Origin of the sequence: Mycoplasmopsis agassizii (genome assembly GCF_002276225.1) — a bacterium.
In the GTDB taxonomy this organism is placed as follows: Bacteria; Bacillota_I; Bacilli_A; order Mycoplasmatales; family Metamycoplasmataceae; genus Mycoplasmopsis_B; species Mycoplasmopsis_B agassizii_A.
This window is the reverse complement of sequence record NZ_NQNY01000002.1, coordinates 1-114,183: the sequence shown is the minus strand read 5'-3', so window position 1 is coordinate 114,183 and position 114,183 is coordinate 1. Positions and strand designations below refer to the sequence as shown.

Annotated in this window: 104 protein-coding genes and 10 tRNA genes; 43 read left to right on the top strand and 71 right to left on the bottom strand. The window is 29.1% G+C overall.

The genetic code is table 4. From position 1 onward, the window contains the following. The 7 genes from CJJ23_RS01090 to CJJ23_RS01060 all read right to left on the bottom strand — a co-directional run. Nucleotides 1-1,652, bottom strand: a 1,652-nt coding sequence (locus CJJ23_RS01090) for a restriction endonuclease subunit S (RefSeq protein WP_095334546.1), incomplete at its 3' end; no start/stop codon positions are given. A gap of 157 nt (nt 1,653-1,809) precedes the next feature. Further along, nucleotides 1,810-4,344, bottom strand: a complete 2,535-nt coding sequence (locus CJJ23_RS01085; protein WP_095334545.1) for a hypothetical protein — start codon at nt 4,342-4,344, stop codon at nt 1,810-1,812. A gap of 411 nt (nt 4,345-4,755) precedes the next feature. After that, a complete protein-coding gene (locus tag CJJ23_RS01080) occupies nt 4,756-7,077 on the bottom strand; it encodes a hypothetical protein (RefSeq protein WP_095334544.1) in 2,322 nt (773 codons plus the stop codon). A gap of 273 nt (nt 7,078-7,350) precedes the next feature. Beyond that, on the bottom strand, nt 7,351-9,207 hold the full coding sequence (locus CJJ23_RS01075) for a transketolase (RefSeq protein WP_095334543.1): 1,857 nt from the start codon (nt 9,205-9,207) through the stop codon (nt 7,351-7,353). A gap of 161 nt (nt 9,208-9,368) precedes the next feature. After that, nucleotides 9,369-10,727 (bottom strand): DUF302 domain-containing protein, encoded by a 1,359-nt coding sequence (locus CJJ23_RS01070; RefSeq protein WP_095334542.1) that lies wholly within the window; start codon nt 10,725-10,727, stop codon nt 9,369-9,371. A 140-nt stretch (nt 10,728-10,867) separates the two neighbouring features. After that, nucleotides 10,868-12,106, bottom strand: coding sequence for a tyrosine--tRNA ligase (tyrS, locus tag CJJ23_RS01065; protein ID WP_095334541.1), 1,239 nt, complete (start codon nt 12,104-12,106; stop codon nt 10,868-10,870). Next, nucleotides 12,094-12,690 carry a hypothetical protein gene (locus CJJ23_RS01060; RefSeq protein ID WP_180737996.1) on the bottom strand — a complete coding sequence of 199 codons (597 nt, stop codon included), beginning with the start codon at nt 12,688-12,690 and terminating at the stop codon, nt 12,094-12,096. The genes tyrS and CJJ23_RS01060 overlap by 13 nt, the downstream gene beginning before the upstream one ends. A gap of 22 nt (nt 12,691-12,712) precedes the next feature. Between CJJ23_RS01060 and CJJ23_RS01055 the strand changes: the two genes are divergently transcribed. After that, nucleotides 12,713-13,591 (top strand): DegV family protein, encoded by an 879-nt coding sequence (locus tag CJJ23_RS01055; RefSeq protein ID WP_095334539.1) that lies wholly within the window; start codon nt 12,713-12,715, stop codon nt 13,589-13,591. 15 nt (nt 13,592-13,606) lie between these two features. On the opposite strand, the gene CJJ23_RS01050 is transcribed toward CJJ23_RS01055, so the two are convergent. The 13 genes from CJJ23_RS01050 to CJJ23_RS00990 form a co-directional block, all read right to left on the bottom strand. Next, nucleotides 13,607-13,681: transfer RNA gene (locus tag CJJ23_RS01050), tRNA-Trp, on the bottom strand. 38 nt (nt 13,682-13,719) lie between these two features. Next, on the bottom strand, nt 13,720-13,950 hold the full coding sequence (locus CJJ23_RS01045; RefSeq protein WP_084231901.1) for an acyl carrier protein: 231 nt from the start codon (nt 13,948-13,950) through the stop codon (nt 13,720-13,722). Between the two features lie 100 nt (nt 13,951-14,050). Continuing rightward, nucleotides 14,051-14,491: an MHO_1590 family protein gene (locus CJJ23_RS01040; protein WP_095334538.1), complete on the bottom strand. Its 441-nt coding sequence runs from the start codon at nt 14,489-14,491 to the stop codon at nt 14,051-14,053. Then, on the bottom strand, nt 14,478-15,596 hold the full coding sequence (locus CJJ23_RS01035; protein WP_095334537.1) for an MHO_1580 family protein: 1,119 nt from the start codon (nt 15,594-15,596) through the stop codon (nt 14,478-14,480). Before CJJ23_RS01035 ends, CJJ23_RS01040 begins: the two co-directional genes overlap by 14 nt. Continuing rightward, nucleotides 15,580-15,885, bottom strand: coding sequence for a hypothetical protein (locus CJJ23_RS01030; protein ID WP_095334536.1), 306 nt, complete (start codon nt 15,883-15,885; stop codon nt 15,580-15,582). The genes CJJ23_RS01035 and CJJ23_RS01030 overlap by 17 nt, the downstream gene beginning before the upstream one ends. A 1-nt stretch (nt 15,886) precedes the next feature. Beyond that, on the bottom strand, nt 15,887-16,495 hold the full coding sequence (locus CJJ23_RS01025; protein WP_095334535.1) for a thermonuclease family protein: 609 nt from the start codon (nt 16,493-16,495) through the stop codon (nt 15,887-15,889). Nucleotides 16,496-17,095: 600 nt separating this feature from the next. Next, nucleotides 17,096-19,537 (bottom strand): hypothetical protein, encoded by a 2,442-nt coding sequence (locus CJJ23_RS01020; protein ID WP_095334534.1) that lies wholly within the window; start codon nt 19,535-19,537, stop codon nt 17,096-17,098. A 272-nt stretch (nt 19,538-19,809) separates the two neighbouring features. After that, nucleotides 19,810-24,108, bottom strand: a complete 4,299-nt coding sequence (locus tag CJJ23_RS01015) for a PolC-type DNA polymerase III (RefSeq protein WP_095334533.1) — start codon at nt 24,106-24,108, stop codon at nt 19,810-19,812. 128 nt (nt 24,109-24,236) lie between these two features. Beyond that, on the bottom strand, nt 24,237-25,241 hold the full coding sequence (locus CJJ23_RS01010) for a phosphatidate cytidylyltransferase (protein WP_095334532.1): 1,005 nt from the start codon (nt 25,239-25,241) through the stop codon (nt 24,237-24,239). A 57-nt stretch (nt 25,242-25,298) separates the two neighbouring features. Beyond that, nucleotides 25,299-25,374 (bottom strand) — tRNA-Arg (locus tag CJJ23_RS01005). 73 nt (nt 25,375-25,447) lie between these two features. Next, on the bottom strand, nt 25,448-26,236 hold the full coding sequence (locus tag CJJ23_RS01000) for a ribonuclease HIII (protein WP_095334531.1): 789 nt from the start codon (nt 26,234-26,236) through the stop codon (nt 25,448-25,450). Next, nucleotides 26,230-27,150, bottom strand: a complete 921-nt coding sequence (locus CJJ23_RS00995; protein WP_095334530.1) for a Cof-type HAD-IIB family hydrolase — start codon at nt 27,148-27,150, stop codon at nt 26,230-26,232. The genes CJJ23_RS01000 and CJJ23_RS00995 overlap by 7 nt, the downstream gene beginning before the upstream one ends. Beyond that, nucleotides 27,135-27,650: a metallophosphoesterase family protein gene (locus CJJ23_RS00990; RefSeq protein ID WP_095334529.1), complete on the bottom strand. Its 516-nt coding sequence runs from the start codon at nt 27,648-27,650 to the stop codon at nt 27,135-27,137. Before CJJ23_RS00990 ends, CJJ23_RS00995 begins: the two co-directional genes overlap by 16 nt. 168 nt (nt 27,651-27,818) lie before the next feature. Here CJJ23_RS00990 and CJJ23_RS00985 point away from each other — a divergent pair, with 168 nt between their 5' ends. Genes CJJ23_RS00985 through CJJ23_RS00965 form a run of 5 tightly spaced genes read left to right on the top strand, consistent with a single transcriptional unit; the run spans nt 27,819 to nt 30,890 of the window. Further along, nucleotides 27,819-28,355 carry a tRNA (cytidine(34)-2'-O)-methyltransferase gene (locus CJJ23_RS00985; protein WP_095334528.1) on the top strand — a complete coding sequence of 179 codons (537 nt, stop codon included), beginning with the start codon at nt 27,819-27,821 and terminating at the stop codon, nt 28,353-28,355. Between the two features lie 14 nt (nt 28,356-28,369). Next, nucleotides 28,370-28,624: a DivIVA domain-containing protein gene (locus tag CJJ23_RS00980; protein WP_084231913.1), complete on the top strand. Its 255-nt coding sequence runs from the start codon at nt 28,370-28,372 to the stop codon at nt 28,622-28,624. Beyond that, a complete protein-coding gene (ylqF, locus tag CJJ23_RS00975; protein ID WP_095334527.1) occupies nt 28,624-29,484 on the top strand; it encodes a ribosome biogenesis GTPase YlqF in 861 nt (286 codons plus the stop codon). Before CJJ23_RS00980 ends, ylqF begins: the two co-directional genes overlap by 1 nt. Next, complete coding sequence (locus CJJ23_RS00970) at nt 29,477-30,358, top strand: Hsp33 family molecular chaperone HslO (protein WP_095334526.1); 882 nt, start codon at nt 29,477-29,479, stop codon at nt 30,356-30,358. The genes ylqF and CJJ23_RS00970 overlap by 8 nt, the downstream gene beginning before the upstream one ends. Next, nucleotides 30,345-30,890, top strand: coding sequence for a DNA mismatch repair protein MutT (locus CJJ23_RS00965; protein ID WP_095334525.1), 546 nt, complete (start codon nt 30,345-30,347; stop codon nt 30,888-30,890). The genes CJJ23_RS00970 and CJJ23_RS00965 overlap by 14 nt, the downstream gene beginning before the upstream one ends. Nucleotides 30,891-30,985: 95 nt before the next feature. On the opposite strand, the gene CJJ23_RS00960 is transcribed toward CJJ23_RS00965, so the two are convergent. Beyond that, the gene (locus CJJ23_RS00960; protein ID WP_095334524.1) at nt 30,986-32,473 is read right to left on the bottom strand and encodes a lipoprotein 17-related variable surface protein; all 1,488 of its coding nucleotides are present in this window, start codon (nt 32,471-32,473) and stop codon (nt 30,986-30,988) included. A gap of 201 nt (nt 32,474-32,674) precedes the next feature. On the opposite strand from CJJ23_RS00960, the gene deoC reads away from it, so the two are divergent. From deoC to CJJ23_RS00935, 5 genes are all read left to right on the top strand, one after another. Continuing rightward, a complete protein-coding gene (gene deoC / locus CJJ23_RS00955) occupies nt 32,675-33,340 on the top strand; it encodes a deoxyribose-phosphate aldolase (RefSeq protein ID WP_095334523.1) in 666 nt (221 codons plus the stop codon). Nucleotides 33,341-33,482: 142 nt separating this feature from the next. Next, nucleotides 33,483-36,878 carry a lipoprotein 17-related variable surface protein gene (locus CJJ23_RS00950; protein WP_095334522.1) on the top strand — a complete coding sequence of 1,132 codons (3,396 nt, stop codon included), beginning with the start codon at nt 33,483-33,485 and terminating at the stop codon, nt 36,876-36,878. A 260-nt stretch (nt 36,879-37,138) separates the two neighbouring features. Continuing rightward, a complete protein-coding gene (locus tag CJJ23_RS00945) occupies nt 37,139-39,874 on the top strand; it encodes a lipoprotein 17-related variable surface protein (protein ID WP_095334521.1) in 2,736 nt (911 codons plus the stop codon). 197 nt (nt 39,875-40,071) lie between these two features. After that, nucleotides 40,072-42,921: a lipoprotein 17-related variable surface protein gene (locus CJJ23_RS05285; RefSeq protein WP_095334520.1), complete on the top strand. Its 2,850-nt coding sequence runs from the start codon at nt 40,072-40,074 to the stop codon at nt 42,919-42,921. A 412-nt stretch (nt 42,922-43,333) separates the two neighbouring features. Beyond that, the gene (locus tag CJJ23_RS00935) at nt 43,334-46,144 is read left to right on the top strand and encodes a lipoprotein 17-related variable surface protein (RefSeq protein WP_095334519.1); all 2,811 of its coding nucleotides are present in this window, start codon (nt 43,334-43,336) and stop codon (nt 46,142-46,144) included. Between the two features lie 209 nt (nt 46,145-46,353). On the opposite strand, the gene CJJ23_RS00930 is transcribed toward CJJ23_RS00935, so the two are convergent. The 32 genes from CJJ23_RS00930 to CJJ23_RS00775 all read right to left on the bottom strand — a co-directional run bounded on the left by CJJ23_RS00930 (nt 46,354) and on the right by CJJ23_RS00775 (nt 66,868). After that, nucleotides 46,354-47,328, bottom strand: coding sequence for a hypothetical protein (locus CJJ23_RS00930; protein ID WP_095334518.1), 975 nt, complete (start codon nt 47,326-47,328; stop codon nt 46,354-46,356). Nucleotides 47,329-47,408: 80 nt separating this feature from the next. Then, a complete protein-coding gene (locus CJJ23_RS00925) occupies nt 47,409-47,987 on the bottom strand; it encodes a hypothetical protein (RefSeq protein ID WP_095334517.1) in 579 nt (192 codons plus the stop codon). Between the two features lie 101 nt (nt 47,988-48,088). Next, a complete protein-coding gene (gene rplQ, locus CJJ23_RS00920) occupies nt 48,089-48,451 on the bottom strand; it encodes a 50S ribosomal protein L17 (RefSeq protein WP_095334516.1) in 363 nt (120 codons plus the stop codon). Continuing rightward, the gene (locus CJJ23_RS00915; RefSeq protein ID WP_095334515.1) at nt 48,451-49,449 is read right to left on the bottom strand and encodes a DNA-directed RNA polymerase subunit alpha; all 999 of its coding nucleotides are present in this window, start codon (nt 49,447-49,449) and stop codon (nt 48,451-48,453) included. Before CJJ23_RS00915 ends, rplQ begins: the two co-directional genes overlap by 1 nt. A 6-nt stretch (nt 49,450-49,455) precedes the next feature. Then, the gene (gene rpsK / locus CJJ23_RS00910) at nt 49,456-49,863 is read right to left on the bottom strand and encodes a 30S ribosomal protein S11 (protein ID WP_084232383.1); all 408 of its coding nucleotides are present in this window, start codon (nt 49,861-49,863) and stop codon (nt 49,456-49,458) included. Nucleotides 49,864-49,866: 3 nt separating this feature from the next. Further along, nucleotides 49,867-50,271, bottom strand: coding sequence for a 30S ribosomal protein S13 (gene rpsM, locus CJJ23_RS00905; RefSeq protein ID WP_084232384.1), 405 nt, complete (start codon nt 50,269-50,271; stop codon nt 49,867-49,869). Between the two features lie 3 nt (nt 50,272-50,274). Then, complete coding sequence (gene rpmJ / locus CJJ23_RS00900; protein ID WP_084232385.1) at nt 50,275-50,388, bottom strand: 50S ribosomal protein L36; 114 nt, start codon at nt 50,386-50,388, stop codon at nt 50,275-50,277. Then, the gene (infA, locus tag CJJ23_RS00895) at nt 50,378-50,620 is read right to left on the bottom strand and encodes a translation initiation factor IF-1 (RefSeq protein WP_084232386.1); all 243 of its coding nucleotides are present in this window, start codon (nt 50,618-50,620) and stop codon (nt 50,378-50,380) included. Before infA ends, rpmJ begins: the two co-directional genes overlap by 11 nt. After that, nucleotides 50,620-51,375, bottom strand: coding sequence for a type I methionyl aminopeptidase (gene map / locus CJJ23_RS00890; RefSeq protein ID WP_095334547.1), 756 nt, complete (start codon nt 51,373-51,375; stop codon nt 50,620-50,622). The genes infA and map overlap by 1 nt, the downstream gene beginning before the upstream one ends. A 16-nt stretch (nt 51,376-51,391) precedes the next feature. Continuing rightward, nucleotides 51,392-52,039: an adenylate kinase family protein gene (locus CJJ23_RS00885; protein WP_095334514.1), complete on the bottom strand. Its 648-nt coding sequence runs from the start codon at nt 52,037-52,039 to the stop codon at nt 51,392-51,394. Then, a complete protein-coding gene (gene secY, locus CJJ23_RS00880) occupies nt 52,033-53,448 on the bottom strand; it encodes a preprotein translocase subunit SecY (RefSeq protein ID WP_084232388.1) in 1,416 nt (471 codons plus the stop codon). Before secY ends, CJJ23_RS00885 begins: the two co-directional genes overlap by 7 nt. Continuing rightward, on the bottom strand, nt 53,448-53,882 hold the full coding sequence (gene rplO / locus CJJ23_RS00875; protein ID WP_095334513.1) for a 50S ribosomal protein L15: 435 nt from the start codon (nt 53,880-53,882) through the stop codon (nt 53,448-53,450). The genes secY and rplO overlap by 1 nt, the downstream gene beginning before the upstream one ends. A gap of 10 nt (nt 53,883-53,892) precedes the next feature. Continuing rightward, nucleotides 53,893-54,660 (bottom strand): 30S ribosomal protein S5, encoded by a 768-nt coding sequence (gene rpsE, locus CJJ23_RS00870; RefSeq protein ID WP_084232390.1) that lies wholly within the window; start codon nt 54,658-54,660, stop codon nt 53,893-53,895. Then, nucleotides 54,660-55,016 (bottom strand): 50S ribosomal protein L18, encoded by a 357-nt coding sequence (gene rplR / locus CJJ23_RS00865; protein WP_084232391.1) that lies wholly within the window; start codon nt 55,014-55,016, stop codon nt 54,660-54,662. The genes rpsE and rplR overlap by 1 nt, the downstream gene beginning before the upstream one ends. A gap of 13 nt (nt 55,017-55,029) precedes the next feature. Further along, nucleotides 55,030-55,569 carry a 50S ribosomal protein L6 gene (gene rplF / locus CJJ23_RS00860; protein ID WP_084232392.1) on the bottom strand — a complete coding sequence of 180 codons (540 nt, stop codon included), beginning with the start codon at nt 55,567-55,569 and terminating at the stop codon, nt 55,030-55,032. A gap of 6 nt (nt 55,570-55,575) precedes the next feature. Next, nucleotides 55,576-55,974: a 30S ribosomal protein S8 gene (gene rpsH, locus CJJ23_RS00855; RefSeq protein WP_084232393.1), complete on the bottom strand. Its 399-nt coding sequence runs from the start codon at nt 55,972-55,974 to the stop codon at nt 55,576-55,578. 3 nt (nt 55,975-55,977) lie between these two features. After that, nucleotides 55,978-56,163: a type Z 30S ribosomal protein S14 gene (locus CJJ23_RS00850; RefSeq protein WP_084232394.1), complete on the bottom strand. Its 186-nt coding sequence runs from the start codon at nt 56,161-56,163 to the stop codon at nt 55,978-55,980. Continuing rightward, nucleotides 56,163-56,711, bottom strand: a complete 549-nt coding sequence (gene rplE / locus CJJ23_RS00845) for a 50S ribosomal protein L5 (RefSeq protein WP_084232395.1) — start codon at nt 56,709-56,711, stop codon at nt 56,163-56,165. The genes CJJ23_RS00850 and rplE overlap by 1 nt, the downstream gene beginning before the upstream one ends. 3 nt (nt 56,712-56,714) lie before the next feature. Next, nucleotides 56,715-57,056: a 50S ribosomal protein L24 gene (gene rplX, locus CJJ23_RS00840; RefSeq protein ID WP_084232396.1), complete on the bottom strand. Its 342-nt coding sequence runs from the start codon at nt 57,054-57,056 to the stop codon at nt 56,715-56,717. An 8-nt stretch (nt 57,057-57,064) separates the two neighbouring features. After that, the gene (gene rplN, locus CJJ23_RS00835; RefSeq protein ID WP_084232397.1) at nt 57,065-57,433 is read right to left on the bottom strand and encodes a 50S ribosomal protein L14; all 369 of its coding nucleotides are present in this window, start codon (nt 57,431-57,433) and stop codon (nt 57,065-57,067) included. Beyond that, nucleotides 57,433-57,708 (bottom strand): 30S ribosomal protein S17, encoded by a 276-nt coding sequence (gene rpsQ / locus CJJ23_RS00830; RefSeq protein WP_084232398.1) that lies wholly within the window; start codon nt 57,706-57,708, stop codon nt 57,433-57,435. The genes rplN and rpsQ overlap by 1 nt, the downstream gene beginning before the upstream one ends. Continuing rightward, nucleotides 57,708-57,908 (bottom strand): 50S ribosomal protein L29, encoded by a 201-nt coding sequence (gene rpmC / locus CJJ23_RS00825; protein WP_095334512.1) that lies wholly within the window; start codon nt 57,906-57,908, stop codon nt 57,708-57,710. Before rpmC ends, rpsQ begins: the two co-directional genes overlap by 1 nt. Beyond that, on the bottom strand, nt 57,908-58,336 hold the full coding sequence (rplP, locus tag CJJ23_RS00820) for a 50S ribosomal protein L16 (protein WP_084232400.1): 429 nt from the start codon (nt 58,334-58,336) through the stop codon (nt 57,908-57,910). Before rplP ends, rpmC begins: the two co-directional genes overlap by 1 nt. Next, on the bottom strand, nt 58,314-58,982 hold the full coding sequence (gene rpsC, locus CJJ23_RS00815) for a 30S ribosomal protein S3 (RefSeq protein ID WP_084232401.1): 669 nt from the start codon (nt 58,980-58,982) through the stop codon (nt 58,314-58,316). Before rpsC ends, rplP begins: the two co-directional genes overlap by 23 nt. Nucleotides 58,983-58,985: 3 nt before the next feature. Further along, nucleotides 58,986-59,318, bottom strand: a complete 333-nt coding sequence (gene rplV, locus CJJ23_RS00810; protein ID WP_084232402.1) for a 50S ribosomal protein L22 — start codon at nt 59,316-59,318, stop codon at nt 58,986-58,988. Continuing rightward, on the bottom strand, nt 59,318-59,593 hold the full coding sequence (rpsS, locus tag CJJ23_RS00805; protein WP_084232403.1) for a 30S ribosomal protein S19: 276 nt from the start codon (nt 59,591-59,593) through the stop codon (nt 59,318-59,320). Before rpsS ends, rplV begins: the two co-directional genes overlap by 1 nt. Next, nucleotides 59,593-60,438: a 50S ribosomal protein L2 gene (gene rplB / locus CJJ23_RS00800; RefSeq protein ID WP_095334511.1), complete on the bottom strand. Its 846-nt coding sequence runs from the start codon at nt 60,436-60,438 to the stop codon at nt 59,593-59,595. The genes rpsS and rplB overlap by 1 nt, the downstream gene beginning before the upstream one ends. A 49-nt stretch (nt 60,439-60,487) precedes the next feature. Beyond that, entirely contained in the window at nt 60,488-60,937 is a 450-nt protein-coding gene (rplW, locus tag CJJ23_RS00795; RefSeq protein ID WP_095334510.1) for a 50S ribosomal protein L23, read from the bottom strand. Beyond that, nucleotides 60,937-61,848, bottom strand: coding sequence for a 50S ribosomal protein L4 (rplD, locus tag CJJ23_RS00790; RefSeq protein ID WP_095334509.1), 912 nt, complete (start codon nt 61,846-61,848; stop codon nt 60,937-60,939). Before rplD ends, rplW begins: the two co-directional genes overlap by 1 nt. Nucleotides 61,849-61,850: 2 nt before the next feature. Next, on the bottom strand, nt 61,851-62,666 hold the full coding sequence (gene rplC / locus CJJ23_RS00785; protein WP_084232406.1) for a 50S ribosomal protein L3: 816 nt from the start codon (nt 62,664-62,666) through the stop codon (nt 61,851-61,853). A 33-nt stretch (nt 62,667-62,699) separates the two neighbouring features. After that, entirely contained in the window at nt 62,700-63,005 is a 306-nt protein-coding gene (gene rpsJ, locus CJJ23_RS00780; RefSeq protein WP_084232407.1) for a 30S ribosomal protein S10, read from the bottom strand. Between the two features lie 332 nt (nt 63,006-63,337). Then, entirely contained in the window at nt 63,338-66,868 is a 3,531-nt protein-coding gene (locus CJJ23_RS00775) for a hypothetical protein (protein WP_095334508.1), read from the bottom strand. Between the two features lie 499 nt (nt 66,869-67,367). On the opposite strand from CJJ23_RS00775, the gene CJJ23_RS00770 reads away from it, so the two are divergent. The 4 genes from CJJ23_RS00770 (at nt 67,368) to CJJ23_RS00755 (ending at nt 73,014) form a co-directional block, all read left to right on the top strand. Next, nucleotides 67,368-69,260, top strand: coding sequence for an endonuclease/exonuclease/phosphatase family protein (locus CJJ23_RS00770; RefSeq protein ID WP_095334507.1), 1,893 nt, complete (start codon nt 67,368-67,370; stop codon nt 69,258-69,260). Between the two features lie 112 nt (nt 69,261-69,372). Beyond that, nucleotides 69,373-70,887, top strand: coding sequence for a hypothetical protein (locus tag CJJ23_RS00765; RefSeq protein ID WP_095334506.1), 1,515 nt, complete (start codon nt 69,373-69,375; stop codon nt 70,885-70,887). A gap of 91 nt (nt 70,888-70,978) precedes the next feature. Beyond that, nucleotides 70,979-71,482: a deoxycytidylate deaminase gene (locus CJJ23_RS00760; protein ID WP_095334505.1), complete on the top strand. Its 504-nt coding sequence runs from the start codon at nt 70,979-70,981 to the stop codon at nt 71,480-71,482. Beyond that, nucleotides 71,482-73,014, top strand: a complete 1,533-nt coding sequence (locus CJJ23_RS00755; RefSeq protein ID WP_095334504.1) for an endonuclease/exonuclease/phosphatase family protein — start codon at nt 71,482-71,484, stop codon at nt 73,012-73,014. The genes CJJ23_RS00760 and CJJ23_RS00755 overlap by 1 nt, the downstream gene beginning before the upstream one ends. Nucleotides 73,015-73,072: 58 nt before the next feature. On the opposite strand, the gene CJJ23_RS00750 is transcribed toward CJJ23_RS00755, so the two are convergent. Next, nucleotides 73,073-74,902 carry a P68 family surface lipoprotein gene (locus CJJ23_RS00750; protein WP_095334503.1) on the bottom strand — a complete coding sequence of 610 codons (1,830 nt, stop codon included), beginning with the start codon at nt 74,900-74,902 and terminating at the stop codon, nt 73,073-73,075. Between the two features lie 123 nt (nt 74,903-75,025). Here CJJ23_RS00750 and CJJ23_RS00745 point away from each other — a divergent pair, with 123 nt between their 5' ends. The 16 genes from CJJ23_RS00745 to CJJ23_RS00670 all read left to right on the top strand — a co-directional run bounded on the left by CJJ23_RS00745 (nt 75,026) and on the right by CJJ23_RS00670 (nt 84,683). Next, entirely contained in the window at nt 75,026-76,894 is a 1,869-nt protein-coding gene (locus CJJ23_RS00745; RefSeq protein WP_095334502.1) for an ABC transporter ATP-binding protein, read from the top strand. Beyond that, nucleotides 76,884-77,804 carry a carbohydrate ABC transporter permease gene (locus tag CJJ23_RS00740; RefSeq protein WP_095334501.1) on the top strand — a complete coding sequence of 307 codons (921 nt, stop codon included), beginning with the start codon at nt 76,884-76,886 and terminating at the stop codon, nt 77,802-77,804. The genes CJJ23_RS00745 and CJJ23_RS00740 overlap by 11 nt, the downstream gene beginning before the upstream one ends. Continuing rightward, nucleotides 77,767-78,717 carry an ABC transporter permease subunit gene (locus tag CJJ23_RS00735; protein ID WP_095334500.1) on the top strand — a complete coding sequence of 317 codons (951 nt, stop codon included), beginning with the start codon at nt 77,767-77,769 and terminating at the stop codon, nt 78,715-78,717. The genes CJJ23_RS00740 and CJJ23_RS00735 overlap by 38 nt, the downstream gene beginning before the upstream one ends. A 63-nt stretch (nt 78,718-78,780) precedes the next feature. Then, nucleotides 78,781-80,049, top strand: a complete 1,269-nt coding sequence (obgE, locus tag CJJ23_RS00730; RefSeq protein WP_095334499.1) for a GTPase ObgE — start codon at nt 78,781-78,783, stop codon at nt 80,047-80,049. A 196-nt stretch (nt 80,050-80,245) separates the two neighbouring features. Next, a tRNA-Pro gene (locus tag CJJ23_RS00725) sits at nt 80,246-80,322 on the top strand. Nucleotides 80,323-80,328: 6 nt separating this feature from the next. Continuing rightward, a tRNA-Ala gene (locus CJJ23_RS00720) sits at nt 80,329-80,405 on the top strand. A 4-nt stretch (nt 80,406-80,409) separates the two neighbouring features. Further along, nucleotides 80,410-80,486 (top strand) — tRNA-Met (locus tag CJJ23_RS00715). 26 nt (nt 80,487-80,512) lie between these two features. Next, nucleotides 80,513-80,588 (top strand) — tRNA-Ile (locus CJJ23_RS00710). 4 nt (nt 80,589-80,592) lie between these two features. Beyond that, nucleotides 80,593-80,683, top strand: a tRNA-Ser gene (locus tag CJJ23_RS00705). Nucleotides 80,684-80,723: 40 nt separating this feature from the next. Next, nucleotides 80,724-80,799: transfer RNA gene (locus CJJ23_RS00700), tRNA-Met, on the top strand. 1 nt (nt 80,800) lies between these two features. Next, nucleotides 80,801-80,877: transfer RNA gene (locus tag CJJ23_RS00695), tRNA-Asp, on the top strand. Nucleotide 80,878: 1 nt separating this feature from the next. Beyond that, a tRNA-Phe gene (locus CJJ23_RS00690) sits at nt 80,879-80,954 on the top strand. A 276-nt stretch (nt 80,955-81,230) separates the two neighbouring features. Beyond that, nucleotides 81,231-82,217, top strand: a complete 987-nt coding sequence (locus CJJ23_RS00685) for a hypothetical protein (RefSeq protein ID WP_095334498.1) — start codon at nt 81,231-81,233, stop codon at nt 82,215-82,217. A 131-nt stretch (nt 82,218-82,348) separates the two neighbouring features. Beyond that, nucleotides 82,349-83,047 (top strand): hypothetical protein, encoded by a 699-nt coding sequence (locus CJJ23_RS00680; protein WP_143823597.1) that lies wholly within the window; start codon nt 82,349-82,351, stop codon nt 83,045-83,047. Nucleotides 83,048-83,087: 40 nt separating this feature from the next. Then, nucleotides 83,088-83,891, top strand: coding sequence for a hypothetical protein (locus CJJ23_RS00675; protein WP_095334496.1), 804 nt, complete (start codon nt 83,088-83,090; stop codon nt 83,889-83,891). A gap of 348 nt (nt 83,892-84,239) precedes the next feature. Beyond that, entirely contained in the window at nt 84,240-84,683 is a 444-nt protein-coding gene (locus CJJ23_RS00670; RefSeq protein ID WP_095334495.1) for an MscL family protein, read from the top strand. Nucleotides 84,684-84,741: 58 nt separating this feature from the next. Here CJJ23_RS00670 and CJJ23_RS00665 read toward each other — a convergent pair whose 3' ends face one another. After that, complete coding sequence (locus CJJ23_RS00665) at nt 84,742-86,040, bottom strand: thymidine phosphorylase (RefSeq protein WP_095334494.1); 1,299 nt, start codon at nt 86,038-86,040, stop codon at nt 84,742-84,744. Then, a complete protein-coding gene (gene deoD / locus CJJ23_RS00660; RefSeq protein WP_095334493.1) occupies nt 86,033-86,737 on the bottom strand; it encodes a purine-nucleoside phosphorylase in 705 nt (234 codons plus the stop codon). Before deoD ends, CJJ23_RS00665 begins: the two co-directional genes overlap by 8 nt. A 319-nt stretch (nt 86,738-87,056) precedes the next feature. Here deoD and rpsP point away from each other — a divergent pair, with 319 nt between their 5' ends. From rpsP to CJJ23_RS00640, 4 genes are all read left to right on the top strand, one after another. After that, nucleotides 87,057-87,332: a 30S ribosomal protein S16 gene (gene rpsP, locus CJJ23_RS00655; protein ID WP_084232424.1), complete on the top strand. Its 276-nt coding sequence runs from the start codon at nt 87,057-87,059 to the stop codon at nt 87,330-87,332. A gap of 9 nt (nt 87,333-87,341) precedes the next feature. Continuing rightward, nucleotides 87,342-88,037, top strand: coding sequence for a tRNA (guanosine(37)-N1)-methyltransferase TrmD (gene trmD / locus CJJ23_RS00650; RefSeq protein WP_095334492.1), 696 nt, complete (start codon nt 87,342-87,344; stop codon nt 88,035-88,037). Then, nucleotides 88,027-88,392 (top strand): 50S ribosomal protein L19, encoded by a 366-nt coding sequence (gene rplS, locus CJJ23_RS00645; protein ID WP_084232426.1) that lies wholly within the window; start codon nt 88,027-88,029, stop codon nt 88,390-88,392. Before trmD ends, rplS begins: the two co-directional genes overlap by 11 nt. A 98-nt stretch (nt 88,393-88,490) precedes the next feature. Beyond that, on the top strand, nt 88,491-88,997 hold the full coding sequence (locus CJJ23_RS00640; protein ID WP_095334491.1) for an RpiB/LacA/LacB family sugar-phosphate isomerase: 507 nt from the start codon (nt 88,491-88,493) through the stop codon (nt 88,995-88,997). Between the two features lie 207 nt (nt 88,998-89,204). On the opposite strand, the gene CJJ23_RS00635 is transcribed toward CJJ23_RS00640, so the two are convergent. The 9 genes from CJJ23_RS00635 to CJJ23_RS00595 form a co-directional block, all read right to left on the bottom strand. Beyond that, a complete protein-coding gene (locus tag CJJ23_RS00635) occupies nt 89,205-91,580 on the bottom strand; it encodes an MIP family Ig-specific serine endopeptidase (RefSeq protein WP_095334490.1) in 2,376 nt (791 codons plus the stop codon). A 111-nt stretch (nt 91,581-91,691) separates the two neighbouring features. Next, nucleotides 91,692-92,066: a PTS-dependent dihydroxyacetone kinase phosphotransferase subunit DhaM gene (locus CJJ23_RS00630; RefSeq protein ID WP_095334489.1), complete on the bottom strand. Its 375-nt coding sequence runs from the start codon at nt 92,064-92,066 to the stop codon at nt 91,692-91,694. 1 nt (nt 92,067) lies between these two features. Then, nucleotides 92,068-92,667 (bottom strand): dihydroxyacetone kinase subunit DhaL, encoded by a 600-nt coding sequence (gene dhaL, locus CJJ23_RS00625; protein WP_095334488.1) that lies wholly within the window; start codon nt 92,665-92,667, stop codon nt 92,068-92,070. Further along, the gene (gene dhaK, locus CJJ23_RS00620) at nt 92,661-93,641 is read right to left on the bottom strand and encodes a dihydroxyacetone kinase subunit DhaK (protein ID WP_095334487.1); all 981 of its coding nucleotides are present in this window, start codon (nt 93,639-93,641) and stop codon (nt 92,661-92,663) included. Before dhaK ends, dhaL begins: the two co-directional genes overlap by 7 nt. A 519-nt stretch (nt 93,642-94,160) precedes the next feature. Beyond that, complete coding sequence (gene glgD / locus CJJ23_RS00615) at nt 94,161-95,279, bottom strand: glucose-1-phosphate adenylyltransferase subunit GlgD (RefSeq protein ID WP_095334486.1); 1,119 nt, start codon at nt 95,277-95,279, stop codon at nt 94,161-94,163. Next, a complete protein-coding gene (locus CJJ23_RS00610) occupies nt 95,279-96,403 on the bottom strand; it encodes a glucose-1-phosphate adenylyltransferase (RefSeq protein WP_095334485.1) in 1,125 nt (374 codons plus the stop codon). Before CJJ23_RS00610 ends, glgD begins: the two co-directional genes overlap by 1 nt. A gap of 9 nt (nt 96,404-96,412) precedes the next feature. Then, the gene (gene pulA, locus CJJ23_RS00605; RefSeq protein WP_095334484.1) at nt 96,413-98,587 is read right to left on the bottom strand and encodes a type I pullulanase; all 2,175 of its coding nucleotides are present in this window, start codon (nt 98,585-98,587) and stop codon (nt 96,413-96,415) included. Between the two features lie 18 nt (nt 98,588-98,605). Further along, complete coding sequence (gene glgB / locus CJJ23_RS00600) at nt 98,606-100,513, bottom strand: 1,4-alpha-glucan branching protein GlgB (RefSeq protein WP_180737995.1); 1,908 nt, start codon at nt 100,511-100,513, stop codon at nt 98,606-98,608. Further along, nucleotides 100,500-101,984, bottom strand: coding sequence for a glycogen synthase (locus tag CJJ23_RS00595; RefSeq protein ID WP_095334482.1), 1,485 nt, complete (start codon nt 101,982-101,984; stop codon nt 100,500-100,502). The genes glgB and CJJ23_RS00595 overlap by 14 nt, the downstream gene beginning before the upstream one ends. A 292-nt stretch (nt 101,985-102,276) precedes the next feature. On the opposite strand from CJJ23_RS00595, the gene CJJ23_RS00590 reads away from it, so the two are divergent. From CJJ23_RS00590 to CJJ23_RS00580, 3 genes are all read left to right on the top strand, one after another. Beyond that, nucleotides 102,277-103,827 carry a phospho-sugar mutase gene (locus CJJ23_RS00590; RefSeq protein WP_180737994.1) on the top strand — a complete coding sequence of 517 codons (1,551 nt, stop codon included), beginning with the start codon at nt 102,277-102,279 and terminating at the stop codon, nt 103,825-103,827. 402 nt (nt 103,828-104,229) lie between these two features. Continuing rightward, entirely contained in the window at nt 104,230-104,688 is a 459-nt protein-coding gene (locus CJJ23_RS00585; protein ID WP_095334480.1) for a hypothetical protein, read from the top strand. A 159-nt stretch (nt 104,689-104,847) separates the two neighbouring features. Further along, the gene (locus tag CJJ23_RS00580) at nt 104,848-105,618 is read left to right on the top strand and encodes a nitroreductase family protein (RefSeq protein WP_084232439.1); all 771 of its coding nucleotides are present in this window, start codon (nt 104,848-104,850) and stop codon (nt 105,616-105,618) included. Nucleotide 105,619: 1 nt separating this feature from the next. Here the strand turns inward: CJJ23_RS00580 and CJJ23_RS00575 are convergent, their stop codons facing one another. Together CJJ23_RS00575 and CJJ23_RS00570 are read right to left on the bottom strand one after the other, a co-directional pair. Next, nucleotides 105,620-106,381: a YgjP-like metallopeptidase domain-containing protein gene (locus CJJ23_RS00575; RefSeq protein WP_180737993.1), complete on the bottom strand. Its 762-nt coding sequence runs from the start codon at nt 106,379-106,381 to the stop codon at nt 105,620-105,622. Between the two features lie 164 nt (nt 106,382-106,545). Continuing rightward, nucleotides 106,546-107,694 carry a YbhB/YbcL family Raf kinase inhibitor-like protein gene (locus tag CJJ23_RS00570; RefSeq protein ID WP_095334478.1) on the bottom strand — a complete coding sequence of 383 codons (1,149 nt, stop codon included), beginning with the start codon at nt 107,692-107,694 and terminating at the stop codon, nt 106,546-106,548. 166 nt (nt 107,695-107,860) lie between these two features. On the opposite strand from CJJ23_RS00570, the gene CJJ23_RS00565 reads away from it, so the two are divergent. Beyond that, nucleotides 107,861-108,529, top strand: coding sequence for a ribulose-phosphate 3-epimerase (locus CJJ23_RS00565; protein WP_095334477.1), 669 nt, complete (start codon nt 107,861-107,863; stop codon nt 108,527-108,529). A gap of 43 nt (nt 108,530-108,572) precedes the next feature. Here CJJ23_RS00565 and rpmB read toward each other — a convergent pair whose 3' ends face one another. After that, entirely contained in the window at nt 108,573-108,764 is a 192-nt protein-coding gene (gene rpmB, locus CJJ23_RS00560; RefSeq protein WP_084232443.1) for a 50S ribosomal protein L28, read from the bottom strand. A gap of 163 nt (nt 108,765-108,927) precedes the next feature. On the opposite strand from rpmB, the gene msrB reads away from it, so the two are divergent. Next, nucleotides 108,928-109,362, top strand: a complete 435-nt coding sequence (gene msrB / locus CJJ23_RS00555; protein WP_095334476.1) for a peptide-methionine (R)-S-oxide reductase MsrB — start codon at nt 108,928-108,930, stop codon at nt 109,360-109,362. Between the two features lie 45 nt (nt 109,363-109,407). Here msrB and CJJ23_RS00550 read toward each other — a convergent pair whose 3' ends face one another. After that, nucleotides 109,408-110,274: a hypothetical protein gene (locus CJJ23_RS00550; protein ID WP_095334475.1), complete on the bottom strand. Its 867-nt coding sequence runs from the start codon at nt 110,272-110,274 to the stop codon at nt 109,408-109,410. 35 nt (nt 110,275-110,309) lie between these two features. Then, the gene (gene tsaD, locus CJJ23_RS00545; RefSeq protein WP_095334474.1) at nt 110,310-111,233 is read right to left on the bottom strand and encodes a tRNA (adenosine(37)-N6)-threonylcarbamoyltransferase complex transferase subunit TsaD; all 924 of its coding nucleotides are present in this window, start codon (nt 111,231-111,233) and stop codon (nt 110,310-110,312) included. Between the two features lie 98 nt (nt 111,234-111,331). Here tsaD and CJJ23_RS00540 point away from each other — a divergent pair, with 98 nt between their 5' ends. Further along, the gene (locus CJJ23_RS00540; RefSeq protein WP_095334473.1) at nt 111,332-111,865 is read left to right on the top strand and encodes a hypothetical protein; all 534 of its coding nucleotides are present in this window, start codon (nt 111,332-111,334) and stop codon (nt 111,863-111,865) included. Here CJJ23_RS00540 and tsaE read toward each other — a convergent pair whose 3' ends face one another. After that, nucleotides 111,866-112,261, bottom strand: coding sequence for a tRNA (adenosine(37)-N6)-threonylcarbamoyltransferase complex ATPase subunit type 1 TsaE (gene tsaE / locus CJJ23_RS00535; protein ID WP_095334472.1), 396 nt, complete (start codon nt 112,259-112,261; stop codon nt 111,866-111,868). It abuts the gene before it with no gap. 44 nt (nt 112,262-112,305) lie between these two features. On the opposite strand from tsaE, the gene CJJ23_RS00530 reads away from it, so the two are divergent. Continuing rightward, complete coding sequence (locus tag CJJ23_RS00530; protein WP_095334471.1) at nt 112,306-113,424, top strand: potassium channel family protein; 1,119 nt, start codon at nt 112,306-112,308, stop codon at nt 113,422-113,424. Nucleotides 113,425-113,710: 286 nt separating this feature from the next. Further along, nucleotides 113,711-114,183, top strand: a 473-nt coding sequence (locus CJJ23_RS00525) for a helix-turn-helix domain-containing protein (protein WP_143823596.1), incomplete at its 3' end; no start/stop codon positions are given.

The following is a 114,183-nucleotide window of genomic DNA, read 5'->3' as shown; positions in this document are numbered from 1 at the left end:
TCATATTGCTGTCTTCTCATTTTAATTTCTGCAGGTAAACCTTCATTAATATCTGAAGTTAATTTGCTGAATTTATCAAGAATATTGACGATACGATTTTGCTCTTCTAGAGGCGGAACTGGAACTATTATTTCTTCTAAATTTCCTTTATTAATATTTGGAATTGCTGATTGCTGTCTTTGATTAACAATTTCATATTCTTTCGTTTTGAGAAAATAATATAAATATTTTATATTTATGTTTTCTTGCACTGATTTAACTCTAAAACATGTGCTAATTGCCCAAAATTTGAACCCCATTCAATTTATTGAACCAACTTGACCAACTCTTGCGATTGCAATTGAGTTTTCTGAATTATAATCATTATAATAACCAGTTATTTTTGATCCACCACCCATTACAGGGTATTTGAAATTGTCACTCATTTGTGACAAGGTTAAATGTTTTCCTGCCTTAATTTCAGTAATCTCACCAAGTTTTAAAAATTCAACATTATCTGCTTTTTCACCTTCAAAATTTAATAGATGATGTAGATAGTAGTTATATTGTTTATTTCTAGCTTCCAGCTCCGCTTCCAGCTCCGCTTCCAGCCTAGAGAATTCATCTAGGATATTGACAATCCTGTTTTGTTCTTCTAGAGGTGGAATTGCAATTTTAAATTGCTTAAATTCATCCATTTGCACCGATGGAAAAGCAGAATTATTTATATTTTGTTTACAAAATTCTGATAAAAGAAATGAGTAATAAAATAGAAATTTAGGTGTTATTAATTCCTTAAATTCATCTTTTATTTCAAGATTTTTGAATTGGTCATTTGCTAAATAATCTGTTGTAATCAAAGCATGCTCTCCTATTGTTGCAGTTGTAGCAATAATAATTGAATTAGCTTTGAAATAATTATTTCCTCTAATTGCATCCAAAGTTATATGTTGAATTGAATCATTTATAATTCTAGAACTAGATAGTCTTAAATCTTCCATTCTAAATCAAGGAAACGATCCATTAGATCAAAAACTCTTTTCCTTTTTGGAAGGAGTATAACCTTTTCTAATATTACATAACTTTTCTATTGTTATAAAATCTACATCCCTTCCTTTTTTACCTTCAAAATTTAATAGATGATTTAGATAGTAGTTATATTGTTTATTTCTAGCTTCCAGCTCCGCTTCCAGACTCGTGAACTCATCAAGTATTTCAACTATTTTAGTTTGAAGACTAAAAGAAGGAAGCGGGATAATTGTATCACCTAAAGGTTTCTTATATAAGTGTTGAATAATTGAACCTTGTTTTTTAGCCATTAATTCAGGCTCTTTTAGTTTTAAAATATAAAACAAATATTTAGTTAAAACCTGGTCATTTTTAGTTTCAACTACAAAACATCCATTCGCTGCTCAAAATTTTTGATTCATTCAAGTTACAAAACCTGCCTGTCCATCTTTTGCTATTACAATTATATTTTCATAATTTCACTTATCATAGTAGCCTGTTGGTTTAAAACCACCACTCATTACAGGAAATTGATATTCATTATTCATATGATTTCTAGTTAAACTTTTACCTACTTTAATAGTAGCAACATCATCTAGTTTTAACATTCTAACGTTATCGTTTTTAATTTCTTCTTCAATTAGTTTCAAAATATTTGGTTTCATATTTTCAATCTTTCCTATGTATTGTTTTAGTTTAAATTATATATCTTGAAAGTCAATATTAGTCGAATATCTTAATAATTTTTACTTGTTTTATTTGAAAAAATAAAACTAAAGCAATAAAAAATATTCTCATAAAAGAGAATATTTTCAAAATAGATTAATAGTAAAGAGTTCCATTAATGTACATTTCGTGTCAGTTGTAACCTTGACCAGTGCTATCCATAAATGAGAAATCATGTAATTTCATAACTTCTCGACCAAAACCTTTAACTGAGTAAGGAACTTTGTTTCCTTTATTATCAAACATGACAATATCAACTCCAAATCCTGTTTTTCAGTAGAATCTTGGTGCTTTAGCTGCGTATAAGTACATTCTTGTAACATTTTTTGAATGGACAAAGTTTCAAGTTGCATCTTTCCCAACCATTCTAATTGAAGCAGGTGTTTCTAGCAATCATAATCAATTGTTAACATCATCAAGAGGAATATCTGCTTCAGCAGGTTTTCATCCCATGATATGTTCATGTCATGAAGTAACTCATAAACCAGAAATTTTTGATTTTACTCAACCATTTTTAGTGATTGCTAAGAACATTTCTTTAGTATTAACAGCTTCTAAGAATGAATTTAAAGAAACGTTTTTATATTTTAATCTGTTTGTGAATTTTAAAATAATGTAAACATCATGCACTTCTGAAGTTATTGATCCATCAGCATTTTTAGTTGGTTTAGTTGTTTTAATGTGAACTGATAGTTTATCATCTTTACCATCACTAAAAGGTGTGAACTTAATATCTGCTCATTGATGTGATAATAAGAAAGCACCCAATTCAGTTTGTGCAAGTTGTTGCATGATTGAACGATTGTTTTTAATATCAGTTGTAATAAAGTTTAAATGTCTTTCAACTTCAATAAAATTATCAATTTCAATATTTTTAAAATCAATAGTAATTGGGTTATATTGATCTCCAAAATCTTCTAGTTTTTTAGAACCAAGAATTGGCATTTTCTCAAATTTAACTTGCCAATCATTTTCAGGACCAAAACTTAAATCAACAGTAATTGTTAAAATGTTTGCTAATGTTCTAGCACTTTGATCATAGTTAAATTCAAACTTTTTAAAAGTTGATTTTTTTAATAAAGCAGCCATTTCTTCATTTACTGTAACTTCAGCAAGATAGTCTCTATATGCTTCTAGTCTTTGAGTTTCATCTAATGTTGAAGCATTAATAAAGCGTAAGCGATTAATTGCTGCAACAATTCCTACATCATTTTTTAAAGTAAATGTTGATGTTTTTAGTAATGACAATAAGTCATTAGCATCTTTTTGTGCTTGTTGGCTTGGTGATAATGGTTTAGATGGATCACCTGTGACAATATCTAGACTTTGATCTTCTGATAAAAATCCTCTAATTAAAATTACTGCAGTTTTTTCAATCCCGTTAAAGACTGTTTTAGATGTTAAAATTAAATTACCTGCACTTGAAGAATCTTTACCATCAACTAATGAAAAAGTATTGGTTGAAGTTGCCCCAAATTTAAGAGGAACTGGTGTAACTAAAACACTGAAAGCATTTTTTAAGTTATCATCATCATCTTTGGCAATTTTAGCAATTTCATATAATTGATTTGCGTATTGCATATCTTTAATTTTTTCAAAAAATTCATTAGCAGTTGAATTTGTTGTAACTGTAATTGGGTTAGTTCTGAAAGTTTCGCTATATTCTTTTCAATATTCTTCAAATTCATTAACAATACTTGCAAAGCCTGTCATACTAAAAGCAGCAACTCCTAGTTGTTTTCCTTTCATGAAAACAATTTCGACAGTTAAATCATCTGAATATTGACTTGGTTGACTAATCACTAATGAAACAACCATGTCTTCAGTTAATTCAATTGGTAAATTAATGAATTTTCTGACATATTTAAGTTTTTCTCCTTCGGTTTGTGAATTACTTAATAAGTAACCTGCATAAACAGATCCTGCTCTAGCAGTTTCATCTAGAGAAACAAGTTGTCTACCATTAATTGCGTTTGTAATTTTTTCAACTACTTGTCTATCAGTTAATTCTTTTGAAACTATAGGTTGATTATCAACAGGTTTTTCAGGTTGATTTGGATCACTAGTAATTGGTACATCAGGATCTGGTGTAACAGGAGTAGTACCTTCTACATTTGTAGTTTCAGAACTAATTTCATCAGAAAAATTAACTGTTACATCCTTAGTAATATCAGCCAAACTAATTGTAATCACTACAATTAAAGGGTGTGTGTCATCTTTTGACATTGATTTTACATCAAAATTAAGATTTGTAAAGTCTTCAACTGTGTTTTTAAACTCAGTTGAAGCATGCTTTAACAAATTCAAACGAGTAATTCCTTCAAATCCTTGAGAAGCATCAATAATTTCTTGATAGTTGATTTCAGCAAATGCTTTTTTGAATGAAGTTGTTGATAGTTTTTCACTAGCTTTATCTACAATTTCTTGGTTAGTTAAAACACCCATCTCAGATGCTTCATCGCTGTTTAATGAAACTACACCTTTCATGTTGCTAACCTTTTGATAAAGATTTTGCAATCCTGTTTTTGAATTAGTGCTTTTTTGCGATATTAAAACTGCTGCGGCAACACCACTAGCAACCGCTACTGCTGATACTGCTGCAATTGTTGAAATTATTTTTATTTTCTTCATATTTTAAAACGTGCATAAATATGCACCTTGTTTTATCTCCTACATTTTTGTGAGTGAAATTACGGAATTTCACATTTCAAGTTGCTTGAATTTCACGGCTATATTATATAGTAATGTCAAAAAAAGCGTATTTTTTAATTGTTTTTTTTATTTTCGAAAAAAATATTTTTTTGCTCTATCTAAACAAGGTAAGAAACATAAAATTGGCAGGTTTTTTGCTAGCTTTGAACTACAAAATTTGCTAGTAAAAATGTCGCAAACTATATACATGTATCTCATTTTATCCAATTAAACTAATTTTAAATGTTTTAAAAACTATACTCTTTGTATATCTCTTCCAAAACCAGGAACTGAATAAAGAATTTGTCTTCCTTGTTTATCAAACATTACAATGTCAATTCCCATACCTGTTTAATCATAATACTTAGGCATTTTAGAAGGGAATAAAATGATTTTTATAACGTTTTTTGATTGAGTTAAATTGTATGCAGCATCTTTACCTAATAATTTAATTGAAGTAGGATCTTCTAATGTTCAAATTCAATCATGAACATCTTTTTTAAGAATTTCAGCTTCAACTTTTTCAATTCCTGAATATACTCATGCCATAAATGTCATGTATAAACCAGATGTTTTTGATTTTAATCATCCTTTTTCAACCATTAAAAGAAATCTTTCCTTGACATCTACAGCCTTAAGAAATTCGCTTAATGATACGTTTTTATACTTAAGTTTGTTTGTGAATTTTAAAACAAAGTAAACATCTTTTTCTTTTTTAGAAATTGATCCATCAATATTTTTAACAGGTTCATAAACTTTCAAATGAACAGATACCTTATCTTCTTGATGATCCATTAATGGTGTTATTTTAATGTCAAATCATTCATATGTATATAAAAATGCACCCATTTCAGTTTGATTTAATTGATATAAAAATGAACGATAATTTCTAATGTTTGCAGGGTAAACATAACTAATTTTTTTTTCAACTTCAAGAAAATTATCAATTTCAACATTTTTAAAGTTTAATATTATTGGTTTTTTCTCATCTGCAAAATCTTCGATTTTTTTAGTTCCAATTATAGGAAGTTTTTCAAATGTAACTTGCACATTGTTATCTGAACCAAAACTAAGCTCAGCGCTAATTGTTAAAATATCCTCAATGAAGATGGCATTTTGATCAAAAATAAAACTAAACTTTTTAAAAGTTGATTTTGCTAAAAGTTTAGATATTTCTTCATTGATAATCACTGATGCTAAATAATCTTTATAAAGTACAAGTTTTATGGGTTCACTTAAATTGGAAGATTTTATAAAATTAAGTTGATTAATTACAGCAACAATACCTATTTCATTTTTAAGATTAAAAATTGAAGCATTTAATAATGACAAAAAAACATTAGCATCTAATTGTGCTTTTTCGTTTTCAGTTAATTCTCGATTTGGGTCATTATGTATTGCATCTAAACTTTCATAATACGATAAAAATCCTTTTATCAAAATTACTGCTGTTTTTTCAATCCCGTTAAAACTTGCTTTAGATGTTAAAACTATGTGCCCTGGTTTATCTAAGTCTTCACCTTCAACTACTGAAAATGTGTTAGTTGCAATAACTCCAAATTTAAGTGGCAACGGTCTAACCAAAGTACTAAAAGATTTTTTTAAATTATCTTCATCATTATTGGCAATTTTAGCCAATTCATATAATTGATTCGCATATTGAAGATCTTTTATGTTCTCAAAAAAATCTTTTGCAGTCGAATTTGTTTTAACTGTAATAGGATTATTTTTAAAAGTTTCACTATATGTCTTTCAATATTCATCAAATTCCCTTGTAATATTAACAAATCCTGTGATACTAAAAGAAGCAACACCAAGTTGTTTTCCTTTTGCAAAAACAATTTCAGCAGTTAAATTATCTGAGTATTCGCTAGGTTGATTCATAACTAAAGAAACAATCATTTCTTCAGTTAATTCAACGGGTAAATTTACATATTTTTTCACAAATTGTAATTTTTGGGCTTCAGTTTCTGAATTGCTCAATAAATATTGAGCATAAACAGTACTGGATTTAACCATTCTATCTTTTGATACAAATTTTTTTGCATTAATTTTATTAGTAATTTCTTCAATAATACGGCGATCGTTTAGCCCATTTGAATTTATTTGATGCTTAGAATCTTGACTTTTTGATCCATCTATATCATGATTAATTGTTGAATTCTTTTCATCAACTTCATTGATGAAATTAACAGTTACATCTTTTTTGATCTCACCATTAATAATAGTCATTGATACAACCATCGGGTATGTTTCGTTTTTTTTGACCATTTTAACTTCAAAACTAAGTTGTTTATATTCGTCTAAAACTATTTTAAATTGTTTTGATACAACTTTTAACAAACTTAAAAGTGAACTAGGAACAAAATTTCTTCATTTTGCAATAATTTCTGAATAATCAATTTCTGCAAAAGATTTTTTGAATAAAGTTGTTGCTAACTGATTAGCAACCTTATCAACAATTTGTTGGGAATTTAAAATTCCTAGTGTAAGTGCTACACCATTAGTTAATGAAACTGTGCCCTTAACATTATTAGCTTTTTCATCAAGGTTTTCTAAGTACGTTTTTTGATTATTGTTTTGTTGCGATACTAAAACTGCTGCAGTAACACTAACAGAAACTGCGATTACTGAAGTTGCAGCAATTATTGGAATTAATTGTTTTTTCTTCATACCATAAAAACGTGCATAAAAAATTGTGCACTTTTGTTGATCTCCTACATAGTGTGAGAGAAATAATTAAATTATTATTAATAATTAACATTTAAAATTACTTCAGTTTCACGGCTATATTTTATAACAATGTCAAAAAAAGCGTTATTTTTATCTAAGTTTTTTTGGAACCATATTATATTAATTAGATATCTTATGTTGGTGAATTTAAAAAGTTTTCTGAGCTTAAAACCTAAGAATTTACAAAAAAATAACTCGATAGGAGTTATTCTTCTACTTGTTATTTTTTTGCATAATATGCATCACTTTGGTTCGTAGATTTTTATGATCTAAACCAAAATGTTCATAAACTGATTCTCCTGGCGCTGATAAACCAAAAGTATTAATTCCGATGTTATATCTTGCAAGGCGATCTCAACCAAAAGTTACTCCTGCTTCAACAGAAATTGCAAACTCTTCAATTCATGAAGGTTTTTTAGTTACTAAGTCCATTGAAGGAACTGAATAACAACTAAAATCAAATTCTTCAGCGATTTTTAAAGCACTTTCAACTTCAGAACCTGAAGCAATTAAAGTTCACTTTTGACCTTTTCTTAATAAGTATGCACCATTAGAAACTCTATCAATTGAAGTGTTTTCTAATGTTTTTAGATTTTGTCTAGTTGTCACAATTGTGACAGGTGCTTTATTTTCTAGATAATATTTAAATGATCCTCATGCTTCTTTTTCATCAGCAGGTCTAAATAAAACCATCCCTGGAATTGAGCGAATTGATGCAAGTTGCTCAATTGGTTGATGAGTTGGTCCATCTTCTCCAACAAAAATTGAATCATGACTAAAAATGTATAAAACAGGTAATTTCATTAGTGAACTTAAGCGCATTGCACCTTTTAAATAGTCACTAAATACTAAGAAGGTTGAAACAAAAGGTCTGAAGTTTGAATGCAGTGCAATTCCATTTGCAATTGCAGCCATTGCCATTTCTCTAACTCCAAAAAGAATGTTGCGACCTTGATAATTTGATTCAGAAAAATCTCCATCAAGTCCTGCTACTTTAGTAGAAACTGATAAATCAGCAGAACCACCAATCATTTGTTTATTTAATTTAGCTAAATGATTTAAGATTTGCCCTACTGAATTTCTTGAAGCTTGATCTTGTTTTATTGTTTCATCAACATTAAATTCAATTTCAGTTTTTAAATAAGCTTGCAGTTTTGAAGATGCTTTTCATTCTTTAAAGTTTTGATTTTGCTTTTTACGTCATTCTGAGTAAAATCTTTCAACTAATTCAGGAACTGCAAAATAATCATCATTTCATTTTAGATTTTTTGCTAGTTGGTCAATGTCATTACCAAGTGGTGAACCATGTACTGAAGTTGTTCCTTGTTTTGAACTGCCTTCACCAATAATTGTTTTAACTGAAATAAAACTAGGTTTGTCAGTTTGTGTTTTAGCATTTTTTAAGGCATTATCGATTGCTTCAACTGTATTTTCATTTACTAATTGAAAATAAAATCCTGCAGCTTCAACCCTTTTTTGTAACTCTTCAGTATTAGTTTTATTAACCATTGTGTCTAGTTGCACATCATTATTATCATGCATTATCACTAAATGGTTTAATTTTAAATGTCCTGCAATCGCCATCGCTTCATAGCTAATACCTTCTTGTAAATCTCCATCACCAACAATTGTATAAACGTAGTGGTTTACTTCTGCAAATTTAGATTGTAAATGTGCTTGAGCAATTGCCATTCCCACTGCCATTGCAAGCCCTTGACCAAGTGGACCTGTCGTTGCTTCAACTCCAATTGTATGCCCAAATTCAGGGTGTCCTGGTGTTAAAGAATTAAACTGGCGAAAATTTCTTAAGTCTTTTTCTTTTAAAATTCCTATTAGTCTTAGTTGTGAATATAAAAGTGCTGAACCATGCCCTGCTGATAAAATAAAGCGATCTCGATTGATCCAATTAGGATTAATTGGATCAAAATTTAAATGTCTTGTATAAAGTGTGTGCATCATAGTTGCTGCGCCTAAAACAATTCCAGGGTGACCACTGTTAGCTTTATTAACTGCAGCAACACCGTTCATTTTTAATGTTTTAATACTTAAATCATCTAATGATTTAATCATATGTCCTCCGATTAGTAAAATATTTAATTTAATATAATTTGCCTAGTTTTCTACTAGATTATTTTAATTATAAATTAAAGAAGCGAACTTTCTTTAATTTAATCTAATTATAAAAACCACACTTTATTAAAAAGTGTGGTCTAAATTATTCAGTTTAATTTTTAAGGAGTGGTTGTTGCTGCAGGTGCTTTATCAGCATTATCTACTAATGTTTTAACAGTATTTGTAAAATTGGTTGCTTTAGTTTGTCTTGCAGTTGTTACATCTGTGCTTTGACCTGTTGCATATTTAGTTAAGTTTCTAACTGTTGCATTTGTTGCAACAACAACTTTAAAGTCATCTGTAACATAAACATGAACTTTTAAAGGTAAATCAAGCCCTAGTTCAACAGTAGGAAGCATTAAGGTTGTACCTTTTGCCCCGTTACCAAAAACTAAAACTTTATTAACACCTTTTAAGCGTTTATCAGGATCGTTAGCAACATGATCAACTGTGAAAAAGACTTTGTTACCACCTGCTGTAATTTTTTTAGTTAGGTTATCAACAATAGTATTAGCTAGCGTTGTAGCAGTTTCTAAACTAGCAGTTCCAGTAACTGAAAAAGTTTTTGAATAGCCATTCATTTCATTAACTTTAACCATAGTTGTGCTTAAAGTTCTTGAAGGTGCTGCATTTGCAACAACATCTAAAAGCTTAGTTTTTACGGCATTTTCGAAGTTTTGTGCAGCAGTTGCATTCATTTGTCCATGTAACATTAACACATCTTTTAGAGCATTTGTTTGCACGTAAGTTTTATCACCTTTAGTATAAACTTGTACTCTTAGTGGCAATTCAAGCCCCATGCCTGGGCTAGATGTCATTAAAACTGTACCTTGTTTTCCATTACCAAAAACAATTACTTTATTAAAAGTTGTTAAAGCATTATCTCCAGTTAAATTAGCATCATCAGAATTTTTCTTATGATCAACTTCACCAAAAACTGTTGCGCTCATTCCTTCTGCTGCTGTTGATACAATTAATTCCTTAATCTTTGTATAAGCAGTTTCTGCTGTATAAGAACTTTTGATTTCTCTAGGTACTGATTCATATAATGAAATTGATTGCATTTTTTCTCCAAAGGTAAAAGTAATTTCTTTTGCTTCTGATGTTTGACTATTTAAAACTGCTGTCACAGAAAGTTTAATAGTTTTAGCAGTGTCATTTGCACTATCTTTAACAATTGCAAAATTAAGTGTTGCTTTATTTAAAGCAATTGTCCCGTTAGTTGCAAGAGCATTTAAACTGCCTCCTAATCACTTAGTAACCATTGCTTGATCAACTGATGTTAATGAACTAGGAACTACTTTTACAGCATCTGCAGAGTCTGCATTTACTGACTTAACTAGTGAATCAATTAAAGTTTTAACTGTTTTTTTATCATCTTCCTTCGTGTCTTTTTGGGGTGAACACGCAATTAATGCTGCAGTTGAAGCTAAAACTGCTCCTCCAAATAACATTGAAATAATTATTTTTTTCTTCATTTTGACCTCTTTATATTTTACTCAAATCCAAAAAGATGGATTTGATAATAAAATTTTATAGAAATATTATTTTTTTCCTGAAATTAAAAAAAATAATTATGTTTTTTACAAACATAATTTTTTGCTTGATTTTTAAAATTTTAACTACCAATTTTGGCTATAAAATGGTGGCGTTTACCACGTTTTATTAGTAAATATTTTCCTTCATAAAGGTCTAAATTAAGTTTTTGATCAACAGTTTTAATGACTTCTCCGTTAACTTTTAGGGCATTAGAATCTAAAAACTCTTTTAACTCTCTTTTTGATTTTACAACCTCACCTTTGATCAACATCTCAGCTAAATCTTGTTCATATTTAATCACTGGTAAACTAGTTAAAAGTTGTTTTAAATCATCCAAAGTTAGGTCATTTTCTGAACCATTAAAAAGTGCTTCACTAATTTTAATAGCCTGTTTTACTGCTTCTTCACCATGTAAATTTTTAGTCACAGAATTAGCTAAAAAAGTTTGTGCAAGCCTCATTTTTGGGGCTTTTTGGTGCTCTTCAAGCACCTTTTCAATCTCGCTTAAATCCTCTAAACAAAGCTGTTTTAATAAGTTTTCAATAATTGATTCACCTTGATTAAATAAGTATTGGTAAATGGTGTAAGGACTAGTTAATTCTTTGTCTAATCATAAGGCTCCTCCACCAGTACTTTTACTAAATTTATTACCATGTTCATCAACAATTAAGTTAGTTGTAATTCCTAAATAAGGGTATTTATTGCCATGAACTGAATTAATTAATTCTAATCCTGCAGTAATATTTCCTCATTGATCACTACCTCCTAGTTGAATCATAATTCCATGATTTTGTGCTAGCACAAGAAAATCATAAGCTTGCAATAATGAGTAAGAAAATTCTGTATATGAAAGTCCTTTTTCAATTCTGCTTGAAATCGACTCTTTTGCTAAAAGAGTCGCAATGTTAAAATGTTTACCTACGATTCTAAGAAAATCCAAAACATTCATATCTTGATAAAAATCATAATTATCCATTACTTCTAGACCAAAAGATGCAAGTTGCTCTCTAATTTTTGACTTATTCAGTTTTAATGTTTCCATATCTAATAAGTTACGTTCAGAGTTTTTAAAAGAAGGATCTCCGATCATTCCTGTAGCCCCCCCTAATAAGGCAACTGCTTTAAAACCGGCATTTTTAATTCTGATTAAGTTAACAATTTGCGTGTAATTTCCTAGATGTAATGAAGTAGCAGTGGGGTCAAAACCAATGTATGCTCCTTGCTCTTTAGTAATTAAATTGATTTTATCTTTTTTCGAAATGTTTTTAATTACACCTCTTTTTTCTAAATCTACGATTAATGATTTTAAATCTTTCATGTGAATAAGATTTCCTTTCCGATTTCTAAATTTGATGAATATGGTTTTAATTCTTCTGAAATTTTCATAGTTTTTTCTGAAACTAACATCACTTTAGAAAAGTGATTTGCAATTTTTTCATAGCCAACAACTTTGCCATTTGCTAGTAAAGTTCCAAGGGTTGCAACTGTTACATTATCACCTATTTTAAGCCCTTTTAGGTTAGTTACAACTTCATATTCTTGATCAGCTTTCAAGGTTACAAAGTCTAAATTATTACTGTTTTCATGCTTTTTGATATCAATAATTTGTGCGCTTAAATAGTTATTTTTTTGTGGTATTAAGTATTCAGGATGATCTTTAATTTTTTCACTTATAAGTGAATTTAATGTTTCTCTTAACTCAGCAGTTAGTGAGCCGTAAGAAAAATTAAATTTTTTTAACACATCGCTAGGCACTTCAAAGAAGTTTACACCAACTAGATTGTTTTGAGCAAAAAGTAGCGAAAAGGTATCAAAATCTAATGTTTTTGATACTTTTTGGGCTGAATCAATGCTAATTAAAAGGCTATTTTTAAATGCCTGATTTTTAATGTATATAGACATGTTTTTAATTATAATATAAAATATGAAAATAGCAATCATTATAGATTCAGCAAGCGGCTTATCAAAAGCAGAAGCTGAAAAATTAAACTGACATTACCTACCTTTAGGTATTACAATTGACGATAAGTTTTATCAAGATGGAATTGATGTAACAAGTAAGAATATTTATGACTTTTTTAATCCTAAAAGCAAAGTCCAAACTTCTGCAACACCACCTGCATTAGTTGAAGAATTATTTGAAAAATTATCTCAAGAAAACGATAAGGTAATCGTTTTCCCAATTTCAAAGCATCTATCGAGCCAATACCAAAACTTAGCAGCAACTGCCATGAAATTTAAAAATGTTCATGTAGTTAAATCAAATAAAGTGGCGATGCTAATACCACTTGCTTTATTAGACTTTGAAAAAGCATTAGCAGAAGGTCAAGATTTTGAAACTTCACTTAAAAAGTTAGAAATTTGAAAAGAAGAGCAAAAGATTTTACTAATTCCTTATAGTAACGATCGTTTAGTAGCAGGAGGTCGTTTGAGCCCTGCAGCCGCTAAAGTTGCTAAGTTATTAAAAATTACACCTGTTATTAAATTTGAAGATGGACAATTACTGCGCCATGCTAAAGGTCTAGTTTTTGACAAAGTTATTAATAACATGATGAAAGAATTAACTGAAGAAAGCAAGGACAAAGAGTTAGAGTCAACACCAGTGATTTTGCATGCAAATAATCCCCAAATTGATGAATTTATTCAAGAATTTGAAACCATTTCAGGTTCATCAGTTTTTGTAGGAAACATTCCTTCAGTTGTTGCCATACATACAGGACATAAAGCAATTGCTTTAGCAAACAATACTTTTTCTAAAGAATCAAGCGAGAAATTACAACACGTTTTAAATAGCGATTTATAAAAAGGCAATAAAAAATGGCAGGAGTAACAGGATTTGAACCCATAACACACGGGGTTGAAGCCCGATGTTCTACCGTTGAACTATACTCCTACGCTGAGATTTATTATAATAAAAAATAAGCAAAATGCTTATTTTTTTTCATCAATTTTTCTTTCAACTAAAGCAACAATATCACTTACTTTTTGCAGTTGAACTAATTCTGTATCAGTGATTTCAATTTCAAAAACATCTTCCAAATTTGAAATTGAGTGAACTAAATCTAGTGAATCAATTCCTAATTCAAAAATATTTGAATCTTCAGTTGGTTTTGTTTTTGACATTCTATCAAGGCGAGAAATAATCTCTTTTTTTACATCCATAGTGATTTTATAACCTTCCTACAATTTAAATGTATTGATAAATTATTAATCTAATTATAGAAAATAAAACATTTTAGTAGCAAAAAATAATGTATTTCTTTTATTTGCTCCTTGACACTTCAAAGTTATAAACTCTACTTATTTTATTGTTGTCATCATCACTTCATGTTAGTTTCAAATTAATAACCTTAGGACTTACTATTTGATATTCATAAGTAAATCAACCATAACTAATAGCCATTCTCGATATTTGATCTTTAATAAAACTAGCAATGATATTATCTTCAAGATAAAAATCACCATCTTTGATTTTTACATATTTATAAAAATCCTCGCTATGAAAATCAGAGAAAATCTGCTCTTCTCGCAATAATTCTATTGGTTTATTAATAGGTGGTGTTACTTGTTCAGGTTTATTATTTTGCACTGCAAAGTAAATTCCTACTGCTGCAGCAGAAAAAGCAACCACTAAAGCAGATGTTCCAAGAGCAATTTTATTTTTGAAAACATAGTTTTTTATTTTAGTTTTACTCAGCTTCATCATCTAAATCACGCCTTTGATATGTTGTTTCAAAATAAAATAGTGAAAAATTATTGTCAATAATTTTACTAAATTCACTATTTTTAATTATTCCTTTTTGGCTTTTTAAACTTTCGTTTCAAAATCCATGTTTAATTTTAAGTTTGATTTCACCGTCATCTTCATTTAGTAATGCTTTATCAAATTTTTGGTTCAAAGCAATTTTTAAATTTTTAAACGCTTCATTAACTTGAAGCTCAAAATTTAGAATAAAATTACCTTTGAAGTTATATGGAACTAATAACCCTGTTTGTGAGTTAGCACCAAGAAGATTAACAGTTTTATGTTTTTCAAAGTCATAATAACTTTGGCTAACAACTTCTAATCTACCTTTATTGATTCACGGTTGAAAATCATTGACAAAAATAGACCTTATCTCATTTTCATCAGAGATATCATCTTGTTTAATTTTTCCCACTTTAAGATCCACTTGCTTAAAAATATCTTCGTTAGCAGTCGATCTTATTTCATAGTCTAAAAGATTAACTATTGGTTTAAAGCGTTCAAATTCAGGTTTTTTAAATTTTATTTCAAGATATTCAATATCTAATTGAGCACTTATTCTTGACCTAACTTTTAGAGCTTCATTTGTAAATTTGATGATGTAAGGAATTCTAATTTTAAGACTTTCAGAATCAATTAAGTAATCTCGTTTGTAATCATTTAAACCAATATTAATTGAGGAAATGAACAAAGGACCTGTTATCGACCCGTTAGAAATATTATTAGCAATAATTGTAATGTTATTTATAGCAGACAATTTCATTTTTATCTTAGGCGCAATAAATACTGCTTCAAGCCATCCACCACGAGGATTATTTGTATAATAATTTTGACTAGTTGCAATAGTTTTATTATTAATTTGCAGTGTAAAAACTACGTTTCTACTTGTATCAGCAAGCATCCTTGCTTTTATACTAAACGAATCATCTGAAAGATACCTTTTTATTTCTACTTGGAGTTTTTCCTTTGGAAGAGTTTGATTTGTTATTTGAAAATGTTCAACGAAATCAATTTTGTGTTGATAAACCTGTGCAGGTTCAACAGTGTTATTTACTAGATTCATAGCAATTGAAATAAGTGTCAAATAAATCAAGAACTTGCTTTGAAGATTTTTTAAAAATATTTAGTTCTGATTTTTTAATTTGACTTGAAATTGACTTTTTACTATTGTATTTTTCTAAATAAAAATTTAGAACAAATAATTGATTTTCATTCATTTTATTTTTTATGAATTCAAATAAATATATAAAGTCAAGTTCATTATTTATTTTGATGTTCTCCTTAATTTTTTCTTTTATAAAGACAATAAGATCAGCAATTTTTAATCTATTGTCAGTTTTATTTTTATTCATTTTATTTGTAATGTTTTGGAAAGATTGTTTTTAATTTGTCACTCGATTCTTTTCAAAATCCTTTTTTATTAATCTGTGCATTACTTTGTTCTTGAAGTAATTCTTTATAATATTTTTCATCATCGTAATAATAAAAATCTTTTTTGTTAGTAGAAAAATATGCAAGTATGGCTAAACCTTCACTAATTAATTTTTTAGCCAAATCTAAATTATTGTTTGTAAAAACTTTAGCAACTGATCTTTTATATTTATCTTGTTTTATTAATTTATATTTAATATTTTTATTTAAAATCAAATTTGAAGTAAATTCTTTTGCTTGTTTTGCATAATAAAAACCTAAATCATATTTATATGAATTTTCAACTTTTAATTCGGCTGTATCAACACCAAATAATCTAAAACTTTTTTTATTATCATAAAATGTATCGCCGTCATAAATTTTAATTATTTTGGTTATTTCATTTTCATCTTTTGAAGTATCTTTTTTAATTTCAACGCATGAATAAGTGAATACAACAGTGAAAACAGGGATTGTAAATATTAAAAATTTTAGTAATTTTTTACTTAATATCAAATTAATTATTTTGTATTTGGAAAATTTATTTTTCATTTTTTTGTTTGCTTTTATTTTTAAGTATCAATTATATTTATTAATTTTTTAAATCTAATTATTGTAATAAAGTTGGAAGATCAGAAAAGAATTAAAGTATATAAAGAAGAAAGTAATGGATAAATCATAGTAAGGAAAAATAATTTAAAAAATTAACTTGTGATTGAATTAATATCTTAGTTTGAGTTACTAATTTAATTCACTTTAAATAAATTGAGACTTATAAAAAATGCAAGCATTTTCTAGGGAGAAGAATTTTTTTAATATCTCTCCTCCCTATTTAGCAATAAAATTTTTTAGCTAATTTGGAAAATATTTTTAATTTTTTTTAATAAAAAATATTTTTTATAATAATTTGTAAAATTAAATAATTTCTCATAAATATTATAAATTTAATTTAAAAAATAAGTAAATTATTGATGGTATAAATATTTTAATTTAATTTATAAAATAAATATTTAACTTCAATAATTATTTTCAGTAATTTTTAAACTTTATATTTAAGTTTTTTGAAAAGCCAATTTTGGGATTTATGTAGAGATAAAAAGTAAAAAAAATTATTTGTGCTTTATACACAAATAATTAGATTTAATTGGTATTTTATTTACTTACTCCAGTAATTATAATTACATAATCAGGCACTTCTAACGACCCAAAATCAAAGTTAATTATTAGTTTTAGTTCAGTCATTTTGTTTGATAAAGCAAGTGGTTGAGTTGGCTCTAATTTGAATTTTTTAACCTTTAATCCGAAGGTGTAATAATCCATATTTTGTTTATTAGATAAACGTGAAATTAACAATTCTAATTTTTTATTTAAATCAGATGTACGATTTATTTCATTTAAATTATCAATTGTTGCTACCTTATTATTAAATTCTAATTTAGTTGGTAAGCTTTTTAATAACTCAATTCTATCTCTGTAATTTCTTTGAGCAACAACATCATCTTTTGAAATAAAACTAGTTAAAGCAATTACTCTTTTTCTCTGAATATTATTTGCATCGATAGAAATTATTGTAATAATAATTTCACCGATTAAATTAGTTGTAGCAGGTCTTTTATACTCAATATTGTAAGCATAATTTGCCCCACCATATTTTCTAGTAAGCAGTTCTCTTCAATGAGTTTTATCAATATTAAATTTCTCTGCTAAATTTTGAATTGACAATCCAAAATTTTGTGGATAAACATTTATATTAAAAATACTTTCAGCATCAATATATAAAGTGTTTTTATTTCAATCTTGAATATGTTGATCAATTTCCTGATTTCATTTTGTTCAGTTATTTGAAAATTCAGATGAATAAGTTAAGTTTAAACTATTAATTGTGAAGCTAACTTGTTTTTCGTAGTTACCATGTTTTACTAAAAAAGAAATTAATACATTTTGATTTGTTTGTACTAATTTAACGTTTTCAATATAATCAGTATAAAAAGTATTTTCATGTGCTTGAATAATATTAGTTAAAGAATGGATGTAATCTTTTTTCTCTTTAACTGTTGTTAAGGCATTAAATTCACTAGCAATTACTGCTGATGTTTTATTAGTAATTAACGAGTTAAATAAATTGTTGTCAACTGATTCTGCAAGTAATCTAAACTGTTGATTAAAGACATTTTCAGGTTGAAATTCAGTTACATAGATTTTAAAAGAACGATAATTATTGTCAACAAATGCTTCAAAATTTATGACTAATCTTCCTGGCTTATCAAAATCAGTATCATCAACTGAAAATGTTCTAATAATATTTAAATCACTTAATTTTCTAGTAAGCAGTGCAAATTGATTAACATCTGCTTTAATAAGATCGGCTACTGCTTGTAATTGTTTTTCAAAAGAAGTTAGAGGTCTTAAATGTTTATTATAAAAAGCAAGTGCAGAATCATTTATTGATAATGAATTAAGAGTTGTAACTGATAAAGTCGAAACTAAATCAGTGTAATTTTTTCAAGCTGTTTCTTGTTCGGATAACATTTCTTTAAAGTTTGTAAAATAGAAAATAACTTTATCTGCGTAATCTCCAAATTTTAAATTCATTGCCACTTGTAACTCGTTATTAGTTGTTACAGCTAAAGAAATAGATCCTTTACCAATACCTTCTAGGCTATTAAATTTACTTGTAAATTCTTTTGAAATTTTTAATAGTTCTTTTTTCTGAGTTGTAGTGGAATAATCTTTATTTGCTAGGTAAAAATCAGCTGCTGTTAGGTCAGATTTATCAACAGCGAATTTTTGATCTTCTAAACTTGCTTTAAAAGCTTGTAAATCAAGTGCTACTTTTTCAGTTGGAGTTACTTGCTTTTTAAGGCCTGTTATTTTGAATTTTATCCCTGCAAACAGTTCATTCAACCTTATAATAGCACTTACATTTAAAATGCTATTATCTTTAGGGTCTGACGAGAATAAAACATTAGTTAATATCAGTCCTTTAGCAATTGTGCTTTGATACTGTTTCTTAAAATCAGGGCTAATTTCCTGTAATTTTTCCAAAACATCATTATCCTCTGTTAAATTCAGACTTGATAATTGACTTGTTGTAAGGTCTTCTTGTGTATTTTTAAATGTTTTTATTGATGATCAAATAATTTCTTCAATTTTAAATTTCGATTCTTTTTCAGCGTTTTTGTCTTCAAAACCAGTTATTAAAATATTGTCATAAAGTAATGTTTTTTTATCTTCTGCATTTCTAAGTGAAACTCTTATAGTTAAAGTGTTTTGAGTAGTACTCAAAACTTCGAAAAGTAAAAATTTTTCGTTTCAGATATCTGCATATTTTTCTAGACCAAGATTTTTTAATGTATTTTTTTCAAAAACTTGAGTTGGTACATACTGTCTAGAAGCTGGTTTATCTTTATTAAAATTTGCCAATTTTAACGCATCAGTTGCTTCTTTAAGATAATCAGTATCACTAACCACTATAGGAGTTGGAGTAGTTATAGATTTATTTTGTGAAATAGCAACACCTGCCACGACTGCGGCACTTGATACTGCAGCAATAGCAAAAAAACTAGTCAATAATAAAAGCCCTTTTTTTGTCATTTAAATTCCCCTTACAACCTTTTGCTAGTTGCGTTGAAATTATAACTTATTTAAGAAAATAGCCATTATTTTAAAATTTTTCAAGTTTTTTTGAAAATTATATTTTTTAGTGTATGTATTTTTAATATCTTATTAATATGATTGATTAGAATATTTATCAATTTCAATTGAGAAAAATGTTATTTTATTATTTAAAAAAATCCTAAAAACACGATTTTACCGTACTTTTAAGATTTTAAACGTTTAAAATAAAACATTTTTTTAATTGAAAATTATCAAAGAGTATTTTGATTTTCGATATCAATATCCTTAAAAACATTAATATCGTGAAGGGTTTCAGCAATAGTTTGGGTTGCCCCGCTACGTTTTTTAAAGTCCTCAAATGAAATGAATGGTTTTTGTTTTCTGGCTTCAACAATTTTATTAGCGATTGATTCACCTAAACTATTTACAGTTACAAATGGCGGTATCAATGTATTTGTTTCTTTGTCGAATAATCACTCTTTTGCTGCGCTTTTTTCTAAATCAATTGTAGATATTTTAATACCTCTTGCTGCAGCTTCTTGTGCTAAATAAAGCGTTTGCAAGATTGAATCATCTTTAGTACTTAATGCTTTTCCCAGTAATTTTTCTTGGTTTTCTAATTGATTAATTTTTTCTTTGATTGCCTGATTTCCAGAAATCATTACCTTAATATCAAAATCGTTTGCTCTAGTTGTAAAATAAGTTGCATAGTATTCAAGTGGATAATAAACTTTAAAGTAAGCAACTCTTCACGCCATAATTACATAAGCTGTGGCATGTGCTTTAGGGAATAAGTATTTGATTTTGACTAAATTTTCAATATAACCAGGAGTAGCACCGTGTTTTCTGATTTCTTTTTTTTGCTCATCAGTTAAACCTTTGCCCTTACGAACCTGCTCCATAATATTAAAGGCAAGTTTTTGATTTACACCTAGCTCAATTAATCTGATCATGATGTCATCACGACAAGATGTTACATCTTTTAAACTTGAACCTCTTTTAATAAGTTGTTCTGCATTACCTAATCAAACATCTTCACCATGGCTTAAACCTGAAACAGATACTAAATCAGAAAATGATTTAACATTAACTGCAGTTAGCATTTTTCTAACAAATGGTGTACCAAATTCAGGAATTCCTAGTGCACCAGTAGGTTCATTTAAAATGTCTTCAGGTTTAATACCTAATGCTAAAGGTGAAGAAAAAATAGAAATAACTTTATCATCTTTTTTAGGTATTTCAAATAAATTTACACCAGTAATTCTTGACAACATTTTTAAGGCTGTGGGATCATCGTGTCCTAGTAGATCTAATTTTAATAGATTATCATGAATCGCTTTGAAGTCAAAGTGGGTTGTTTTTCAACCAACACTTTCATCATCAGCAGGGTAGTTAATAGGTGTAAAATCTTCAACATCGTATTCCTTTGGAATAATGATGATTCCACCAGGGTGTTGTCCTGTGGTTCTTTTAACATCAATTGCTTTTGTCATTAAAAATCTGATTCAAGCATCTGAAACTTTTTCCTTGTCTTTAAAGTGATTTAAAACATAACCATAAGCTGTTTTACTTGCAACTTTAGAAATAGTTCCAGCGCGAAAACTATGATCTTCACCAAAAATATTTCTAACTTCTTCATGAATGATTGATTGGTATTCACCTGAAAAATTTAAATCAATATCAGGTGTTTTATCTGCCTCAAATCCTAAAAATGTTGCAAAAGGAATGGTTTGTCCATCTTTGTCTAACTTAAACGAACAACGTGGACAATTCTTATCATCTAAATCATAACCACTATTTGTTAAGAATGTTTCTGGAAATTCTGAGTATTTACAGTTTTTGCAATAGTAGTGTGGTTGCAAGGGATTTACTTCAGTAATTTTAGCCATTGTTGCTACCAATGAAGAACCAACTGAGCCACGAGATCCGACTAAATAACCGTCTTCCAAAGATTTATTAACAAGTTTTGAACTAATTCAATAGATAACATCAAAACCGTATTTTAGAATAGGTTTTAATTCATCTTCAAGTCTTTTTTCAACAATTTTTGGCAATGGATTTCCATATTGTTTATAAGCATTTTCGTATACCATTTTCTCGAGTTTTATGGCAGAATCATCAAAAATTGGTGCAAATAATTTGTCAGGAATTATTTGTAATTTATCGATTTTAGAAGCTAGTTCTCTTGGATTATCAATTACCATTTTTTTAACTATTTCTTGATAGTCTGGGCCTAAAAAAGAGTACTCATTCATTAATTCCTTAGTTGTGAAATAATGTTGATCAGGGTAACTGTCATAACTGTTTCTTTTGAAGAATAATTTGTGCCTTTTGTTCTTGATACCAGTTGCTTCAATATAAATTTCATGAACAATTTTTGATTCAGGACTAAGATATCTAGGTTGTGATGATGCAATAATTTTTTTATTCTTTTCAAGTGATCAATCTACTAATTTTTTCAACAAACTTTTAATTTCGCTAGCTCCATATTTATTGAAAAAATGACTCATTCCACTAAAAGGTGGAATTTCAATATAATCAAATTTATCAATCATCTTCTTAACATTAACTTCATTTTCTGAAATTAATGAATTGATCATTGGACCTGCTACACCACCTGAAGAGAAAAAAAGATTATCAGTTTTTTTTAATTTTTCAAAGGGGTATTTTGCTTCATTATAAAAGTAAGTTGTATTTAAATTAGAAATAATTTTATAAAGTTCTTTTAATCCTTTTTGATTTCTAACTCAGATACTAATGTCATAAGGTCTTTTGCGTTCAAATACAGTTTTATTTGTGTATTGGTTTAATTCAGAAAATGTAAGTACATTAAGGCGACTAAATGAAGAGACTTGTTGCATTCATATTTTTGCTAAAACTTCTGCATCATAATCAGCACGGTGAGCTTCTTCTTCGTTATAAATAACTCCTGCTCTAGCGGCAACCATACCTAATGTAAAACCACGACTGAATTCAGTTGCTAAATGAGAAGTAGCAACTGAATCTATAAAAACATTGTCAAATTTAATATTAAATTTGTTTGCTTTTTCTATTAAAAAATTGTAGTCAAAAGGTGCATTATGGGCAATAATCACATGATCTGCAAAAAAGTTCTTAATTTTAATTAAAGCATTTTCTAAAGTCTCACCTCTATCAGATTGAGCTTGAGTAATACCTGTAATGTTAGTTATTTTTGAACTAATTTTTTTGCTTGATTTAACAAAAAAAGATTCTTTTTTTGCAATTTTATTGTCTTTAATTAAGACAGCTCCAAATTCAATTATTTCATCTTCAATTGGACTTAAACCTGTAGTTTCAAAGTCAAAAGTGACATATGTATGGTCTTTTAGATTAATGTTGTCTTTTTGATTATCATATTGAATAAAGACACCATTACCATCTTTATAGGTTGAAACGCTTGCTCCATAGACAACTTTTAGATTTTCGTTTTTTTTAGTTAAATGATAAAACTCAGGGAAAGATTGCACACTATTTGTGTCAGCAATTCCTATTACAGGGTGGTTAAATTTTAATGCCTGATTAACTATTTCTTTAGGAGATAAAATGCCATCCATTGTTGACATTTTTGTATGAAAATTTAATTCAATATGTTTTTCAGCCGCTTCGTCAAAGCGATCCTTAAATAATGGTTCACATTTTTCAAAACGATTAAAAGTTACGTTTTTTAATTTTTCATTAATAACTTTAACAGTGCCATAAACTTTAATACAATCACCAATTTTGATGTCTTTGATTTTTGATTCATCATTTTTAGCAAAGTAAATTAATTCAGCGGCTTCTTGGTAATCAGTTATTAAAATACTATAGCGTTCGTTACTATTAGCAAGTTTTCTAGATGTGATCTCGAAAACATCACCTATTAATTCAACATGTTCTTCATTAGAATCTTGAAAATCTTTTAGAGTAAGTGGTTGATATTCTCTTTTACTATAACTTCTTGAAGATGAGCCTTTATAGCTATTATATTGTGATTGTGTTTCGCTAGGTTTATACTGACTAATAATGTATCTAATTTCATTTTTATTTAAATTGAAATTAGGTGATGTTTCTTCTATAAATTCAATATCCAAAACCGGGTTTTTGATTCCTTGTTTTTTAAGTTGATCTTCAATAATATTTTTATGACTTAAGCAAAGATTAAATTCCTTTTTGTTTTTAAGTGTTAACTTGATTTTGCTACTATCATCAGCGATTTCTAAGGCACAAAATCTTAAAGCTTCATTTAATTGTGGTGATTTAATAACTTTTAGTGCGTTATTAAAATGAGTGTTGAATTTACTTTGTGATGATTTATTTAAATTGAAATTAAAATTACAACTAATTGAATTAAAATGACTATGTAATTTTGATTCAATTAGTTTTTTAAGTTGTTCTGTTTCATTAAAATCATGAACTTCATCAAATTCTACAGTGAAATCAAAACTAGAACTTTGCTTATTAAATTTGTGTTGCGTTATTCTTCCTTGGCGAAATTTTTCAGGTAATTCTAGGTTAAATTCTTTTAGTAGTTTCTCAAATTGACTCATAGATTTATTTTAATCAAAAGATGCTGTAAATATCTAAATAAATGAATTTTTTTCTAATGAAAAAATAAAAAAATTGCCTTTTGAAAAGCAATTTAAAATTTCTTACATTTTTGATAAAAACTTATTTTTTAATAGAATGAAATAGCTAATAAAGCAAAGAAATTTACGAAAATAATACTATCAAAACGATCTAATAAACCACCGTGATTTCCAAGTATTTTAGAATAATCTTTAAGTAAATTTACCCTTTTTATATATGAAAAATATAAATCACCCACGATTGAAAAAATCGGCAGAATAATCGTTAGATAAATCGCAAAAGCTGCAACTGAAGCAGAATCTGGACTTGTTGAAAAAAAGAACTTACCTTGAATATTGAAAGATCAGTAAATAATTTGTACAAGAATTGCACCTGCTAGAAAACCTATTAAAGTTCCTTCTCAAGTTTTTTTAGGGCTAACAAAGGGAGCAAATTTTCTTCTTATAAATTTTCTGCCTAGTAAAATTCCACCTAAAAAAGCAGATGTATCGGTAATAACTGGCACAAAAACTATTAATAGAGCAAATTCAGGGAAAAGGATAAAGATATTTAATAAACCATTAAAAAAGATGATTAATAAAAACAATGAAACAGCTATCAATAACATATTAGAAGCAATCACGTTTGGTCTGCTTAAAATTACTTTTCTTTTAACCTGTACTAGATAAAAGGCAAAAACGACAGTAACTTCAATTAGAAAAATTAAATAAATTCTTCAATTTTTTAATATGTCTTTTAATGTACTAACTACCATTTGCATCGTTATTACTGAACCAGTGACACTTTCAGTTTCATGTGGATTTTGGTCAAAAATTGTTCTAAAGTTATCAAAATGAGCAAGCAATGAAGCAAGCGTTGCTAATGCTAAAATAATTGCCACGATATAATGAATATCAAAAGCTTTTAATAGTTCATAAGTCATTCAAGCAACAACTGAAAAAGTTATAACCATCATTATAACCCTTGTAATAATTGCTCCAACTCCATTAGAATCTTTTAGCAAAAAAGAAAATAAAAAAAATACTAAAAATACTAAAAGATAAATAACGGAAACGATAAATCTTCCTTTTAAAATTTTTTCTTTAATATTCATAGTATCTACTTGGTAAAATCTTAGGAATTGCACCTTAAAATTCTATTTGATTTTATATGGCGCGCCTGAAGGGAATTGAACCCCTGACCCTCAGTACCGCAAACTGATGCTCTATCCGCTGAGCTACAGGCGCATAAAAACATTATAAATAAAAAAGCGAAAATTTAGATTAAAAAAATTCGAGAAATTTCTCTCGAATTTTAAGTCTATTCTTGCTCTTCTTTTTTGTCGATTATATCGCTTTTAAAATCTTTAATTAAATTATAACGCATTTCTGTTTCTTTCTTTTTATCCCCACGAGCACGCTCATCAATGAATTTTCTAGCAAATTCTTGAACATCTTTAGAAGCACCAAGAGGAAATTCTGCCTCTCATTCATAATTATACTCAATCATTTTTCTTAGTAATAGATCACGAGCAAAAATTGATGCTACTGCAACTGATAAGTGTTTATCTTCAGCTTTAGTTGAAAGGATAATATCTTTACCAAATTTACGGAATTTTGGTCAGTTTGCTTTAGGATCTTCATCATTAAAAAAACGTTTAAAATAACCTTCAATAGCATTTAAGGTTGAATATTGATCGATAAAAACATAATCAAAATCAATTGATTTTATCGGTGTATTTTTAGATGAAACACGCTGTGAATCAGTAAACGCTTTTAGGTGTACAAAAGTTTTTATTTCATTAGCATTATAGTTTTTCTTTAAATTGTTATACCCTTTTGGGTGAATAAAACTAGCGCAATATTTTGCTAATTTTTCATCAGCAATAATTTTTGCTAATTCTTGAATTCTTTTATCAGAAATCTTCTTAGAATCACCTACACCCAACTCTTTTAGTCTTGCAAAGTCTTTTTCTTCAACAATTGCAACTGCAGCTGTTAAAGGTGTAAAGTAATCGCCTACACCCGATTCATCAATTCCTAAAACTTTTTTAGATTGAAATAATTCATCTAGTGTTTTTTGTTCATTTATTTCTTTGATTTTTATCATTTGCTTCTTTTCTCTCTATTCTTTTGATGTCATTTTAAAGCTTTTCCAATTTCAGCTTCAGGATTCTCCATTAGTTTTTCTAAATATTCACCAACACCACCTTCATAATTTCTTTTATCCAAATTAATTGCTGCTTTATATTGAATATCACGATTTGCATTAGCCATTGTCACTGAAACATTAGCGACTTTAAACATTGGCACATCATTAAATGAATCGCCAATTGCAACTGTTCTTTCTCAGGCAATATCATAATAGCGCATTAATAAAGAAACGACTTTTCCTTTATCAACACTAGGACTTGCAATATCAAATGCAGGTGGCTCATTATCACCTTTTGATCAGTAACTAAATTCAGCTAAGTCGCCGAATTTATTTCTCATATATTTTTGTAGGGAAATTGGATCTGTTTCAGGCCTAACATCAAAAATAACTCCAGTTGGTCTTAAGGGTAAGCGATGATAGTCTAGCCCTACTTTAAATTTAGTTAACTTAGAAAAACCAAAAACTTTTTCTAGTTTAGGATCATTTTGTTGCAATTGCACTCAACCTGGTCCTTCAATTGCTATATTAGTAACTTCTTTTTTAATTCTTTCATCACCTAAAATGTATAAAACTTCATTTAGGTTTAAAAAACTAATTTGTGGTGTGAAGTTTTCGTCGCTAGGATTATGAATTTGTGCACCATTATAGTTAGCAATGATTGTGTCTAATTCTAATTCTTGATAAACTTGCTTTGAACTTCTTCAAGGTCTACCAGTTAAAATACATATTACATGACCTGCATCTTTAGCTTTTTTAATTGCCGCTAAAGTTTTAGGGTGAATTTCACAAGTATCACTATTTGCTAATGTTGTGCCATCTAAATCTAGCATTATTAATAATCTTTTATCTGTTGTTACTTTTTCTTCCATATGAACCTTCTTTCTTTAATTAATTTTGATGAATCTTTTAATTCTAGTTTGTAATTTTTATTTTCATCTATTTCAAGAATTGCATAACCTGCATTAGATAGACCACGTTTTTGTCTAATTGAGCCAGGATTAATTGCATATCCTTTATTTGTCTTGACTTTAAGTTGTACATGTGAATGACCTGTTATAAAAAAATTATAATTATGTTCATTAGCAATCATTTGCATTTTTTCTTCTGACATTAAGGTTTGATAAGAAAATCTATGACCATGTTCAAGGTGAAACTTAAAACCTTCAATTTCAAAATCTAAGGATTGCTGATTAAAATTATCTCAGTCATTATTACCATCTACAAAATAATTGAAATATTTAATCATAAAGTTTTGTGATAAGCAATGATCGCCCGCGCTGATTGCGTAATCAGGCTTTTCAAAAGCATATATTTTTTCAAAATCATCATCATCGCCATGAATGTCGCTTACAATTAATATTTTTGTCATTCTTATATTAATTATATTTATATAATTTCAATTTTAGTGATTAATTTTAAAAATATTAAGTCTATCTTTTTTGAATATTTTAAAGAACACAAAAGATTGGAATTTTAGAGTTCAATATTAATTTATCTAAAAATTCTAAAATAGTGATTTATAAAATATAATAAAAAAATGAATTTACATGTAGTCTTTTATCAGCCTGAAATTCCAGGAAATACAGGAAATATGATGAGAAATAGTTTGGCGAGCGAAGCAACATTTCATATAATTAAGCCAATCAGTTTTGATCTTGATCATCCTAAAATGAAGCGTTATGCAGTCAATTATGAACGAGAAAATATCAAACTGGAAGTGCATGAATCTTATCAAGATTTTGTTCAAAAGTACGGAAAAAAGCGTGTTTTCTACATTTCTAGATACGGTTTAAAAACTTATTCAGATGTTGATTTTAAAAGCGAGGCCAAAATAAATGGTGATGAAGTTTGAATCATGTTTGGAACTGAATCTACGGGCATCCCAATGAAAATTCTTAAAGATAATTTAGAAACTACTTTAAGAATTCCAATGAGCCCAAAAGCTAGGTCTTTAAACTTATCAAATTCAGCAACTATTGTCATTTGAGAAATTTTAAGGCAATTCAATTTTGAAAATCTATCAAAATATGAAGTACAAAAAGGTAAAGATTGAATTACAGAATTCGATAAATAAATTAGAGGTAAAAAATGAATGAAAAATTAAACGCAATTATTGCACAAATTAGTACAACTGAATTTTCAAGCGAGATTAATGGATACCCTCCACAAGTTGTGGATGCTTTTTTGGACAAAATCAGTGACTTAATCCAGGAAGTTATTCAGCAAGCAACTGACCAAGAAAAAGCATATGATGATATGAAAACTAAATTCAATAAATGTTCTCAGCAGCTAACAAAATGCAACGTTGAATTGCACTTTTTTAAAGAAATGGATGGAAATTAATGAATGATTTTTCTGACTTAATTGTCGAAGATCAAAAAATCAACTGATATCCTGGCCACATGGCCAAAACTTTAAGACAACTTAAAGAAAAAGCACAACTAGCAGATTTATTTGTGATTGTTTTAGATGCTAGAGCACCAATTTCTTCCTACAATGACACCTTCGATGAAATTGAAAAAAATAAACCCAGATTATTTTTAATTTCAAAAAAAGACCTGGGTGATATTAATAAATTAAAAAAAATTAAAGAGCGTTTTGCTAGTCAAGATAATGTAATGCTAGTCGATCTTAAAAAAGAAAACACTCGTAATTTAATTTTAAAAAGAATTGAAAAATTACTAATTCCAAAACGCTTGCAAGAACGTAAAAAAGGACTTTTAAAGCCACGTTTAAGAGTTTTTGTAGTAGGTGTTCCAAATAGTGGTAAAAGCACATTAATCAATCTTTTAGCAAAAGCTAAAAAAACAAAAGTTGGTAATATGGCAGGTATTACTAGGGGTCAACAATGAGTTAATGTTGGTGATATTCAACTACTTGATACTCCAGGATTATTATGACCAAACCTTGATGATCAAAATGTTGCAGTTAAATTAGCAATTATTGGTGCTATTAAAAGGGATGTTATACCTTTAGATTTGCTTTTTAATTTATCTTATTCAATGGCAAGTAGTTTTTACCCAGATAAATTAAAAGCAATGAATTTAGAACCAGCATTTACAAGTGTTGATATTTATTCACAACTAATAAAGATGTTTGAAAGAAGTAACTTAACACGAAAAAATTTTGAAAATGAACTCGATAAACTTAGATTAATGTTTTATGAAACATGTCGTAATTGAACAGGAGTAACATATGATTAAAATTAAAAAAACAGAATCCTCATACACAAAAATTTTAGAAAAAGGTAATGTTAGAATTTTTTTAAACGATAACTTAAAACTAGTTAATAAACTATTAAACAACCATAAAAAAGCAACACCATTTGCTAAATTAATTTTTGCAAATATTGTTTCAGCATTTTCACCACTATTATTTGTTATTTCAAAATTTGGTTCAGTTAGAATAAAATTAAACACAAATGGTGCTGTTGCACCAGTTGATTTATATCTTGATAGACCAGGAAATATTAGAGCAAACATGGCAAGTTTTGAAGTTCTTTCAGAATATGATAAGGAACCCTTAAAAGTTAATGATATTCCATTAATTTTAGGTGTTGGTGATGAAGGAACACTTGAAATTGTCACTGAAGTTGATGGAAAATCTTATAGTTCAAAAGTTAAATTAGCTAGAGGTGATGTAATTACCGATTTAGCTTACTTTTTTGACCAATCTTGACAACAATTTACAGGAATTAAAACAGGTGTTTGGCTAGATGAAAATGCAAATATTACAAATGCAAATTCAATTATAATGCAACTACTTCCAGGGCATAAAGAAGAAGATATTTCATGAGTTGAAAACTTTTTAAAAAACAATGATTTTAAAAACTTATCTGTTTCTCAAATAGAAGAAAAACTAGAAGCTAATTTACTTGCAAAGTTTGAAACTAATGACAAATGTATTTGTTCACGGAGTAAAAAACTTAAAACAATAACTAATCTAGATAATGCAACTTTAGATGAAGTTTTTAATAATAAAAACGCTATCGAAGTTGCTTGCCCTCAATGTGGAAGAATTGATAGAATTTCAAAAGTGGAAGTTGATAAAAGGAAAACTGAAAATGAAATCCAATAAATTACTTTTTAAAAACAAATGGATTAATGTTTATGAAAATGAAAAGGGGTTTATTTATTGTCAAAGGAAAGGAATAAATTCAATCGCAGCTCTACTAATTAGAAAAGTTGATGAAGATCATGAATTTATGATTCATTTTCAACCACTACCTGAAATAGCTGAGAAAAAATCTTGAGATCAACCTTATCCTTGTCCTGTAACTGGAACTATTGAAGAAAATCATTCTGAAATACAAAGTCTAATTAATGAAGTGAACGAAGAAGCAGGATATGAAATAACTGAAAAAAATATAGTAGATAGTTCTGTTTTTGTTTCTTCAACACAGATGAATGAAAAAGTTTTTTCATATTTAATTGATGTAACTGGATTAAAAAAATCTGAGCCTAAAACAGATGGTTCAATTTTTGAAAGCGTATCGTTCAATAAATGATACAGCCACAATGAGTTTCAAAAAATAGTAAAAAGTGACTTAGTTTTATCTTCGCTTTCTTCACTTTATTTACTATATTTACTAAATTATAAAAAATGATAATCGTCTAAAACCATATACAGGTATTAAAAAACACTTATTTTGGTATAAAAACCGAATAAGTGTTTTTTGTATTTTATAATTTTAACTAAGTAAAATTAGCTTTCATCACTTGGAGTTTCATTAGTTCCAGGTGTTCCAGAGTTAACTGTTGGTACTTGTGTAGAAAAACCTGATAGTGTAACTGTTTTCCCTGCATTTTGCTCTTCAGTAACCAATTCACCTTCTTCATTAAATAATTGTTCTCCAAGCAATAGAGTGACTTTAACTTTTAATGATCCTTGTGTTGTTGTCGAATCAGTTTCAGTAACTTTAGTTACCTTAACTGTAGAAGTTTTAATTCTACTTGGTGGGTTATATAATGCTGTTAGCATTTCATCGGTAACATTATCAGTTGTTGAACTAGCAATTGATTTAGATGCTATCGATTCATCTTTAACACTGTTTGTATATCATTGTTTTGCCAATGTAACTTGTGTGCTAAATCCTTTTAATGTTACTTCTTTACCTGCTGTATCAACTGTTTCAACAGTGGTTCCATCTGGTAAATAAAATTGATCTAATTTTTTTAGTGATACTTTTACTTTTAAAGTACCCGCAACATTATCAAAAGCGTTTTCTGCTAAAGGAGTAACTGAAACTGTAAATTTATAAGGTAAATTAGTGCTTAAATCTTGAATTAATAAAACACTATCTCCAACTGATTCTGAAGGTAATAAAATTTTCAAGGTATCAAGAGTAACTTCCGTTTCTGATTTTAAATTTGTATACCAGGTTGTTGCTAAATTTTTATTAGTTTCTAGACCAGTTAATTTAACATCAACTCCAACAGCATCATTTGCTGAATCTATTGCTAGACCATTTGCACCATAAAATTTGTTTTCCTTAGTTAAAACTAATTTTAATTCGGTAGTTCCATCATTATCATTTTCTTTACCCGCAATTTGTGCTCACTTAGTTGTAAAGCCTTCTGGAATTGGAGTTGTTTTAACTAGAGTATCAAGCGCTCCTAAAGTTACTGCATCATTTAACGAAACTTTTTCGCTTACTTGTGCAGGCAACAGTGTTTTTAGACCATCAGCAACTTCATAAGATTGTTTAACAGTTTTAAATCAATTAATAACTTGTTCATCGCCTTTTACTTCGGTTGAAGGTGGTTGCCAAGTAAATAAGTGAACCATTAATTCAGTTTCTGCTTTTGCTCCGTTATAGTCTAAAGTATAAGACACCCTGACTACTTCTTTTATATTATCAACTGTTGCAATTGTTGGAGTAATTTCTAAACTATGATTTGCTGAAACAACGTTTCTGGTATAGTCAGTGCTACTACTTTTGGTATTATCTAAAACATCAATAATTCCCTGATTAGTTTTTAAATCATTTAAAGCAGTTTGCAAATCCTCTAAAGTTAGATATTTTTCTCTGGCTTTAATATTAGTTAATGACTTCACGTTTTTTGCAATATCATCCACTAATGTTTGATCAGCATTTGTATTACTACATGCTATTAAAGCACCTGCAGTAAGCGCAAAAGAAGTTGGCAACATTATTCATAACATTGCTCTTTTGTTTTTAATTTTTTTCATATCCCTCACTCTTAAATAAAAGTTAATCAATTTTACATGATTGACCAATTTAATAATACTAATTTTATCAATTTTCTAATTTTTCTGAAAAATTTTTATGGAATGTATTGCATTTTGCCTATTTTTTGCACAAAATGCTAGTTAATTATTTATCATTTAGTTATTACAACTTATATAAGTAAAAGGAAAAGGTTCAAAAGAATGCAAATTAATAAATTAATTGATCACACTTTGCTTAAGGCAGAAGCAAGATCAAAAGACATCGATAAATTAATTCAAGAAGCTTTAAAATATGATTTTAAAACTATTTGTGTTAATTCTTCGTGAGTTAAATATGCTCATGACAAATTAAAAAAATCAAATGTAGGAATTACAGCAGTTGTAGGTTTTCCTCTAGGTGCCATGATTTCACAAGCAAAAGCACAAGAAGCTAAATTAGCAATCGAGCATGGTGCTAGTGAAATTGATATGGTTATCAATGTTGGTCGTTTTAAAGATCATGACTATGAATACGTTTTAAACGATATCAAGGCAGTTAAAAATGCAATTGGTAAAAATATTTTAAAAGTGATTGTTGAAACAGCACTTTTAACAGACATTGAAATCAAAGAAGTAACTGAAATTGTTCTAAAATCGGGAGCAGATTTTATAAAAACTTCAACAGGTTTTTCATATCGTGGAGCAACAGTAAAAGATGTTGAAATCATGAATAATGTGGTTAAAGATGCAATTGGAATCAAAGCAGCAGGTGGAGTTAAAAATCTAAACGATTTAAAAGCCATGATTGAAGCAGGGGCTACAAGAATCGGTACATCATCGGGTGTTGCTTTAATGGAAAATAAAGAAGCTGATAAGAAATCTTATTAGTATTTTTATTATTTTTTTTAAAAGCAAAAATTTTTCTAAAAAGTACCAAAAACGCCTTTTTCAGTAGGATTATTAGCATTTTTTGCAATTGTGCTATAAGTAAGGCATTAAAATTAAAACAAAACAAGGATATCAAGGAGATATGAAAAAATTAAATAAAAAATCATTCCTTTTTTTAGGAGGAATAGTGGCAACCGGAGTTGCTGCAACAGCAATTGCTTGTTCAAATGGAACAGGTAGTGAAGCTGAAAAAACAGCAATGGTTGCTAAAGTAGCAAACCAAGTTAGAAGTTTGAATTTAGTTGCAAGTGCAACTTATGAAAATTTAGAATCATTAAAAACAGCCTTAGAAAATGCTAATGATGTTGAAAAAATTAGTGCTGTTTTAAACCAAACAAGTGCAACAGGTTTTAAGAAAGTTTTTAGTGATAATAGTGACGTAAAACTAAAATCAACAAATGGTGTTCGTATTGATTTAGGTAAAGTTATTGTCAGCATAACATTAACTTTTCAAGATTCAAACATAACAGTTAGTTCAAATGTAAATATCGTTATAAATACCGAAGAACTTGAAATTAATATTGCTAAATCAAAAACATGATATGCAAAACTTTCAAAAACAAATACAGCAGGTGATTCATTTAAAAATAATTTACCTTCAAAAACCAAAACAGTTGACAGTTTTGTTTTTGCAAATGCTTTAACTAGCGTTCCCGAAGGTTATGATGCTCACTTTGTAGTTGTAAAAGATTCAGCAAATGATACAAACGGAAGTTTAAAAGTTAATGTTGTTTTAGGTAAAGGTCTAGAATATTTTAATTTGGATGAAACAGTAACTAGAGACTTAAATACAGCAAAAGGTGTTGAAGTAACTATTAGTGGCTTTGCTACAAGTGAAACTTTTAAAGAACCAACTGACAAAGAAATTGTAACAACTTGATATCAAACAGTTGCCGATACCAATACAGCAGGAACAAACTTTAAAAATCATTTACCTTCAAGTGTAGGACCTTTAAATGCAAGTGTTTTTGCAACAGCATTAAGAGTTTCACCTGAAGGTTTTAGCCAAAATTTTGTAGTAGTTGCAAATTCAATAGATGATAAAACTGGAATGCTTAAAGTTAAGGTTGTTTTAAGTAAAGGTGCTCAATTCTTTAATTTAGATGGAACAGTAACTGATTCTTTAGAGGCAGCAACTGGTAAAGAAGTTACTGTTAGTGGTTTTGAAGTTAATAACCCCGAAATCATTACAAACTGATATGAAAAAGTTAGTGCATCTAGTGATGTTAGTGATAGTTTTAAAACAACTTTAGCATCAAAAGTTTTAACTGTTGACTCATCAGTTTTTAAGGTGCCTTTAACTAGTGGTCCTGAGAATTTTTCAACTCATTTTGTAGTTGTTGAAAATAGTGCAGATGATGAAAAAGGAACTTTAAAAGTTAAGATTGTTTTAGCTAAAGCTACTCAGTTTTTCAATAGAGATGGAAGTGCTGTTTTAGCAGTTTCTGAAGCTGATGGAACAGAAGTTTTATTAACAGGTTTTGCTAAGAAAGATGAGTCTAAAACACCCGAAAAACCCGACTTTTCGGCAGAAATTGCAAAAGCAAAAACATGATATTCAACTATTAATTTGACAAACAAAACAGGCAACAATTTTAAAAATACTTTACCTTCAAAAATCGATGTAGTTGATGGATCAGTTTTTGAACACGCCTTAACAAATTCACCTGAAGGATTGACAATTAATTATGAAGTTGTTAAAGGTTCTTCAAACGATAATGAAGGTAGTTTAAAAGTAAAAGTTGTGCTTGCAAAAGGAACAAATTTCTTCAATGAAGATGGATCAATTTCAACTTCATTAGCACAAGCAGTTGGTAAAGAAATAACTGTTTTAGGATTTAAAAAACTATCCGATGAACAACCTAATCAACCTGTTGAAACAGTTAATCAACAAGTTAAAAAATGATTTACATTTTTATCAAGTACATTCATTCACCTATCTGAGAGAGAAAGAGTTACTTGACCTTCAGACATTACAAATGAAATGTTAAGTGCAGAACTTGCAAAATGAGTTAAAGGTCCAAAAGATGAATTTACAAATCCTGAAGGAACAATTCCTGAAATTAAACTTTTCCCAGAAAACACTACTGATGATTCTCAAGGAATTGTCTATATTAATGTAAGTTTAAAAAATAGTGAAGGTAAATATTTTAATAAAGATGGTGTTGAACAAGATGAACCTTACTTACAAAAAGCAAGAGTTCAAGGTTTACTTTCATACCAAACATTTGCACAAAACCTATATGATCAAATTAAAGATTTCAAAATTGAAAATAGTACAAATAATGTTTCTAATTCACCAGAAAGTAAAAACGCTTCATTATTAGAAAAACATTTTGAATATCTAACTTTAAATAAAAAATATGACTTTAAAATCTTATTAGAAAATTCACCTGCAAAAGATGCAATTAACGATAAAGAAGGTACTTTAAAAGTTAGAGCATATGTGACCAGGGAAGGTCATTATCTTGGTTACTTTGGAACAGATGTTGAATCAAAAGCTAAAGCACATTTTATAGATATAACTGTTAGTGGATTTAGAATTATTAGCGATTTGGAAAACGCAGTGGAAAAAATCACTAACTTCAAAGTTAAGGATAATTTAGCAATTGCTGATGCTAAAAAAATTAAAGCACTTAATAATTCTGATGTAAATTTAGAAAAATTAATTGAAACTTTAAACCTTGGTTTAGTAGCTGATAAACAATTAAATTTTGATACTAAAAACCTAGAATTAGTATCAACAAAAGATCTAATTACTCTAGAATTTGATGATCGAAGTACTGCGATTGCTGTCAAAATTACTTTAAAAGATAAAACAACTCAATTATCTACAACGCTTCAGTTCAAAACTGATTTTAATGGCTTTTTACCTTTATTTTTAACTCCTGAAAAAAGACCAACAGTTGATTTAAATAATAAATATGCAGTGATTGAATTTAAGGAATTCAAAAAAACAACAAGTCAAACTAGCCAACAGCGCATTAAACAATTTATTTCTGCTTTTGTAAAAGCAAACCAAAATGATTCTGCAAAATTAAATAATTTTGCAAATAGTTTTAGTTATGCAGTTTCATCAAGAGTGTCAAGTGGAATTGATAAGTTAAACTTAATTATTCCTTATAATGTTGAAGAATTTAAAGCAACAAATAACCCAATAAATTGAATGGTTAATGCTGCAACAGGAAACATTCCTGAATCATGAATTGGTGCAAGTAGAGAATTTACTGTTTTTGGTGGTTTACAAAATAATACTAGAAACAATGAAGCAAATGGTAAACCATGAAACTATAATGCAGCGGATGGTACTAAGAAATTAACTTTTGCCACAATTGACAATAAACAATATTGAATTACAAATAAAGATAGTCAATTTGTAGGTAATAGTCGCTCAACTATTAAAACAAGTGCAACAACTTCACCTTTTACAGATGGTTTAGCAGTTGCTGTTCGTCTTTTAATGGATACATTAAAATAAATTTAAAAACGGTTAACTCCGTTTTTTATTTTGCTGATTAAAAGTAACTTAATTAAATAAAAGTGATGATTTTGCTTTGAACCTTAATTTAAATGAAAAATTTTTTCATAAAATAAGCCTTTAATAAGTTTTTATCGGGATTTTTTTGACAAAATGCTATATTTTTCTTGTAAAAATATTCTCGAATTGACTGATAAGTGATTTTGAAGCAAAATTGAGAAGTATGTTGAAATTTATGCAATTTCAATTAAGGAGAATTAATGAAAAAATTAAACAAAAAGTCTATTTTATTGATAACTACAATGGTAGCAAGTACGATTGCAGTTTCGACAGCAATTGCTTGTTCGCAAACACCTGAGCAACCCAATTTATTAATTGTGAGGCAACAAACTGCTAATGAAATAGCAAAAAATGTTAAGGCTGGAACATACAATGCAAAAAGTACTTATAAAGATGTTGATGAACTTAACAACGTCTTAGGAAATATTAAAAGTTATGAGGATTTAGAAAAAATCTTAGATACTACTTCCTCTAAAAAAATTAAAGAAGCATTAGGTTCTTCAACTTTTAAATCAAATAATGGTTCAATAAAAGACGGATCAAAGATTATTTTAAATCTAGAAATTTACTACTTACAAGCAGATGCTAGTGCAAAAGTTGAAATTACTGTAAACTATGTTAAACCTGTTCTAAATGTTGCACCACAAAAAACTGATCAACAGTTAGCAAAGGAATGATACGATTCAGTAGCATCAACAAACACTGCTTCAACTAGTTTTAAAAACTCCCTGCCAAGTGCAATTACTAGCGTAAATGCAGATACTTTAGAAACACCCTTACCTGCTGTTCCAACAGGCTTTACTTCACATGTAAAACTAGTTGCTAATTCAGCAGATGATTTAACTGGTAGTTTAAAAATCAAGGTTTCATTATCAAAAGTAACAACTTGATTTAGTGTCGATGGAACTAGCACAACTAATGAAGATTCAGCAACAACTAAAGAAGTTACAGTTAGTGGATTTAAAAATACTGCAACAACTGATTCTCAAAAAGCAGTTGCCTATTATCGAGCGCTATCACAAACATATCAATTAGATAGCGAAGCTGTAAAACAAAATTTTGCTACTTCAGTTACTCAGGAAATTTTAAATACTTTAGTAAGTTTTGCTCCAATGCCACCTAGTGGTTTAACTGTTTCTCTATTATTAGAAAGCAATAGTGCAAATGATAAAACAGGTAATTTATCAGTTAGGGTTATTCTTGAAGATACAACTAATAAGTTTTTTAAAGAAGAGGGTTCAGAAATTAATAATAAATCCGAAGCAGGTAAAGTTATAACTATTAGTGGTTTTAAAGTAATTGAAACTACTTCATCAAATAATCCTGTAAAACTTTGATTTGAATCTCTAGGAAGTAATAAAACTTATGAATCAGAAAATAAAGTTTTACCTTCAACAATTAATGATCAAGATCTTGAAACAACTTTTAGTTCATTATTTATAGCACCATCATCAGTTGAAAATTCTAAAGTTACTTTATCTTCAGTTTCAAAAAATGATGATAAAGGGACAATAGTTGTAAAAGTTGCACTTAAATCAGTTGATTTATGATATTCACTCGAAGGTAACTTACAAGCACAAGAAGCATATAAAGAAGTAACAATTTCTGGCTTTTTAACTACTTCAGAAGTAGTTAAAAAAATCTATAAAAATCAATCTTCATTTATAAGCGTTAGTTCAACAAAAAGTGCTAAAGAAACTGCTGAAAATCTAGTGGAAAATGTAAAAACTTATTTCACATCATTACAAGCAGAAGTTGATAAAGTACCTAGTTTAGGTTTGACTTTAAGAATTTCCTTGGTAGATAATGCAATTAATAATCCTGATGGTAGTTTAGTAGTTAATTTCTACTTATCACGTGATGTAAATGGAGTAAAGCAATACTTTAAACAAAGTGGTCAAATTGTTCCAACACTAGCAGAAGCAATTGGTAAAAATGTAACTTTAAGTGGTTATCAAAAAGTTCTTTTAATTGAAGAACTTGCAAGCGATATTGATGCGTGAAAAGTAAAAGAAGATATTAGTTTAAGTGAAATTAGAGAGCTTAAAAAAATTAAAAACACAAATATTGACTCTGCAGAAGTATTTAATTTATTAACTAAATTTGCTTCAAAAGAAACTCCAGTTTTAACTCCTAGTGAAAATTATGAATTTGTCAACACTACAAAATTAATTACTTGAGATATTCAAGCAACAAGCGTAAATGCCCTATTTAAGGGGGTTTTAAGAAATAAAAATAACCATAGTGAAACTCAAGAAGTCACTTTTAAAACTGATTTTGCAGGATTTTTACCAAGTTTCCTAACAGTTAGTGGAAACCTAAAATCAGATTTAACTAATAAGTACATTTGAACAGTTTTTAAAGAATTAGAAGGAAATAATACCTTTGAAAAATGAGCATCATTTGTAAGACCTTTTGCTCATTCAAATAAAAATAATGAGCAAAAATTATTAAACTTTTCAAACTCCATGGGTGATGTAGTCAATTCAAAATCAGAGCATGGATTACAAAAATTTAATCTATTTTATCCATTTAATCCAAACCATTTAACTCTTACAGAAAACCCTGTGGAAATCATTGTAATTTTATCTAATGCAAATGTCCCTCCTGCTTGAATCGGTGCAAATAGCAGAACATTAGTAATAGGTGGCTTACAAAATTATAAAAAAGATAGCACAACTGTAGCACGTGGTGAACCTTGAAAATTCAACTTAATTGATGGAACAAAATCAGCAACATTTATTAAGTATAAAAATTCAGAATTCAATATCACATTAGCAGATGAATTCACACCTAGTTTTGGATATTGAAAGGGATTTGCTGCTAATAGTGCTTACACTGTCAAATTTAAAAGAGATATTAATAAATCACCTTTTGTAAACGGTGTTTCTGCAGCAACAATGCTATTACTTAAAGCAATTATTAATTACCAATAATTTGTTTAATTACAAGCCAAAACCTTGTTTTCTGACAAGGTTTTTTATTTAAAAAGATAACTAAAAAAATATTTTTTTAAAATTTTCCTAAAATTCAAAATACAACGAAAAAATTTATAAATTGGTATAATGTAGCCGTAACAAGGTGGTTTTGAAAAAAAACTCACTAAAATTACGCAATTTGTTTTAAGGAATATATGAAAAAACTAAATAGAAAACTAATTTTTACAATTAGTGCTGTTGCACTAACAACTTTTTCTGCAACAGCAATTGCTTGTTCTGGTAGTTTACAAAGCGAACTATCAAAAGAGCAAAGGGAAAAAATTCTTTCCCAAATATCTACTAATTTAATAAATCTATCATTATCGTCAAAAAATACTTTTGCAACGATTGATGATTTATATGCAAGTGCTAAGGGTGCAAATAACCTTGATTTAGTTAAGGCTTTACTTGATGATGTGTCACAAACACAACTTAATACTGCGTTTTCAAAAGCAACATTTCTTGCTTTACAATCTTCATCACTAAGTTCAACAGATGTAACTTTAAACATTAAAATTTCATACGAAGGTGATGATGTTTCAAGATCAACAACATTGAAAATTAGATATGTTTCACCAACTCCACAAGCTCAAGGCCCTATATTAACAACAAATCAAAGAACAGCAATTGCTTGATATAGTTCCATTTGAGCAACAAACACTGCTGCTTTTTCTTTCACAAATACTTTACCTTCGCAAATTAAAGTAATTAATGCAGGAATTTTAAAAAATGCTACACCAACAATTGCATCGCCATTTGTTGTTAATTACAATTTAGTAAGTGGTTCTGTAAATGATGATAACGGTAGCTTAAAAATTAAAATTGTTCTGTCAATTGGAACAGACCATTATAAATCAGATGGTTCAATTGTAAGTTCAATTGAACAAGCAGATGGTAAAGAAGTGATGGTTAGTGGTTTTAAAAATCTAGCTCAAAACGATCTAGAAAAAGCAGTTGCTTACTATCAAACACTACCATCACAAACTCAAGTGCCAGAAGGTGACCAAAGCGCTTTAATGCCAAGTAAAGTAACTCTTGAAAAACTTAATACATATTTAAATTCAATATCAGGAATACCTACAGGATTTACTTTAACAAATGAAATTGTTAAAAATTCAGCAGATGATGAAAAAGGTGAATTAAGTGCCAAAATAGTTCTTACAAAAGACAAAAACTATTATTTACAAGATGGATCAAACCTACGTGTTTTATCCGATTCAGTCGGTAAAACCGTAAAAATCACTGGCTTTAAGAAAAAAGAAGTTGAAGTGGTAAACCCAGTAGTGCCGGGTCAACCTGGTACACCAGGGGCTTCAGCAACACCTAGTAATCCAAATGCCCCTGGAACACCCGGCAATCCAAGCATCCCAGGTACTCCCACCACACCTGTTACTCCTGGGACTCCAAGTACACAAGAAAATATTACAAAGCAAGCAATTCAGATCTGATACTTAAAAAATCCTAAATTAATAAATGTTAATCAAGATGAAAATCATGTTTTACCTAGTTCAGTAACTCTTGAAAGACTTAAAAAATACGTTACTAATTTAATAGTTGCACCTACAGATGGTTACACTTATGATCTTAGAATTGTTTCTGCTGATGATGTAAAAGGTACTCTAATTCTTAGACTAAGCCTTAAAAAAGGCAATGTATTTTACACAACAGAAGGTGAAAAATCTCAAATTGAAGTTGGTCAGGATATAATTGTTAGTCAATTTGAAACACATGCAAGTCTTTCAAAATTTGCAAAAGAAGCTTATGCTGAGGAATTCAGTATGGCTATTAAATCCCAGTTAACAGCACTTCAAGCATTACAAGATCTAAATAAAAACGTTTTACCTTTATTTGCAAATTTAACTCATAAGTTGTCAATAAAAGAGAACATGAAACTGAATGTTAGAAAGGTAGATTTTGCAAATTCTGTAAATGGTGAAAATGGCTGATTAACAGTTAACATTTACTTAAGCTACAATAACAACATCTTCTTCAAACAAGATGGAACAATTGTTAATAATGAAAGCGATGTAGATGGTAAAAATATTGAACTTGAAGGATTTACAAAAATCTCAATAATTGATGATCTAGCTAAGCAAATTAATAATTGAAAACTTAAAGATGGTTTAACTTTTGAACAAGCAAAAGAATTTAGAAAATTAATTGATGCAAAATTAGACTTTAATCAGATTATTGCATTACTAAATGAAACTGGAACTAGTGAAACAAAAATTACTGCTCCAACAACTCATCTAAACTTTACTACACGTTCAAATCTACTTTATTGAGAAATTAAAGATGGTAAAACACAAATGGTTTTTGATGCAATTTTAGTAGACAAACGTAATGCTTCAAGTAAAAGAGAAGTTAAATTTAGAGTAGACTTTAATGGTTATTTACCTATTTTCTTAACTCTAACTAATCTTGACCAAAGTTTCAATGATAAGTCTTTAATCGCAAACTTTTTTGATTTTAAAGATGGTAACACATATACAAATTGATCGAACTTTATTAGAAATTTTGCTCGTGCAAATAAAAATAATGATCAAAAATTAATTAACTTTGCAAATGCAATGCAATATGTAATTAGCCAAAAAGCAACAGTTTCAACATCAAACTTCAACATACTTTATCCCTTCAAACCTGTAAATCTTCCTAAGTATTATCAATGAGAGCCACATGAAATTATAGTAATTAGCTTACTAGGAAAACGAGAAATTCAATGAATGGGTTCAAATAAAAACACTTTAGTGATTGGTGGATTACAAAATAATTTAGGAAGTAGTGATGAAGCTAAAGGTGAGCCATGAGATAGAACTACTTCAAACGGGACTAATGCAAACACATTTTTCAGATACAATAATCAAAAATATTATATAACAGATGAGCGTGGACACTTTACTCCTACAGCAGCAGCAACTGTTAAAAATAGTTCATTAAAATCACCTTTTAATGGTGGTATTGCAGTTGCAACAATGCTATTATTAAAAACAATTATCAATGGATAATTACAAAAAGTCCTATAAAATACCTTTTCATAAAATTATCTTTTTTTACAATTATTATTTTCAACAAATTTCTAGCAATTTAAAATATGGAATTTAGTAGAAAATATTTATCTAAAAGTCGGGTATTCACCGACTTTTTTAAATCAAAAACAACATGTTTGTGAATTGATTTCAAGTTTTAGAAAATATGATCTTATTTAATTCAAGTCTAAAAATGGACCTAAAATATTGTTCGAAAGCAACTAAAAAACACTGTGTTGCCTAAAATAAAAAACTCCTGTTCAAAAAATAATAAATATTATTAAAATAATCTAAAAAGGGCTTTTTAAGATATTATTTAATTGATAGAAGAGTTTTTTGAAAATATTTCAAAAATCACTAAACTACTTTTAGCAATTTAATAGGGATATATATGAAAAAACTTAATAAAAAAACGTTCCTGTTTGCAGGTCTTTTTGCAACTGGAGTTATCAGTGCAACAGCCATAGCTTGTGCACCGAATACTAATATTGATTTGAATGAGCAAAGAAAATTAGTGCTTAACAAAATTGTTGAAACACTATCTAAACTTGAACTCAATTCAAAAAATACATACGAAAATATTGATAAATTAAATGAAGATGCAAAAAATGCAACTGCAAGTATTTCAGTTGCTGCATTATTAGATTCTGATAGTTCTCAAAAATTTATCGAAACTCTTGGTAAAGCAGTCATAATTAAAAATGAAGGCTCAACTATTGAAGAAGGTAAAATTATTTTAAACTTACTTCTAACTTATGAAAGTGATGATGTTTCTGCAAATTTAAAACTTAATATTACTTATAAAGCAGCAGAAACTAGCCAACCTGAGCCAAAACCAGAACCTGTTTTAACTCATGAACAATTAAAAGCAATCGAGTGATATAAAGGTGTTTCAGAAACAAATATAGTTTCTGAAAGTGAAAGCAATTTATTACCATCTGAAGTCAATATTATTGATTTAGGTTTTTTTAAAACACCACTTACTCAATTACCAGAAGGTTTTGAATTATCTTTAACAAAAGTATCTAATTCTAATAACGATAAAGATGGTGAACTTAAAGTTAAAGTGGTTTTATTCAAAACCCCATCTTTTTATAATGTAGATGGTCAAATAAAATCAGACTTAGAATCTGCCACAGGTAAAGTTATTAGTTTAAGTGGGTTCAAAACTAGCAGTGCAGTTGATAAAGAAAAGGTCATTGCATTTTATGGAATTATTTCTGGTTCTATCGCATTAGAAAATGAAGAATTTAAAAAACTAAAAGCAAGTGAATTTAAACAAGAAAATTTAGATACATTGAAATCAAAATTTTCGAATGTTCCTGAAGGTTATCAACTTCAATTAGAACTTATGAATGATACAGTTGATGATAAGAAAGGGGAATTAAGTTTTAAGGTTTTATTAGTGAAAGATGGTAAATTTCTAAATATAGAAGGTGATACATTAGATACAATGACTGATGCAGGAAAATCAGTTAAACTGACTGGTTTTACAGTTTCGAGCGATGAAAATAAACCTATAGATGATCCAGGAACTAGTGTTCCGGTTGATCCAACTCCAGAACCAGGAACCCCTGTAACACCTGATCCAGGACAGCCTGAAGTAAAAGATTCTTTAACACCAATTATTGATAATTCAACAATTGTAAGAACATGATTTAATTCATTATTAGAATCATATTCAGCTGCCGCTAATACAGAAATTTTTCCAACTTCATTAACAGTTGATGATGTTAATACTTTATTAAATTCAATAATTAAATCACCTCTAACTAATGCCACAATTGAATTCAAAATTGTTTCTACAGATGATTTAAACGGTTTAGCAAAAATTTTAGTCACCCTAAAAACAAGTGATAAATTTTATACGGTTGAAGGTAATGAATCTTCTTCAGAAACTGGTAAAGAAATAACTGTTAATAATTTAAATAGTTTAAGAACAGTTGCTCGTTCATTATATTTATCCCAAAATAGTTTAGTTACTCTTAAATCAAATCTAACTGCAGAACAAGCAATTGCACAATTTGATACAGTTACTGCTGATCTATTTACCGATTTAAAAGCAAAACTAACACATGAACTTAAATTAGAAGTAAGAAAAACAGTTTCTGGTAATCAAGTTAATGCTGAAACAGGATTTATCTATGCCAATATTTATTTAAAAAGGAATGATAATGAATTTTTCAGACTAGATGGCACAGTTGTTGATTCATTAGAAAAAGTTGATGGTAAGGAAATTAGAATTGGTGGTTTTGAAATCAAAATTCCAATTCAAGAACTTGCTAGAGAAATCAATGCATGAAAAGTTAAAGATAATTTAACTTCTATTGAAGCATGAAAACTACAAGAACTATTAAAACCTGATTTATCATTTGAAAAAATAATTGAATTATTAAAAATGAGTGCTTCAAAAGAAACTCCACTTATTTCATCAATGCAAAACCTAGAATTTGTTAGTACTAAAGAACTATTAACTTGAAATATTAATGATCAAGATGTAAGTTTATCTTTTAAAGCAACATTAAAAGATAAAACTGGTCGCTCAGCAAATAAAGATGTTAGTTTTACAACTGATTTTGCAGGATTCTTACCAACGTTTTTAACTATAAACGGCAAAATCAAAGATGATGTTAACGATAATTATCTAGTTGTTGTTTTTAAAGAATTATCTCAAGGTAACACTTATGAAAACTGATCAAAGTTTATAAAAACATTTGTAAAAAACAGTAAAAATAGCCCTAAAAAACTAGATAATTTTGCAAATGCTTTTGCTTTAATGGTTGATAAGAAAACTCCTAAATCAATCAGAAATTACGGATTAATTTATCCTTACAATAAATCAGATTGAAACTCAATTACAAACCCGATTAACGAAATCGTTGTCATGTCAAATGGTAAAACAAGAAACAACTGAATTGGCGCAAATAAAAACACTTTAGTAATTGGTGGATTGCAAAACTATGCAAAAGGTTCAAATGAATTTGCTCGTGGTGAAGCTTGAACATTTAATCCAATAGATGGAACTAGAAATAGTACATTTATGACATATAACGGAATTAGATGAGTAATCACCGATGAAAAAGGTTTCTTTGTCGAAAGTACTAGAAAAACTGTTAAAGATAAAAACACTAAGACAATTACACTTCCATTTAATAACGGTGTCGCTGTTGGATTAAGACTTTTACTACAAGAATTAATCTAAAAGAAAATCTTGCAATTAAGCAAGATTTTTTATTTAAATCCAGAAATATTTACTAGGATTTCTTTTGTATATTCTTTTGATTCGTAAGTAGTTGTTAGATTAAATTTTAAAGTAACAACTTTATTACTTGTAGTCGAAAGAGTTACATCTACAAGAGAGCCTACTATTGCATTTGAAAGATTAGCGTTTAAATTTTTAATAGATGTTGTTTATAAATATGATTCAAGTACTTGTTTTGAAAACTGCTTTTCTAAGGTAGTTTTAAACGCTTCTCTAGTTAATTCTGAATCATTAACAACATAATCATGTTGGTTTAAATTTTCTTCTATTTTAGTTAAAATATTGATAGCCTGTGTTTTTAAAAATTCTTCTTCAGTGATTAAATTAGATACTTTAAAAGTAATTTCTTGGCTATGAGAAGCCCCTTGTAAATCGATTATTAAAGATACATTTAGCAGACTTGAGTTTTGCTTATCAACAGTCATTGAATTGATTAAAGAAATCTTTGCATCAGCAATATTATCTAAAAATCGTTGCTTATCAGAAGTATCTAAAAAGTCGGAAAAAACAACTTTATTAATAATTAATACGCTAGTTACTTCCTTAATGAATTCAACAGTTGCAATACGATTTTTGGCACTAAATTCAAGATTATTAAACTTTTGACTAATTTCTAAAAGTTGTTTATTTTTAATAGTTTCATTACTTGTATAAGGCGTTAAATTATCAAGAGTTAAACTAGCAGAAGATGTTGCTGATTCTCCTAAATATTGTCCTTTAAGTGAAAAAGTAAACTTAATAGAACTGTTATCTTCTTTTAAAATTTCAACCTGATTTGCAGATTCAATCCCGTTAAAAGTAACGTTTTTAAAGGCTGGTTCTAACTTTGTTTTTGATTCTTCATCAAAAAGTGAGAGAAACATTCTTGTGCTTGCAGGTAATGTTAAAAGTTGATTTCTTAAACGAAGAGCATCAATATTAGTTGCAAGTTTTAAATCACTAACTGAACTAACAACTGCCGTTGCTAATTCTAAACTTTGATTAACAGTTGCTAATCTCGCTTTTCTAACTTCTTCACTATCTGATCTACCATTGTTATTACATGAAATAGCAACTGCTAAAATTGAAGTAGTTACTATTGTTGCAGTAATGGGTAAAATTACTTTTGATTTTTTAATTTTCATTATGGTCATTATATTTCAAATTAGTCTCTAAGTTTATTAAAAAATAAAATAAAATAAAATGATTTAAAAAAAACTAAAAATTACTTATCTTCGTGTTTCTTTTTGATTCAAAATTTATCACTTAGACTTTCTTTTTCTTTTCGTAGTTTTTTTTCAAATTCTAGTGAAGCAAGATTATTTGCTTGTTCTAGTTCAGCTTCTCGTTGTTTTAGTCTGGCTTCAGACATTGTTTTGTATTGATTATATTCCTGTTGTAATTTAAACAAATTCTTTTCGTGTTCTCTTTTAAAGTTGCCGATTCCACGCTCAATTCCAGTATTTATAATTTGCTCTTTTTCAAGTTCAAAAGCCTTTAATAATACTTCTAAATTTGGGTGATTATGAGAACAATTTTCATGACTATTATTAGCTGTTGAATTATTATCAGAAAGCCCCAATTTAGGGGTTTTTAGTAAATTTATGATGTCATTTATAGTCTGTTTTTTAGCATCAGTGTTTATACTGTTATTATGTTTAAAATCCAGAAAATGCTCAATCATTTTTTTAACCATTTTAGCGTCTAAAACGAGATAATCTTTCTCATAAACTTGCTCATTAAAAACTACTTTAAAGTCTTCTTCATTAGTAGTAAAATCGATATTTTTAATTTCTTTTGACATTATTCACCTATTTCGTAATTAAATTATATTATTCTATATTTTAATAGATAAAAAAATAACTCGAATAATTTTCGAGTTACTTAGTTATTAGGCATTGATGATTAAACTAATTCAATTACTGCCATTTTGGTGTTGTCACCTAAACGGGGAGCAATTTTAATAATTCTTGTATAACCACCATTACGGTCTTTATATTTTGGTCCTAGAGTATCAAATAAATACTTTAGAACTGGAACATTATCTTTAGTGTAAACATCTCTTAAGACACTAGCAGCACGGCGACGTGATGCTAAAGTATTATCTTTTGAGAAAGTAATTAAACGATCAACTCATTTTCTTAACTCTTTAGCACGGGTTAAATTTGTTTCAATTTTTCCATATACTAAAACGTCAGTTGCTAGTGAACGCATCATTGATGTTCTTCACTTAGTATTACGGCGAAACAGTTGTGTTGGATTAGCCATTATTTATCTCCTTTACTTAAACTTATATTGTATTCTTTTAGTAGTGCAAGAATTTCGTCAACTGATTTTTTACCAAGGTTTTTAACTGATGCTAAATCATCTTCAGTTAAAGTGGCAATGTCACTTAACTTAGAATAACCATGGCGTTGCAATGCATTAAGTGAACGAACTGATAAATTCAAGTCCTTAATATCTTTATTAGCACTGTTATTAGGTCCAACTGTTGAACTTGATTTTTCTTCAAAAATATTGATTTTATCTAAGTTATCAATATTTCCAATTACTTGGAAATGTGAAATTAAAATTTCACAAGCAGTAGACATAATTTCTTTACCTGAAACTGTTCCATTAGTTTCTAGTTCAATTTCAAGTTGCTCTTCAATATGCACTGATGAAGTGTTGATTTCACTTGTGTTGATTTTAACTCTTTTAACAGGTGAAAAATTACTATCAACTGCAATTGTTTTACCTTTTTTAATGTTTGAAACAAGTTTATCTTCATGTTCTTCGATAAACATTTTGTTAGTTTCAAAATCAACAAAACCTCTACCTGACATGATGAAAATTTCCATTTGGAATGATGTTTCTGCACTTAAAGTTGCAATCACTTGTTCACTATTAAACACTTTAATAGGTAAATCAAAAGTAATATCTGATGCTTTAACAACTCGACCGCTTACGTTAATGTTTCCACGGTAAAATTTACCATCTTCAATTACAGTTGGATCATAAATAAAATTAACGGCACGAACATTTAAGATAATACTTTGAACATCTTCAACAACACCTTTAATAGTTGCCATTTCATGTTCTAAACCTTTAATTTTAATTGCAAAAGGAGCAGCACTTGTAATAGTAGATAACATAGTTCTTCTAATTGCAGTTCCAATTGTAGAAGCAAAACCTCTTTCTAAGGGTTTAATAACAAAAACTGTGTTTGTGTCACTTACCTTGCGTGCTTTGTCTTCTGAATAATAAATTTGTGGCATTGCTCTCATAATTTATTACCTTGCCTTTTCACGTTTTAAGACTCTTTTTGGAGGTCTTGTTCCATTGTGAGCTTGTGGGGTTAAATCATAAATGTTTTTAACGCTAATTCCACTAACTTCAATTTGCTTACGAGCAGCATCACGTCCTTGACCGATTCCTTTGACTTTAACGTCAACTTCGCTAATTCCGTGTTCTTTAGCTTTTTCAGCAGCTGCTTGAGCAGCTAAACCTGCTGCATAAGCTGTTTTTTTCTTGGTACCTTTATAACCAATTGCCCCTGATGATGATCAAGAAATTACATTCCCTTTTTCATCTGTGAAAGTAACAATAGTATTTTGGTGTGAACTATGAATATGTGCAATACCCACAGCAATGTTTTTGCGTTTTGCTCTTTTAGGAGCATCATGTTTACGTGCAGCCATTTTCTATTTACCTTTCTTTCCAGCAACGGTTTTTCTTGGTCCTTTACGAGTACGAGCATTTTTTTGAGTAACTTGTCCTCTTACAGGTAAACCGCGACGGTGACGAATTCCACGATATGATTTAATTTCCATTAAACGTTTAATGTTTAATTGGGTTTCACGGCGTAAATCACCTTCGGTTTTATATTCTTTTGCAACTTCACGAATTGCTTGTAATTGCTCTTCGCTCAGGCTTTTAACTCTTGCATCTTCAGTAAAAGCAAGTTTTTCCATTTTGTGGGCTTTTAAATAAGCGTTTGCTTTTTTAATAATTTCAGATGCTAAACTAGGTCCGATTCCATAGATGTAAGTAAGTGAAACTACCACTCTTTTATCATTAGGAATCTCAATATTTAAAATACGTGCCATAGATTATCCTTGTCTTTGTTTATGTTTTGGAATTATACAAATAACTCTGATAATCCCTTTACGTTTAATAATTTTACAGTCTTTACACATTCTTTTAACTGACGGTCTAACTTTCATTTTGACTCTTTTCTTCTTTGTGGCGATATGTAATACGCCCTTTTGTTAAATCTACAGGATTGATTTCAATATCAACAATATCCCCTGGTAAAATGCGAATTCTGTAGTTACGCATTTTACCTGAGATATACCCTTGAATTAGCATGTTGTTATCTAAAATACGTACAGTACAAATATCTGAGTTATGCACTTTTTCAACACGTGCTTTAAACTTCATTGCTTTTTCAGACATTAAATCCCCTTCGTTAAAATTATTGGTTTATAATCTTTAATTAAAATTGTATGCTCATAATGTGATGCTTTTAAACCACTTTTTGCTACCACGGTTCAGCCATCTTTTTTAGTAAAAGTTTGCTTTGAACCTTGTAGGATCATCGGCTCAATACAGATGACCATGTTGTTAGCAATTTTTAAATTGCGATCAGGATTATGTAAATCATCAAAGTTAGCAACATTAGGTCTTTCATGTAATTGTTTGCCAATTCCATGACCTGAATAATTTTCAGGTGTAAAACAATTATTTGCTTTGATAACTTGATGAATTGCACGACCTATATCGGCAAATGTAGCATCTTTTTTAATCGCTTGTAAGCCTGCTTCAAAAGCATCTTTAGCGACTTTAATTAAAAATTCGTTTTCAGAATTATGTTCTTGACCTACGCTTTTAGTAAAAGCTGAATCTACATGATAATTCTGATAAAGCAATCCCATATCAATTGAGATTAGATCACCTTCTTTAAGAATGCGATCATCGGGAATGCCGTGGATCAATTCCTCATTTAAACTTGCGCAAATGCTGGCTGGAAAGCCAAAATAATTTAGAAAATTAGGTGTTGCGCCTCGTTTTTTTATTTCAATAAAAGCAATTGTATCCAAATCTTTTATCGAAACACCTGGTCTTACGGCATCGTAAACAATTTGTTTGACATCTGCCAGGAGTTGAGCAGCTTCACTCAAGATTTTGATTTCTTGAGTTGTTTTAATCATAGATGATTTTTTCTTGTTAGCCAAAATCTTCTACTTTCTCTAACTCTTTTAAAACAGCTTCAGGTGTTCCTTCAGCATTAATTATTTTAGCAATTTTTAGAGAAATCAACTGAGATTTTAAAAGTGATGTTTGCTCATGATACACTTCTAAACGTTTGCTGACAGCCTTAGGTTCATCATCAGCTCGTTGGATTAATTTTTGATTATCATTTTCACAAAAGTCCCCATTTTGGCTCTTTTTGGTATCAATATGATAAGTTGCTTTACATGTTAAACAGAAGCGACGACCACTTAATCTTTTTAAAATTATCGAATCATCTGCTTCTAAAATTCAAGCACTAAAGTCTGCATAATCATATAATGAAAATAAATAATCTAGTTGATGTTTTGTTCGTGGATAGCCATCTAAAATGAAACCACGGTTTTGACTTTCAAGTTCTGCTAATTTATTTTTAACAATTTCATTAGTAATTTCATCACTAACATAAAGACCATTATCAACAATTTCTTTTAACTTAATTCCTAGTGGAGTTTGTTTAGCAATTTCTTCACGGAAAATATTTCCTGTAGAAACGTGTTCTAAATTATATTTGCTAGCAACTTGTGAAGCTAGTGTTCCTTTACCAATTCCTGGAGGACCAAAGATAATGAATTTCTTTATCATAATAGACCACTTTCTTTGTTTTTAGAATTTTGTGAATTCTTACTTAATTTTTTAGATTTTGCTAAGTTAGTTGTTTTTCTTCTTGCAGAAATTTGATCTCAAGTTTCAAGAGAAACTGACACTAAAATGATCATTCCAGTTCCCCCAAAAGCAACTTGTTGAGGTACACCTGCTATTATCATGACGTGCTGCATACCAACTATTACAACTAAATAAAAGGCTGAAAATAGTGATAAACGAAGCACAACATCAATTAGATAATCTTCAGTTTCTTCTCCTGGTTTAAGCCCTGGAATAAAGGTACCGTTTTTTTGAAAATCTTCACTAATACGGTCGATTTTTGATTGTTGCAGTCCCATGAAGATACTGAAAATAAAAGTTAAAACTAATAAAACTGATAAGCCAATTGCACTTGTAAAAGTGAAATTGGTTTCGATTCAATTACGCACCACACTAGTATTAGGATCTAATAAACCAGCAATTAATTGTGGTATTGATAAAACTATATTAGCGAAGATGACGGGCATAATTCCTGCTGGATTAACCTTAATTGGCAACGCCCCCATTTCTTCAAGGTTGCGGCTTAAACCAGCACCAGTTGATTGAATTGGAATCTTACGCTCGCCCAGCTGCACAATTGTCATAATGAATAATAGTATTAAATAACCTAGTAAATAAATTATGAAATTTAATGCACCTGTGAAATAAGTTGCGCCATTTGTTCCTACTAGAGTGTTAAAAGCATTTTGAAACTGAGTTGGTAAAGAAGCAGCAATTCCTGTAAAAATTAATAAACTGGTTCCGTTACCTACACCTTTTTCAGTAATTTGCTCACCAATAAAAACAGCTACCATTGCACCTGCTATTAAAATAAAAGGTAGAATGAAATAAATATTTAAAATTGTTCCTTGACCTTCAATAAAAGTAATAATACCGTTATTTCTAGATAAAGTTTGAGTTAAGACAATTGCTTGAGGGTAAGCCACAAGTAGTGTTAAAACTCTAGTGATGATGTTGATTTTTCGCCTTCCAACTGGACCTGAGCGTGAAAGCCTATGAATTGGTGGAAAAAGCCTTGATTGTAAAATCGTCATAATTAAACTGGCTGTAATAAAAGGGTTAATTCCTAGAGCCATTAATGAAAATTGTCTTAAACCACCACCACCAACTAAGTTTAAAATACTAAAAAAGGGAATTGAATCAATATTATTAGCATTATTTAAGCGCACAAATGGAGCTGTAATAGTTCCTGCGATTACAAAAATAATTAATAGTGTAACTGTGTAAATAACTTTTTTAGTAATTACTTTATCGCTTCAAAAAGCAATCAAGGCGTGACGCAGGTTGAAAGTTTTATTGGCTAAAAATAACGAAAAGGATTCGAAAATTCTTCGTAATCCTTTCACAATTAAATAACCTCGACGCTTCCGCCTGCTTTTTTCACAGCTACTTTAGCTGCTTCTGATGCAGCATTTACTTTAATAGTAAATGATTTTTCTAGACTACCTTTATTTAATAATTTAATAGGTAGTGTACGATTTGCTAAACGCTCTTTTACTAATAATTCAATGTCAATCACTGTATTATTTTCAAAGCGCTCGTTTAAAACACCTAAGTTGACAACTTGGTATTCAACGTGGTTTACGTTGTTAAATCCACGTTTTGGTAATCTTCTGAATCATGGGTTTTGTCCACCTTCAAATCCGGCTTTTGTACCTGATCTTTTGGCTTGACCTGATTGCCCTTTTCCAGCTTGTTTACCTTTACCAGCAGCATGACCACGACCTACACGATGTTTTTCTTTACGTGAGCCAGGGTTTGCTTTTAATTCACTTAATTTCATCTCGTGCTCCTTAGGCTACTTTTGATTTTAGTGCTTCCACACTAACATCTCTTAATTCAGCAATTTGCTCTACTGTACGCATTTTTTCTAATGCTTTAATAGTTGCTTTGGCTGTGTTCATTTTGGTTCTTGAACCATAACTTTTTGAATAAATATCGCTATATCCTGCAAGTTCAGTCACTGTACGAACAGTTCCTGAAGCAATAATACCTTTTCCCTTAGGAGCTGGTTTTAATAAAACACGTGATGATAAATATTTACCAGTAACATCGTGAGCGATAGTATGTTTATCAATAATTGGAACAGTAATTAAATGAGTTTGCGCATTACGTACTGCTTTTTTAATCGCATCAGGTACTTCGTTAGCTTTTCCATGTCCAAAACCAACTTTTCCTTTACGATTTCCAATTACTACATAGGCTGAAAAACTAAAACGTCTTCCCCCTTTAACAACAGTTGTTACACGAGCAATATCTAAAACACGTTCTTCAAATTCTGAAACTAATTTGTCTTCACGGTTTTTATTATTACGGTTATTAGGGCGTTTTGAATTGCGGTTACGTAGTTTTGATTCTTCAAATTCTACTGTATCTGAAGTAGCTGCTTGACCTGGAATTTTCTTAGGTGAGCGACCTTGTTGCTTGACAGCAACACTTTTTGCTGATAAATCACGTGTTCCACGAATTAGTGGTTGAGCACGTTTTTTAGGAGCGTTATTTTGCTCTTTTTTAACAGTTACGCCTGATGGAACTGTTGTTTCTTTATTATTTTCAGCCATTAGAAACTAATCCCTTCTGCTCTTAGCTGTTCTGCAAAAGCTTTAACACGTCCATGATATAAATAACCTGAACGGTCAAAAACAACTTTGTCAATGTTTGCTTTTTTCATTAATGGAGCAATGTTTTTAGCAAGTTCAGTTGCTGCACTAATGTTGCCATGGTAAGTTGTGTCACCTTTTTTAGCAGTTGATAATGAAACTAAAGTTAAACCTTTAGTATCATCAATAATTTGCACTGAAAAATTACGGTGAGAACGGAAAACACTAACACGAGGACGTTCTGCTGTCCCTTTGATGTGACTTCTAATTTTTAAATGTTTTTTCAAACGTTGTTCGTTACGAGATAAATTTGCCATATCTTAACTACTTCTATTTAGAAGCTTTTTTCCCTTCTTTTCTTCTAACTACTTCATCTGAGTAGCGAATTCCTTTACCTGAATAAACATTAGCAGTTCTAATTGCTCTTAATTCAGCAGCGAATTGTCCAACAACTTGTTTGTCAATTCCTTTGACAATAACTGTTGTAGGTTTTGGTAGTTCCACTTTTAATGAAGTGGGAACTTCTAAATTAACTAAATGTGAATAACCTGCTGCAACTTCTAAAATATTACCTTTTAAAATTGCACGGTAACCAACACCTTCGATTAAAATAGTTTTTTCATAACCAGCAGAAACACCTTTAACCATATTAGCAATTAAGGCATTAGTTGTACCATGTAATTGCTTTGTATGTTTTTCTTCGTTTGCTCTGATGGTTGTGACTTGATTTTCTTCTTTTTTAATTGTGATTAATGGAGAAAATTCACGGCTTAAAGTACCAAGTGGTCCTTTAACTGTTAAAGCTGAATTTACTAAATTAAATTCAACGTTAGCAGGGATTGTGATAATACGCTTTCCGACTCTTGACATATTTTTTTATCAGATGTAAGCGATTACTTCGCCACCGATATTCTCCTTTCTTGCTTGTTTATCAGTTAATAAACCTTTTGAAGTAGAAATAATTGCTAATCCAAAACCGTTTAATACGTTAGGTACTTCATTTGCTGATACATAAACTCTTAGTGAAGGTTTACTTACACGTTTAAGATCAAAAATTGCTGATGTTGAACCTTTGTATTTTAATTCTACAACTAAAGTTTTTTCTACGCCGTTACCTTCGATAGTATAACCAACGATAAAACCTTCTTTAGCCATGATTTCTAAAATGCGCTCTTTAATATTTGAATAAGGAAAAGCCACATTTTTATGTTTACGTTTAACAGCATTTTTAATGCGAGTTAACATATCTGCTATTGGGTCAATGATGAATGCCATTTTTTATCAACTCGCTTTCTTCACACCAGGAATTTTACCTTCGTGAGCTAAATTACGGAAACAAATACGGCAGATTTTAAATTTTCTTAAAACTGCGTGTGGACGACCACATAATTCACAACGAGTGTATTTTCTTGTTGAGAATTTTGCATGGCGTTTAGTTTTTTCTTTTAACGCTGTACGTGCCATTAATTTGCTCCTTTAGCAAATGGTAAACCAATTGCTTTTAATAATTCTAATGATTCTTCACTTGTCTTAGCGCTTGTCACGATAATGACATCTAAACCACGAATTTTTTTAATTTTATCAAATTCAATTTCTGGGAAAATTAAGTGTTCACTAATTCCTAATGAATAGTTTCCTGAATTATCAAAGGCTTTAGTGTTTAACCCGCGAAAATCACGAATCCTTGGAATTGCTACAGTTACTAATTTATCTAGAAAATCTCACATTTGATCACGACGTAGTGTAACTTTACCACCCATTCTCATTCCTTCACGTAATTTAAATGAAGCTAGTGATTTTTTAGCAACTGTATATGCAGGTCTTTGATTAGCAATTAAAGCTAGTTCATCAATAACTGCATCAACACTTTTAGTGTCATTAACATCACGTCCTGCAGTCATATTTAAAACAACTTTTTCAATTCTAGGGATTTGCATTACAGATTTATAATTGAATTTTTTCAAAAGAGCAGCTTTGACATCTTTTTCATAACGTGTTTTTAATAAACTCATAGATTAAACTGCCTTTCCTGATTTTTTAGCAATACGTGTACGTATTACTTTTTTACCATCATTACGTACATCAATACGCAATTTAGTAGTTTGGTTATTTGCGTTTTTACCTTTATTTAAAGCAAGCGCTAAATTTGATAAGTGAATTGGTGCTTCAAAAGTATCAATTCCACCTTTTTGGTCTTGTTGGGTAGGTTTTTTATGTTTTGTTACAACATTAACACCTTTAACAGTTGCTTTGTTGGTTTTAGGGAATAAATTTAAAATTTGTCCTCTTTGACCTTTGTATGCACCAGCAATAACAATGACATCGTCGTTTTTTCTTAATTTAGTTTTAACGTTCATTATTACTCCTATAACACTTCACTAGCTAAAGAAACGATTTTAGCGTAGCCTTTATCTTTTAATTCACGAGCAACTGGTCCAAAAACACGAGTTCCTCTTGGTGTTTTATCTTCTTTGATAATTACAACTGCATTGTCATCAAAGCGAATGTGTGTACCTGAATCACGTTTAATTCCGTATTTAGTTCTTACAATAACTGCTTTAACAACTTGACCTTTTTTAACGATTCCATTAGGTGTTGCCTTTTTAACTGAACAAACCACAATGTCACCGATATTTGAAGTTTTTTTACGAGAACCCCCTAAATTACGGATGATTCCAACTTCTTTAGCACCTGAATTGTCAGCAACTTTGGCACGTGATAATTCTAATAACATTATTCACCAACCTTTGCTGAATCAAGGATTTTTACTAAACGATAACGTTTAGTTGCTGATAAAGGGCGAGTTTCCATGATTTGTACGAAATCACCTTCACGAGCGATATTTAGTTCATCATGAACTTGAAATTTTTTACTACTTTTGAAACGTTTTGAATATAGGGGGTGTTTTTTATAAGTGTCAACTGTAACTGTAATAGTTTTACGATTTACTTCAGGAGCAAAAGCACGAGTCACTTTACCTTCTAATGATTTACGTGAACTTCTTTGCATTAGTTTTCTCCTTCGTTTTCTGTAATTTGTAATACAGTTAATAATTTTGCCACTTCACGGCGTAACTCTTTAATTTTGTGAGTTTTATCTAGTTGACCTGTGCGATTTTGAAATCTTAATGTAAATAATTCAGCACGTACATCAGTTAATAATTGCTTAATTTCTGCACGTGATTTTTTTGACATTTCTTTAAATTTCATTATGCCACCTCACTTGTTGTTTCTGCTGTAATAATTTTTCACTTAACAGGTAATTTATGACCTGCAAGTCTTAAGGCATCACGAGCAATTTCTTCACTAACACCTTTAACTTCAAACATTACTGTTTGTCTTTGCACGACAGCGATTCATTTATCAGGACTACCTTTTCCTGAACCCATACGTACTCCAATTGGTTTAGAAGTTTTTGAAAAGTGGGGGAAAATTCTAATAAAAACTTGTCCTTCACGACCCATTCTTCTAGTTGCAGCAATACGAGCTGATTCGATTTGACGAGCATCAATTCAAGCAGAAGTTACAGCTTGTAGTCCAAAACTACCAAAACTTACTTTGTTTCCTCTTTGCGCATCACGTTTATCGTGACGAATACGGAAAACTTTACGGTGTTTAGTTCTCTTTGGTTGTAGCATGTTTACCTTCTTCGTAGATATCTCCTAATGAGATTCAAACTTTTACACCAATTGCACCATAGGTAGTTCTAGCTGTTGCTGTTGCATAATCAACATTTTGGCGTAGTGTATGTAATTTCATTAAACCTTCAGCATAACCTTCTGTACGAGCCATGTCGACTCCGTTTAAACGTCCACTAACTGAAGTTTTAATTCCTTTAGCACCTGCTTTTAAAGCATTACGGATTGCAAATTTTTGTGCAATACGGAATGGGCGACGATTTTCTAAATCGATAGCAATTTGTTCTGCTAATAATCTAGCTGATAAATTAGCATCATCTAAATTGATTAGATCAATTTTGATTGGATAATTTTTCTTGCGCAGTGCTTTTTGTAAGTTGGTTGTAATTGTGGCAATGTTTGATGCATCTTGTCCTAACATTGCACCTTTTTTAGCAGTATGAACTAAAACGTTAACTTTTTCTTTGTTACGTTTAATTTCCACTTTAGCAATTTGGTATTGGCGTACTAATTTGTCAAAAAATTGGTAAATTTTTTGATCTTCGATTAATAAATCTGCAAAATCTTTTTTGTCAGCATGTCAAATAGAATTACGGTTTTTAGTAATTCCATAACGGAAACCATTTGGATTTGTCTTTTGTCCCATAGATTATATTTCCTTTACAGTCACTGCCAAATGACTTGTTCTTTTTAAAATTCTTGTAGCACGACCTTGTGAATGTGGTTGAAAACGTTTTAAAGTTGGTCCTTGGTTGACCATAACGTTTGAAACCACTAGTTTTGATGCATCTAAACCGTGGTTATTTACAGCATTAGCAACTGCTGAATTTACTAATTTTAAGAATAACGGTGCTGCTTTTTTATTAGTATTTTGTAAGATTACGATTGCTTCGCTAACTCTTTTTGTCCTGAATAAATCAGCCACTAAATTAGCTTTTTGACTACTAATTCTTGTAGTTAATAATTTTGCGTATGCTTCCATTATTTTTTCTTCCCTTTATCTTCACCGTGACCATTGTAGTATCTTGTAGGTGCAAATTCACCTAGTTTATGACCTACCATGTCATCTGTGACAAAAACACTAATAAATTCTTTACCGTTATGTACTTGAAAAGTTAAGTTAACAAAATGTGGAAAGATAGTAGAGCGGCGTGATCAAGTTTTAATTGGTTTTTTAGAATTGCTTTTGTTTGCTTCTTCTACTTTTTTAAGTAGATGATCATCAGCAAAAGGACCTTTTTTAAGTGAACGACCCATTATTTACTATCCTTTCTACGGCGAATAATTAACTTATTGCTATTTTTCTTTGTACTTCTTGTTTTTACACCAAGAGCTTTTTTACCTCAAGGAGTAAGTGGTGCTTTACGACCAATTGGTTGCTTACCTTCACCACCACCATGAGGATGATCTACTGGGTTCATTGCTGAACCACGCACTGTTGGGCGAGTACCCATTTTACGCATTCTTCCGGCTTTTCCAACACTTACTAAACTGTGTTCTTCATTACCGACAACACCGATTGTTGCACGACATGAACTTAGAATTCTTCTAACTTCACCTGATTTTAATCTTAAAATGGTGTATTTTCCATCTTCAGAATTTCCTAAAATCTGTGCATATGAACCAGCTGAACGTGCCATTACAGCACCACCTCCTGGTTGCATTTCAATGTTATGAATTTCAGTACCTTCAGGAATGTTACGCATTGGAAGTGTGTTTCCAACGATAATGTCAACATTTTCTCCTGAAATAATTTTGTCTCCAACTTTTAAATTTTTCGGAGTTAGAATGTAGCGTTTTTCACCATCTGCATAAACTGCTAATGAGATATTTGCTGAACGATTAGGATCGTATTCAATCGTTTTAATTGTTGCTGGAATATTGTCTTTATTGCGCTTAAAGTCAATCAGACGGTAATATCTTTTATTACGCCCAGCTTGATGTCTAACGGTAATTACACCACGGTTATTACGTCCTGAATTCTTCTTTAATAAAACCATTAAAGATTTTTCAGGAGCGTGACCTGATAGATTAGCCTTGTAATCTAAAATGGTCATGTGACGTTGTCCGTTAGTCGTAGGTTTTAACTTACGAATTGCCATGTAAAATCCTTTCTACTTAATAATATTTGGCTAGTTTTTCTACTAAGTATTATTTTCCTTCACGTGCTTTTTTAATCGGTTTTTTAACCGCAGCAGTTTTTGAAGTTTTAGCAGCTAGTTTTGCTGCTGCTTTTGCTTGAGCCTGATCAGCTTTGTCTTTATCGACAACATCTTCTTTAACGACTTTTGCTTTTTTAGCTTTTTTGTCGTCTTTTGCTTCTTCTGGGAAGAAGTTAATTACGTGACCTTCTTTTAAGGTTACATAGGCTTTTTTGTATGAAGAGGTAAATCCACTGAAACGTCCAACCTTTTTAGGTTTTCTCGCTACTTTCATTAGGTTTACTTTTTCAACTTCAACATTAAAAATAAATTCGACAGCCTTTGCAATTTCAATTTTATTTGCACGGTTATTAATTTTAAATGTGTAAACTCTTTGCTCCATTAATGAGTAAGATTTTTCAGTTAAAATTGGTGCTTTGATAATTTCATTAACAAGCATTATCCCACCAGACTTTCTAAGACTTTGATATCGTCTTCACTAATAAATAGTGCATCTAAAGCGATTAAATCTTCAACTAATAATGAAGTTACTTTTGTAATTTTAACGTTTCTTAAATTACGTGCACTTAAGAATAAGTTTTCATCGTCTGAGACAATTAAAACTCTTCTTAATTTATCTGCATTAAATTCTTTTAGCTTAGTAATTAAAGATTTAGTTGAAATGGTTGCCATTTTTAAATTTTCAATTACAACTGCTTCACGCTCTGATGCATATGCTAAAGCAGCATTTAAGGCATGACGGCGTGTTGATTTATTAACTTTTAATTTGTAGTTACGGGTATTTCTTGGACCTCAAGCAATTCCCCCTCCTACCATTTGTGGAGCTCTTAGAGTACCTTGACGAGCATTACCTGTTCCTTTTTGACGGAATGGTTTTTTACCTGTTCCTGAAACTTCTTCACGAGTTTTAGTATGGTGAGTACCTTGACGTCTTGATGCACGTTCACTCATGATGGTATCAAAAATTGCTTGGTCATATTTTTTCTCAACTGATCAAATAGTTGAATTTAATTTTGACTTTGCAGTTGCTTTTAAAGGTTCTTGAATTGCTTTTTTAGTTTCGTTAGTTTTTGTACTTACGTTTAATGCACCTGATTCAGTTTTAGTTGCTAAAACTACATTTTCTTCTTTGGCTTTTGCAGTTTTAGAAGTCTTTGTAATTTTTACTTTTGATGTACTTGTATCATTTTTTGATGCAGATGTTGTTTTAGTAGTAGCTTTTTTAACTGCAGGTTTTTTAGTTTCACTAGCAGGTTTTGCTGCTACTTTTTTAGGAGCGCTTTTTGTAGCAGGTTTATCTGCTTTAGCTGCTGTAGTTTTAGTTGTTTTAACTTTTTTCTCTTCAGCCATGATTACTCTCCATCTTTTTTATGTGAAGCTTCTGCTTGTTTTTCAGCTTCAACTACTAATTTTTCAATTTCGTTAACATCCATGTCAGCATTAACACTTAAATGACCGAATTTACGAGCACGCTCGAATAAATCATTTAATTTTGCTTGAATTACTAAATCAACTAATTTAACTGGTTGATGGTCAGGTAATCCTTTAACTGCTTCTTTAATTAAAACGAATGATTTTTTAGCACCAGGAATTGATCCCTTTACTAATAATAAATTGTTTGTAACATCAACTAAAACAATTTCTAGGTTTTGCACAGTTCTTTGTACATGTCCTAAATGTCCAGGCATAGTTTTACCTTTACGAACTTTGTTATCTGTAACAACTCCTAAAGACCCAACTTGACGAACTGGTTGAGATCCTCCTCCACCACCATGTGAACGAGGCCCGATTTTTTGGTTATGTCTTTTAATTGACCCAGCAAATCCTTTACCTTTTGAGATACCAGTAGCATCTACTAATTGACCAACATGGAAGATTGAAGCATCAACTTGATCTCCAAGATTAAATCCTTCCATATTGCGAATTTCTTTTACGAAGCGCTTAGGTGTTGTATTTGCTTTTTTGAAATGACCTTGTTCAGGTCGATTTTGACGAGATTCTTTTTTGTCAAAAGCAGATAGTTGCACTGCTTTATAACCATTAGACTCTTGTGTTAAAACTTTTGTAACAACATTTGGTGTAACTTCGATAACAGTAACTGGAATTGATGCTCCATGATCACTGAAAATTTGTGTCATACCAACTTTGCGTCCTAAGATTCCTTTCATTTTTCCTCTTTTCAAAATTTAAATTTTTAAAATTTATTTAACTTTTAATTCTAGTGAAACACCAGCAGGCATTTCTAAGTGGTTCAGTAATTCGATGAACTTTTTATCAACATTTTCAAAGATGAATAATCTTTTAAATGTTCTTCTTTCGAATTGCTCACGTGATTTCTTGTTAACGTGAACTGAACGTAAAATTGTAAATACTTCTCGTTTGGTTGGAAGTGGTACAGGTCCTGAGAATTTAACATTGTTTTTATCTGCTAAGATAATAACTTTTTTAGTTGCTTGATCAACTAATTGATGTTCAAAACTTCTCAATTTAACAGCTATTTTACTCATTGTTGCTCCTTTTGTTCTTATTTGAACTGGCTCCATGCAAAAACTTGATAATCATGAACAACGGTGGTTGATGTATCAACAACCTTGCACTTCAAAGCCTGTTGTATTTTCAATATTACCACATTTTTTTAAATTAGTTATTTTTATTCAAAAAATTTTTCCTGAATAGGACTTGAAAGCACTCAAATTGCTCTAACTTACTTGAACTTACTTAAAAGTAAAATTACCCTAAAAATAGTGACATGTATAGCAAATGAGACTTTTAAAAGTTATAAAAAGCAATAAAAAATCAAGGTTTTAGACCTTGATTTTGGTTTGTGAATTTTGTGCTATTAAATAACTTTAACTAGGACTAAAACTAGAACAATAACTAAGACAACAGCAATCCCGATAGAAGCACCAAGGATACCTCATCATTTTTTACCGATTACTTCACCACTTTTTTTAGCTTTAGGTTCAACAGCATTTTCAACTGTAACTCATTCAGGAGAATCTGCTTCTTCTTCTAAGTTTGCAGGTACAAAAATGTCTTCTTGCACATCGTGAACTACATCTTTACTTTTAATTTTATATGAAGTATCTGATGAAGGGATTTCATCTAGAGTTTCTTCAAATAAAGAAGGAACTGTAGCAACTGGTTCTTCCACTTTTTCAGTTACAACTGATGATGAAGATGCGCTTGAAACTGTTTCAGTTTTAACTTCATTAACAGTTTCTTTAACAACTTCGGTGTTTGAAACAACCTTAACATCACTTTCAACGATTCTAATTACGTTTGATAATTTTTCATCGTCTTTTTCAATTTCTTTATCTTTTTCAGAAATTGATTTATCTAGAGCTTCTTTTACACGTTTGAAATCTTCAGCTCTTTTTGTTGATGCTTCAATTTCAGCAGTAATTAATTCTTTAACACGAAGTTCTTGCTCTTTAATTTGCAATTTACGTGTGTTGTAAATTCTTTCTTCTTCTTCTTGAAGTGCTTTTGTAGCACGAAGTTGTTCTTGAATTCTTAGTTGACGTTGTGCGTGAACTTCTTTATCAATATCTTTGATTTCACTTAGACGGCGAGCACGTTCAAGTAATTCTTGACGTTTTAATTCTTTAATTTGCTCTTCTTCATCGTGAAGAATTTCTAAAGTTTGATCAAATTGTGATTTCAAAGCACGTTGTGCAGCTAGTTGCTGAGTTGCGATTTGTTGTTGCGCAACATTATATTGTTGGTTTGCAGCAGGTGCTTGGCTTGGTTTAAAACTTTGTGTAACGTATGGGTTAAGTGGTCTTTGAGGAACAAATTGTCCTGTTACATAAGGATTAACTGGACGTTGTGGTTGTTGTGGAACAAATTGTCCTGTTACATAAGGATTAACAGGGCGTTGTGGCGATGCTGGTCCTTGAGGTGCTGGTTGTTGTTGTGGTTGTGGATTAACATTTCTGTTGAATTGTTGAGTTAGATAAGGGTTAACTGGTCTTTGTGGAACAAATTGCCCTGTGTTATATTGATTAGCAAAATTATTAGGTTGCTGAACGTTTGGGTTCTGGTTGTTAATATTTTTATTTTGCTGATTAGCACGGTTGTGCTGATTTTGATTACCTTTTGATGACATTGTTTTTTCTCTCTCCTGTTGGTTTAGTTTTATTTCTACTGTAGTAACATTATCATTTATGTAAGTTTGAACAGTATTATAATGTAGAGAAGCAGTATTTGTTAAATTTTCGTGATGATTTTTTACTTGATTTTGTAATTCATCAAAATCGATATTAACTGTGCGATCTTGTTTTTGCTTTTCGATTTCATTATTAAAATGATTATTATGCAAAATTCTTGATGCTCTTGGATTTGAATTTCTAGATTCTGAATCACTTACTGGTAAGCGATTAACTTCTTGCAAGTGCTGATTTTGAATTATAAATTGCTCTTGGAATCAGTTATTGCGCTCAATTTCAAATTGATGTCTTTCACGTTCTAAAGCAAGTTGATATTCAAATATACTTTGACGTAAAAAATCTTGTTCTTGCAATCAACTATTGCGCTCTTGTCATAATTGATACTCTCACTGAGCGCGTTGTTCATTGAATGCTTGATTCATATGTTCTAGTTCAACTTGATATGCTTGGTAATTAGCCTGCATCTGTGCTTGCATTTGCGCTTGGAAGTTGTAAAAATTATATTCACTTTGTTGTTGCTGACTAACTAATTCATAAGTTTGAGTAGTTTGTACATTTTCAAGTGCCATTGTTAATTGGGCACTGTAAGCATCTTCCATAGCAACTAATTGAGCTTCATATCAACCTGCCTGATTCGCTAATAACTGCGTATATTCAGCATTTGACTTATGTAACTTACGTTGCGATTCTTCAAACAGTCTATCGCTTTCAGCTAATAAAACTTCAAATTCTTGACGTTGTCTTTCACCTAGTAATTTTACTCTTTCAGCAATTTCATGCTCATAAGAAGCTTTTTGCTCTTCAAGTAATTTTTGGTATTCTTGACGTTGGCTATCACTCATTTTCGAGATGAATTCGCTTTGTTCAGAAATAACTTTTTCGCTAACACGTTTTAAAGTTTTTTCTTGCTCGCTTAATAATTCTTCTCGTTGCTGTGCTAATAATTCATTTAATAATTGCTTATTAGTTTCAGCTTCATGATCAAGACGTTTTTGATATTCTAAGAAAAGATTTTTTTGGTGTTCACTAATAATTTGATCACGTTCTTTAATTAGTTGTTCTTCACGTTCATGAATTTGTGCTTCATAAAATTTACGTGATTCTTCAATTTGTTGTTCATAGAAATTTTGCATTTCTTGAAATTGAGAATCAATATAACTTTGTTCAGCTTGATACTCTTTAGAAGCTTCTTCATACTCTTTGATTTGTTGCTCATAAAGTGCTCTAGCAGCTTCTTCTTTAGCTTTTAATCTAGCCCTTGATTCTTCTTCTAAAGCTTCAAGTTCCTTTTGAATTGCTTCATAATTATCTTCAGATTCATATGTTTTTTCAGACTCTTTAGATTTAGCTTCTAGTTCAGCATTTTCTTTTTGCAATAATTCAAGTTGGCTATTTAATTCTGCTAAACGTGCATTTTTTTCTAGTTCAAGTTGATTATGTTCTTCATGAAAGCGTTGTTCTAATTCTTTATATTCTTCCAAATATTCTTTAGATAAATCAACTTCAACTTTTTCGGCATTATCAAGTCGCTCTGATTCTGCTTTCATCTTTTTCAAAGTTTCATCAAAATCAGATTTTGTAATTACTTCTTCAGCTTCTTGAATAGCAACTTTTTGTTCTGCTATTTTTGCTAAGTTTAATTCTTCAATTTCATCGATTTTGATTTCTTCTTTTTGATCACTATTTTGAGAAGTAGTTTGCTGTGCATAAAATAAAGGCATGTCCATTAAACCATCATTATAGTTCTTAGGAATTTTCTTGTCTTTTTTAGCTTCAGACTGCTTTTCACGAGTTTTTTTCATCTCTAGAATGTACTCTTGAGTACCTTCTCAATTCTTACGATCGTCAGGGAAAATGCGATACTTAGTTTTTAAATCAATGTAAAATTCTTTATGAACCTTTTTTATTTTTAATTCTAATTCACTTGCACTTTCACGAGAAAATTTTGAAATCGTTAAATAGTGTTTGTTCTTTTTGAAATCACCATTAGGATCTTCTTCAACTTTTAAATTCCCTTCGAAGATTTCTTGAACATTGTGGAATCAAATCATCGCATCTGTTTGACCATAGTTTTCAATAAAATAATCTATGGCATCAAGACGTGATTGAAAGTGACCGATTGCCGAGCTTTTGACCTCTTTTAAAACCCATGAATATGGGGCTGATTTAGGGGCGTATAAACAATAAAATCTATTCACTTATTTCCTTTACAAATTGCAATTAATTTAATAGTAGCATTTGCTACTACGTTTTTGCGTTTATATTATTACACAAAAACATTTTTTTCTTAAGGATTTTAACGGTAAATGCTTAAAAAAAATTAATTTTTTAGTTTTTTTTGCAAATCTGCTCAAACTCATGTAGAAATTAAAATCTAAAAGTCCCTAAAATAGGGCATTTCAGGTTTTTTAAGTTTCTAAAACCACCTAAAAAGCATGGTTTACGAAACACCCCTAAAAATCGGTCGTTTTGTCATTTGTGAAAAAAATTATTTTATTTTTGCAGTTTTTGACCAAAACATAATGTCTATATAAAATTTGTTATTTATTTTTTTCTGAAAATAATTGGTTTTTATTTTCATAATTAGGTATGATTTTCCACTATTAAATATAACTAGTTGATTTATTTTATATAATTTCCACATAAAAAATTTAGTGAAACAATTCAAAAGAAATTGTTTCGGAAAGAAAAGAATATATGAAAAAATCTAAACTTTTTAAATTGCTAGTTGGTGTCACACCGCTATTTGCAATTACGACAGCAATTGCCTGTTCGCCTGTAACAAATACCCCCCCCCACGATTCTGTAACTGCACAGTCAATCATCAATAGTTTACCTAACGAAATTAAAACAAATAGTTCTAATTTAAAACTAGGACAACTAAAAGAAACTCTGAAGAAGATAAGCACAGATGTGCAAAATTCATTCTTAAATTTATTAGATCAATCTAATAAAACTAAATTCGAAACTGCTTTAAAAGATGACTATAAAATTTCTAAAATTACTCTTGTAATTTCAGATTCTTCAAAAACATCTTTACAAGTTATAGTAACTATAAGTAAAAATGAAGATTCTAAAACTAAGACAATTAAAATTACTGATTTAGTTGAAGAAGAACAACAATCTAATACTGTTAGTGCACAATCAATTATCAATAGTTTACCTAGCGAAATCAAGACAAACCAAGATAATAAAGACCTAGATAAATTAAAAACTAAACTAAAAAGACTAGGTACTGATGTACAAACAACATTTTTAAATTTATTAGATCAATCTGATAAGACTAAGTTTGAAACATCTTTAAAAGAAAGTTATAAAATTTCAAAGATCACCTTAGTAGAGTCTGATGATTCTAAAAATTCTTTATCTGTTAATTTAAGTGTAAGCAAAGGTGAAGATCTTAAAACTAAGACAATTAAAATTACAGATCTAAAACAAACTCCTGAAAATAATATTGATAATCCTGGCACAGGAACTATTCAAACTGAAGTTTCAAGTTTGAAAATCGCTACCTGAAATTTACTTAACTATGGAGCAAAACCTAATCAGGTTCAAAAAACTGAATTAATAGCTAAAATAATTATTCATAATAAATATGATATTGTTAGCACACAGGAAATTAATCCTGCTGATTGAAAAGATGAAAAAGATACTATTACTGCAGATAAAGTAATGGTTGAAGCATTAAATAAACTAGATTCTGATAAAGATTGAAAAGCAATTCTTTCTCCTAAATCAGTTGGAAAATATGGCTGACAAGAAGGTCAAAAAGAATGATTTATAGTATTTTATAAATCTAAAAAAGTCGAAGCAACTGGATGATCAAAAATTTATGATGATCAAGGTTGAAGTGGAACAAATCTTAAAGATAGTGAGACAACTTATTATTATGCAAGACCTCCTTTTGCAGCTCAATTTAAAACTTTAGGTAAAGTTGAAAATACCTTCACATTAGTTTCTGCACACTTTGATGCACCTGGATTTGAAGCAAAAAAACGTAATGAAAAATCATCAGGGTTACCTGAAAAACAAGGAAATCAAGAAGTTGAGGAAGCATTACAATTAGTTAATGTTTTAAAAACTTTTGACCAAGAAGACGGTATTAACAATGAAATCATCTTCATGGGTGATACAAATATTAAAAAAGGTAATGAAGCTGTTGCTTTTAAAACTATAATTGATGATGGCTATGCCAACTTATTAGAAGATAGCGTCGAAGATGCATCAACTTTAAAACAAAAAATCGGTGAATTTGTTAACCCATATGACAAGATTTTTTACAAAGGTAATTTAAAAGTTTCAGATGCTTCTAGATACAATGTTTGAGAAACAGTTGGTACAGTTTTCACTGAAGATGAATGAGAAAATTACAAAACAACCTTCATTGAAAAATATCGTGGTGGTAAAAAGAAAGGTGAACCCTATAAGTCAGGTCAAGAATACTACTACTGAATGAATATGATTAGTGATCATGCCCCTGTAAGTTTTAAACTACATATGGATGCTAAAGATGAAACAACATCTAAAGCAGGAACCTTGGAACTTTTAACCAAAGAACAAGTAAAAGCAATGGCTAAAACTACTGTTTAGCATAAAACCTGCAAAATAATATGAAAACAAGTAGTCAAATACTTGTTTTTCTTTAGCATTTTTAATAACTTGCTAAAATCATTTTCAGACAAAAATTTAAAAAAGGAAAAATATGAACAAAATTAAAAAATTTATAATGCCTGTTAGTGCTTTAACAATTTTAAGTGCTTCGCTAGCAATAGCATGTACAAACCAAAGTAATCCTAGCGATCCAATTAATGATACAAGGGATTTAAAAACTAAAGCGACTGAAACTCTAAATGATTGAACTGGTAAATTAACAGTTGCTTATGAAACTAATTGAAAACCTGCTTTAGATTTAGCAATTTCAAAATTACCTGAAGCAATGCAAAATCGCATTCAGTTAATTCCAATTGATACTGAACAATCAGTTAATTATATTCAAAATACAGTTTATAATAGTGCATTAACTTCAGCAGATGTTTTTGCTTCGCCTCTAGATCGTTTTCAAGGTTTAGTTGAAAGAAATATAGTGACAGTTATTCCTGAAAACTATTTAAGTAACTATAGCCAACAAAGAGATAGTGTCAAAATTCAAGATAAATATTATGCCTATCCTTTAAATACTGAATCAGTGATTGCTTATTATAATAAAGATGTTTATGCAAATGGTATTAGCGATATCAAAGATGAAATTGCTAATCCAATTGACAAAAAATTTGCTTTTCAAGCAGCAAATTTATGGCATGGTTCAACTTTATTTAATGGTTTATTCAAAACTATCAATAATGATGATTTAACTAAAGCAACTAACTTTTGAGCAACTTGAGATGCTCAAAATAAAGTTAGTGCACCTTTTATTACTAATGAAAAAGTGCAAGCAAGAGTTAAAGAAATTTATGATTACTATGACAGATTACGTAAAGGTAATAACGAAAAATACAAGCAAATTGCTAATTCAAAAATGCAACGTGAAAAAGTTATTATTGAATCTTTAGCAGATAATAGTATTTCTTTAACGATCGAAGGTCCACCGATTTTACCTCGTTTAGTTGGTTTTGTTTTAAAACAAAATGATTCTAATCCTGCTAAAGCAGTCGAAATTTTAAACAAATTAAGCGCTCAAAAATTACCTAAATATAATGGTGAACAAATGCTTCATTTTAAAGCAGGTTGAGGTTATGCCTTAAACAGAGTTTCACTAGCAAATGCTTCAGGTAGTGATAAAGCAAAAGCAACTGATGGAAAATTAGCATTTGCTAATTATTTTACTCAAATTTTGACTTCAAAAGAAATTTCAAGTGCATGAATTACTAATGCAGGAAAAATTTCAGCAGCAGATGATGCAACTAGAGAAGTTGATGTTAAAGTTCTGAAAATTGAAGACCCTCAAGATCCACGCAAAACAATTGATTTAACTAAATTTATTGCTCAAAGTGGTTTTGAAAATGCTATTAAAAATCTTTACTCAGGGGTTGTTAAAGCAGTTTTAGAGCAAACTAATGAAAATATTAATCAGCCTAAATGGCCAACTGCCGAAGGTTATTGAAAAGCTTGAGATGATCACGGCTTAATTAAATCTGATTATGCAGATAGCAATGCTTTTTTAGAAGCTTTTAAAGCAAATGTTAAGACACAAGTTGATGAAGCTAATAGACCAAAATAATTTTGATAATGAACACCTAGCAGTGTTCATTATTTTTAATTTATTTTACTTATGTTGTGCAGGATTTAAAAATTTATCATAAAATTAAAATATGAATAGTAAAAAAGATGAAACCCAAAAACATAATATTTCCTGAGATGAATATTTTATGTCACTAGCAAAAGTAAGTTCTTTTCGCTCAAAAGATCCTAATACAAAAGTTGGAGCAGTAATTGTTAATGATAACAAAAGAATAGTTTCACTAGGTTATAATGGTATGCCTAAAGGTAATGATAATTTTCCTTGAAATCGTGAAGGCATGCAAGAAAAAGATAAAAAATATGCATATGTAGTTCATGCTGAAACTAATGCAATTTTAAATAGTAAAACAAATTTGGAAAATACAATTTGTTTTACTACACTCTTCCCTTGCTCTAATTGCGCTAAAACAATTGTGCAAGCAGGCATCAAAGAAGTTGTTTACTTGGATGATTTTTACGATAAAACTGAAGATAATTTAATCAGTAAAACTATTTTACAACAAAGCAATGTCAAAATCAGAGCAGTTGAAAAATTAGAAGTTAGTTTAAAAACCGAAAGTGGAGAATTTAAATAATGAGAAAGTTAAGTTTTAAAAAATTATTAATTACATCATCAATTATTGCAAGTGGAATTTCTTTATTAGCAACTATTTCTTGTGCATCTACGAATCCTACTAAACCAACTGTCATAAATGCTGAGTCAATCATTGATGGTTTACCAAATGAAATTCAAGCAAACCAAGCTAATTTGGAAATTGATAAATTAAAAGATAAACTCAAAAATCTAGGAGAAGATACTCAAACATCTTTTTTAAACCTACTTGATGAATCTAATAAGAAAACCTTTGAATCTTCATTAAAAGATGATTATAAAATTTCTAAAATAGTTCTATTAGAATCTGGTAGTTCTAATACATCTTTATCGATTAATTTAAGCGTTTCCAAGTCAGATGATGTAAAAACCAAAATAGTTAAAATTATTAATTTAAAACAATCTGTAATATCAGAACCTGAACCTGGTACAGGAACTATAAATACTGAAAACTTAAGTTTAAAAATTGCTACTTGAAACCTTTTGAATTATTCAGGTAATGAAAAACAAGAAGTCAGAAGTGAAATTTTTGCAAATATTATTTACAAAAATAAATTTGATATTGTTAGTGCTCAAGAAATTAATGCAGTTGATGATAAAGTTATTGCTGATGATACATTACTTAAATTATTAAATGAACTAGATCCAGAAAAAGATTGAAAAGCAGTTGAATCAAAAAAATCGCTAAGTAAAAATCCTGCTCAAGCAGGTCAATTTGAATATTATGTAATTCTTTATAAATCTAAAAAAGTTGAAGTGACTGATTTAGTTAAAATTTATGATGATCAAGGATGAAAAGGGACTCATCTTGAAAATGATGAGAAAATTTATTACTACGCAAGACCACCATTCGTTGTACAATTTAAGACTTTAGGTGAAATTGAAAACACTTTCACATTAGTTTCATCACACCTTGATTCTCCAGATGCTGATTCTGACAGAGGCGAAGTTAGCGCTAAACTAAAACCATCCCAAGGTAATCAAGAAGTAGAAGAATCACTGCAACTTGCGAATGTTTTAAAAGCTCTTGATTTAGAAGATGGAATTAATAATGAAATCTTTTTTATGGGTGATACAAACATTAAAACAGGTAATGAAGCAGTAAGTTTTAGAACTCTGATAGATGATGGCTATGCTAATTTATTAGATGATTCAAAAGAAGATGCAACATCATTAGCAACAAAAAAAGATCAATATGCAAATCCATATGACAAGATTTTTTATAAAGGAAATCTAAAAGTGTCTTTTGCTCAAAAACTTGATATCTGAAATCTAGTTGGAGATGATAAATTATTTACTTTATCAAAATGAAATGAATATAAATCTAGGCAAGATAAAATTAGAAGAAAAAAATATGCTGGAGAAGAAAATTATGTAAGATCAATGATTAGTGATCATGCTCCCGTAAGTTTTATTTTACATTTAAATAAAGATGATGAATCCTTAACTAAAGAAGGAACTTTACCACTTTTAACTAAAGAACAAGTTAAAGAAATGGCTAAGAAAACTGCTTAATTTTGGCTTACTAAATTGATTAAAATTGATACGAAAAACGCCCGTTTTGGGCGTTTTCTTATTTATTTGAGTTTGCTACATTAATGATATTTTCTAAAAATTGTTCAGCCGTGATTTTATTATTTTGAGCATTATTTAATGATGTTTCAATTGCATTAATTACTTGTTGAATTTTTGCATTGTTATCTAATGTAATTAATTTATTATTAGGATTATTTAAATTATTTTGTAAATCTTTTAAAGTTAAAAGAGCCGAACTTACACTGTAAAAATTGGTTTCTTTATCAGTATCATTACCAAAATTTTCATTATTATCTTTTGAACTAGTAAATTCCTTTTCAGTTTCATTTGTTACACTTGATTTTGTACCAATTAAGTAACCTGAAGTTTGAGAAATTACATCAACTACTTTAGTATTTGCTTTAAAAATTCCATGATCTTTTTTAAGTGTTCCTGTAAATAATCATTCTAAAAATGCAACGGTTGCTTTATCAACTTTATCGCCATCTCATTTAATTCCTACTAATGCAGAACCATCAGGAATAAATCCTCCAACTGTATCTGCTGCTTTAATTTTGAACATTTGTTCTTTTCAAAGAACTTCATCTTTTTTAAGTCATGTTGCTAATTGAGCAGCTGTAGGTTTAAAATCATCACGTGATTTTTTACTATCAACTGAATGAATATATTCAACATTTGGTCCATAAGTAAAGGCTGCTAAATTTCTTCTAAGTTGTCATGGAGCAGCATAATTAGGATTGCTTGTTTCACCTGAGCGACCAATTTCAAAAGGTCGCTCTTTATTAGTTGCTTGAGCATAACTATGTTCACTAATAATCAAATTAAAAGCTGTTTTTAAATTTTCTTGGTGCTTTTTAGCTTCAGCATTATCACCTAAAAATTTATAGTTAACACTTCCATCAGTTTTTAATTCTCATAAGAAATTACTATCAGTTGAATCAGGATATAAACTTAAAAGAGTTTTAGAAAATAAAATTCAGTTATAAGCTAGCATTCCTATTCAAGGTAGTTTTTTACCACTTTCAGGTTCTAATGATTTTGAAACTAGTAAAGCAAACTTAGTGATTTTTTCAAAACTAGCAAAAGTGTCATCATTAATTATTGCATCATCACCTGTAAAAATTGCTTGGTTATTGCTTGCCCCTCAAGAATAAACTTCTTTGCCCGTTTCATCAGGTTCTGCTTTAAAGTCGCTAGGATCTGCTGCTAATAATAAGTTAGCGTTTTCTGCTTTGACTGCTTTATAGATATTTGAATTTTCATCAATTTGAGCACCATTTTTCTTAATTTCACGAAAAATGTGTGCCATTGCATCTAGATTAAACGCTAAAGAATCATCACCTATTAATGAATAAGGAATTGTATAAATTTTATTATTATCAGCATTAATTCCTGGTAAGTTATTATTGTAGTTGTACATTACATCAGTAAAAATATCTTTATTTACTTTTGACTTGCTTAAATCAAGTAATCTTTCATAACCATATACTTGAGCAGTTAAAACTTTGTTAGCCATTACTAAATTAGGTATTCTTGCTAAGTTAGAAGTTTTTAAAAAACCTGAAATATTATTAATTAAGGTTGATTCACTATTTGTACCTGTAATATCTGTTCCTTGAAATTCAACTGGTAAAAATCCTTCAGTATCTTTCATTTCTTCGTTATAAATATCAGTTACTAATTTTAAAGCTTTATACATTGGGAAAGTGCTTTGCTGTGCTGTTGCAAAAATAACTTTCTCTCTTTCAACTTTTTCCTGAGCACCACCACAGGCAATTGCTGTTGCTGCAACTGCAGGAACTGTTGCTAGTGCTAGAAAAGAAAAATATTTCTTAAAATTGTGTTTAACATTTCTATTTTTATTCATATTAGCATTTTACACTAAAAGCAAAAAACTGCTTTTTAAATTATTAAAAATCAAAAAAACAACATTTTGCTTTTTTTCTTAATAGATAAAAAGATTGTGCTTTAGTGTAAAATAAAAAAACAAATGCATAAAAAAGACAATAACTACAATAAATTTATTAATAAAGATATTACAAAATTACAAAAAATAAATTTTGTTTTCGAAGATAAAAATAAGGATTCATATTTTACTTATCCTAAAAATATTGCAAAAACATGAAATGTTGACTATGCAATTATTAACTATCAAGAAGTATTTCATTTAAGTAAAAATGAAGTAATTTTTAATAAGGGGATCGATCTTTTTTTAAAAAATACAGAAGAATTTTATGCACCTTGAGATGGAGAATTATTTTTTCTTATAGATAATTCAAGACCTTTTTTATTTTATAAAATTACTAATTTCTTAAATAATGAATATAAAAATATAGTTATTAAATTTTCAAATTTTGATTTAGTAAAAACATGAAAAATACACGACCTTGAAAATAATATTTCAAGTCCCAAAAAAATTACTTCAAATCAAAAGATTTTGGTTGCAAGTTCAGAAAATACTTTTGAAAATAACGTTTTTGAAAATTTTTCAAATCTTCATATCGAAACTTTTTATGCGAATCAAATAGATAATAATTTTCAAAATCATTTATTAAATTATTTTAAAAACGAAGAAGATTTTAATCGTAATAAGGAATATTTTAACCCCGATATTTTATTAAAATTCAATCAAGAAAATGAGACTTTTGTTTTCACTGAAATTCCTTATCATGACCATCATTTACCCACTTTAAAAGTAAGTAGTTTAAATATTAACCTAGATAAAAAACATATTTTAAAAGACATAAATTTTGAAATTTTTAAAGGTGAATTCATTTCTATTTTAGGTCCATCTGGTTCAGGTAAAAGTACCTTGCTAAATTCAATTGCATCAATACTAGAACCAACATCTGGAAAAATAAATTTTAACAATGTTCATAACATTGGTTTCGTTTTTCAAAATTATTCTTTATATAATGATTTAACTGTTTATAAAAATATTTTTCTAACTGTTAAAAGTAGTTTGATGTGAAATATTCAATGGCATATTAATAAAATAAAAATTATTTTAAAGCAACAAAAAAGCGACTCAAATATGGATGCTTTTAATGCCGAATTTAAATCACTAAGAAATCAAATTTCTTTAATTACAATTAAGAATTTTCAATTAAAAATTATTAATTTAAAATTATCTTTATTACTTAGAAAAATCATTAAAACATTACGTTTAAATAAGAAGGAGTTTGACCTAATAAAAGACATTAAAGAACAAGTTTCAAATAGTGCAAAACAATTAGAAATAGATGATCTTTTAAATAAAAAAGCATCTGCTTTAAGTGGTGGTCAAAAACAACGAGTTGCTATAGCAAAAGCGATTAGTAAAAACCCAGATTTATTAATCTTAGATGAGCCTTTTTCTTCGCTTGATTATAAGGTAAAAATTTTAATTAGATCATGAGTAAAAGAGATTCAAAATAAATTAAAAATTACAACTTTATTTGTCACCCATGATCAAGATGATGCAATGTGGCTTAGTGATAAAGTTATCTTTTTAAAAGATGGTGAGGTAAAACAATTTTCTCAACCTAATGATTTTTTTGAAAAACCAAATAATTTAGCAATCGCAAAATTTGTAGGTAATCCAGAAATTAATTATCTAAAAAGTGATGAAAAATATGATTATTATATTCGGGGTAATCATATAAAAATTACTGAAGATAAACAGAGTCAATGAAGTGTCTTAAATAATTTTACAAATGGTAATTATTATGTAATTGAAATTAGTAACGGCAAAAATATTTTGGAAGTTATAACAACTAAAAACTTTTTAAAATCTGAACGTGTATCAGTTGAATTAGATAAAACTAAAATACTGATATTTGATAAACAGAGTGGAGAACTGGTCAATCATGAAAAATAATTTAAAAGGTTTTTTATTTCTTTTGCCTGCAATCTTATTAGTTATTGTTTTTATTATTTTACCTTTTGCGTTTGCCATTGGCGAAGCTTTTAAAGTGAAGAATAGCCTGATTTTCTCGCAGTTTTCGTTAGGTACAGAAAATTTTACAACCGTTGCAAATGAACGATTATTTTTAATCAGTTTTAGAAATAGTAATTTCTTACTTTTCATAACTATGCCAATCACTCTATTATTTTCTTTATGATTTGCATTCTTAATTAATTCATTAAAAATAAAGTGATTAAAGAAACTAATTACGACTACTTATTTTTCACAATTCTTTGTTTCCATATATGCAATTGGGATGTCATTTATATTTTTATTTGATGTTGATAAAAATGTTTTTAATCAAATCTTTAATACAAATATTAGATTTAGTGATGATTCACAAGGATTTACTTCTTTACTAACTTTAAGTATTTTTTTAGCATGAAGATTGTTCAGTTTTAATTTTATTTTTATATATTTTTCATTAGCTAAAATTAGTGAACAAAAAATTGCAATGGTAAAATTAGATAACCTGAATTTTATTAATAAATGAAAACATTTATATTATCCTGAAATCAGAAAAACTTTAATTATGCTTATTTATTTAAATATGCTTGAAGCAGTATTTTTATTTCCAGATGCAATTTTTAAAGACCCATCAGGAATACTTTTATATGATGCTTCAACACTTGCTAATTATATTTATTATTGATTGACAACTGGTCCAGACTATGCAAAAGCTGCAGTCGGTTCTATCTTCACAATTTTATATTTAATAGGTATAGTTAGTTTCTATTTCACTGTAAAATTTAGTGTCAAAATTATTAAGAATGGAGGTATTAAAAATGTTTGAAAACTTAAATTCATGAAGCAAAAAAATTAAGAATAATTTAAAGCCTGAAAATATTAAAAATAATATTTCAAATAGTTATAACAACTTACTTAATTATATTAAGTCTTATCGTTTTCATTACACTCAACTTTTTACTTTGTTAAAAATTTTAATAATAATAGTTGTGTCTATTTTTGTAATATTTCCAATTTATTATTTAATTGCTTTTTCATTTTTTACTAATGCTCAAGCAACATCAAATGAAGCGTCTTTTGTAAGTAATAATTTTTCTTTTGATGCTTATATTCAAGCATTTAATAATGGATATTTAAGTGCTTTTTTATACAGTTTTATCTTCGTAGCAATTGTTGTTTTTTTAAGATTAATTATTTTAATTTTAGGTGCATATGGACTAACACTTTTAAGCAAAAAAATTAGAAATATAGTGTTTACTTTTTTTATTGTTTTTGCTTCAATTCCTGAAATAACTTTGCACATTGGTTTCTTATATCAGGCAACTGAATTTAATTGATCAACTGGGATGAATGTTTTAAATGCACTAATTTTTCCTAACCTTTTTTCTATCTTTATTACTTTAATTTTTGTACAAGCATTTCAATCAATTGAAGCACAAAAAAAGGCAATGGCAAAGTTAGATAATCTATCATGATTTAATCGAATTAGAGTAATTTATTTACCTAATTTAAAATCATCAATTTGAATAAGTATTTTCTTTTCAATTATTTTTAGTTTAAATTCCTTCATCTGACCAAGCATTATTTTGGCAGGTAGTGAAGTCAAAGTTTTAGCAATTTGATTTAGACTATCAGGTTCAATTTCAGCTAATTTAAACTTACAAAATGTAGTCGCTGCTGGGGCAGTTTTATCACTTTTACCAATTGTTATTTTCTATTTTGTTTTCTCTAAAAAGATCAATAAAATTAGTGCAACAATTGCCAACTAGTTTTATACTAGTAATTTAAAAACTATTTATAATAGATAAACATATAAAAATTTAAGGATATTCATGAAATTTATTGATTCAGTAAAAATTGATGTAAAAGCAGGAAAAGGTGGAGATGGTATGATCGCCTTTCGCCGTGAAGCACACGTTGATAAAGGTGGACCTTCAGGAGGTGATGGTGGTGATGGTGGCGATATTTACTTTATCGCTGATAAAGGTAAAAACACTTTATTGCATTTATACTATCTAAAACATATTAAAGGTAATGATGGTGTTAACGGTGGACCTAAAAATTTATACGGTGCTCGTGGTGAAGATACTTACATCAAAGTTCCACTAGGTACTGTTGTTTACGATGAAAATGATAATTTAATTGCTGATGTAATTGACAGTGATTTTCCTTATTTAATAGCTAAAGGTGGTCGTGGTGGTCGTGGTAATGCAAAATTTAAAACTGCCAAGAATAAAGCACCACGTTTAAATGAACTAGGTCTAGATGGGGAAAGCAAAAAACTACATCTAGTTTTAAAAGTACTAGCAGATGTAGGTTTTGTAGGCTTACCTAACGCAGGTAAAAGTACAATCCTTTCTCAAATTAGTAATGCAAAAGCCAAAATTTCTGATTATGCTTTTACTACTTTAGTGCCTCAATTAGGAATGGTTAAATATGATGATGCTTCTTTTGTTGTGGCTGATTTGCCAGGGCTGATTAAAGGAGCTAGCGAAGGTAAAGGTTTAGGTTTAAACTTCTTACAACACATTGAAAGATGTCGTTTAATTGCTCACGTAATTGATTTTGGTAGTTCAGATAAAGATCCTATTAATGATTATTTACTAATTAGAAACGAACTTGCTCAATATGATCAAGAACTACTTAAACGTGGTGAAATAGTGATCGCTAACAAAAGTGACTTAGAAAGTTTTAAGCAAAATCTTGAAATTTTTAAACAAAAATTTCCTGATTTAGAAATAGTAGAAATTGCTGCTTTATATAACCGTGATATTAATAAGTTAAAAGGTAAAATCGCTACTAAACTAACAACTTTAGAAGAAGTTGTCTTTAAAACAGAAGTTAATGCTGTTTTAGATGTTAGTTATGTACCTGATTATGAAATCAAGAAAAACTTTGATGGTGATTATGATATTAGTGGTTCAAAAGTTGAATATTGATATAACCGTATCCCTTTAACAACTGATGATAATTGAAGAAGATTTAATTTAATCTTAAAAAATATGGGAATTTGAGATCAATTAACTAAAGAAGGCATTAAAGAAGGTGATACTGTCAGAATTTTTAGTCATGAATTCACCTGAAGTAGTCGAGACTTTTAGCAAGTAAAAATCTTGTAAAATACTTTTTAAATTTTTTTATTTAAAAATTTAAAAAACATTATAGAATAAAAAAGCGTTGTTTAATTAATGCAAAGTGCTCTTTAAAACTTGTTAAGAATTTTTTAAAATTTTCAACAAAAATCTATATAATTTATAATGCTTATAAACATAAACCAGAATAAATATAAGTATTAGTGGAGAAGTAGCTCAGCTTGGCAGAGCACTTGGTTTGGGACCAAGCGGTCGAAGGTTCAAATCCTTTCTTCTTCACCATTTTTTGGGGGGGTAGCTCACCTGGCTAGAGCGCCTGCCTTGCACGCAGGAGGTAGAGGGTTCGACTCCCTTCCTCTCCACCAATTTGGCGCTGTAGCTCAGCTGGTTAGAGCATCCGGTTCATACCCGGAAGGTCATGAGTTCGACTCTCATCGGCGCTACCAAATGTAATGACATCTAAATAGTGCACGGATCTATAACTCAATGGTTAGAGTAACCGGCTCATAACCGGTCAGTTGCTGGTTCGAGTCCTGCTAGATCCACCATAATGGGCAATTACCCAAGTGGCTGAAGGGATCAGTCTTGAAAACTGACAGGGGATTAACGTCCCGCGGGGGTTCAAATCCCTCATTGCCCGCCATTTGATAGAACAATCTATCACCAAAAAATTAATAATATATCGCGGAGTGGAGCAGTTGGCAGCTCGTCGGGCTCATAATCCGAAGGTCATAGGTTCGAATCCTATCTCCGCAACCATGGTCTAGTGGTAAAGTGGTTTAATACGTCTCCCTGTCACGGAGAAGATCGCGGGTTCAATTCCCGTCTAGACCGCCATGGCTCTGTAGCTCAGTAGGTAGAGCAACGGATTGAAGCTCCGTGTGTCGCTGGTTCGATTCCTGCCGGAGCCACCATTTCACAAATTGCGTGGCTAATCCTTAAATTAAAAGTTCCAAAAAATTATATCTGCTTATGTGAAGCAGATTTTTTTATTGCCCTAAATTCTACTCTTAAAAACGAAAATACTTAACTATAAATTTATCAAATTTTTATTTTTTAACAATTTTGCAATTTTAATAAAATGTGTTTGGTGTTCGTATTTATTTTACAAACACCAAGCATTTTTTGAATTAACTAATATTTAATTCAAAAAATAAATTTATTGATTACAAAATATAGGAAGGTACTTTATGAAAAAAGTAAACAAATCAAAAATTTTAAAATCATTAATGATACTAGGATCAGTTGGTTCATTAGCCAGCATTATATCAACTGTAGCACTTTCACCATTTCAACAAACTCCTGAATCTAAGATATCAAACACTGCTCAAGAAGTAACATTTGAAACTATTAAAGAAAATATTGAAGATGAATATCAAACAGTTTTAAAAATGATCGTTAATAATAAATTATCACCAGAACAAGAAAAAGTTATTAAAACTGTAATGCATCAAACTTCAAAAAAACTAATAAATGAAAATCTTGACTTATCTCAAGTTCTACAAATAATCGAAGATAAAGGTGTCAAAGTCGATAAAAACAATATTCAAGAAAATCTAGAAAATGCCAAAAAAATAATTTCGAATAATAGTTTAAAATCTAGAAAAAAGAGATCTTATCCTGAATTCATTGATTTCAAAATGAGAGATAGATTTGGAAATTTAATTAGTGGTGACGGTTCTTATAGCATAAAAGAAAATGCTAAGCATCTACACAATAAATTAAAAAAACAAATTAATGAACTAAGAGAATCAACAAATAAGTTACAAACAATATATACAGGACTTATAACTGCTGCTATTATTTTAATTAATCCATTAATAATTACAATAGGTGTAGTTCTTTATACAATAATAACTGAAACAAATAAAAATAGTGATAATATTCTCAACAGAATACAAGAACACTTGTTTGATGTTGCTAATTTTGAATTAGAAATTGTGATAAACACATTTGGATATTTAGATGCAATTGCAGACCAGTTAGTTCAAGACGCTTCATCTGCTATTGGTATTTTTACAAACATTATGACTAAGCCTGCTAATAAAATATCCGAAGAATATCTTAAAATTGCAGGGTATGCTCTAACAGTAAAAATGCTTCTTTCATTATTAGAAGATATTAAAAAAGTCATCAAATCTAATAGAAATCATCTTTATAATGAATTTTTTTTGTAAAATAAACACAGAAAAATATGAATAATATTAGTTACTTCACTTTGATTCAAAATATTGTGCTTATTATAATCCCTTTAATTTTTTTGTCTTTAATTTTACTTTTAATCCATTTATGATTTTGGTTTTCATATATGAAAACTTCGCACGATAAAATGAAGGACTTATTGGATCTAAAAAGTTCTTTTTTAGATTTAGGAAAAAGAACTTTTATTAAGCAAAGTTTTTATTCTTATCTAAAATTAAACATATATCCATCAGCAACTGCAATTTTGTATTTATGAATAGCTTTTGCAAGTATACACAAAATTGCTGAACCAAGTTTAATTGCTCTTTCAGAGAATCCCACTATTGTTCTTATTAGGGGTATTATAATTTCTTCTTCAGTTACAACTGTTAGTTTTTCGTATTATCTTTTATTAATGGCATTTGGATTCATTAGATATAAAAAACTTTTGAATAGTATTAAATCAGAAAAAGATTATTCATGAACCATTTTTGAATTGAGGCATTTTGTAACTTCATTTAACTCAAACACAAGTAATGACCCCAGTCTCTTATGGGGTTTAATTAGTTCAATCCGTTTACTAAAGCGTTTTGATCATTTCCTTTGATTAAAACGTTTTACTAAAAGGATCATAAATGCTATCCAAATCGAAATAATTCATAAAGAATGCAATCAAATTTATGAAATAATTTCTGATTTAATAAATTTTACATGAGCAAATAGTTGACATTACATTAATAACCAAGCGAGACTTAAACTAGTACATCATGTTTTAAAAAAGATTCTAATTGAATTTAAAAAAACTGAATACTTTAAAAAATGCTAATAAATAATAAAGTATAATACTTACAAACGAAAGGAAGGTAATGTTTTTAAATATCTATATTTCTTCACAAGTAATAAACTATGTTTTTGTTATACCTTTTATTATTTTATTCGCACTTCATTTAATTGCTTACTTACTTTATTGGTTTTTCTATGTTCCACGTTCAAGTAAAAATGTATCTAAAAAAACAGGTTTATCTTTAAACTTTTTAGATGCATCAAAAGCAAGCAACTATGAACCACATTTTTCAATTTATTGAAAAATATTTGTCCTTGCTTTAATTATAAGTGCTTCTCTTTTTTGGTCAATTTCTGCACTTGTTTCGCTTTCAACAATATTACAGGACCGAAATCAAGTTTCTCAAGAAACATTAGAAAGATTTAACTCAGCAGTCAGTTTTTGATATTTTGTTCTGGCAATATTAGGAACAGCTTTGAATGGTGTTAATATCCTTGCTGGTTTAATAACATTAAAATTATTAGCTAGAGTAAAAAGCAAAAAAGCTGCACCAATTAGAGTTGACTTTAATGAACTGTTTAAATTCAGTAACCTTCCTAATTCAACTAATGAATTACTAGAAGTAACACCTGGTTCAAAACATAAAAATAGAGGTAGTGTTTTTATAAGAAGACTACAACTACGAACTGAAAAAAGAATTGGAAAAATTTTATCTAAAGCACCGCAAGATAAAATTAAATTAGAAATTTATAAAGAACTTTCGAAGTGACAATATTCATTATGAATTAATTTTCCGATGATGAATAAAAATCTAAAACTTAAAATTTTAAAAACTAAAATGCGAGACATTCTTATTAGAATTTCTAGCGTTCATAGTTTAATTTAACTACTAATCCAATTTGTAATCAAATTGGATTTTTTATTTACTTTTAATCTATACAACCTAAAAATTGTTTATGATATATGAACTTTTGGTTATCTACAAATGAAATTTTTTAGAGAGCAAATCAAAAATTTTAAAAATTTTTTTCAAAAATATAGTAAAGCCAATAAAAATTTTGCTTAGTTGGATTTTTTATTAACACCAAATAATAGTTAAAATTAACCAAAACAACCCAAAAAACGGCTTTTTGGCTAATTTTAAAAAAACTGAATCACTTTTTCAGAAAAAACTGTAAAAAAAATTAAAAAATATTTTTTTATAAGCCTTTTTATGTGCTAAGATTACTTTCGTATGAAAAATAAATTTAAAAAAGCGTCAAGCCAGTCATTAGCCGTTATTAAACGCGGTAACATGTTCATGTTGGCTATTGGACTTTTATTAGGAACAGTATTTGGTGCTCTAGTTGGTGCATTAGCTAACGGGATTATCATGGGAGCAATTAATGAAGCAGTTGCTGCTTCAGGTGCAGATCTTTCATCAGGATTACGTTTCGGATCAATTGTTAGTGATGGTGGAACAGGATCAATTCGTGTTGACCAATTCATCGGTGCATTAATCAACTTTGTTGTTGTTGCATTCTTTATCTTCTTAATGTTAGTTGGTTACTTCTTAATCGTTAACTGAAGAGAATCAAGAAAACCTCAACCAGAACCAGCTCCTGTTGTTCCTACAACTGAAGAATTAATTTTAGAAGAATTGAAAAAATTAAATCTTTCACACAGAAGTTCAAATTAATATACGTTATAAATTAAAAATCAGGCTTGTGCCTGATTTTCTTTATTCTTTTTTGTTTTTATTTCATTGATTTTAAAATTAATGCAGATGGTGATTGTTTTTGTTCAATTGTGTAAGCATTTTCAATTCGTTTTACAACTTCAGGATTAATTTCTGAAGATGAATATAGTGTGAATAAAACATCTCCCTGATGAACAACTTCATTAGTTTTTTTATTAAGTTCAATTCCTGCTTCAAAATCTAAAGCATCTTCTTTTTTATGGCGACCTGCTCCTAAATCAACTGCAAGTAGTCCAAATGCTAAAGCATCATTAATTACTAAAAAACCACTTTTATCGGCTTTTACTTCCAATTTATGAACTGGATTTCATCAATTTTTAGAATTAATTAAATCTCAGTCTCCACCTTGAGCCTTGATCATTTTTTCTAAGGCTTTTAAGGCTGAACCATTATAAATAACTTTTTGAGCTAAGGAAATTCCATCAGTTAAAGAATCAACTTTTTTAGCCATTAATAATAATTGACCTGCGGAAGAATAAACAACTGTATTAATGTCATGAACACCTTTACCTTTTAAGGTATTAATCGCTTCAAGCACTTCATTTTTATTACCAATTGATCTTCCCAAAGGTCTATCCATATTAGTTAATTCGACTCTAACTTCTTTTTTAAGCAGTTTACCAATTTGAATCATGCGTTTAGCAAGTTCTTCAGCTTGTGCTTGATTTTTCATAAAAGCACCTTTACCAACTTTAATATCTAGTAAAATCACATCGCTACCAGTTGCTAGTTTTTTAGACATAATTGAGCTAGCGATTAGAGCAATTGAATTAACTGTTGATGTTACATCACGCAGAGCATACATATATTTATCAGCCGGTACTAATTTAGGATTTTGTCCAATAATTGCTAGTTTAATTTCATGTAATTGCTTAATGAAATCTTCTTGGTTAATTTCAGTTTTTAAACCTTTAATCGATTCTAGTTTATCAATTGTGCCACCTGTATGACCTAAACCTCGGCCTGACATTTTAGCAACAACAACATCATTAGCTGCTAGAATTGGTCCTAAAATTAAACTAATTTTATCGCCAACTCCACCAGTAGAGTGTTTATCAACTTTAATACCTTCAACATCTGATAAATCCATGATCTCGCCGCTATGCATCATTGCTAGCGTTAAATCTGCTAGTTCTTGGTCATTTAAATCATTGAATCTAACAGCCATTAATCAAGCTGCCATTTGATAGTCTTTGATTTCGCCATTAACAAAACCATTAACTAGGTATTCAATTTCTGCTTTAGTATGTGCTTGTTTTTGATATTTTTTTTCAATTAAATCAACAACATTAAACACTAAAAGCCTCTAATGCAACTTCAATCATTTTTGAAAACGCAGTTTGGCGTTCTTCTGCTGAAGTTTCTTCATGAGTAATTAAGTTATCACTGATTGTCAATAAACAAGCTGCTTTTTTTCCTAGTTTTTGGGCTACGACAAATAAAGCTGAACTTTCCATTTCAACACATGCTGCATTAGTTAATTTAATAGTTTCTTCTAGATCTCTAACTGCATAAAATACATCAGAAGAATGAACAACTTCTTCATGGATTTTAGTTCCTAAATTAGATGCTGATTTTTTGATCTTATTATTAAGTTCTTGATCAGCATAAAACTTATTAGCATCAATATTTGCAATAATTTTTCCAAAACTAGTGTTATCAGTAAACGCTTCTTTAGCTAGAACAACATCATAAAGTTTTAGATCTTTTTTATAAGAACCTGCTGAACCTACCCTAATAATAGCTTCTACGCCATAGTTAGCATATAACTCATGAGAGTAAATTCCAATTGAAGCATTACCCATACCTGAAGCTGCTATAGTAATTTCTTTACCCTTATAAGTTCCTGTATACATAAACATGTTACGTACTGTGTTTACTAATTTATAATCTTTTAAAAATTTTTCTGCCATGTATTTTGCTCTTAAGGGGTCTCCTGGCATTAATACATATTTGGCAATTTCGCCTTGTTTGGCGTTAATATGTGGTGTCATATTTTTCCTTTCAAATATATTTAATTAAATAGAACTTAATTATAAATTTAAAAGTAACTATCTTACTAAATATTAGCAAATAGGCGTTTTTTTCATACTCTTTGCAGAATTTGCCAATTTTTTGTACCAAAATGCAGGTTTTTGGGGCTTATTAGAAAAACAACCTGATTTTAGTTAAGGTTTTTACTAGTAAAAACTATTTGAAATGGACTCTAAAAAAACCAAAATAAAGTGTAAAGTATTTTTACTTAACTCTTAGATTTTAGTGTATTATAGAAAAGTTATTTTTTAAATATCTATAACTTAACAAAGGAGCAAAATGGTAAAAATCCGTTTAAAAAGAGTCGGATCAAAATTCAATGCATTTTACAAAATCGTTGTTGCCGACTCTCGTTCACCACGTGATGGTCGTTTTATCGACGAAGTTGGACAATACAACCCACATAGAAAAGAACTTAATCTGAAAAAAGAAGTTATTCTTGAATGACTAAAAAAAGGTGTGCAACCTTCAGATACTGTTAAAAGACTTTTAAGAGAACAAAAAGTTTGAGAAGAATTTGCATCTTCAAAACAAAAATCAACAATTCAGAAATAGTCTTAAAATATGAAAAAAATAAATTTTTTTACGCTCTTCCCTAATTATTACAATCCATTTATTAGTGAAAGCATTATTGCAAAAGCAATACAAAAAAATTTAATTGAAATTAATGTAATTGACTGAAGAAATTTTGTTGAAACTAAGCAAAAGAAAGTAGATGATGAAATCTACGGTGGTGGCAAAGGTATGTTGTTACAACTAGAGCCAATTGTTAAAGGACTAAGAAGTCTTAAAACAAAAGAAAATTTTATTGTCTTAGTTTCTCCACAAGGAAAAATCTTTACACAGCAAATGGTTCAAGAATGAGTTGATAAACATCAGCAAATAACCTTTATTTCAGGACGTTATGAAGGCTTTGATGAACGTTTATTAAATTATGTAGATGAAGAAATTTCAATTGGTGATTTTGTTCTCACTGGTGGAGAATTACCTTCAATGGTAATGGCAGATGCTTACATCAGACTTATACCTGATGTGATTAAGCAAGAAAGCAGTGAGTATGAAAGTTTCAATAATCACTTATTAGATTATGAGCAATATACTAGGCCACGTGATTTTGAAGGTCATTTAGTGCCAGAAGTATATATCAGTGGTAATCACCAAAAAATTGAGCAAGCAAGATTAGAAAGTCAAATTGCAAAAACAAAGAAAAATCGTCCAGATTTATATCTAAAGTATGAAAGGCTAAAAAATGAGAAATAAATTAATTGAATTAGTTGAAAAAAGTCAAATTAGACAAGATCTACCTGAATTTAAAACAGGAGATGTTGTACGTGTTAATGTTTTAATCCGTGATGGAGATAAACAACGTATTCAGGTTTTTGAAGGTTTAGTTATTACAAAAAGTGGTGCTGGTAAAGGTACAAGTGCAACTTTTACAGTAAGAAAAGTTTCAGTTGGTGTTGGTGGAGGAATTGGTGTTGAAAGAACATTCCCATTAAATTCACCTATTATAAGTTCAATCGAAGTTGTAAGACGTAATAAAGTTCGCCGTAAAAGACTTTACTACATCCGTAATAAAAGTGGTAAAAGCGCTAGACTTAAAGCACTTAAATAAAAATTATAAACAGCCTAAAAACGGCTGTTTTTTAATGTCATTTACGAATTATTTGCCATATAATTAAAGATGTCAAACGATATTAAAGGAGTCAAATAATGGCTAAAAAAATTATTGCTTTAGGCAGCGACCACGCTGGTTATAAACTGAAAACAGAAATTATTAAATATCTACAAAAACGGGGTTATGAAACTGTTGATGTAGGAAATGATAGCGAAAGTATTTCATCTTCATATGCAACATACGGTCATAAATTAGCTAACTACATTCAAAAAAATAAAGGTACTGAAAACGAAGTTTTCTACGGTATCGGTGTTTGTGGAACAGGTTTAGGAATATCATATGCACTAAATCGTCATGAAGGAATTGTTGCTGCTAGTGTTTCAACTGTTAAAGATGGAGCATTAGCAAAACAACATAATAATGCAAATGTTTTATGTTTTGGTGGCCGTATTCATACAATTGAAGAAGCCGAAAAAATTATTGAAGCATATGAAAATGAAACATTTGAAGGTGGGCGTCATATGGATAGAATCAAAGGAATTGATGAATTTATTGATGTTGATTCTGAAGGACACATCTTCAAAAAAACTGAAGTTAAATAAACTTAATTTAAAAATTATTTTGATGAAATTGCTATTAGTAATTTCATTTTTTTATTTTAAAAAAAATACTGTTTTATGTGAATGAAATCATATTTTTTAATACATGTATACTATTTTGGAATACATTTTTCAGTTTTTTATAAAATATAGAGTAAATAAAAATACACAAATAAATTTGCTAATTAAAACAATTAATTGTGTACATTTTTATTCAGTTTTTTCATCTCATGAATCAAATAATTTAGTTTTAAATTGCCCATTTGCAATTTTCTTAATTGCACTAAAATATGAAGATTTTTGAGTTTTGTAATATTGATTTTTGTTTCCATTAACAATGTCATAAGCAGGACTTTGATAGTTTTTAATTTTATCTCAAACCACACCTTCGCTTCTTAATCCAAAAGCTAAACCAATATCTGTATTAAAGTAATTAAAAAATAAAATTGCTAAAGGATCATCTTTATAAGTAACAAGTGAACCTGATGAACCATTACCCATGGCTGTATTTGCTAAAGCATATGTTAAGCCTTGAAATTGATATCTGTTCCCACGATAACTTAATTGTGTCTTAATATTTAAAAGAGCATCAGAAATACCGTTATTTTCATTATTAGATGATAAGTAAGGAACAATAGCAAGACTATTACCTTCTTTTAATCATTCATTGTATTTATCTGATTCATACTCAAGTTCAGGATGTGTTTTAACCTGTTTAAAACAATCTTTACAATAGTCGTTGTATTGTGGAAGATTAATTTTTGGATTAACTGAATAGAATCCATTTGAACTAAATCCTGCTGAATAAAATTCATTTTCTAAATCACTTTTATCTGTTAAATCACTAGCAACAATATTTTTTGCTGATTCAGATCCTGCATATAACTGTGTCATATTTTTAGCGTCTTCATCATTATCAAAAGTAACTTCAAAAACTGCAAAATCAATAGCTTCTTCTGCTAAAAAGTCATTGTTTCAATTCTTAGGTGAAGTGTTTAAATAATCTAACCCTAGATAAACAACTTTTGGTAAAGATTTACCTTTTAAAGTTAAAAAGTTTAAACTTGTACCCGTTTTATATGATCATCAATCTTGTGGCTTAACTATAGTCATTAAAACTTCTGAAGTTTCTGCTCCATCAAGAGTGTCTTGAACATAACTTTCAGGGTTATGGAGATGTTTTGCAACATGAATATTAGTTGCAAAATATCAAGTTCTTGGATATGAATTAAATTCATCAACTTTATAATCTAAAATTCAAGCAGTACCTGAAGCACTAGAAGCATCTTCAGTTGCATTAGTTGAGTTGTTTTTGATATTTAGATAAGTTGTTCTTTGTCATATTTTTTTATAGTTATCATTAATGAATAAGAAGTGCTCGCTTCTAGGCAATTCAATACTTCTTATTTCTAAGTCAGATGATGAGTTGTACCCATTTATATAGTCACCATTTGGATAAATGTTGCTATCTATTTGTATTTTTTTATTTGAATCATTGTTGATATCAATTGCACTTGAATATGATAAATCACTAGGTTTTGTTGATGAAAAGAATTTATTTTCTTGGTGATAATTAAAAGTTTTTTCAAAACTTAATTCTTTTTCATTTTTGAAATTCAATCTAAAAGTAACTTTAATATCGTGATCAACAACTTCAAATTGGAAGGTTAATTTTGTCTGTTTGATTTTTTCAAAAGTTGTTGCAAAAGAAGTTTGCAACATTTCAATTTGTTGCATTGGTTTTAATGATGTAATTTTTTCAACAAATTCAGATGCTGATTCTTGTGTTGAAGTTATTGTTTCTAAACCTGCAACTTTAGTACTAATTGCTTTAAATTCATTTTCAAGAGTAGAAAATTCTAAAGATGTGATTTTCTCGTATTTTAGGTTCTTTTGGTAAATTTTAGTATTTTCTCCAGCACGGTAAAACTTGAATTGAAATGCTAAATTTGTATCATCAAGTTTATTAATAATCAATTCATAAAATAAATCAAGATCTGCTTTTTCTAGTCCTATATATTGTCAAAAAGTATCTATTAATAAATCACTATCTAAATTATTTAATTCTTCAATAAATTCATCAATTGTTCTAGTTGATTTAATAGATACTTTATTAACTAACTTATTTTGTAGTTTTAAAATATTATTTTCAATTGTATTTAATGAACCAGAAATATCTTCATATTTTATATTAAATTCAAAATTAGCCTTATTGCTAGATTCAATTAAGGTTAAGTCTATTAAAAAACTATTACTTTCTTTTTTAGCAATGTCAATTTCAAAAGTAATATTTAAATTATTTAAATTTAGAGAAATATTAAAATCTTTTAAAATTTTAGAAACAGCATTTGATGGAGACTTTTGTGCACGTTTTTCTAAATCAGCAATATAAGTATCAATATTTACTTTCTGATTGATAACAATTTCTGAATTGCTAAATGCAGCTAAAATCCTAACATTATCTTGAAAAACTTGGTTTGCTTCTGTAAAAGTACCACCATCGCTGCCAGCGCATGCAATAAAAGCCGCAGTTGAAGCTGCAGCTGTTATTAGGCTTGGAATAAGCAATAGTTTTTTACTTTTCATAGTCTCTCATCTACTAATGATATTTAAACAAATAAGCAATGATTTTGACAAAAAAACTATTTTTCTTTGATTTTTTAAACTTTTTTCTATTTTTAGTATCTAAAGACTAAATTATTTAACAGCAATTTCATCGCAGATTTTAATCATTTCATTAAATTCAATACCTGAATTTAATAAACTAGAAATACTGAAAAGAGATTCTAAAAAAGGTCCTTTTACTAAGTGGATTTTCTTATCATGAATCATTTCCTGAGCAAGGGCAGAATTAATCATACTGCTACCTAGATCTGCTGCTAAAATAATTTCTTGATCAGAAACTTCATTAATTGTATCTAAGATACGCATCGGACTTGTACCGATAATAGTTTCATCTAAACCTGATGCATTATGTACATAATTAAGATCTAAATCAGGGATCATTGCTTTTAAGTACTTAATGATATGCTCTGTAAAAGAGTATGAGTGAGTAACAATTACTAAGTGCATTTTAGATTTCCTTAATAAATTCTTTCAAAATTATTGAACTAGATAGTGAGCCAGGGTCAATTACACCAATTGAGCGCTCTTTTAAATAAGAAGCACGCCCCTTTAAAGCCTGACGAACTTTTGTAGCCATTACATATTCATCAATTTGCTTAATTAAATCCATTTTGTTTTTGTTATGTTGATATTCCTTGGTTAGTGGAATTCAAACATCTAACATAGTTTTATCTAAATAATTAGCCTGTCCATAAGTTTGCAAAGAAGCAACTGCTGAAGTTAAAAATCTTTGAAATAATTCTTGATTAAGAACTGGTTGATCTTTAAAAATAGAAGCTGATCTTACAAAAACCATGCCATATAAAGGACCTGATGCGCCACCTATTTTAGCCATTAGTGATTTACCAACAAAGGTAAAGATTTCGCTTAAATCTTTATCTTTGTAATTATCGATTTCACTTAAAACATTACTAAAACCTCTGTCCATATTGGTTCCGTGGTCGCTATCACCAATTAGTCTATCTAATTCGGTTAATTCGTTTTTTCTTAAACTAATTTCTCTTGCAATAGTTTTAAAAATTTCTACTAATTTATGATTATTTATCATTGGCTTGCTTCGCTTTTCTCTAGTAATAATTCTTTAATTTCTGAATCCAGTTTTAATAATGAAATAGAAATTCCTGGCATTTCTAATGCTGTCATAAAGTTACCTACTTTTGCATATGTAACTTTAATGTTTTTACTTTCTAGATACTTTCTAGCATCATTTAAAGCAATATATTGTTCCATTAAAGGTGTTCCACCTAGTCCGTTTAATAAAATCGCAACTTCTCCTTGAGTATAGTCATCTTCTACTAAAATATGGTCTAATAGTTTTCAAACTAAAAATTCAGATGATTGCATTTTTTCTTTTTTAACTCCAGGCTCACCATGAATTCCTAAACCCAATTCAATTTCATCATCTTCTAAAGTAAATGATGCTTTACCAACTGAAGGTACGATAGCCTGACCAATTGATAAACCCATACTTTTAACATTGTTGATTACCTTTTCAGCAACTCTTTTAACTTCTAAAAGGCTCATGCCTTTTTCTGCTGCTGCACCTGCAATTTTATGGACAAAAATTGTTCCTGCAATACCCCTTCGACCAGCTGTATAGGTTGAATTTTCAACGGCGACATCATCATTAACAACAACTGTTTCGACATTGTAACCCATTTCACTAGCCATATCTTTAGCAATTGTAAAATTCAAAACATCACCTGTATAGTTTTTAATAATCAATAAAGTGCCTTTGTTACTTTTGGTTAATTCAATTGCCTCATTAACCATAATTGATGTAGGTGAAGTAAAAACTTCTCCACAAACTGCTGCATCAAGCATACCTTTTGCAATATAACCTGCGTGAGCAGGTTCATGTCCTGAACCTCCACCTGAAATTAAAGTAACTTTATCCTTATTTAAATTCTTTTTATAAACAACTTGATTTTCATAATCAACTTTTACATCAGGATTTGCAAACGCAATTCCTTCAAGCATTTCTCGAACAATGTTCTCGCTTTTATTTATTAATTTTTTCATAACTCCTCCAGAGCAAATTTAATATAACTAAATGATAATATTAAAAAATAAGATATGACTTTTTTCTTTATTAATTCTTCAAAATATGAAAATTTTCATATTTTTATTCATTTATTTTTCACTTGAACGAACTATTTTTACAAATTTATGACATTTCTGAAAAAAACTGCTTTATTTTCATTTTCGAATTCATTTTACAAAGCCTCTTGGTGTGTTTTAAAAAAATAAATGAAAATGTTTTTTTGAATAAATAATTCAAAAAAATGTAATTTTAAATCATAGTTCATCCAGTCTTTTTTGCACCTTTTTCTTATTCAAATAAGAACATAATGAAACTGTTGTTTTACACCTATAAAAATGATTTTTAAAGTCATGTTATGTATTCAAAAAAAAGAATGTATTTTATATTGAAAAAACATAAATAAAATTTTAGAACAAGTATTTTTAAAAACTATTTTCCAAATAGGCAAAATAAAAAACCTTTCTTCCAAATAGATCGGAAAAAAGGCTCTTTTAGAACTAAATTTTAGAATTTTTCATTATTACTAATGGTGACTTTTTATCTGCAATTAGTGTCTTTTCAGATGAAATAATTGCATTCTCATCAATAATAATATTTTTAAGTTTTACGTTATCTCCAATGATAACATTGCTTAAAATAATTGAGTCTTCTACTTCAGCATTTTTACCGATTTCAACACCTCTAAAAAGAATTGAATTTTTTACTTTTCCTTTAATTTTGCAGCCACTTGCTAATAAGGAATTTGAAACGCTGGCGCTTTGACTGTAATATGAAGAAGTTTGATCTAATTCACGAGTATAAAGTGGAAATTTTGTGAAAGTTTCCACTGCAATATTTTGATCATTCATTAGTTTTAATTGATTTTCAAAATATTCTTCAGCACTATTTAAAAATCCTACTCATGTATCAATTTCATAAGCGATGATTTTCAATTCTTCAACTTTTGATTTTAAGAAAGTTTCAAACTTGCTATTAATATTTAATTCAACAGCTTCACTAATTAAAGATAAATACATTTTTTTAGACATCATAAAAATTCCTAAATCAATTTTTATTTCTTCTTTACTTCCTGTATTAATACCAAAATTAACAACTTTTTCAGTTCGAGCATTGAACTTTAAAATTTCCATATTTAAGTAACGATCATGATTTGCTTCACGGCGAAATGCTCAAACAATATCCGCACCAGAAGTTTTTAACTTTTCATACATTTCAACATAATCAATACGATTAATTGTATTGGTATTTGTTAATAAAACAACATCACGGTCAATACTTTTAACAAATGAAACTGTCTTATATAAAGCGCCTAAATTGTTACCTGTACCAATTTGTTCTTTGGTTGAAAATAAGTAGTGGATACCGTTACTTCTGCGATTTAAGTTTCACGGACTACCTGTACCAATATAGTTAAAAATGTGGCGATTAGGTTTATCTACTAATAAAAATACTGGATAAATTCCTGCATAAATCAAGTTAGAAAAAGCAAAATCAACTAGGTTATAACGTGCTAAAACAGGCATGATTGGTTTAGCGTGTGATACACCTAAACCACGAATACGACTTGCATTTTCGTTAGCATCAACAATTGCAATTACATTCTTATGTAGTGACATTATTTACCCTCCCCTGCATAGACAAAAACTTCATTTTCATCAGCTGATTTTATTAATTTATTTTCAGGAACTTTCACATTTTCCATAACGACTGATTTAGTTATTTTAGAATTTGCTCCTACTTTACTTAGACCCATAACAACTGAATCTTTAACAACTGCTCCTTTTTCAATAGTTACACCTGGAAAAATCATGGAATTTTCCACATGACCATAAATTACTGATCCATTAGCTATAAATGACTTTTTAATAGTTGCACTATCACCTATATATTGAGGTGGTAAACTATTTCCTTTTGTGTAAATTACTCACTTACGATCTGATAAATCTAGTTCACTTTGATAGTTGATTAAGTCAAGATTTGCCTCTCAATAACTTGCAACAGTTCCAACATCACGTCAATATCCTACGAAAGGATAAGCGAAAATACTTTTACCTGCTTTTAGCATATAAGGTAAAACATTGTGTCCAAAATCATGCACATTGATTTTATTTTCAGTACAATAGTTCATCACATCTCTTAAAACTTTTCAACTAAAAACATAGATCCCCATTGAAGCTAAATTTGATTTGGGTTTTGCTGGTTTTTCTTCAAATTCAACAATTTTGCGTTCGCTATCAACATTTAAAATACCAAAACGACTTGCATCTTCTCAAGGTACTTCCATAGCAGCAATTGTGACATCTGCTTCATGATTTTTATGATAATCAATTAACAAAGAATAGTCCATTTTGTAAATATGATCTCCTGAAAGGATTAATAAATATTCAGGATCATATTCTTCAATATATTCAAAATTTTCATAAACAGCATGTGCTGTTCCTTCATATCAATTACCTGTTTTACCTTTAACTTGTGGTGATAAAATCGTGATTCCAGCGTTTAAACGGTCTAAATCTCACGCCATTCCTACACCAATATGCCTAGTTAAAGCAAGTGGTTTGTATTGCGTTAAAATTCCAACTGTTTCAATTCCGCTATTTGTACAGTTACTTAAAGCAAAATCGATAATGCGATATCTTCCACCAAAAGGTACTGCTGGTTTAGCAATATGCTCGGTTAATTTACCAAGTCTTGAACCTTGTCCCCCCGCTAAAATTAAAGCGACTGTTTCTTTTTTCATATCTTTTCCTTATCTTTTTACGGGTTTATGTAACACGTAAAAACCAAATGGTCTAATAGTAATTTTTTCATCATCCATTTCAGGATATTGATGATAGTTATTAGTCAAGACGTGCATTTTACCATTTGTAAAAAAGTAGTCTTGATTGTAACTGGTGTTGTTGATTAAAACTAGAAAACTATCTACTTCATTTTCTAAAATATAGACAGTTAGCCCACTTTTTGAGCGCTCTACCTTCACATATTTTTGAATATCAGCATTAGTATTTAACCTGAATAAAGAGTAGGTTTTTCTAATTGAAATCAGTCTTTTGATGAAGTTTAAATCCCAATAATGTTCACTAATTTTGTTTCAATCAAAACGGTTATAACTGATTGATTTATTGTAAGTATTATCTTCACCAAATTTGGTTCTGAATAATTCCTGACCTGCATGAATTACAGGGATTCCTTGCGATAAAATCACAATCGCTAATCCCATTAAAGCAATTTTTTGCAACGTATCATCATTATAAGTTGGTAATTGTTCTTGAATAAAATCATAAAAAGTTTGGTTATCATGAACTTCAATATAGTTAACACTTTGTCAGGGTTCATCAAAAATTGAATGAAAGCCGTTAATTCCTAGTGATGCCATGATGGCGTTTGAAGCTTTATTAAAGACTAAAAAGTTTCCACTAGCATACCCTGTATCGTTTTTATCTCAATGACTACCACGAATTGTATTTCTAAAATAATCATTGAAAAAGCCGATTTTTGGGAGCATTTGGTGATGTTGCATGTGAGCCATTGGTAATAATGAAGCAGTTGGCATGTTTCAACCTTCACCATAAATAATAAAATTAGGATTAATTTTATGAGCCATTTTAGTAATGGCATTCATGGTTTCAACATCAATTAAACCCATTAAATCAAATCTAAATCCATCTAATTTAAATTCGGTGATTCAATAGCGACACATGTCCACGATATATTTTCTAACCATTAATCTTTCGCTAGCAACATCGTTACCAACTCCTGATGCGTTTGAAAAAAATCCGTGCTGATCAAACCTAAAATAATAACCAGGAATAATTTTTTGTCATGAAAAATTAGAGGTTTGATAAACGTGATTAAAAACCACATCCATAACTACTGCAATATTTTTTTCATGCAATTTTGAAATCATTTTTTTGAGTTCAAAAATACGGCTATAAGGGTTATTAGGATAAAGAGCGTACGAGCCTTCAGGAACGTTAAATTGCACAGGGTCATAACCTCAATTATACTCATTTGCCTTTGGATAAGTCATTTCGTTAATTGTTTGAAAATCGTAAATAGGAAGTAATTGTACATGCGTAATTCCTAGTTCAATTAAATAATCTAGACCAATTTTATTACCTTGTTGATCTTTTAAATTTTCCTCAGTTAAACCTAAAAACTTACCTCGATTTACAAAAAAACCACTATCAGTAAAATCTCTGACATTTAACTCATAAATGATTGCATCTGTATAGTTTTTAATCGGTTTTTTAACCTTAGGAAATTCCATTGCAGGATCAGTTTTTGACTTATCAATTACACAAGAAAATTCACTGTTTGCATTCGAAGCAAAAGCGTATGGATCAACTGTTAAAGTTTCTTCATCATTAGAAAAAACTGCATAACGATAATGAATTAACTCACAATCACCATCAAGCGTTACACTATAAGTGCCGTTATTACGATCTTCCATTAAGACTCTTTGTAATTCTTCCTTAGTATCAGGATTATAAATTACTAAACTAACAGAAATTGCTAAAGGAGCATATAAAACAAATTTAGTTTCTTCTTTGCTATAGTGATAACCTAGATCATTACCTGAATAATAAATAAAACGATCAAAATCTGGTTGAAAAACAATTGAACCAGCTTTGATTGGAATATGATTATTTTCTTTATCAATAATATAATGGCGGCTACGCACATTATATAAGCGTCTTGGCACTTTTAACTTAACATAGTCTCTACCTTCATAAGATTCAATATTTAAAATATACGCCTGGTAAGTGGTGTGCTCTTGCTCAATAAAAATATTGAAAGCATCACCCTTATGATAAAAATTCTTAGGGGCGCTTAATGTGACTAAATCTCACCTATCATAGTAGGCTTGCAGATTTTCACGGTAGTTGTTTTGAAAAAACTGAGGTATTAAACTTGTTGGCATGTTAGTGAACTTTCTGAATTACTTCTTAATTTTTTTTAAAAAAATTGCTGCAAAAGGTGCAATTTTTAAAGATAACCTTCAACTATTTTCATAGTCTTGGAAAGGATCTAGAATGCCATTTTCAGCACTTAAGCTGTTAATTGCACCACTACCTCCATATTTTAAATTGTCACTATTTAAAATTTCGCTGTATCTAATATTTAATGGATTTTTACTATTTAGATTTAACTTAAAACTATAATTTTCATAGTAGTTATCAGAGAAATTTAAAACAACTAGCATTTCATCGTTTTTTGTTTTCCCATAGCGTTTAAAAACAAAAATATTATCAAGTTCATTTACTAAAACTCATTCAAATGCATCTTTATCAAAATCTTTTACATATAAAGATGGCTCTTGTTTATATGTATGGATTAAATCCTTAACAAAATCTCAATGTTGGTAATGCAATTGATTTTCTAAAAGATGTCAATCTAAACTGACTCTTTCATTTCACTCTTTAAACTGAGCAATATCAATTCCCATAAATAAAAGTTTTTTACCTGGATGAGCAAACATATAAGAAATCATTAACTTTGATTGTCTCATTTTTTGGTCGTAAAAACCAGGACTTTTATTCATTAGTGAACGTTTTAAATGAACTACTTCATCATGTGAAAAAGCAAGTAAGAATTTTTCATTGAAGTTGTAAACCATTGAAAAAGTTATGTCATTAAAGGCATTAAAACTGTGTTTTCTTTCAATGAATTCTTTCTTCATAAATCGGAATAAATCGTTTGAAAAACCTAGGTCTCACTTTAAATCAAAACCTAATCCACCATCAGAAATTGCACTTGTAACATCAGGAAAAGCTGATGAATCTTCAGCAATAATTAAGATATCAGGATGTAGTTTTTTAATATTTGAAATAGTACTTTTAATAAATTCCACGCCATCAGGATTAACACCAGCTTTGGAATTTCCTTGATAATAAATTATGTAAGAAACCGCATCAAAACGGAAACCATCAATATGAAATTCTTCAATTCAATAACCTAAAGAAGAAAGTAAAAAACTTTTTACTTCATTTTTTCCTAGATCAAAATTTGCTGTACCTCATAAATAATTTTCTCGATCAAATTCAATTTCTGATGAGAAAGTTGAATGAGTTCCATCGAATTTATATAGACCATGATCATCTTTATTGTAGTGAACTGGAACAAAATCCATGATTACTTTGATGCCATTTTTATGAGCATAATCAATTAAATATTTTAATTCATCAGGATTTCCATAACGACTTGTTGCTCCAAAATAGCCTGTAACCTGATATCCTCAAGAACCAATAAAAGGGTGCTCGGCTAATGGTAAAAATTCAATATGAGTATAACCCATATCTAAAACGTAGTCAATTAGTAGGTGAGCTAAGTCTTTATAATTTAAAAACTGATTGTCCAAAGTTTTTTTTCACGAACCTAAATGAACTTCGTAAATAGCCATTGGTTCTGAACGAAAATCCCGTGTTTTACGTGCTTTTAGGAATTCTTTATCATGTCATTTATATCTTTTGCGATCATAAATTATGCTATTAAAAAACGGTGCCTGTTGGTTATAAAAACCAAAAGGATCAGTTTTATATTTTGAAAAGTTAGTTCAATCAATAACTTCAAATTTGTAAAAATCTCCATAAGTTACACCATGGATAATTGTTTCTCAAATTCCGTGCTCTTTTTTAACTGTTGCAAAAACATGTGTTTTAATTCCCTGAAAAATTAAAACATTAACATGCTTAGCATTTGGTGCATAGACTCTAAAAATGAACCCTGAACCTGATTCATTTGAAATAGGATGAACTCCAAGTTCATCATAAAGGCTTGAATGCCACCCTTCAGTAAATTTTAAAATATCAACTTTTTTAGGATTTGTTTTCTTACTATTTTGCGACATGTTGTTTATAAAGCTCCAAATACTGTTCAGCAATGACATCTCAACTAAATCTCGATCTAATTCCTGCATTGACGATTTCAGTTCAACGTTTTTTATCATTTTGGAAAACATTTTCGGCTTTTTTAACAACAGCAACTAGTTCTTCAACTGAGAACTTTTCAAAGTTAAATCCAGTTGCATTTGGTTTTTCAATATCAATAACTGTATCAGCTAAACCACCTGTTTTTCTAACAATTGGAACTGATCCGTATTTCAATGAAATTAATTGTGTTAGACCACAAGGCTCAAAATATGATGGCACTAAAAAGGCATCTGATCCTGCATAAATTTGGTGAGCAAATTCTTCACTAAAATCATTAATAAATGTACAGTTTTTGTTTTGATTATGACAGGTTCTTGCTAGATTATTTTCATAAACTTTGTCACCTGTACCTAAAATTACAAATTGAATATTAGGGTTTTCATTTTGTAAAATTGGTAGCGCTAAATCAAAAATGTCAAATCCTTTTTGATTTGCTAATCTTGAAACAATTCCTATTACAAATTTAGAGTCACTAACTTCTAAATTAGATTTTTCTTGTAAGAATTTTTTATTAACTTTTTTAGCTCTTTCTCAAGTGTTTTCATCATAGTTTTCTTTTAAAAATTCATCAGCATTAGGGCTATAGATTTCTGTATCAAGACCATTTAAGATACCTGATAACTTGCTAGAATGTTCTCTTAATAATCCATCAAGTCCCATTCCAAATTCGCCACCTTGAATTTCTAGCATATAAGTTGGGCTAACTGTTGTAACTCTGTCTGAATATACTATTCCTGTTTTCATGAATGAAAATACTCCATCACTAACAGTTTTTTCAATTACGTTTTTATTTTTCTCTCAACCAAAAGCAGACAACACATGCTCAGCACCGAATTGTCCTTGGTATTGTAAATTGTGAATTGTAAAAATTACCTTGATTTTACTTAATTCAGAATTTCCTGACATTTTAAGTAATAAAGCGATTAACCCTGTGTGCCAATCGTTTAAATGTAGAATCTCAGGTTTTTCATCTTCTATTTCTAAGAAACGGATGATGGCTTTTGAAAAAAACATAAAGTCGAAAGCATTAGTGTAATTACTATAAATGCTTAATAGTTTGTTGTCAGGGTTTTCATTTTTGGCGATAAAGAAATAATCGATATTTCCATATCTAAGTTGTTTAACAATAACTTGGTAATTTTTAGAACCAAGTTGCATACTTCACTGTAAGTAGTCTACCATTTGTGATGTATACTTTTCGGGTATCGTGTAAAAGAAAGGTAAGATCACTCTTGCCTTTACTCCGATTTTACTTAAAGCACGAGGGAAGGCGTAACTAACATCTCCTAATCCACCTGTTTTGATAAATGGATAACTCTCGGCTGAAACATATCAAATCTTCATTTTGACCTCTTTTTCTCTCTCTTTTAAAGTAATAGTTGTCTCCATTAAATAATAACCTAATGTTTAACTTATCACCTACTTTTATTTTACATTTTTATAATTTTTTAACCTGCAAAAATATCAAATTTTCTGTCTTTGCAGATAAATGTGGAAAATTTTTCATTTTGGGCAAATTTCTTAAAAATATTAGCAATTTCTAAACAAATAAAATAACTAATTTAGTAAAATTAATATGTACATTTTAAAATTTACTAAATTATTGACATTTTCAAAATGTTAAATAATGCATAAAAAACAAGAAATTCTATTATTTAAACATAGAAAAGAAGGAGTTTTAATGAAATTAGAATTTGGTACAGCCGGAATGCGTGGCGTAATTGGTGATCATGAATCTCAATTAAACGTCAAACATGTACAACGAGTAATTGAAGGTTTTGCAAAAAGCCTTTTAAAAAAATACGGCAAAAGAAAAAAAATTACAATTGTCATTGGTCGTGACAATCGTAATCAAAGCAAGCAATTTGCAGAAGCTGCTGCTGCAGTTTTAAACTACTATAAAATTAATGTTTATTACGGAAGAGAAATCACCCCTACACCATTAGTTTCATATTTAGTTAAACATAAAAAAGCACAAGGAGCAGTTAATATTACTGCTTCACATAACACTAAAGAATATAACGGAATCAAACTTTATAATGAATTTGGTTATCAAATTCTTCCTTATGAAGTTGATGAAATTGTAGAGCAATTTGAAGACTACAACCTATACCCTAAAAAACACTTTAAGTTTGATAAAAGCAATAAATTATTTTTATATGCTGAAGATGATCTTGAAAAAGACCTTACTTTAATTGATAAGTATAAAAATGATTTAGTTAAAATAGCAAGCAAAAATGCTGATTTTTCAAATCTTAAGGTTGCTTTTTCACCCTTACATGGCACTGGTGCAAAATATGCAAAACACATCTTTAGACATTTAAAAGTTAATGCAGTTTATGATGAAGAAGTAATGAAAGAAGATAAAGAATTTACTTTTATTGCTAATCCTAATCCTGAATCAAAATCAGCCTATGAAAGACTGATTAAAATTGCTAAAGAAAATAATGCAGATATTTTGATGGTTACCGATCCTGATTCAGATCGAGTTGGTTTAGGTGTTAAGGATAAGAATGGTGAATATCAACTTTTAACTGGTAATGAAACAGCAATTTTGATTTTTGATTATTTAATCAAAAACAAAAAAACTGAAAATAAATATTTAATTCATTCATTTGTTTCAACAACTTTACCTGCAACAATTTCTAAAGAAAATAATGTTGCTGTTTATGAAACAGCAACAGGATTTAAGTGAATTGGTGAATTGATTAAACGTTTAAAACAAAATGATAAAAACGCTAAATTATTATTTGGTTTTGAAGAATCTTATGGATCACTTTTAGATGAAAATATGGCAGCAGATAAAGATGCACTGCAATCACTTGTAATTCTTTCACAAATTGCAAGTGAGTCAAAAACTAAAGGTAGAATCTTACTTGATGATCTTGAAGATATTTACAAAAAATATGGATATGTAGTTTCAAAAAGTTTTACAATCGATTTAGATCCAAGTAATCCACACCAACTAAATGACATCAAACATAAATTTAGAAACTTAAATTTACACAATAGTAAGTTAATTGATTTTTCTAATGGAAACAAAGAAGTTGCACCAAGTGACATGTTAAAATTAGAATTTATGAATAATGGTTTATATGACTGAATGGCTCTTAGACCTAGTGGAACTGAACCAAAAATTAAGTTTTATATTTTTGCTACCGAAAGACAAAAAGATTGAGCAAACGATCGCTTTGGCTGAATGATGGCTGAAATAGAAAAAACATTTAAATAATTTTTTCCTGCATTTTAATGCGGGTTTTTTAAACTAAAAAATGTTCTGAAAACACGTTTTTTCCGATGTTTTAGTGCATATTTTAATTTTTTTGTTTAACTACTTTTTTGCTTTTAAAAAGTATAAAATAAATTATCTTCCTAGTTTAAAAAAATGATTTTATCATATTCAATTTTTATATTGAATCACACAAGATTAAATATTTAATTAAATTCATAAACTGCATATTTAATTTTGTATTTTAAAATCTAAAAATTCATTTTCAAATATTTCTGTTTTTTTATTTGAATAAACACTGATTAAAATTTGAAAAAATTTCAAATTTTAGTTACAAATATAGTAAAAAACTACAAATATTTTTTATTTATTTTATTTTGATGATTTTAGTTAGATAATAAAAACATGACTATAAAATCACGCATTGCATTTTCACTAACAATCACAAGCTTAGCGGCAGTTACTACTTTAGTAGCTTGCTCGACAAGTACTAATCAAACAAAACAAGACACATCTGGTTCAAATGGTGGCTCATCTACCGATAGCAACCAAGACTTAAAGGAAAGCGATATGAATGACACAACTTTTAAAATTTATGAAGAAGCATCTTTAAAAACTAATGCATTAAAAATCAGTTCAGCTGCTAATTCAGTTGAACAGTTTATTCTAAGGAATAACTTAAATTCAACTCCATCAGGAAGACTTAACCATTTTCTATTGCACACTAATTTAGGAATTAGTGCACGCCAATTTGCTAATGATATTGATGTTAAGATTCAAAAACTTACTGACAAGACTTTAAGTGCTTATTTATTTAATAGTAAGGTTAAAAGTAAAAGTTTCGCTTTTAGTTTTAATGACTAAAACGGTAAAAATTTAAATAACTACATATAATGACATAAAAAATATTTTTTAAATAATAAAATTCAAATATTGCTTTTTTATCTTTAAAAAGGTCGTTTGTTTCTATAAAATAGAAATAACGCCGTATTGCGTTTAATCATAATTATAAAAGGAGTAACTATGCCAAAAAATAATAACGTAATTGACTATTTAATTAATCGTCACAGTCAACGTTCAATGACTTATGAACCTATCAATGAAGAAGATATGGAATTAATTAGTCAGGCAATGAATGCAGCACCAACTTCAGCAAATAAGTTCGATGCTACAGCAATCATCATCACTAATCAAGATATAAAAGAAGAAATGTATCGCCGTATTGATAACCCTACTCAAGAACACTATTTAACTTCTTCAGCCTTAATAGTTTTCTTTGCCGATATTAATAGAGGTCGTAAAGCAGCACAAATGATCGGTACAAAACCCGAATTTAATACATTAGATAATTTATTAAATTCATGGGGGGATGCTTTTATCATGGCTCAAAATGCCGTAATTGCTGCTGAATCTTTAGGTTATGGGACTGTCTTTTTAGGAGGGATTCGCCATTTTGATTTTCCTTGATTACTTCAAGAAAGATTTAATCTACCAAAAAATCTGTTTCCAGTTATTGCGATTGCAATAGGTAAAAATAAAGAACCTGCGATTCATAGACCACGGTTAAATCGTGTTTATTGAAATGGTTATAGCCTTGAAAAAGTTGAAAAAGAAGTCGAAGAATTTAATGAAGAAGAAAAAAAATTCTGAGAAAGTCAAGGTAAAACTCAAGATTGAGTTGGACATATTGCAAAATATTACACAGTTGATCCTACAGCAATTTATCAAGAGTATTTAAGAAATATCTATGACCCTGATAAAGACAAAAATAGAAAAATACCATCTAGTACATAAACTAGATGGTTTTCTTTTGTTTTGTTTTTGCAAATAATCTTTTGTTTTCATCAGCATAAATTCTTAGATTCATGTTTTTTCTTCTTATTTTTCAATCTGGGATGTATTTTGCAATGTGTTCCTTGAAACCCTTGCCGTGATTATGATGAAAATGATGTGTCAATTCATGAACAATTAAATAATCCAATATATATTCTTCATGTGGACAAGAAGCAAACGAATAAATTACTCTATTCATGCTACCTCAATGATTCGCCCAATTAGTAGTTTTTTCACGCACCTCTATGCTATGAGGGGGTACATTCATAATTGCTTCTCAATGTCTTTGTCTAACTTCTAAATAATCTACAAACATTTGCTTAATAATTTTCACAAGATTATCGTAAATAGTTGAAGCCTTATTAACTTGCTTTACATAAGGCACGTTGTTGAAGTTAAAAAATAATGCTGTTCCAAAAAAACGATATGTAACTTTTTTACCTAAAAAATAAAAGTAATTTTCATCCAAGTGGATTATTTCACTCTTTTTTTTATCATCTAGGTGAAATACCATCCACCATATTTTAGAATCTGAAAATTCAAGCAATTTCTTAAAACTAGTTCTTTTACCAGCAACTAAAACAAGTTTTTGATCTTTGATTCTCATTCTTGTATGTTTATTATCTGTGTATTCTATTTCCACTTTAATTTCCTTATCCAAAAAACTGTGTTTATAAATCAGATAGTCTTTTGTTGATAGTTTTTCATCCCTATTTCAAGCCATATTAATTAATATCATACACGCTGAAATTGATTTTTTTTAAATTCAAATTAAGGATTTTGCACCTAAAATTTTTGATTAGTTTTAACTAATAAGATTTAGTATTTTTCATGGATTTTTTTAAAATTAAAATAAAAATAAGCAACTTTCTAGTTGCTTATCAAAGTTTATTTAACTTGTTTTTTCACTTTAAATTCGAAAATACCTTCACCCAAAACATTACCATGCAGTGCTCTTGACATACTTCCTAATTTAAACCCTTTGATTAAATTTAATTTATTTTCATGTGCATAAATGATCACTGTATAACGGTGTTCAGCATCTTGAGGATTAGGTCCTAAATAACGTGTTGCAGCACCATCTAGTAAAAATTTATCTGGAATAAAAGGAGCCATAAATGCTTCATTATTAATTAAATATTTACTTTCATATTCTCTTGAAGCTGATGTATCTCCGTGCAGGATTTCCTTATTTGTTGCTGTTGCATTCGCCTCTAAAGAATTGACATTAATATTAGCAACTAATCAATGGATAAAAGGTAATCCACCAGTTGAATGTCTAGATTCATTATCTAGCATAATTAGTGAATAATAATTAGCTCCTTCAACATGAGTTCAGTCTAAATTGGGGTTGGGAGCATAAGGGCTATAAGCATATTGTGAGTCTAAAAACCCCTTTTTATCGACATTATTGGAAATAATGTTGATGTATTTTAAATTACTTCGATCCTTAAATAAATCTTTATAAAGGTGGTTAACATTATCTGAAGGATGTCTTAATTTAACGCTAATACTATCTCAAGCAACAACTTTATTTTCCATTGCTTGATGTAAATCTGCTCAATAAAATGGTTTAGGTAAATCAAGTGTTTTATCCTTAATTGCATAAACAATAATTTCATAATTGTGGCTTGTATCACTAGCATTTGGCCCAACATAAGTAGCATTAGCTAAAGCATTGGCTTTTGCTAAATTACGGTCACTAATATGCATTAAGGATGGCGATGAAAATGAGTTATATCCTTGATGTAAATCGCTTCTACTTGCAGCATCAAATTCAAGTTCGTTAGTTTCTAAATTAGCAACTACTCAATGAATAAATGGTGTTCCAATTAAGTTTGCTGCTTCATAGTCAGTGATTTTAACGACATATGATTTAGCACCTTTAACTTTATCTCAAGTTAAATGTGGGCTTTTATTTTTACCACCATGATAAAGTGTTGATCCGTCATCAAAAATAGAATCAAGATTTCAATAATTTTGTTCTAAAGTATCTGAATGAATGTTTAAATGAGTGCGTGGAGGGAATTTTTTCATGTTGCTCTTTTCTATTTAAAAATTTTTAGTTTTTTAAATTATAGACATTAATTTGCTTTGAAAAAAATATTTTTTAAATTACCTCTTAAATTTCACATTTTTGGGGAAAAAGCAGACATTTTAAAAATAAAACTTAAAGATAACTATTTTTTCTTATAATTAAGGTATGTGAAAAAAAGATCGCTTGATAACCCCTAGCATTTTAAATGTTAAACCAGAAGATCGCCGTATGGTGATTTTAAACTTATTAAATTTCGGAATTAAATGAATTCATTATGACATGATGGATGGCGAATTTGTACCAAATACTGCCATTTCAATCGAAGAATTTATTAACTTAAGAAAAAGGACTGATGAACATATTGCTGATGTTCATTTGATGGTTAAAGACCCTCAAAACTGAATTGACCCTTTATTAGCATGAACTGACTTTATAACGATGCACATTGAATCGTTTGCAAATCCTGATGATGTTTTAGCCATTTTTGAAAAGTATAAACATACTGCCAAATTTGGTTTAAGTGTTAAACCAAATACTAATATTGAAATTTTAAGACCTTACTTAAAATATTTATCATTAGTTTTAATTATGTCAGTCGAGCCTGGTAAAGGTGGCCAAGAATTTATCGATTCATCATTAGATAAAGTCAAAGAACTAAGACTAATGATGCTTGAAGAAGAAACCCCTAAAATTAAAATTCAAATTGATGGTGGCATTAATAATATCACCGTTAAAAAAGCATTTGCAGCAGGTGTTGATGCTGCAGTTAGTGGCTCATATTTAATTAATAATTTAAAAATTGAAACTATCGCTGAAATGCTGAAAAAAGACTAAAAAAATATGAAGACATTTTCTCTTGTCTTCATATTTTAATTAATTAAATCAACCCTTTTTTTCTTAAAGTTCTGGCTGTTTTAGCAGTTACACGTAGTCTAACTTTTTGCCCATTTTGTTCCAAAGTGACATAGCGTAAATTAAGGTCAAAACGTCTTCTTGTAGCATTTAAGGCATGTGAACGACGGTTTCCAAATTGAGCTTTTTGACCTGTTAATTGATCTTTTCCTGGCATGTGATTCCTTTCATCAATTTTGTTGAATAATCTAAAAAACGATTTGTTTTTTCATTTTAGCATAAAAATCTAAATAGTCTAATAAAAATAATTAGCCCTTTTAAGGCTTATTTAAAGTAAAAATGCTTAATAAGTTATAGAATATAACTAAGGAGAATTATTTATGAAAAAACCTTCAAAAGAAGAATTAAAAAAACGCCTTAGCGATATTCAATATGCAGTAACACAAGAAAATGCAACTGAAAGACCTTTTACTAATGAATATGATGAACACTTTGAAAAAGGTATTTATGTTGACATAGTTGATGGATCAGTTTTATTTTCTTCACTAGATAAATACAATTCAGGTTGTGGCTGACCTGCGTTTACTAAACCTGTAAGTGAAATTGTCGAAGTGCAAGACTTTAGTCATGGAATGCGCCGTGTTGAAGTAAGAAGTAAAAACGCTGATTCACATCTAGGACACGTTTTTAATGATGGCCCTCGTGATAAAGGTGGGCTTAGATATTGCATTAACTCTGCTTCTTTAAAGTTTATCCCTTATGAAGAACTTGAAGAACAAGGTTATGGTGAATATAAAAAACTGTTTGAAAAATAATTTTAAGAGTAAAAAAATGCCTTTTGCAAATTAGCAAAAGGTTTTTTATTCAACTGTGAAATTAAATTGAGTAACTAAGGTTGTACTTTTATCGTATCTAAAAGCAGTATAAATAGCTATTTTATTGTCTTGTTGCACTACTCTGATGTATTTTTCATCATTTGCTTTTTCGCTTAAATAAGGATCAACAAAACTAATCTTATCAAGGGTTGCTTGATCAAAATTAACTCCAGGTAATTTTAAAATATCAACTATTTTACTTTGCTGTTGTTCAGCACTTAATGCAGTCGCCCCGACAAAAAAGTTAGCAAGATATTCTGCATATGATCTGGCTGTTGTATAAGTTGTTTGATTACGATCTTTAATTGTGTAGTTAGTTTTAGCAATTGTGTTTGCTAAATTAACACCAGCTTCTTGCTGTGTTTTATTAACATTAGGTGTAGTTGTTTCAGTTGCGCTAAAACCTGCTAAATAAACTGTGAAGGCACGAGCCTGACCTTCTAGGGTTGCTTCTAAAGAAACTTTAGCAGTTGTTGTATTTTCAACCGTTAGGTTTCATTCACTACTTGAATTTGTATAAGCACTAGCGTCTATTTTTGTAACAGTAAAACGTGCAAATTTTTCTTTATCAACTACTTGTAAAGCGTTTAAAAAGTTAGTAACTCTTTCTTTTAATGTGATATTTTCACGAGCTTTTAATGTTTCAACAAAGGCAGCTAAATTTTGCGATTGACTTTCAGTTGCAACTATGTAGGTTTTACTTGCTTCTAAAGTCATCACATTGATTTGAGCAGCATTTAATTTATTGCTACCTAAATCAGGTTGTGGTCCACCACCTCCACATGAAATGGCAGTTACAGCAACTGCAACTGGAGCAATAGTTAAGGGTATAAGAATTAATGATTTTTTCATAAGTAAATAGTATTTTATAATAAATTTGAGATATTTTAACGATTTACTTTTTTACTTGCTGCTAAAGCTATCATCGCTGCATTATCAGTTGCTAATCTAATTTCAGGAATAATTACATTAGGGTGTAATTTTGTAATCTCTTTTCTTAGAAAAGAATTAGCAGAAACACCACCACCTATAATTAAAGTTTTAGGTTTAAATTCAGTAATTATTTTTTTAGTTTTTTCTAAAACTTGCATGAAAGCATGTGCTTGCATTGAACAAATTAAGTCAGTTATGGAATATTCGTTTTTATCTATTAAATTAATTACTTGTGATTTGATTCCGCTGAAAGAAAGGTCGTATTCATTTTCAGTTTTAACCTTGTTTAATTTGATTTGATTATATTCTTTAGTTTTACATAATTTGTCAATTAAAGGACCACCTGGAAAACCTAATTTTGCCTTGTTAGAAATCTTGTCAAAAAGCTCACCAATTGCATCATCAAGACTATGACCAATTATTTCTAATTGATGATCATTTTTTGCAAAAATAAATTGCGAATGACCTCCACTTAAAACTAACCCTAAAACGGGATATTGATAATCTTTATTAAATTCAGCAGAGAAAAAATGACCGTCAAGATGGTTAACTGGAATTAAAGGTTTTTCTAAAAATAAAGAACATGCACTAGCAACTAAAAAACCAATATGTAGTGTCCCAATTAATCCTGGTTTTTCTGTATATGCAACATAATCAATTTTTGATAAATCAAATTTATTTTTAACTAAATATAAAACTTTTAAAATATTATCTTTATGTAATCTTGAAGCTAATTCAGGAATTGTGCCACCATAATTTTTAAAAAAATCTGCTTGAGATAATGTTTCTAAAACATGAATTATTTTTTTGTCATTATTAATTTCTACTACACTAATTGAAGTATCATCATGACTGGTTTCAAATGCTAAAATGATCATAAAAGCCCCTATTTTACGGTGATTTAATTTTAATTAAAAATAATTATATTGCATAAATTAGAATAGAATAAAATAATATATTTTAATTTAAGGATAACATGATTTTACTAGTTGATACAACAAATAAAGATTTATTAATTGCATTTTTTGATTCATCATATAAATTAATTAAAAAAATACATTTTAAAAATTTAAAACAAAAAGTTGAAACCTTAGATCAAAGTTTTAAAAGTATTTTAAATGAATTTAATTTTAAAATAAGTGATCTAAAAGAATTATATATTGCTAAAGGTCCAGGACTTTTTACAGGTGTCAGAATTGCTTTGATTTACTTTCAAACTTTTTCTCTTTTTCATGATTTCAAAATTTTTACATCAGATAGTTTTATTTTTTTAGATGGTGAACAATTACTAATTGATGCTAAAGGTAATAAATATTTTTATAAAAAAAATATTAATGATTCAGAAATAAAAATAGGTAGCGAAAATATAGAACATTTTCCTGAATTTAATTATGATAAAATCATTAATAATTTTTCTAAATATAAAGAAAAATTTATACTTGAAAAAGATAACTCAAATATCAAAGAAATTTATTTAAAAGATCCTCAAATTGGTAAAGCCAAATGATAGCTAATTTACTTGCATAATTTTGTAATTATAAAAATCATTTCCTTTATTTATATAAATTACAAAATCAAAATTAATATAATTTTTAACCCTTGAACCTCATTCAATTAAAACTGTATTATTATCAAAATAATCTTCATAAAAATCAAGATCTCCTTGATGGTTATAAACATCCATATGAACTAAATTTTCATATGTTTTCATGATATTAAAAGTAGGGCTTGTAATTACTTCTTTGATATTTAAAATTTTTGCAAAAACCTGCACAAAAGTAGTTTTCCCAGCACCTAAATTTCCTTCTAAGGAAATTTTTTTATGCAAAAATAAATTTAAAAATGGCTTTAGATTTACTTCTAATTCCTTTTTATCTTTAACTTTAAACTCACTAACTAATTTCATAATATTAAACTCAATTGGATTTTATTATATAAAATATAATAACTATGATTAAAGATAAAAAGAATTTTATTCCTGGTGTTAATCTTGATGATTTCAATAATAAGCGTAAAAACTTACTAGTTATTATTAATTATATTTGTACAAATAATTTAAGAAAGATCTTTCCTTCAAATCTAAAACCTATTCATGATATCTTAAGGCGTTTTTACACATATGCTTTATTGGGTTTAATTATATGATCATTTGTTAATACTAGTTTAGAAGTTTCTAATTCACCTGCTTCAGTAATTATTGTCGCAATTGTCGATATTGCCATGGCATTTTATTTACTTATTGATTTAATTCTTTGAGCTATTACTTACCCCTTAAGGTCTGGTTCTAAACAAATAGGAGCCTTTCTCTTTCCTCTTAGTTTCCCTGGGATTGTTATTATTCTTTCTTTGTTACCTAGCTTGTGGGTTTTTGGAATTTTACCTAATATTCCTGAAATTATTAAGGGTAATAAAATTGAGACACCTATTAGTTTAATGACCCTAAAATCACTAATCTTTTTTAGATTAGGTCGCATTATGATGTTATTGGCTATTTTTGGACCATTTAAATTACTGATTAGAGTTTTTGCCAAACAATGAAAAACGCTGCTTTATGTTTTCATTACGATAATTGCCTTAATCTTGATTTTTGCAGCCATTATCTTAAATGCCGAAAGAGTGGATAATAATAATTTAAAAACTTATTGAGATTCAGTTTATTTTGTCACTATTTCGATGGTGACAATCGGTTATGGTGATATTACACCTGTTACAGCTTTAGGAAGAGCAATTGTTATTGTTATGTCAATTATTGGAATTGCTTTATTTGCTATCCCTAGTGGTATCATTGCTTCATCATTTTTATTAAGTGTTGAAAAGAAAATAACTAAAACTAATTCTAAGAAAACAGCAGGTTTTATTCAAAAGAAAATCTTTCAATTTAAAAAGTTTTTCTTAACAGAAGAAAAACTTCATGAAATTGATTTTAAAGAAAAACAACTTGAAAAAGAATCTAAAGTAGAAATAAATTTTGAAGAAGAATCTTTAAAGTTACAAAGACAAATGATGGATGAAATTAAATACTTAAGATCAAAAATAGATGATCTTGAAAATAATTCTAAAAATGTTTAATTAAAATCTGGAACTAAAAATTGCTCCAGATTTTTGATTCACTTTTTAAAGTGAATTATTAGTTTTTACAAACATCATATTTATAAAACCTTACAACTTAATTTATTTTAATTTTAGCTCAACCTGAATATGCATTCATATAATCAGAAATCTGATTAGAAAAAGTTTCCTTGTCAGGTCCAATTATTTTGTCAAGCAAAATAATTAGAGAATCAAACTTTAGGTAGATTGAAATCCTAATTGCAAGGAAAAGGATTTAATAAATATTTTTTATAATATTAACAATATGACATTTAAACATTTAACTGAAAATGAAAGATTTTTAATCAACAAACTTTGAAAAGAAGGTAAAAACATTACTGAAATTTCAAAAACAATAAGCTGGGCTGAATCGACAATTTTTCGTGAACTCAAAAGAAATTCAACTGAAAATGGTTACGATTATTTCAGCGCTGTAAAAATGAGTCAAGAAAGAAAATTTGTTAGAGCACAACTTTATAAAGCTGATTACAGTGAATTTGAAAAATTATTTTTTAAACTTTTTGAAAGACATTATCATGGTGTTAGAGTAACGATAGAAGTGATAAAGCAAAAACACCCAAATGTTTTAGTACCCCACTGAAGAACAGTTTATTATTGAATAAATAGTGGAACTTGAATACTAACTCCAGAAGGGAGATTTAGATCTTCTTACAAAAACAGATGGTGAAGAAGAAGATCATATTTTTCAAAATTCAAGAACAAATATCATCTTCCTAT